103 protein-coding genes and 1 rRNA gene (1 of these 104 running past the window's edge) are annotated in these 115,343 nt (G+C 74.6%); 75 read left to right on the top strand and 29 right to left on the bottom strand.

The annotated features are described in order from the left end of the window. Both ABD990_RS07120 and ABD990_RS07115 read right to left on the bottom strand, forming a co-directional pair. A protein-coding gene (locus tag ABD990_RS07120) for a DUF58 domain-containing protein (RefSeq protein WP_345379204.1) crosses the window boundary here: on the bottom strand, positions 1–639 show its 5' portion. 615 nt of this gene lie to the left of the window's left edge; only the first 639 of its 1,254 coding nucleotides appear in the window; the start codon lies at positions 637–639; the stop codon falls past the left edge of the window. After that, on the bottom strand, positions 636–1,616 hold the full coding sequence (locus ABD990_RS07115; RefSeq protein ID WP_345379538.1) for an AAA family ATPase: 981 nt from the start codon (positions 1,614–1,616) through the stop codon (positions 636–638). Before ABD990_RS07115 ends, ABD990_RS07120 begins: the two co-directional genes overlap by 4 nt. A gap of 475 nt (positions 1,617–2,091) precedes the next feature. Between ABD990_RS07115 and mraZ the strand changes: the two genes are divergently transcribed. The 21 genes from mraZ (at position 2,092) to ABD990_RS07010 (ending at position 29,731) form a co-directional block, all read left to right on the top strand. After that, positions 2,092–2,523 (top strand): division/cell wall cluster transcriptional repressor MraZ, encoded by a 432-nt coding sequence (gene mraZ / locus ABD990_RS07110; RefSeq protein WP_345379203.1) that lies wholly within the window; start codon positions 2,092–2,094, stop codon positions 2,521–2,523. A 316-nt stretch (positions 2,524–2,839) separates the two neighbouring features. Continuing rightward, entirely contained in the window at positions 2,840–3,817 is a 978-nt protein-coding gene (rsmH, locus tag ABD990_RS07105; RefSeq protein ID WP_345379201.1) for a 16S rRNA (cytosine(1402)-N(4))-methyltransferase RsmH, read from the top strand. A gap of 37 nt (positions 3,818–3,854) precedes the next feature. Continuing rightward, positions 3,855–4,799, top strand: a complete 945-nt coding sequence (gene ftsL / locus ABD990_RS07100) for a cell division protein FtsL (protein ID WP_345379199.1) — start codon at positions 3,855–3,857, stop codon at positions 4,797–4,799. Next, positions 4,799–6,649 carry a peptidoglycan D,D-transpeptidase FtsI family protein gene (locus tag ABD990_RS07095; RefSeq protein WP_345379198.1) on the top strand — a complete coding sequence of 617 codons (1,851 nt, stop codon included), beginning with the start codon at positions 4,799–4,801 and terminating at the stop codon, positions 6,647–6,649. Before ftsL ends, ABD990_RS07095 begins: the two co-directional genes overlap by 1 nt. Positions 6,650–6,977: 328 nt before the next feature. Then, positions 6,978–8,498, top strand: coding sequence for a UDP-N-acetylmuramoyl-L-alanyl-D-glutamate--2,6-diaminopimelate ligase (locus tag ABD990_RS07090; protein ID WP_425569550.1), 1,521 nt, complete (start codon positions 6,978–6,980; stop codon positions 8,496–8,498). A gap of 22 nt (positions 8,499–8,520) precedes the next feature. Beyond that, positions 8,521–9,945 (top strand): UDP-N-acetylmuramoyl-tripeptide--D-alanyl-D-alanine ligase, encoded by a 1,425-nt coding sequence (locus ABD990_RS07085; protein WP_345379197.1) that lies wholly within the window; start codon positions 8,521–8,523, stop codon positions 9,943–9,945. Further along, positions 9,942–11,012: a phospho-N-acetylmuramoyl-pentapeptide-transferase gene (mraY, locus tag ABD990_RS07080; RefSeq protein ID WP_345379195.1), complete on the top strand. Its 1,071-nt coding sequence runs from the start codon at positions 9,942–9,944 to the stop codon at positions 11,010–11,012. The genes ABD990_RS07085 and mraY overlap by 4 nt, the downstream gene beginning before the upstream one ends. Positions 11,013–11,014: 2 nt before the next feature. Then, positions 11,015–12,448 (top strand): UDP-N-acetylmuramoyl-L-alanine--D-glutamate ligase, encoded by a 1,434-nt coding sequence (murD, locus tag ABD990_RS07075; RefSeq protein WP_345379194.1) that lies wholly within the window; start codon positions 11,015–11,017, stop codon positions 12,446–12,448. Then, the gene (ftsW, locus tag ABD990_RS07070; protein WP_345379192.1) at positions 12,445–13,785 is read left to right on the top strand and encodes a putative lipid II flippase FtsW; all 1,341 of its coding nucleotides are present in this window, start codon (positions 12,445–12,447) and stop codon (positions 13,783–13,785) included. The genes murD and ftsW overlap by 4 nt, the downstream gene beginning before the upstream one ends. A gap of 68 nt (positions 13,786–13,853) precedes the next feature. Continuing rightward, complete coding sequence (murG, locus tag ABD990_RS07065; RefSeq protein WP_345379191.1) at positions 13,854–14,963, top strand: undecaprenyldiphospho-muramoylpentapeptide beta-N-acetylglucosaminyltransferase; 1,110 nt, start codon at positions 13,854–13,856, stop codon at positions 14,961–14,963. Next, a complete protein-coding gene (gene murC / locus ABD990_RS07060; protein ID WP_345379189.1) occupies positions 14,960–16,363 on the top strand; it encodes a UDP-N-acetylmuramate--L-alanine ligase in 1,404 nt (467 codons plus the stop codon). Before murG ends, murC begins: the two co-directional genes overlap by 4 nt. After that, positions 16,360–17,304, top strand: coding sequence for a cell division protein FtsQ/DivIB (locus ABD990_RS07055; RefSeq protein ID WP_345379187.1), 945 nt, complete (start codon positions 16,360–16,362; stop codon positions 17,302–17,304). The genes murC and ABD990_RS07055 overlap by 4 nt, the downstream gene beginning before the upstream one ends. A 245-nt stretch (positions 17,305–17,549) precedes the next feature. Continuing rightward, a complete protein-coding gene (gene ftsZ, locus ABD990_RS07050; protein WP_345379186.1) occupies positions 17,550–18,968 on the top strand; it encodes a cell division protein FtsZ in 1,419 nt (472 codons plus the stop codon). A 919-nt stretch (positions 18,969–19,887) separates the two neighbouring features. Further along, positions 19,888–20,622 carry a peptidoglycan editing factor PgeF gene (gene pgeF, locus ABD990_RS07045; protein WP_345379185.1) on the top strand — a complete coding sequence of 245 codons (735 nt, stop codon included), beginning with the start codon at positions 19,888–19,890 and terminating at the stop codon, positions 20,620–20,622. Between the two features lie 467 nt (positions 20,623–21,089). Next, entirely contained in the window at positions 21,090–21,833 is a 744-nt protein-coding gene (locus ABD990_RS07040; RefSeq protein WP_345379184.1) for a YggS family pyridoxal phosphate-dependent enzyme, read from the top strand. A gap of 56 nt (positions 21,834–21,889) precedes the next feature. After that, positions 21,890–22,639 carry a cell division protein SepF gene (locus ABD990_RS07035; RefSeq protein ID WP_345379182.1) on the top strand — a complete coding sequence of 250 codons (750 nt, stop codon included), beginning with the start codon at positions 21,890–21,892 and terminating at the stop codon, positions 22,637–22,639. Positions 22,640–22,642: 3 nt separating this feature from the next. After that, complete coding sequence (locus tag ABD990_RS07030) at positions 22,643–22,936, top strand: YggT family protein (RefSeq protein ID WP_345379181.1); 294 nt, start codon at positions 22,643–22,645, stop codon at positions 22,934–22,936. A gap of 53 nt (positions 22,937–22,989) precedes the next feature. Further along, on the top strand, positions 22,990–23,859 hold the full coding sequence (wag31, locus tag ABD990_RS07025; protein WP_345379180.1) for a DivIVA-like cell division protein Wag31: 870 nt from the start codon (positions 22,990–22,992) through the stop codon (positions 23,857–23,859). Between the two features lie 79 nt (positions 23,860–23,938). Then, positions 23,939–25,384: a hypothetical protein gene (locus tag ABD990_RS07020; protein WP_345379179.1), complete on the top strand. Its 1,446-nt coding sequence runs from the start codon at positions 23,939–23,941 to the stop codon at positions 25,382–25,384. A gap of 321 nt (positions 25,385–25,705) precedes the next feature. Further along, positions 25,706–28,858: an isoleucine--tRNA ligase gene (ileS, locus tag ABD990_RS07015; RefSeq protein ID WP_345379178.1), complete on the top strand. Its 3,153-nt coding sequence runs from the start codon at positions 25,706–25,708 to the stop codon at positions 28,856–28,858. A 114-nt stretch (positions 28,859–28,972) separates the two neighbouring features. Next, entirely contained in the window at positions 28,973–29,731 is a 759-nt protein-coding gene (locus tag ABD990_RS07010) for a class I SAM-dependent methyltransferase (protein WP_345379177.1), read from the top strand. On the opposite strand, the gene ABD990_RS07005 is transcribed toward ABD990_RS07010, so the two are convergent. Continuing rightward, positions 29,732–30,457: a CPBP family intramembrane glutamic endopeptidase gene (locus ABD990_RS07005; RefSeq protein ID WP_345379176.1), complete on the bottom strand. Its 726-nt coding sequence runs from the start codon at positions 30,455–30,457 to the stop codon at positions 29,732–29,734. A gap of 148 nt (positions 30,458–30,605) precedes the next feature. Between ABD990_RS07005 and ABD990_RS07000 the strand changes: the two genes are divergently transcribed. From ABD990_RS07000 to dnaE, 8 genes are all read left to right on the top strand, one after another. After that, a complete protein-coding gene (locus ABD990_RS07000) occupies positions 30,606–32,111 on the top strand; it encodes a potassium/proton antiporter (protein ID WP_345379175.1) in 1,506 nt (501 codons plus the stop codon). Positions 32,112–32,119: 8 nt separating this feature from the next. Beyond that, complete coding sequence (gene lspA, locus ABD990_RS06995; RefSeq protein WP_345379174.1) at positions 32,120–32,686, top strand: signal peptidase II; 567 nt, start codon at positions 32,120–32,122, stop codon at positions 32,684–32,686. 37 nt (positions 32,687–32,723) lie between these two features. Then, positions 32,724–33,608: an RluA family pseudouridine synthase gene (locus tag ABD990_RS06990; protein WP_345379535.1), complete on the top strand. Its 885-nt coding sequence runs from the start codon at positions 32,724–32,726 to the stop codon at positions 33,606–33,608. After that, the gene (locus tag ABD990_RS06985; protein ID WP_345379173.1) at positions 33,601–34,374 is read left to right on the top strand and encodes a hypothetical protein; all 774 of its coding nucleotides are present in this window, start codon (positions 33,601–33,603) and stop codon (positions 34,372–34,374) included. Before ABD990_RS06990 ends, ABD990_RS06985 begins: the two co-directional genes overlap by 8 nt. A 1,662-nt stretch (positions 34,375–36,036) precedes the next feature. Beyond that, complete coding sequence (locus tag ABD990_RS06980) at positions 36,037–36,852, top strand: DUF998 domain-containing protein (protein WP_345379172.1); 816 nt, start codon at positions 36,037–36,039, stop codon at positions 36,850–36,852. After that, positions 36,849–37,721, top strand: coding sequence for a hypothetical protein (locus tag ABD990_RS06975; protein ID WP_345379170.1), 873 nt, complete (start codon positions 36,849–36,851; stop codon positions 37,719–37,721). The genes ABD990_RS06980 and ABD990_RS06975 overlap by 4 nt, the downstream gene beginning before the upstream one ends. Next, entirely contained in the window at positions 37,718–38,869 is a 1,152-nt protein-coding gene (locus ABD990_RS06970) for a glycosyltransferase (protein ID WP_345379168.1), read from the top strand. Before ABD990_RS06975 ends, ABD990_RS06970 begins: the two co-directional genes overlap by 4 nt. 351 nt (positions 38,870–39,220) lie before the next feature. Then, positions 39,221–42,751, top strand: a complete 3,531-nt coding sequence (gene dnaE / locus ABD990_RS06965; protein WP_345379167.1) for a DNA polymerase III subunit alpha — start codon at positions 39,221–39,223, stop codon at positions 42,749–42,751. 108 nt (positions 42,752–42,859) lie between these two features. Here the strand turns inward: dnaE and ABD990_RS06960 are convergent, their stop codons facing one another. After that, a complete protein-coding gene (locus tag ABD990_RS06960; protein ID WP_345379166.1) occupies positions 42,860–43,759 on the bottom strand; it encodes a PaaX family transcriptional regulator in 900 nt (299 codons plus the stop codon). A 68-nt stretch (positions 43,760–43,827) separates the two neighbouring features. Here ABD990_RS06960 and ABD990_RS06955 point away from each other — a divergent pair, with 68 nt between their 5' ends. From ABD990_RS06955 to bsaP, 7 genes are all read left to right on the top strand, one after another. After that, positions 43,828–45,132: an adenosylmethionine--8-amino-7-oxononanoate transaminase gene (locus ABD990_RS06955; protein WP_345379165.1), complete on the top strand. Its 1,305-nt coding sequence runs from the start codon at positions 43,828–43,830 to the stop codon at positions 45,130–45,132. A 342-nt stretch (positions 45,133–45,474) separates the two neighbouring features. Then, positions 45,475–47,733 carry a SulP family inorganic anion transporter gene (locus ABD990_RS06950; protein WP_345379163.1) on the top strand — a complete coding sequence of 753 codons (2,259 nt, stop codon included), beginning with the start codon at positions 45,475–45,477 and terminating at the stop codon, positions 47,731–47,733. Between the two features lie 37 nt (positions 47,734–47,770). Beyond that, complete coding sequence (trxA, locus tag ABD990_RS06945) at positions 47,771–48,160, top strand: thioredoxin (protein ID WP_345379162.1); 390 nt, start codon at positions 47,771–47,773, stop codon at positions 48,158–48,160. Positions 48,161–48,216: 56 nt separating this feature from the next. After that, positions 48,217–49,425 (top strand): 8-amino-7-oxononanoate synthase, encoded by a 1,209-nt coding sequence (locus ABD990_RS06940; protein ID WP_345379161.1) that lies wholly within the window; start codon positions 48,217–48,219, stop codon positions 49,423–49,425. Next, positions 49,422–50,120 carry a dethiobiotin synthase gene (bioD, locus tag ABD990_RS06935; RefSeq protein ID WP_345379160.1) on the top strand — a complete coding sequence of 233 codons (699 nt, stop codon included), beginning with the start codon at positions 49,422–49,424 and terminating at the stop codon, positions 50,118–50,120. Before ABD990_RS06940 ends, bioD begins: the two co-directional genes overlap by 4 nt. Further along, complete coding sequence (gene bioB / locus ABD990_RS06930; RefSeq protein ID WP_345379158.1) at positions 50,117–51,124, top strand: biotin synthase BioB; 1,008 nt, start codon at positions 50,117–50,119, stop codon at positions 51,122–51,124. Before bioD ends, bioB begins: the two co-directional genes overlap by 4 nt. Next, on the top strand, positions 51,121–51,324 hold the full coding sequence (gene bsaP, locus ABD990_RS06925; RefSeq protein ID WP_345379156.1) for a biotin synthase auxiliary protein BsaP: 204 nt from the start codon (positions 51,121–51,123) through the stop codon (positions 51,322–51,324). The genes bioB and bsaP overlap by 4 nt, the downstream gene beginning before the upstream one ends. Before the next feature lie 83 nt (positions 51,325–51,407). Here the strand turns inward: bsaP and ABD990_RS06920 are convergent, their stop codons facing one another. Together ABD990_RS06920 and ABD990_RS06915 are read right to left on the bottom strand one after the other, a co-directional pair. After that, positions 51,408–52,331: an RNA polymerase subunit sigma-70 gene (locus ABD990_RS06920; protein ID WP_345379154.1), complete on the bottom strand. Its 924-nt coding sequence runs from the start codon at positions 52,329–52,331 to the stop codon at positions 51,408–51,410. Next, complete coding sequence (locus ABD990_RS06915) at positions 52,331–52,750, bottom strand: VOC family protein (protein WP_345379153.1); 420 nt, start codon at positions 52,748–52,750, stop codon at positions 52,331–52,333. Before ABD990_RS06915 ends, ABD990_RS06920 begins: the two co-directional genes overlap by 1 nt. Positions 52,751–52,889: 139 nt before the next feature. On the opposite strand from ABD990_RS06915, the gene ABD990_RS06910 reads away from it, so the two are divergent. After that, complete coding sequence (locus tag ABD990_RS06910) at positions 52,890–53,387, top strand: type II toxin-antitoxin system PemK/MazF family toxin (RefSeq protein ID WP_345379151.1); 498 nt, start codon at positions 52,890–52,892, stop codon at positions 53,385–53,387. Between the two features lie 16 nt (positions 53,388–53,403). Here the strand turns inward: ABD990_RS06910 and ABD990_RS06905 are convergent, their stop codons facing one another. Together ABD990_RS06905 and ABD990_RS06900 are read right to left on the bottom strand one after the other, a co-directional pair. Further along, positions 53,404–54,084, bottom strand: a complete 681-nt coding sequence (locus ABD990_RS06905) for an LON peptidase substrate-binding domain-containing protein (protein WP_345379150.1) — start codon at positions 54,082–54,084, stop codon at positions 53,404–53,406. Positions 54,085–54,088: 4 nt separating this feature from the next. After that, positions 54,089–54,808 carry an NUDIX hydrolase gene (locus ABD990_RS06900; RefSeq protein ID WP_345379148.1) on the bottom strand — a complete coding sequence of 240 codons (720 nt, stop codon included), beginning with the start codon at positions 54,806–54,808 and terminating at the stop codon, positions 54,089–54,091. Positions 54,809–54,980: 172 nt separating this feature from the next. Here ABD990_RS06900 and nadA point away from each other — a divergent pair, with 172 nt between their 5' ends. The 4 genes from nadA to ABD990_RS06880 are packed head-to-tail and all read left to right on the top strand — an operon-like array spanning position 54,981 to position 59,659. Further along, positions 54,981–55,982: a quinolinate synthase NadA gene (gene nadA / locus ABD990_RS06895; RefSeq protein WP_345379147.1), complete on the top strand. Its 1,002-nt coding sequence runs from the start codon at positions 54,981–54,983 to the stop codon at positions 55,980–55,982. Next, the gene (locus tag ABD990_RS06890) at positions 55,979–57,559 is read left to right on the top strand and encodes an L-aspartate oxidase (protein WP_345379146.1); all 1,581 of its coding nucleotides are present in this window, start codon (positions 55,979–55,981) and stop codon (positions 57,557–57,559) included. Before nadA ends, ABD990_RS06890 begins: the two co-directional genes overlap by 4 nt. Next, entirely contained in the window at positions 57,556–58,446 is an 891-nt protein-coding gene (nadC, locus tag ABD990_RS06885; RefSeq protein ID WP_345379144.1) for a carboxylating nicotinate-nucleotide diphosphorylase, read from the top strand. The genes ABD990_RS06890 and nadC overlap by 4 nt, the downstream gene beginning before the upstream one ends. Before the next feature lie 52 nt (positions 58,447–58,498). Beyond that, positions 58,499–59,659: a glycosyltransferase gene (locus ABD990_RS06880; protein ID WP_345379143.1), complete on the top strand. Its 1,161-nt coding sequence runs from the start codon at positions 58,499–58,501 to the stop codon at positions 59,657–59,659. Here ABD990_RS06880 and ABD990_RS06875 read toward each other — a convergent pair. Continuing rightward, positions 59,656–60,069: a hypothetical protein gene (locus ABD990_RS06875; protein ID WP_345379142.1), complete on the bottom strand. Its 414-nt coding sequence runs from the start codon at positions 60,067–60,069 to the stop codon at positions 59,656–59,658. The genes ABD990_RS06880 and ABD990_RS06875 overlap by 4 nt on opposite strands. An 80-nt stretch (positions 60,070–60,149) precedes the next feature. Then, complete coding sequence (locus tag ABD990_RS06870) at positions 60,150–61,313, bottom strand: winged helix DNA-binding domain-containing protein (RefSeq protein ID WP_345379141.1); 1,164 nt, start codon at positions 61,311–61,313, stop codon at positions 60,150–60,152. A gap of 88 nt (positions 61,314–61,401) precedes the next feature. Between ABD990_RS06870 and hisD the strand changes: the two genes are divergently transcribed. The 9 genes from hisD (at position 61,402) to hisI (ending at position 68,494) form a co-directional block, all read left to right on the top strand. Then, complete coding sequence (gene hisD, locus ABD990_RS06865; protein ID WP_345379139.1) at positions 61,402–62,733, top strand: histidinol dehydrogenase; 1,332 nt, start codon at positions 61,402–61,404, stop codon at positions 62,731–62,733. Then, positions 62,730–63,842 carry a histidinol-phosphate transaminase gene (locus ABD990_RS06860; protein WP_345379138.1) on the top strand — a complete coding sequence of 371 codons (1,113 nt, stop codon included), beginning with the start codon at positions 62,730–62,732 and terminating at the stop codon, positions 63,840–63,842. Before hisD ends, ABD990_RS06860 begins: the two co-directional genes overlap by 4 nt. Then, a complete protein-coding gene (gene hisB / locus ABD990_RS06855) occupies positions 63,839–64,438 on the top strand; it encodes an imidazoleglycerol-phosphate dehydratase HisB (RefSeq protein WP_345379137.1) in 600 nt (199 codons plus the stop codon). Before ABD990_RS06860 ends, hisB begins: the two co-directional genes overlap by 4 nt. Positions 64,439–64,471: 33 nt before the next feature. Then, complete coding sequence (locus tag ABD990_RS06850) at positions 64,472–65,365, top strand: LysR family transcriptional regulator (protein WP_345379136.1); 894 nt, start codon at positions 64,472–64,474, stop codon at positions 65,363–65,365. Between the two features lie 154 nt (positions 65,366–65,519). Beyond that, complete coding sequence (hisH, locus tag ABD990_RS06845; RefSeq protein WP_345379134.1) at positions 65,520–66,155, top strand: imidazole glycerol phosphate synthase subunit HisH; 636 nt, start codon at positions 65,520–65,522, stop codon at positions 66,153–66,155. A 188-nt stretch (positions 66,156–66,343) separates the two neighbouring features. Continuing rightward, positions 66,344–66,514, top strand: a complete 171-nt coding sequence (locus ABD990_RS06840; RefSeq protein WP_345379132.1) for a hypothetical protein — start codon at positions 66,344–66,346, stop codon at positions 66,512–66,514. Between the two features lie 116 nt (positions 66,515–66,630). Then, positions 66,631–67,356 carry a bifunctional 1-(5-phosphoribosyl)-5-((5-phosphoribosylamino)methylideneamino)imidazole-4-carboxamide isomerase/phosphoribosylanthranilate isomerase PriA gene (priA, locus tag ABD990_RS06835; RefSeq protein WP_345379131.1) on the top strand — a complete coding sequence of 242 codons (726 nt, stop codon included), beginning with the start codon at positions 66,631–66,633 and terminating at the stop codon, positions 67,354–67,356. After that, the gene (gene hisF, locus ABD990_RS06830; protein ID WP_345379129.1) at positions 67,356–68,126 is read left to right on the top strand and encodes an imidazole glycerol phosphate synthase subunit HisF; all 771 of its coding nucleotides are present in this window, start codon (positions 67,356–67,358) and stop codon (positions 68,124–68,126) included. The genes priA and hisF overlap by 1 nt, the downstream gene beginning before the upstream one ends. Continuing rightward, the gene (gene hisI, locus ABD990_RS06825; protein WP_345379127.1) at positions 68,123–68,494 is read left to right on the top strand and encodes a phosphoribosyl-AMP cyclohydrolase; all 372 of its coding nucleotides are present in this window, start codon (positions 68,123–68,125) and stop codon (positions 68,492–68,494) included. Before hisF ends, hisI begins: the two co-directional genes overlap by 4 nt. A 246-nt stretch (positions 68,495–68,740) precedes the next feature. On the opposite strand, the gene ABD990_RS06820 is transcribed toward hisI, so the two are convergent. Further along, positions 68,741–69,634, bottom strand: a complete 894-nt coding sequence (locus ABD990_RS06820) for an oxygenase MpaB family protein (RefSeq protein ID WP_345379125.1) — start codon at positions 69,632–69,634, stop codon at positions 68,741–68,743. A 307-nt stretch (positions 69,635–69,941) separates the two neighbouring features. On the opposite strand from ABD990_RS06820, the gene ABD990_RS06815 reads away from it, so the two are divergent. Beyond that, positions 69,942–70,589, top strand: coding sequence for a response regulator transcription factor (locus ABD990_RS06815; protein ID WP_345379124.1), 648 nt, complete (start codon positions 69,942–69,944; stop codon positions 70,587–70,589). Here ABD990_RS06815 and ABD990_RS06810 read toward each other — a convergent pair. Then, positions 70,550–71,194: a TetR/AcrR family transcriptional regulator gene (locus tag ABD990_RS06810; protein ID WP_345379123.1), complete on the bottom strand. Its 645-nt coding sequence runs from the start codon at positions 71,192–71,194 to the stop codon at positions 70,550–70,552. The genes ABD990_RS06815 and ABD990_RS06810 overlap by 40 nt on opposite strands. A 45-nt stretch (positions 71,195–71,239) precedes the next feature. Here ABD990_RS06810 and ABD990_RS06805 point away from each other — a divergent pair, with 45 nt between their 5' ends. The 7 genes from ABD990_RS06805 (at position 71,240) to ABD990_RS06775 (ending at position 78,456) form a co-directional block, all read left to right on the top strand. Then, positions 71,240–72,826 (top strand): anthranilate synthase component I, encoded by a 1,587-nt coding sequence (locus tag ABD990_RS06805; RefSeq protein ID WP_345379122.1) that lies wholly within the window; start codon positions 71,240–71,242, stop codon positions 72,824–72,826. Beyond that, entirely contained in the window at positions 72,819–73,505 is a 687-nt protein-coding gene (locus ABD990_RS06800) for a Trp biosynthesis-associated membrane protein (protein ID WP_345379121.1), read from the top strand. The genes ABD990_RS06805 and ABD990_RS06800 overlap by 8 nt, the downstream gene beginning before the upstream one ends. 67 nt (positions 73,506–73,572) lie before the next feature. Next, positions 73,573–74,400: an indole-3-glycerol phosphate synthase TrpC gene (gene trpC / locus ABD990_RS06795; RefSeq protein WP_345379120.1), complete on the top strand. Its 828-nt coding sequence runs from the start codon at positions 73,573–73,575 to the stop codon at positions 74,398–74,400. Positions 74,401–74,450: 50 nt separating this feature from the next. Then, positions 74,451–75,767, top strand: a complete 1,317-nt coding sequence (trpB, locus tag ABD990_RS06790) for a tryptophan synthase subunit beta (RefSeq protein WP_345379534.1) — start codon at positions 74,451–74,453, stop codon at positions 75,765–75,767. Beyond that, complete coding sequence (gene trpA, locus ABD990_RS06785; protein WP_345379119.1) at positions 75,764–76,570, top strand: tryptophan synthase subunit alpha; 807 nt, start codon at positions 75,764–75,766, stop codon at positions 76,568–76,570. Before trpB ends, trpA begins: the two co-directional genes overlap by 4 nt. Before the next feature lie 225 nt (positions 76,571–76,795). After that, positions 76,796–77,809 (top strand): prolipoprotein diacylglyceryl transferase, encoded by a 1,014-nt coding sequence (lgt, locus tag ABD990_RS06780; RefSeq protein ID WP_345379117.1) that lies wholly within the window; start codon positions 76,796–76,798, stop codon positions 77,807–77,809. Further along, positions 77,806–78,456 carry a DUF2461 domain-containing protein gene (locus ABD990_RS06775; RefSeq protein WP_345379116.1) on the top strand — a complete coding sequence of 217 codons (651 nt, stop codon included), beginning with the start codon at positions 77,806–77,808 and terminating at the stop codon, positions 78,454–78,456. Before lgt ends, ABD990_RS06775 begins: the two co-directional genes overlap by 4 nt. A gap of 40 nt (positions 78,457–78,496) precedes the next feature. Here ABD990_RS06775 and ABD990_RS06770 read toward each other — a convergent pair whose 3' ends face one another. After that, complete coding sequence (locus tag ABD990_RS06770; protein WP_345379115.1) at positions 78,497–78,829, bottom strand: VanZ family protein; 333 nt, start codon at positions 78,827–78,829, stop codon at positions 78,497–78,499. Between the two features lie 53 nt (positions 78,830–78,882). Between ABD990_RS06770 and pyk the strand changes: the two genes are divergently transcribed. Both pyk and ABD990_RS06760 read left to right on the top strand, forming a co-directional pair. Further along, the gene (gene pyk / locus ABD990_RS06765; RefSeq protein WP_345379114.1) at positions 78,883–80,304 is read left to right on the top strand and encodes a pyruvate kinase; all 1,422 of its coding nucleotides are present in this window, start codon (positions 78,883–78,885) and stop codon (positions 80,302–80,304) included. A gap of 22 nt (positions 80,305–80,326) precedes the next feature. Further along, positions 80,327–81,232, top strand: a complete 906-nt coding sequence (locus ABD990_RS06760) for an acyl-CoA thioesterase (RefSeq protein WP_345379112.1) — start codon at positions 80,327–80,329, stop codon at positions 81,230–81,232. A gap of 114 nt (positions 81,233–81,346) precedes the next feature. Here the strand turns inward: ABD990_RS06760 and ABD990_RS06755 are convergent, their stop codons facing one another. After that, positions 81,347–82,549 (bottom strand): MarP family serine protease, encoded by a 1,203-nt coding sequence (locus tag ABD990_RS06755; RefSeq protein ID WP_345379111.1) that lies wholly within the window; start codon positions 82,547–82,549, stop codon positions 81,347–81,349. A 149-nt stretch (positions 82,550–82,698) separates the two neighbouring features. On the opposite strand from ABD990_RS06755, the gene ABD990_RS06750 reads away from it, so the two are divergent. Both ABD990_RS06750 and ABD990_RS06745 read left to right on the top strand, forming a co-directional pair. Then, complete coding sequence (locus ABD990_RS06750; RefSeq protein WP_345379109.1) at positions 82,699–84,018, top strand: O-acetylhomoserine aminocarboxypropyltransferase/cysteine synthase family protein; 1,320 nt, start codon at positions 82,699–82,701, stop codon at positions 84,016–84,018. Between the two features lies 1 nt (position 84,019). After that, the gene (locus ABD990_RS06745; RefSeq protein ID WP_345379108.1) at positions 84,020–84,508 is read left to right on the top strand and encodes a CoA-binding protein; all 489 of its coding nucleotides are present in this window, start codon (positions 84,020–84,022) and stop codon (positions 84,506–84,508) included. Positions 84,509–84,514: 6 nt separating this feature from the next. Here the strand turns inward: ABD990_RS06745 and ABD990_RS06740 are convergent, their stop codons facing one another. Next, positions 84,515–84,829: a hypothetical protein gene (locus ABD990_RS06740; RefSeq protein ID WP_345379107.1), complete on the bottom strand. Its 315-nt coding sequence runs from the start codon at positions 84,827–84,829 to the stop codon at positions 84,515–84,517. A gap of 9 nt (positions 84,830–84,838) precedes the next feature. Beyond that, positions 84,839–85,984 (bottom strand): DUF418 domain-containing protein, encoded by a 1,146-nt coding sequence (locus ABD990_RS06735; RefSeq protein ID WP_345379105.1) that lies wholly within the window; start codon positions 85,982–85,984, stop codon positions 84,839–84,841. A gap of 137 nt (positions 85,985–86,121) precedes the next feature. On the opposite strand from ABD990_RS06735, the gene ABD990_RS06730 reads away from it, so the two are divergent. Continuing rightward, the gene (locus ABD990_RS06730; protein ID WP_345379104.1) at positions 86,122–87,105 is read left to right on the top strand and encodes a malate dehydrogenase; all 984 of its coding nucleotides are present in this window, start codon (positions 86,122–86,124) and stop codon (positions 87,103–87,105) included. Positions 87,106–87,349: 244 nt separating this feature from the next. Here ABD990_RS06730 and treZ read toward each other — a convergent pair whose 3' ends face one another. The 5 genes from treZ to ABD990_RS06705 form a co-directional block, all read right to left on the bottom strand. After that, positions 87,350–89,092 carry a malto-oligosyltrehalose trehalohydrolase gene (treZ, locus tag ABD990_RS06725; protein WP_345379102.1) on the bottom strand — a complete coding sequence of 581 codons (1,743 nt, stop codon included), beginning with the start codon at positions 89,090–89,092 and terminating at the stop codon, positions 87,350–87,352. A gap of 362 nt (positions 89,093–89,454) precedes the next feature. Next, entirely contained in the window at positions 89,455–89,922 is a 468-nt protein-coding gene (locus ABD990_RS06720; protein ID WP_345379101.1) for a MarR family winged helix-turn-helix transcriptional regulator, read from the bottom strand. Positions 89,923–90,114: 192 nt separating this feature from the next. Beyond that, on the bottom strand, positions 90,115–92,469 hold the full coding sequence (gene treY / locus ABD990_RS06715) for a malto-oligosyltrehalose synthase (RefSeq protein WP_345379100.1): 2,355 nt from the start codon (positions 92,467–92,469) through the stop codon (positions 90,115–90,117). A 10-nt stretch (positions 92,470–92,479) separates the two neighbouring features. After that, positions 92,480–94,630 carry a glycogen debranching protein GlgX gene (gene glgX / locus ABD990_RS06710; protein ID WP_345379098.1) on the bottom strand — a complete coding sequence of 717 codons (2,151 nt, stop codon included), beginning with the start codon at positions 94,628–94,630 and terminating at the stop codon, positions 92,480–92,482. A gap of 79 nt (positions 94,631–94,709) precedes the next feature. Beyond that, entirely contained in the window at positions 94,710–95,177 is a 468-nt protein-coding gene (locus ABD990_RS06705) for a PPOX class F420-dependent oxidoreductase (protein ID WP_345379097.1), read from the bottom strand. A 72-nt stretch (positions 95,178–95,249) separates the two neighbouring features. Between ABD990_RS06705 and ABD990_RS06700 the strand changes: the two genes are divergently transcribed. The 5 genes from ABD990_RS06700 (at position 95,250) to ABD990_RS06680 (ending at position 100,182) form a co-directional block, all read left to right on the top strand. After that, positions 95,250–95,687, top strand: a complete 438-nt coding sequence (locus tag ABD990_RS06700) for an HIT family protein (RefSeq protein ID WP_345379095.1) — start codon at positions 95,250–95,252, stop codon at positions 95,685–95,687. Between the two features lie 3 nt (positions 95,688–95,690). Then, the gene (locus ABD990_RS06695) at positions 95,691–96,311 is read left to right on the top strand and encodes a histidine phosphatase family protein (protein ID WP_345379094.1); all 621 of its coding nucleotides are present in this window, start codon (positions 95,691–95,693) and stop codon (positions 96,309–96,311) included. A 70-nt stretch (positions 96,312–96,381) separates the two neighbouring features. Next, positions 96,382–98,358 carry a 1-deoxy-D-xylulose-5-phosphate synthase gene (gene dxs, locus ABD990_RS06690; protein WP_345379533.1) on the top strand — a complete coding sequence of 659 codons (1,977 nt, stop codon included), beginning with the start codon at positions 96,382–96,384 and terminating at the stop codon, positions 98,356–98,358. Further along, complete coding sequence (locus ABD990_RS06685) at positions 98,358–99,023, top strand: response regulator transcription factor (protein WP_345379092.1); 666 nt, start codon at positions 98,358–98,360, stop codon at positions 99,021–99,023. The genes dxs and ABD990_RS06685 overlap by 1 nt, the downstream gene beginning before the upstream one ends. A 22-nt stretch (positions 99,024–99,045) precedes the next feature. Further along, positions 99,046–100,182 (top strand): sensor histidine kinase, encoded by a 1,137-nt coding sequence (locus tag ABD990_RS06680; protein ID WP_345379090.1) that lies wholly within the window; start codon positions 99,046–99,048, stop codon positions 100,180–100,182. A gap of 16 nt (positions 100,183–100,198) precedes the next feature. On the opposite strand, the gene ABD990_RS06675 is transcribed toward ABD990_RS06680, so the two are convergent. After that, entirely contained in the window at positions 100,199–101,179 is a 981-nt protein-coding gene (locus ABD990_RS06675) for a glycosyltransferase family 2 protein (RefSeq protein ID WP_345379089.1), read from the bottom strand. A 157-nt stretch (positions 101,180–101,336) separates the two neighbouring features. Between ABD990_RS06675 and ABD990_RS06670 the strand changes: the two genes are divergently transcribed. Continuing rightward, positions 101,337–102,227: an ATP-grasp fold amidoligase family protein gene (locus ABD990_RS06670; RefSeq protein ID WP_345379088.1), complete on the top strand. Its 891-nt coding sequence runs from the start codon at positions 101,337–101,339 to the stop codon at positions 102,225–102,227. A gap of 7 nt (positions 102,228–102,234) precedes the next feature. Here ABD990_RS06670 and ABD990_RS06665 read toward each other — a convergent pair whose 3' ends face one another. Further along, the gene (locus ABD990_RS06665) at positions 102,235–103,593 is read right to left on the bottom strand and encodes a lipopolysaccharide biosynthesis protein (protein ID WP_345379086.1); all 1,359 of its coding nucleotides are present in this window, start codon (positions 103,591–103,593) and stop codon (positions 102,235–102,237) included. Continuing rightward, positions 103,590–104,963, bottom strand: a complete 1,374-nt coding sequence (locus ABD990_RS06660) for a UDP-glucose dehydrogenase family protein (RefSeq protein ID WP_345379084.1) — start codon at positions 104,961–104,963, stop codon at positions 103,590–103,592. Before ABD990_RS06660 ends, ABD990_RS06665 begins: the two co-directional genes overlap by 4 nt. Positions 104,964–105,205: 242 nt before the next feature. On the opposite strand from ABD990_RS06660, the gene ABD990_RS06655 reads away from it, so the two are divergent. Beyond that, positions 105,206–106,441 carry an FAD-dependent monooxygenase gene (locus ABD990_RS06655; RefSeq protein WP_345379082.1) on the top strand — a complete coding sequence of 412 codons (1,236 nt, stop codon included), beginning with the start codon at positions 105,206–105,208 and terminating at the stop codon, positions 106,439–106,441. Here the strand turns inward: ABD990_RS06655 and ABD990_RS06650 are convergent. The 3 genes from ABD990_RS06650 to ABD990_RS06640 form a co-directional block, all read right to left on the bottom strand. Next, positions 106,438–107,691, bottom strand: a complete 1,254-nt coding sequence (locus ABD990_RS06650; RefSeq protein ID WP_425569493.1) for an HRDC domain-containing protein — start codon at positions 107,689–107,691, stop codon at positions 106,438–106,440. The two genes, ABD990_RS06655 and ABD990_RS06650, sit on opposite strands and share 4 nt — an antisense overlap. 91 nt (positions 107,692–107,782) lie before the next feature. After that, on the bottom strand, positions 107,783–108,436 hold the full coding sequence (locus ABD990_RS06645; protein ID WP_156067259.1) for a response regulator: 654 nt from the start codon (positions 108,434–108,436) through the stop codon (positions 107,783–107,785). A 306-nt stretch (positions 108,437–108,742) separates the two neighbouring features. Continuing rightward, positions 108,743–109,336: a DUF3000 domain-containing protein gene (locus ABD990_RS06640; protein ID WP_345379080.1), complete on the bottom strand. Its 594-nt coding sequence runs from the start codon at positions 109,334–109,336 to the stop codon at positions 108,743–108,745. 105 nt (positions 109,337–109,441) lie between these two features. On the opposite strand from ABD990_RS06640, the gene hemE reads away from it, so the two are divergent. From hemE to hemQ, 3 genes are read left to right on the top strand one after another with little or no spacing between them, the layout of a single operon-like run. Next, positions 109,442–110,494, top strand: coding sequence for a uroporphyrinogen decarboxylase (gene hemE / locus ABD990_RS06635; RefSeq protein WP_345379079.1), 1,053 nt, complete (start codon positions 109,442–109,444; stop codon positions 110,492–110,494). Then, positions 110,494–111,975 carry a protoporphyrinogen oxidase gene (gene hemG / locus ABD990_RS06630; RefSeq protein ID WP_345379077.1) on the top strand — a complete coding sequence of 494 codons (1,482 nt, stop codon included), beginning with the start codon at positions 110,494–110,496 and terminating at the stop codon, positions 111,973–111,975. The genes hemE and hemG overlap by 1 nt, the downstream gene beginning before the upstream one ends. Continuing rightward, positions 111,948–112,643, top strand: a complete 696-nt coding sequence (hemQ, locus tag ABD990_RS06625) for a hydrogen peroxide-dependent heme synthase (protein WP_345379076.1) — start codon at positions 111,948–111,950, stop codon at positions 112,641–112,643. Before hemG ends, hemQ begins: the two co-directional genes overlap by 28 nt. A gap of 65 nt (positions 112,644–112,708) precedes the next feature. Here the strand turns inward: hemQ and msrB are convergent, their stop codons facing one another. Together msrB and ABD990_RS06615 are read right to left on the bottom strand one after the other, a co-directional pair. Beyond that, positions 112,709–113,170 (bottom strand): peptide-methionine (R)-S-oxide reductase MsrB, encoded by a 462-nt coding sequence (gene msrB, locus ABD990_RS06620; RefSeq protein WP_345379074.1) that lies wholly within the window; start codon positions 113,168–113,170, stop codon positions 112,709–112,711. Between the two features lie 72 nt (positions 113,171–113,242). Beyond that, positions 113,243–113,551, bottom strand: a complete 309-nt coding sequence (locus tag ABD990_RS06615) for a hypothetical protein (protein ID WP_345379073.1) — start codon at positions 113,549–113,551, stop codon at positions 113,243–113,245. Between the two features lie 148 nt (positions 113,552–113,699). Between ABD990_RS06615 and ligD the strand changes: the two genes are divergently transcribed. After that, positions 113,700–114,725: a non-homologous end-joining DNA ligase gene (gene ligD, locus ABD990_RS06610; protein WP_345379071.1), complete on the top strand. Its 1,026-nt coding sequence runs from the start codon at positions 113,700–113,702 to the stop codon at positions 114,723–114,725. A 502-nt stretch (positions 114,726–115,227) separates the two neighbouring features. Next, positions 115,228–115,343: ribosomal RNA gene (locus ABD990_RS06605) — 16S ribosomal RNA — on the top strand; the annotation flags it as partial.

Raw genomic sequence — 115,343 nt, 5'->3', positions numbered from 1 at the left:
GTAGGTCCGGACCATGACGTCCGGGCTGCCCTGGCCCTGCTGAGCCGCGGCCCCGGGGAGCCCCTCGCCGCTGCCCAGCGCGCGCGGCGCCCCGTGCAGCTCGACAACCCGCGGCACGATCAGCAGCCGGTCCGGCCCGAGCATCTCGCGGGTGAACTCGGCCAGCCCGAGCGCGCCGACGGCCCGGGCGGTCAGCGGGCCGACCCGGTGCGCGCCGCGGAGCGCGGGCCGCAGGGGATAGGTGACGCGCGCGCCGCGGCCGCCGATGCGGTGCACGGTGAACCGCGGGGGCGTGGACGGCACCGGGCCGGCGGCGTCGGGCACGGTGTCGGCGAGGCGGAGGGCGCCGAGCACCGGCCCGCCCCGCAGGTCCAGGGCGACCTCGACGGGGGCGCCGACGGCGGTGCGCCCGGGCAGCAGCGTGCGGGCGGCCCGCACGGAGCGGCGGGTGCGCACGGCGAGCAGCAGCGAGACCAGCGGCAGCAGACACACGACCAGTCCGATCCGCAACAGGTCGCGCTCGTCGAGGACCACGGCGCACGCCGCGGTCGCGACGCCACCGGCCAGGAGGCTGCGCCCCCGGACCGTGAGCCCGAAGGTGCGGGCCGCCGAGCGACCCACGGACCGGCGCGGGCTCACGCCCGGGCGGGTGCCCGCACCGGGATGCGCGACAGCAACCCGCGGACGACGTCGGCGGCGGTGACCCGCGACGCGCCGGCCTCGGGGGCGACGGTCAGCCGGTGGGCGAGGACGGGGACGGCGACGGCCTGCACGTCGTCCGGCACGACGTAGCCGCGGCCGGCGAGCGCGGCCTGGGCCCGTGCCGCCCGCACCAGGTGCAGGGTGGCGCGGGGGGAGGCGCCGAGCCGCAGCTCCGGCTGCCGCCGGGTCGCGCCGACGAGGTCGACGCAGTACTGCCGCACCTCGGCGCCGACCCGGACCCGGCGCACGGCCTCGATCACCGAGCGGACGGTGCGGGCGTCGGCCACGGGACGGAGGGTGTCCAGCGGGTCCGCGCCGGCGTGCTCGTCGATCATCGCGAGCTCCGCGGCGGGATCGGGGTAGCCGACGCTGATCCGCGCGGTGAAGCGGTCCCGCTGTGCCTCGGGCAGCGGGTAGGTCCCGTCCATCTCCACCGGGTTCTGCGTGGCGACGACCAGGAAGGGGCTGGCCAGCCCGTAGGTGCCGCCGTCGACGGTCACCTGGTGCTCGGCCATGCACTCCAGCAGCGCCGACTGGGTCTTCGGCGAGGCGCGGTTGATCTCGTCCGCGATCACGACGTTGGCGAACACCGGCCCGGGCCGGAACTCGAACTCGCCGGTCTGCCGGTTGTAGACGGACATGCCGGTGATGTCGCCGGGCAGCAGGTCGGGGGTGAACTGCACCCGGCTGACCGAGCAGTCCAGCGAGCGCGCCAGCGCCTTCGCCAGCGACGTCTTGCCGACGCCCGGCACGTCCTCGACCAGCAGGTGGCCCTCGGCGAGGAGGGTGACCAGCGCGAGCCGCACGACCTCCGGCTTGCCCACGATGATGCGCTGCACGTTCTGCGCGATGCGCCCGGTGAGGTCGGCGACGGCTCCCAGCGGCGGGGGCTCGGGGGTACCCTCGCCGGTCACCGGCGGGCCCGGACGGCTGCTGGTGGTCAACCCTGCTCCTGTTCGTGGGCGTCCGCGGACGGGTCGGACACGGGGAACTGCGGAAAACTCTGGCCCCCAGTCTGTCAAACGGGTGCGAGGCACGTCCCCCGGACGTGTCACGGCCACCCCCGCCGGGGCGTCCGTCCGGGGCCCCCACCCGACGCCCCACCGCCCCCCACGGCGGGCCCCCACCGTCCCCCACGCCCCGCCCCACGACTCCCCACGGTGCGAGCGTCGACCTCCTGACCTGCGGTTTCTCTGTAGAGGTGCTGGTGGGGCGGGGGCCCCCGCGGCACCTTCCGGGCGATCTCCCCCACCGCGCCCCACGTCATCCGACCTGCTGAAACACCGAACGGAGGCCCCGTCAGGGGTCTGTTCGAGTTGACGGTGGGGGGAAGTGGGGTAATGTGGCGGCCGTTGGAGCGAGACGGGGCTCCGAGAAGAGGTGGGGCGGGTGTTCCTCGGCACCTACACCCCTCGGTTGGACGACAAGGGGCGGCTGACGCTGCCGGCGAAGTTCCGGGACGAACTGCGGGGCGGGTGCATGGTCACGAAAGGGCAGGACCACTGCCTCTACGTGTTCACCCGCGAGGCCTTCACGGAGATGGCCACCAAGGTCGCCTCGGCGCCGCTGACCAGCGAGTCGGCCCGGGCCTTCCAGCGGAGTCTCTTCTCGGGCACCGACGAGCAGAACCCCGACGGCCAGGGCCGGATCGCGATCGCCCCGGAGCTGCGCCGGTACGCGGGACTGACCAAGGAGTGCGTGGTGATCGGCGCGTTCACGCGCGTCGAGATCTGGGACGCGCAGTCCTGGCAGGAGTACCAGGAGCGGCACGAGGAGGACTACGCCAAGGCGCAGGAGGAGGTTCTGCCCGGACTGATCTGAGCCCGCTTCCCGGGCGCGGAGGGGTCCACTTCTCTCGACACGCGACACACCGTCGCCGTCCCGACCCGGACGCCGTGAAGGGCCTTCCCGGTCCGACGGCCCTGGCGCACCTTCCCCGGTGCCAGGTCCGTCGGGGCGGGGCGGCCGCACGGCGTCCAGGTGGGGACGGCGGGGACACAGCGGTACCACACCCGCCAGGCTGGGGAGCTGGAGCGGGCGGCAGCGGCTCGGGACGCCGGCGGGTCCCGGGCCGCTGTGCATGCAGGGCGGTCACGTGTGCGGGCGCGGGGCCGGGGGCGCGGCGGGAGGTGACCAGGTGTCCACCACGGAGGACGACCGGGGCCCGCACTCCCACGTGCCGGTCATGCTGCCGCGTGTCCTCGAGTTGTTCGAGCCCGCCCTGCGGGACCGGCCGGCGGTGCTGGTCGACGCCACCCTGGGCCTCGGCGGCCATTCGGCGGCGTTGCTGGCGGCGCACCCGCGGCTGACCCTGGTCGGCCTCGACCGGGACCCGCAGGCGCTCGAGCTGGCCGGGCGGCGGCTCACCGCCCATGCCGGCCGGACGCACCTGGTGCACGCCGTGTACGACCGGATCGCCGACGTGCTCGCGGAGCTGGGGCTTCCGCGCGTCGACGGCGTCCTGTTCGACCTCGGGGTGTCCTCGCTGCAGCTCGACGCCGCCGAGCGCGGCTTCTCCTACGCCCGCGACGCCGACCTCGACATGCGGATGGACCCCACCACGGGGCCCACCGCGGCCGAGGTGCTCAACACCTATCCGGTGCCCGAACTGACCCGGATCCTGCGGGAGTACGGGGAGGAACGGTTCGCCGGGCGCATCGCCTCCGCCGTGGCGCGGCGCCGGGAGCAGGCACCGTTCACCCGCAGCGCGGAGCTGGTGGAGCTGCTCTACGCCGCGGTGCCGGCCGCGTCCCGGCGGACCGGGGGGCATCCGGCCAAGCGGACCTTCCAGGCGTTGCGGATCGAGGTCAACCGCGAGCTCGAGGCCCTGCGGACGGCGCTGCCGGCCGCGCTCGACTCGCTGGCGGTGGGCGGGCGGATCGTCGTGCTCGCCTACCACTCGCTAGAGGACCGGATGGTCAAGCGGGAGTTCACCGCCCGCGTGACCTCCCGGACCCCGGTGGACCTGCCGGTCGAGCTGCCGGGCCACGGCCCGGAGCTGCGGCTGCTGACCCGTGGGGCCGAGGTCGCACGGGACGACGAGATCGAAGAGAACCCGCGCGCCGCCTCGGTGCGGTGCCGGGCCGCCGAACGCATCCGGGAGGTCGCAGCATGATCCGCAGCAACTCGGAGGGCGTCACCGGGGGTGCGGCGTGAGCGCCCCGGTCGCCGACCGGACCCGCACCCGTCGGCCCTCGGTGTCGGTGAGCTGGCACGGGGCCGCGTCGACCACCGAGGCGCCCGCGCGCCGCATCCCCGCCCAGCGCGGGAGCGTCACCGTCCCCGCGCAGCGCCGCGGCTCCGGGGCGGCGAAGGCCGCCTACGCCCGCCGCGACCAGCGGACCCGGCGGCTGGCCGGCGCGCCCCGGCGCGCCGGGCAGAAGGGCACCACCGGCGGTCGCGCCCAGTTCGTGCTGCTGATCATGGCGCTGCTGGCGACCGGGCTGGTGCTCACCCTGTGGCTGTCGACGGCCGCCGCGGCGGACTCGTACACCCTGCAGGACGCGCGCACGGCGGCCCGGAACCTCACCGAGCGGAGCGAGCGGCTGCACCGCGAGGTGGCGGCCATGGAGTCGGCGCCCGCGCTGGCGCAGCGGGCCGCCGAGCTGGGCATGGTCCCGGTGCAGGACCCGGCCCGGCTGGTCGTCGCGCCGGACGGCGCGGTCACCGTCGTCGGCGAGCCCTCCGCGGCCACTCGGCCGGCGGCGCCCGTGCCCGCGGCCCCGGCGAACCCGGCTCCGGCGCCGGTCCAGCCGCCGGCGGAGTCGCAGCCCGGCGCGGACGCCCGTGCCCGGCAGGACGGGCAGACCGCGCCGGACGCGCAGGCGTCGGGTGACCGGGCCGACCAGGGTGCGCAGGCCGACCAGGGTGCGCAGGCCGACCAGGGTGCGCAGGCCGACCAGGGTGCGCAGGCCGACCAGGGTGCGCAGGCCGACCAGGGTGCGCAGGCCGACCAGGGTGCGCAGGCGGCCGCCGCGAACCCGAACGCCGAGGCCGCCACCCAGCAGCAGGAGCAGGCGCCCCATGACCGGGCGTCGCGGGAGCAGGACCAGCAGGCCGCGCAGTCCCCGGCCCCGTCCGGCGGCGGCGCGGGCTGATGGCGATCGCGCCCCCGCGCGCCCGCCCCGGCTCCCGCCCGCGGTCGGGTCCGCGGCGCCCGCCCGGGCCGCCGCGCCGCCCCGCCTCGCGCGTCGGACAGGCGGACCGGCGCTTCCGGATCGGCCGCCTCGTGCTCGTCGTGCTGCTGGTGGTGTCGGCGGTGCAGCTGCTGCTGATCCAGACCGTGCGCGCCGGCGACCTCACGGCGAGCGCGGAGAAGCAGCGCACCACCAAGATCACCATCGCGGCGGAGCGCGGCGCCATCCTCGACCGCAACGGCACCCGGCTGGCCTTCTCGACCGAGTCGCGCGCGCTCGTCACGAACCCGCGGCTGATCAGCTCGGTGAAGAAGGAGCAGGCCGGCGCGTACAAGACCGAGATGGCGCAGGCCGTCGCCCAGGCCACGGGCGGCGACGCCAACGCCATCCAGGAGCAGCTGAACTCCGATCGCGGCTACGTCGTGCTCACCACCAGCGCGGACCCGGACGTGGCGCGCGCCCTCGAGGAGCGCTTCCCGGAGATCGCCGAGGAGAAGCGCGAGTCGCGGCAGTACCCGTCGGGCACGCTGGCCGCCAACATCATCGGGGCCGCGACCTGGAGCGCGGACAACCAGAAGCTGGTCGGCCGGGTCGGTCTGGAGAGCTCCGACGACGACGTGCTCGCCGGTACGGACGGCTTCGAGGTCGTCGACACCGCGGAGGGCAGCGACACCGTCATCCCGGGCAGCACCCGCGCCCAGCAGCCGGCGGTCCCGGGCTCGGACGTCGAGCTGACGATCGACTCGGACCTGCAGTACGTGGTGCAGCAGAAGCTGCAGGACTACGTGGCGAGGACCGGGGCGAAGGGCGGCTCGGCCGTCGTCCTCGACTCGGCGACCGGCCAGGTGCGGGCGATGGCCAACGGCACGACGTTCGACCCGCGCCAGCTCGTCACCGCGGACCCGGCCACGCTCGGCAACGCGGCGGTCTCCAGCCCGTTCGAGCCGGGGTCGGTCAACAAGATCGTCACCATGGCCGGGGCGCTGGAGTACGGCCTGGCCAAGCCGGACGACGTGCTCGACGTGCCGGGCAGCATCAAGGTCGCGGACCGCACGGTGCACGACGCCTGGGACCACGGCCTGGACCATTACACGCTGACCGGCGTGCTGGCGAAGTCCTCCAACGTCGGCACGATCATGACGGCGGAGAAGCTCGGCCCGGACCGGTTCTCGGACATGCTGGCGCGCTTCGGGATCGGCCAGCGCACCGGCGTCGGGCTGCCCGGCGAGAGCCCGGGCTCGGTGCCGGCACGGTCGGCGTGGTCCGGCTCGACCTTCGGCAACCTGCCGATCGGCCAGGGCCTGTCGATGACCGTGCTGCAGATGGCCGGGATGTACCAGGCCGTGGCCAACGACGGGGTGCGGATCCCGCCGCGGATCGTCGGCGCCACCGTCGCGCCGGACGGCACGCGGACCGAGACCCCGCAGCCGGAGGGCGTCCGGGTGGTGTCGCCGGAGACGGCGGCGCAGCTGCGGACGATGCTCACCGCCGTCACGCAGAAGGCGCCGGGCGGCAACCAGGGCACCGGCTACGCCGCGCAGGTGCCCGGCTACCAGGTCGCGGGCAAGACGGGCACCGCGCAGCAGGTCGACCCGAACTGCGGCTGCTACGCGTCCTCGACCTACTGGATCACCTTCGCCGGCATGATGCCGGCGCAGGACCCGCGGTTCGTGGTGGCGATCATGCTCGACGCGCCGAAGGGCGGCACCTCCGCGGCTCCGCTGTTCCACGACATCGCCTCCTACCTGGGGCAGAAGGAGAACATCCCGGTCGGCGAGCCGGCCCCGGTGCAGACCCTGGTGGTGCCCTGACGCCGCCCTGATCCGCCGCCGACCGACCGGCCCCCGGACGTCCGACCGGGGGCCGCTCCGGCGTGCCCGCAGCCGGTCCGGGGACCCGTGACGGGCGGGTGGTGCGGCGGGAGCGGGCCGGGACGACCTCGGTAGCCTCCCCGACGTGTCGCCCGCCAGCTCCGCCCCCACGGACCGCCCGACGGCCGCGCGCGTGACGGCCGGGCAGCCCGCTCCGGGCCTCCCCCCGCGCCCCGTGCGGGTCGTGCCCGTCGACCTCGCCCGCCTCGCCGCACTGACCGGTGCCGAGCCGTACCCGGGCGCGGAGGCGGAGCGTGCGGAGCCGACCATGGGTGCGGAGGCGGAGCGTGCGGAGCCGACCACGGGGCCGACCACGGGTGCGGAGGGGCCCGCGGTCGCCGTGACCGGGGTGACCCACCGCAACGCCGACGTCCGCCCCGGCGACCTCTTCGCTGCGCTGCCGGGCGCCCGCGCGCACGGTGCCGACTTCGCCGGTGCGGCGCTCGCCGCCGGCGCGGCCGCCGTCCTCACCGACCCGGCCGGCCTGACCCGCCCGGAGCTGCGCGCGGCCGTCGAGCAGGGGGCCGTGCGGGCGCTGCTGCACCCGCACCCGCGCACGATCCTCGGGGCGGTGTCCGCGGCCGTCTACGGCGACCCGACCGCCGGTCTCACGGTGCTGGGCGTGACCGGGACCAGCGGCAAGACGACGGTGGCCCATCTCCTCGAGACCGGTCTGCGGGCCGGCGGCCGCGCCACCGGGCTGCTCGGCACGGTCGGGACCCGGATCGGCACGGAGTCCCTGCCGAGCGCCTTCACCACCCCCGAGGCACCGGACCTGCAGGCGCTGTTCGCGGTGATGCGCGAGCGCGGCGTGACGGACGTGGCGATGGAGGTCTCCAGCCACGCGCTCGCGCTGGGCCGCGTGGCCGGCACCCGGTTCGCCGTCGGCGCCTTCACCAACCTCTCCCAGGACCACCTGGACTTCCACCACGACATGGAGGAGTACTTCGCCGCCAAGGCGCGCCTGTTCGTCGACGACGAGCTGCGCGCGGCGAAGGGCGTCGTGTGCGTCGACGACGAGTGGGGCCGCCGGCTGGCCGGGATGGCCCCCGACGCCGTCACGGTGGCCACGGTGCCGTCTCCCGCCCACCCGACGGCCGACTGGACCGCGCGGGACGTGGTGACCGATCCGGACGGCGCCCAGCAGGCCGTCGTCGTGGCGCCGGACGGGCGGGAGATCCCGCTGCGGCTGCAGCTGCCCGGTGCCTTCAACATCGCGAACGCCGTGCTGGCCCTGGCCGTGCTCGACCTCGCCGGGGTGCCCGCCGCCGTCGCCGCGCCGCGGTTCGCCGAGCTGGCCGTGCCCGGGCGGATGCAGCGGGTCGAGGCGGGCCAGGAGTTCCTCGCGGTCGTCGACTACGCGCACAAGCCCGCCGCCGTCGCCGCGCTGCTCGACGCGCTGCGCGCCCAGCAGCCCGGCGGACGGATCGTGACGGTGCTCGGCTGCGGCGGCGACCGCGACACCGGCAAGCGCCCGCTGATGGGCGCGGCCGCGGCGGCCCGGTCGGACGTGCTGATCGTCACGGACGACAACCCCCGCACCGAGGACCCGGCGGAGATCCGGGCCGCCATGCGCGCAGGTGCCGAGGCCGAACCCGCGCGCGGCGACATCCTGGAGATCGGCGACCGGCGGGCCGCGATCGCGGCCGCCGTCGAGGTGGCGAAACCCGGCGACGTGGTGGTCGTTGCGGGTAAGGGACACGAGACCGGCCAGGAGGTCCACGGGATCAAGCACCCGTTCGACGACGTGGACGAGCTCGCCGCGGCGATCCGCGCCGCCGGGCGATGATCCGGGGATCGAGGAAGGCACGATGATCGAGATGCGGCTGGCCGAGGTCGCCGCCGTGACCGGGGGCAGGCTGCACCGGGCGACGGGCGACGAGCCCGTCACCGGGGTGGAGTTCGACTCCCGGAAGGTCGGGCCGGGCGGGCTGTTCCTCGCCCTGCCCGGGGAGCGCGCCGACGGGCACGACTTCGCGGCCGCGGCGGTGGCGGCCGGAGCGTCGGCGGTGCTCGCGGGGCGCGAGGTCGACGCCCCGGCGGTGATCGCGCCGCCGGCGGAGGACTCCTTCGCCGGCACGGACCTCGGCGACGCGGACCCGGACGGCTCCGGCGCGGCCGTGCTGACCGCGCTGGGCAAGCTGGCCCGGCACTCGGTCACGCACCTGCCGGAGCTGCAGGTCGTCGGCGTGACCGGGAGCTCGGGCAAGACCTCGACGAAGGACCTGATCGCCGCCGTGCTGCGGCCGCTGGGCGAGACCGTCGCCCCGCCGGGGTCGTTCAACAACGAGCTGGGCCACCCGTGGACCGCGCTGCGCGCCGGCGCCGGCACCCGCCACCTCGTGCTGGAGCTCTCGGCCCGCGGGCCGGGCCACATCGCGCGGCTGTGCCGGGTCGCGCCGCCGCGGATCGGCGCGGTGCTCAACGTCGGCAGCGCGCACGTCGGCGAGTTCGGCTCGCCGGAGGCGATCGCGCAGGCCAAGGGCGAGCTGGTCGAGGCCCTGCCGGCGGCGGCCGAGGGCGGGGTCGCCGTGCTGAACCTCGACGACCCGCGGGTCGCCGCGATGGCCTCCCGGACCGCCGCCCGCGTCGTCGGGTACGGCACGGGCGGGGCGGTGCACGCCGCGGACGTCCGGCTCGAGGCCGGGCGCGCCGCCTTCCGGCTGGTCACCCCGGCCGGGGAGGCGCCGGTGGCGCTGAAGCTGGTCGGCGAGCACCACGTCGGCAACGCCCTCGCCGCGGCCGCGGTCGCGCTGGAGCTCGGGGGCACGCCGGAGGGGATCGCCGAGGCGCTCTCGGGCGCCGGTGCGGCCTCCCGCTGGCGGATGGAGGTGACCGACCGGGCCGACGGGGTCACCGTCGTCAACGACGCCTACAACGCCAATCCCGAGTCGATGACCGCCGCGCTGCGGGCCCTCACCGCGATCGGCGGCGGCACGCGGCGCACCTGGGCGGTGCTGGGCCCGATGGCCGAGCTCGGCGACACCGCGCCGGCCGCGCACGCGCAGGTCGCGGACGTGGTCCGGGAGCTGGGGGTGGACCGGTTCGTGGCCGTGGGCACGGACCTCTACGGGACCGACCGGACCACCGAACGGGTCGCCGACCGGGAGGCGGCCGCCGCGCTGCTGGCCGAGGAGGTCCGCGCCGGCGACGTCGTCCTCGTCAAGGCCTCGCGCTCGGCTGGCCTGGACCGGCTCGCCGCGGCGCTGCTCGAACAGGAGCTGATCCGACAGTGAGGGGCGTCTTCGTCGCGGCCGGGGTCGCGCTGGCCCTGTCCATCCTGCTCACCCCCTACCTGATCCGGTTCTTCGCGCGGCAGGGCTTCGGCCAGGAGATCCGCGCGGACGGCCCGAAGAGCCACCAGACCAAGCGCGGCACGCCCACCATGGGCGGCGTCGCGATCCTGCTCGCCATCTGGGCGGGCTACCTGGTCGCGCACCTGCTCACCGGCGAGCCGATGACGGCCTCGGCGCTGCTGGTCCTGTTCCTCACCACGGCGCTGGGCGTGGTCGGGTTCGTCGACGACTTCCTCAAGCTGCGCCGGCGCCGGAACCTGGGCCTGAACAAGACGTCGAAGATCGTCGGCCAGGTGCTCACCGCCACGATCTTCAGCATCCTGGCGCTGCGGTTCGCCAACCCCCGGAACCTCACCCCGGCCTCGGAGTACCTGTCCTTCGTGCGGGACATCGCGGTGCTCGGGTTCGGCGTCGTCGGGTTCGTGATCCTGTGCAACCTGATCGTCGCCGCGTGGTCCAACGCCGTGAACCTCACGGACGGGCTCGACGGCCTGGCCGCCGGCACCGCTGCCATGGTGCTGGCGACCTACACGATCATCGGGTTCTGGCAGTTCCGGAACAGCTGCTCGGTGACCGCGGCCGCGGGCTGCTACGAGGTGCGGGACCCGCTCGACGTCGCGATCGTGGCCGCGGCCGCGATGGGCGGCTGCATCGGCTTCCTGTGGTGGAACGCCGCCCCGGCCCGCATCTTCATGGGCGACACGGGGTCGCTGGCCCTCGGCGGCCTGCTCGCCGGGCTGTCCATGGTCACCAAGACCGAGCTGCTGCTCGTGGTCATGGGCGGGGTGTTCGTGGTCGAGGCGCTGTCGGTCTCGCTGCAGATCATCGTCTTCCGCACGACCCGGCGGCGGCTGTTCCGGATGGCGCCCTTCCACCACCACTTCGAGCTGGCCGGGTGGGCGGAGACCACGGTGATCATCCGGTTCTGGCTGCTCGCGGCGATCTGCGCGGCACTGGGGCTGGGGATCTTCTACTCCGAGTGGCTCTCCGCCTCGTCGGGGCTGTAGCGATGTCGAGCCTGTTCGTCGGTCGCACGGTGCTCGTCGCGGGCGCCGGGATCTCCGGGCTCGCGGCGGCCGAGGCGCTCGTCGCGGCCGGCGCCCGGACGCTGGTGTCCGACGACCGGGCCGCCGCGCTGGAGGACCTGCCGGCCGGCGCCGAGGCCGTCACCGGGCTCCCGGACGGGGTCGAGCTGGTCGTCACCGGGCCCGGCCGGCGGCCCGACCATCCGCTCGTCGCCGAGGCGGCGGCGCGCGGCGTCGAGGTCGTCGGAGAGCCGGAGCTGGCCTGGCGCCTCGGGCAGGAGCGCGCGGTCCCGCCGGTGTGGCTGGTGGTCACGGGCACCAACGGCAAGACCACCTGCACCGGCATGCTCGCCGCGATCCTGCGCGCGGCCGGGCTCGACGCCGTGGCCTGCGGCAACATCGGCTACCCGGTGGTCAGCGCGGTCGCGGCCGGGCACGAGGTGCTGGCCGTCGAGCTGTCCAGCTTCCAGCTGCACTGGTCGCCCTCGGTCGTCGCGGCGGCCGGGGTGGTGCTCAACGTCGCCGAGGACCACCTGGACTGGCACGGCGGCCTCGACGCGTACGCCGCCGCCAAGGCCCGCGCGCTCACCGGGCCCGTCGCCGTCGCCGGGCTCGACGACGCGATCGCCGCCCGCCTGCTCCGCGAGTCCCCGGCCCCGACGAAGGTCGGCGTGACCCTCGCCGAACCCGGACCGGGCGAGCTCGGGATCGTGGGGGAGCAGCTCGTCGACCGCGCCTTCGGCGACGGGGTCGTCCTCGCCGGCGTCGCGGACGTCACCCCCGGCGGGCCGCCCGGCCTCACGGACGCCCTTGCCGCCGCCGCGCTGGCCCGCGCCCACGGCGTGGGGCCGGAGGCCGTGCGGGAGGGGCTGGCGGGGTTCCGGCCGGGCCCGCACCGCTCCGCGCACGTCGGGACCGTGGCCGGCGTCCGGTACGTCGACGACTCCAAGGCCACCAACCCGCACGCCGCCGACGCCGCCCTCGCCGCCCAGCCGTCGGGGAGGATCGTCTGGGTCCTGGGTGGGCTGCTCAAGGGCGCCCACGTCGACGAGCTGGTGGCGCGGCACGCCGGCCGGCTGGCCGGGGCCGTGGTGATCGGCACCGACCGGGCGGAGATCGCCGACGCACTCGCGCGACACGCGCCCGAGGTCCCCGCCGTCGAGGTGACGGAGGGCGACGATGAGGTCATGTCCTCCGCCGTCCGCCGTGCCGCCACCCTCGCGCGACCCGGGGACGTCGTCCTCCTCGCACCCGCGGGGGCCTCGATGGACCAGTTCCGGGACTACGCCGAGCGCGGCGAGGCGTTCGCCGCCGCCGTGGCGGCCCTGCAGGAGGCCGGGTCACGGGACGCCGGATCAGCGGTCGGCGGGCCGGGAGGGCCGGGAGGGCCGGGAGGGCCGGGAGGGCCGGGGGCATGAGCGCGCCGACCCGGAGCCCGCGCGGGTCGCGCGGGTCGAAGGGCCCGAACCGCACGGACTCCCTCGCCCCGGCCCGCGCCGCCGTCGGCCGCGGCGCCAAGGCCCTGCAGACCTGGCTGCGCCGCCCGCTCACCTCGCTGCACCTGATCCTCGGGGTCTTCGGACTCCTGACGATCTTCGGCCTGGTGATGGTGCTGTCCGCGTCGTCGGTCGAGTCGTACTCCGCGGACGGCTCCTCGTACTCGGTGTTCGTGCGGCAGCTCGCGTTCTGCGCGGCCGGCCTGGTGCTGTTCTACGTGGGGCTGCGGATCCCGCCGAAGCGGATGCGCGCGCTCGCGCCCTGGATGCTGATCCTCGGCGTGGTGCTGCTGGTCGCCGTGCTGATCCCGGGCGTCGGCGTGGTGCGCAACGGCTCCCGCGCCTGGTTCGCGATCGGGTCCTTCTCCCTGCAGCCGTCCGAGGGCGTCAAGGTCGCGCTCACGCTGTGGGGCGCGCACGTGCTCGTCGCCCGGCGCAACGTGATGCACCGGTGGAAGCACGCGCTCAACCCGCTGGTCCCGGTCACGCTGCTGCTGCTCACCCTGCTCGTCCTCGAGCCGGACCTGGGCATGACGATCTCGCTCGGCATCGTGATGGTCGCGCTGCTCTGGTTCGGCGGGGCGCCGATGAAGCTGATCGCCGCGATCACCGCGGGCGGGCTCGCGGGCGCGATCATCCTCGGCCTCACCGCGGGCTACCGGGTCAGCCGGATCACCGCCTTCCTCTCGTCGGACACGACGGACCCGCTCGGCCCCGCCTACCAGGCCACGCAGGCCCTGTACTCGCTGGCCGACGGCGGGCTGTTCGGCGTGGGGCTCGGCCAGGGCCGCGCGAAGTGGGACTACCTGCCCAACGCGCACAACGACTTCATCTTCGCGATCATCGGCGAGGAGCTGGGCCTGGTCGGGGCGTTCGCCGTCCTCGCACTGTTCGCCACGCTCGCCTACACCGGCCTGCGCATCGCGAAGCGCAGCACCGACCCGTGGCTGCGGCTGGTGACGGCCGCGTCGACGAGCTGGCTCGTGGTGCAGGCCGCGATCAACATCGGCTACGTCGTCGGCCTGCTGCCGGTCACCGGGCTCCAGCTGCCGCTCATCTCCTCCGGCGGCACCTCCCTCGTCGTGACCATGTTCGTGTTCGGCATGCTGACGAACGCGGCCCGGCACGAGCCCGAGGCCGTGGCGGCGCTGCGGTCGGACGGCCAGGGCCGGATCGCCTCGTTCCTGCGGCTCCCGCTGCCGGAGCCCTACCGGGCCCCCGCCCCGCGCCCGCCGGCCCAGCGGTCGGTGCGCCGTTGAGCGGGGCGTGCGGTGCGACCGTCGACCCCGACCACCCCTGACGACAGCTGATCCCACGAGCGGAGACGATGAGCGAGTACGGCACCCAGTTCCTGCCGCGGACGGGCCCGGGCCCGTCGGTGGTGGTCGCCGGCGGCGGCACCGCCGGCCACATCGAGCCGGCGCTCGCCCTCGCCGACGCGGTCAAGCGGCTGCGGCCCGACGCGACGGTCACGGCCCTGGGCACGGAGAAGGGCCTCGACACCCGGCTGATCCCGGCCCGCGGCTACCCCCTCGAGCTGATCCCGCCGGTGCCGTTGCCGCGCAGGCCGACCACGGACCTGCTCCGGCTGCCGGGCAAGGTGCGGGGCGCCGTGGCCCGGGTGCGGGAGGTGCTGACCAAGGTCGAGGCGGACGTCGTCGTGGGCTTCGGCGGGTTCGTCGCCCTGCCCGCCTACCTCGGGGCCCGCGGCCGGGTGCCGATCGTGGTGCACGAGGCCAACGCCCGGGCCGGCCTGGCCAACAAGGTGGGCGCACGGTTCGCCGCGGCCGTCGTCGCCGCGGTGCCCGGCAGCGGGCTGCCGGACGCGCAGGTGCTGGGCATCCCGCTGCGGCACGCCGTCACCACGCTGGACCGGGCGGGGCTGCGCCCCGAGGCCCGCCGCCGGTTCGGGCTGCCCCCGACGGGCCCCGTGCTGCTGGTCTTCGGCGGCTCCCAGGGCGCGCGGACGCTGAACAGCGCGGTGGCGCAGGCCCTGCCGGGGCTGCTGCACGAGGGCATCGGCGTGCTGCACGCCCACGGCCCGACCGGGCAGGCCGCCCCGCCGCAGCCCGGGTACGTCCCGCTGCCCTACATCGACGACATGCACCTCGCCTACGCCGCCGCGGACGCGGTGCTCTGCCGGGCCGGCGCGATGACGGTCGCCGAGGTCTCCGCCGTCGGGCTGCCCGCGGTGTACGTGCCGCTGCCGCACGGCAACGGCGAGCAGGCGCTCAACGCCGAGCCGGTGGTGAGGGCCGGGGGCGGGGTGCTCGTCCCCGATGCCGAGCTGACCGGCGACCGCGTGCTCGCGGAGCTGGTCCCGTGGTTCCGCGAGCGGAACCGGCTCGCCGTGATGGGCGCCGCGGCCCGCGCTTCGGGCCACGCCGACGCCGACGAGCGGCTGGCCCAGGTCGTGTTCGGGGTGCTGGGCCGGTGAGCGTCCCGATTCTCGGTCCCCACGTGCACCTGATCGGCATCGGCGGGGCGGGCATGAGCGGGATCGCCCGGATCCTGCTGGCCCGCGGCGTCGCCGTCTCGGGGTCCGACGCCAAGGACTCGCGCACCGTCCTCGCCCTGCGGGCGCTGGGGGCGAAGATCGCCGTGGGGCACGCGGCGGCGAACCTGGACCAGCTCGACGCGCCGCCCACGGTCGTCGTCTCGACCGCGATCCGCGAGTCGAACCCGGAGCTGGCGGCGGCCCGCGAGCGCGGCCTCACCGTGGTGCACCGGGCGCAGGCGCTCGCCGCGCTGACCCAGGGCTACCGGGTCGCCGCCGTCGCGGGCACGCACGGCAAGACGTCCACGTCGTCGATGCTCACCGTGGCGCTCCAGCACTGCGGGGCGGACCCGTCGTTCGCCATCGGCGGGGACCTCACCGTCACCGGCGCCGGGGCGCACCACGGCGGCGGCGACGTCTTCGTGGTCGAGGCGGACGAGTCCGACGGGTCGTTCACCGCGTACGCGCCGCACGTCGCCGTCGTCACCAACGTCGAGCCGGACCACCTGGACCACCACGGCGACGAGGCCGCCTACCGGGCCGTCTTCGAGGAGTTCCTCGGCCGGCTCGCGCCCGGCGGCACGCTCGTGACCTGCGCCGACGACGAGGGCGCCGAGCGGCTGGCGGCCCGTGCGGAGTCCCGCGGGGTGCCGGTCCTCCGTTACGGGCGCACCGCCGCGGGCCCGGAGGACGCGCTCCTGCTCGACTTCCGGCCCGAGGGCGCCGGCTCCCGCGTGCGGGTTCGGCACCGCGGTGTCGAGCGGGAGCTGCGGCTGGCCGTCCCCGGCGAGCACATGGCCCTCAACGCGCTCGGCGCGCTGCTGGCCGGGGTCGCGCTGGGCGCGCCGGTGGAGGGGCTGGTCGAGGGGCTCGCGGTGTTCGACGGCGTGCGGCGCCGGTTCGAGTACAAGGGCCGGGCGGCCGGGGTCGCCGTCTACGACGACTACGCCCACCACCCCACCGAGGTCGCCGCCACGCTGCGCGCGGCCCGCGAGGTGCAGCAGGGCCGGGTGATCGTGGCGTTCCAGCCGCATCTCTACTCCCGCACGCGGACCTTCGCCGAGGACTTCGGACGCGCCCTCGCGCTGGCGGACGAGGTCGTCGTGCTGGACGTCTACGGTGCCCGCGAGGACCCGGAGCCCGGCGTGAGCGGTGCGCTGGTCGCCGACGCCGTGCCGCTGCCGGCCGGGCACGTGCACTTCGTCCCGGCCTGGGGGGACGTGCCGGGTGTGCTCGCCGGGCTGGCCCGCCCCGGCGACCTGGTCCTCACGATGGGGGCCGGGGACGTCACCGTCCTGGGCCCGGAGATCCTCCTCGAGCTGGACCGGGCCGCGCCGTGACCCGGCCCTCCACCCGGCGCGGGCGCCGGTCGCAGACGGCCTCGACGAGGCGGTCCGGCGACGGCGCCCCCGAGCGGCTGCCGGCCCGTCCGGCCGCCGCCGAGCGAGCCCGCCGCATCCGCGAGGAGCGGGCGGCGCAGCGCGGGCGGCTGCTGCCGCAGCAGCGCCGGGTGGAGGAGAAGCGGGCCCGGAAGGCGGCGCGCAAGGCCGACCGGAAGGCCGGTCGCGCGGCGAAGCAGCCGGTCGCGCGGCGGTTCAAGGTCCGCCGGCGCGTGGCGCTGACCGTGCTCGTGCTGGTCCTGCTCGGTGCGCTGGGCGCGGGCTCCTGGCTGCTGCTCGCCCGCTCCGGCCTCGCCGAGGTGGAGACCGTCGAGGTGACGGGCACGCTGACCGTCTCCCGGGACGCGGTGCTCGGTGCCGCGGCGGTCGATCCCGGCGTCCCGCTCCTCGAGGTCGACACGAAGGCCGTCGCCCGCCGCGTCGCCGAGCTGCCCGGGGTGGGGTCGGTGCAGGTGAGCCGGGGCTGGCCGCACACGGTGGAGATCGCCGTCGTCGAGCGGACGGCGGTGGCGCTGGCGCGGACCCCGCAGGGCGTCACGCTCGTCGACGCCACCGGCGTCGCCTACCAGAAGGCGCCGGAGGTGCCCCCGGCCCTGCCGATGCTCGGCTTCGGCGCCGTGGGCCCGGACGACCCGTCGACGAGGGCGGCACTCGCCGTCCTCGAGGCCCTGCCGCCGGACCTTCGCGGGCAGGTCACCACGATCGACGTCGACAACGCCGCCACCGAGCCCACCGTGCGGCTCGGGCTGGGGGAGCGGCAGGTGCTGTTCGGCTCCACCGAGCGCGCGGACCGCAAGATCGCCGTGCTGGTCCCGCTGCTGACCCAGGAGGGCTCGGTCTACGACGTCTCGAGCCCGGAGCTCCCGACCGTCACCCGCTGACCCGCTCTTCCCTGAGACGTGCACTGCTCCGTCCGGAGCAGCGCGTCGCTGTCCGTCAGGCCGGGTGGACCGTGGGTCACGAGGAGGTCGCTGCTGCGCGGCTCCACACCATCGAGGTGTTGCCGACGCGCGGCGCGCCTGCTGGACCGTGCCCCCTCCTCGGACCTAGCGTTCGACGGCGAACGGCCCGGACAGACCTGCTGGACGGAGCTGACCCGGACCCGAGCGACCGAGAGGTGCCGCGCATGACGCCCCCGCACAACTACCTGGCCGTGATCAAGGTGGTCGGTATCGGTGGCGGCGGCGTGAACGCCGTCAACCGCATGATCGAGGTCGGCCTGAAGGGCGTCGAGTTCATCGCGGTGAACACCGACGCGCAGGCCCTGCTCATGTCCGACGCGGACGTGAAGCTCGACATCGGGCGCGAGCTGACCCGCGGCCTCGGCGCGGGCGCCAACCCCGAGGTGGGCCGCAAGGCCGCCGAGGACCACCGCGAGGAGATCGAGGAGGTCCTCAAGGGGGCCGACATGGTCTTCGTGACCGCCGGCGAGGGCGGCGGGACGGGCACCGGCGGCGCGCCGGTCGTCGCGTCGATCGCCCGCAAGCTCGGCGCGCTCACGATCGGCGTGGTCACCCGCCCCTTCACCTTCGAGGGCCGCCGTCGGGCGGGCCAGGCGGAGGACGGCATCACGCAGCTGCGCAACGAGTGCGACACCCTGATCGTGATCCCGAACGACCGGCTGCTGCAGCTCGGCGACGTCGGCGTCTCCCTGATGGACGCCTTCCGCTCCGCCGACGAGGTGCTGCTCTCCGGTGTCCAGGGCATCACCAACCTGATCACCACCCCCGGCCTGATCAACCTGGACTTCGCCGACGTCAAGTCGGTCATGTCCGGCGCCGGGTCCGCCCTGATGGGGATAGGGTCCGCGCGCGGCGAGGGGAGGGCGGTGCAGGCCGCCGGCAAGGCCATCAACTCGCCACTGCTCGAGGCCTCGATGGACGGCGCGCAGGGCGTGCTGCTGTCCATCGCCGGTGGCTCGGACCTCGGGCTGTTCGAGATCAACGAGGCCGCGTCCCTGGTGCAGGAGGCCGCGCACCCCGAGGCCAACATCATCTTCGGCACGGTGATCGACGACTCGCTCGGCGACGAGGTCCGCATCACCGTGATAGCGGCCGGGTTCGAGGGCGGCACGCCCACGCACAAGAAGCTGGAGCCCTCGGCCTTCCGCTCCGCCGACCCCACCCCCGCACCGGCGGCCGCCCCGCCCGCGCCGCCGGCCCCGCCGGTGCCGCCGGCGCCGGGCCCGGGCGCCGGGCACGCGGGACACGGCGGGCACACGGGGCACACAGGGCACACGGGGCACACGGGGCACTCCGCGACGGCCTTCGGCGCGGGGGCGAACCAGAACGGCACGCTGCCGCCCGTGGCGCCGTACTCGCCGCCGGCGCCCCGCCAGCCCGAGACCCGACAGAACCCGGCCATGACCGAGCTGGGCGGGCCGGTGGGGGAGCCGGGTGGCGCGCCCACCGCGTCGTCGCACGGGGAGCAGCCGGCGTCCGCGCCGAGCGCCCCCTCCCCGACGCCGACCTCCTCCTCGGCGGGCGAGCCCCGGGCGCGGGAGATCGACGACGACGTCGACGTCCCGCCCTTCATGCGCCGCTGACCCTCACGCTCGTCGCCGGTCTCGCGGCCGGGAGCCGGTCGCGGGACGGGCCGCGAGTCGGTCGGGGGACCTGTGCAGGGCGATCATGCTCACGGCGTGCCCTCCTCTGCCTCGTCCTCGGGCGTGGGCTGGCGTCGGGTCCCGGTCCCGGCGCGGTGGCGCTCCGACCTGCGCCGCCACACCCGCTCGCGCCCCCGCACATCCGCCGTGGCGCGGCCGCACATCCGGGAGGTCGCCGACACACCTGGTCGACGAGGTGTGCGGTGCCTCGCCGGGTGTGCGGCCGGCGTGGGCAAGCGTCACCGCGGGCGAGACGCCCGGAGCAGCGGCCAGCACACCCCCTCGTGCCCGGGCACATCAGCCGTGGCGCGGCCGCACACCCGGGAGGTCGCCGGCACACCCGGTCGACGAGGTGTGCAGTGCCTCGCCGGGTGTGCGGCCGCAGTGGGGGAGCGTGACCGCGGCAGGCGCCGCGCGGACGCGGCGGCTATCGACATCGCGGCGGCTATCGGCATCGCGGCACACCCGTCCGGGTCGCTCACACCCTGTCGACGGGGTCTGCCGCGCGCCTGGCGGGTGTGGGAGGCAGTCCGGGCGGTTGTGCGGCGCCCCTCCGGATGTGTTGCCACTCGACAGCGCACCTCTGCCGGTCCGGTCGGTTCCGCTCGCCAACGCACCTCCGCCGCTCCAGCAGCCCCGCCAGCGCTGCTCCGCCAGCGCGGCCTCGTCAGCGCGGCCTCGTCAGCGCGGCCCCGCCAGCGCAGCTCCGCCTACGACCCTGACCGCGGTGCCCTAGTGCGGGCGGCTCCGCCCAGCCCCCGACAGACGACGTCGTACTGCGGCACAACAGCCCATGTGCGTGTGCGGCCGCGGGACGCGGTGTGCGAGGGCCGGCGGCGGCCGTGGATAGGGTCGGGGCGTGAGTGAGACGGCGCAGCGCGCGCGGGTCCGCAGGGTCGTGACCACGAGGGCCGGGGGACGGTCCGCGGCTCCCTTCGACAGCTTCAACCTGTCCCGCTCGGTGGGCGACGACCCCGGCGCCGTCGACGCCAACCGCTACCGCCTCACCCGCGAGCTCGGCCTGCGCGGCACCGTGTTCCTGAACCAGGTGCACGGCACCCGGGTCGTGACGATCACCGAGCCGCCGCGGCGCAGCGCTCCGGACGTGCCGGAGACCGACGCCGCAGTCACCGCCGTCCCCGGGATCGGGCTCGCGGTGCTGGCGGCCGACTGCACGCCCGTGCTGCTGTCGGACCCGAAGGCCGGCGTCGTCGGCGCCGCCCACGCCGGACGGGTGGGCGCGGCCGCGGGCGTGGTGCCGGCGACCGTGGCGGCCATGCAGGAGCTGGGCGCGGCGGTCGAGGACATCGAGGTGCTGCTCGGCCCCGCGGTCTGCGGGCTCTGCTACGAGGTGCCCGCCGAGATGCGCGCGGAGGTCGAGGCCGCCCTGCCCGGCAGCGCCGCGACGACCCGCCGTGGATCGCCGTCCGTGGACGTCCGGGCCGGGCTCTACCGCCAGCTCACGGACCTCGGCGTGACCAAGATCGGGGTGGACCCGCGCTGCACCCTCGAGGACCCGGCCCTGTTCAGCCACCGTCGCGACCAGCGCACCGGGCGGCTCGCCGGGGTGATCTGGCTCGACGACCGCGCCTGACCCGGCGCACCGCGGCCCGACCCCGCCGCCCTGCGCCACCGACCGACCCGCCGTCCTGGGCCATCGCCCGATCCCGCGGCCTTGCGCCCTCGCCGCTCCCGCGGCCCTGCGAGACCCGCCGATCCCGCGCCCTGCACGACCGCCCGATGCGACCGCCCGCCCCGCGGTCCTGCGTCACTGCCCGATCCGGCGGCGCTGCGCCACTGCCCGATCCGGCGGCGCTGCGCCACTGCCCGATCCGGCGGCGCTGCGCCACTGCCCGATCCGGCGGCGCTGCGTCACTGCCTGATCCGGCGGCGCTGCGCCACCGTCCGACCCCGCGTCCCACCTCCCACCCGACCCGCCTCGCCGACCGGCGCCTCCGACCCGCCCGAGGACGTCCGGGGGACATCACGGTTCCGTGACGTCCGCGACACCACCCCTTCGGCTCGCGGGCGGGGGCTGTGACGTTCCGTAGGGTTCGCCGGGTGACCCAGGAGGCCTCCCCGGACCGGCGCGCCGAGCTCGAGCGCCGCCTCGCCGAGGTGCGGGCACGGATCGCCAAGGCCTGTGCGGCGGCCGGACGCGACCCGGACGAGGTGGAGCTGCTCGCCGTCACCAAGACCATCCCGGCGGCGGACGTCGCGGCCCTGGTCGACCTCGGCCTCGTCGCGTTCGGCGAGAACCGGGCGCAGGAGGCGGCGGCGAAGGTCGGGGAGCTGCGGGCACTGCGGCCCGACGCGCCGGTGCGGTGGCACTTCGTCGGCGGGCTGCAGCGGAACAAGGCCAGGCTGGTGGTCCCGTGGGTGACACGGGTGGAGAGCGTCGACTCGCCCCGGCTGGCCGCCGCACTGGACAGGGCGGTGCTCCGCGCGCTCGACGAGGGGACGCGGACGGAGCCGCTGCCCGTGCTCGTTCAGTACAGTGTGGACGGTGACCCGGACCGCGGCGGGGTGCCGGACGAGGGTCTGCTCGCCCTCGCCGACCAGGTCGCAGGAGCTCCCGGGCTCGTCCTCGAAGGACTGATGAGCGTCGCCCCGCTGGGTGCGGACGTCGAGGAGTCGTTTGCCGCGATCGAGGCGGCGGGTAGGCGGGTGCGGTCCTCGCACCCCGGGGCGACCGTGCTGTCGGCCGGGATGAGCGGGGACCTTGAGGTGGCGATCCGTCACGGATCGACGGTCGCGCGTGTCGGAACGGCCCTTGTGGGGGACCGGACGTTAACCTCCCCGTGACTGCCCGGTCCGCGGGGGCGGACCGGCATCGGGGGCGTCGAGGATTGGGAGCACTGATGAGTGCGATGTACCGGCTCAAGGCCTACTTCGGCATGGTGCCCGCCGAGGAGATGGACTACGCCGACGAACCCGACGCCTTCGCCGATCCCCGCCGCGCGTCCCGCGCCGCCCGGGCCGACCGCTGGTCGGATCCGGACGACCGCTTCGACGACGCGCCGGGCGCCCGCGACGACTACCCCGAGTACGAGTCGGCCCGCGACGAGCGCCCCCTGGACGACTGGAACCGCCGGTCGGCGCGCGAGGGCGTCCGCCCGGCGCGTGTGACCCGCGAGCCCGTGCGCACCACTGCTGGTCTGGGTGGGGGAACGGGGGGCGGCCTGACGGCGGCGTCGCCCGCGACCCGCGGCGCCCTCGCCGTGGACCGCGAGGAGCCGGCCCTGCGCTCCGCCCCCGAGCCGCCCGCGCCGGTCACGACGCCCGCCGCGCCCTCGTCGGTGCCCGAGCAGCGGGACCGCGGCGCGGCCGCCCTGGCGCGCATCACGACCCTGCAGCCCAGCAGCTTCACCGAGGCCCGCACGATCGGCGAGCGGTACCGCGACGGCGTCCCGGTGATCATCAACCTGACCGACCTCGACGAGGCCGCCGCGCGCCGCCTGGTGGACTTCGCCGCAGGTCTGGCGTTCGCGCTGCGCGGCTCGATCGACAAGGTGACCAGCCGCGTGTTCCTCCTGACGCCGGCCGACGTCGAGGTCTCGGCCGACGACGCGCGCAGGCTCGCAGAGCGGGGCCTCTTCCGACAGGATTAGGGCGTGCCGATCGCCGTCCAGTTCGTGATCTACTACATCCTGTTCTTCTTCTGGCTCCTGCTCGTCGCGCGGATCGTGGTCGAGCTCGTGCACTCGTTCGCGCGCGAGTGGGTGCCGGCCGGGCGCCCGGCCGCGGCCCTGGAGATGGTGTTCAGCGTCACCGACCCGCCCGTGAAGTTGTTGCGGAGAGTGATCCCCGTCGTCCGGATCGGGGGCGTCGGACTGGACCTCTCGATTATGGTTCTGCTGCTGGTGGTGTTCATACTGATGAGCATTGCCAGACCGGCGGTGGCGTGAGCCCCAGTCACCCGCCAGCCGGTTTGCCGCCGAGGACTGCATGAGGTGATCCGATGCCGCTGACGCCCGCCGACGTTCACAACGTCGCGTTCAGCAAGCCCCCGATCGGTAAGCGGGGGTACAACGAGGACGAGGTCGACGCGTTCCTCGATCTGGTCGAGGCCGAGTTGGCCCGGCTGATCGAGGAGAACGAGGACCTGCGCGAGCAGGTCTCCCAGCTCGAGCAGCGGCTCGGCAACGCCGAGGCCGACCTGGAGGAGGCGCGGTCGCGCCCGCAGGGTGTGATGGGCGCCCAGGCCGGGCCGCCGCCCACCCAGCAGATCCGGCCCGTCGAGCCCCCGCAGCCGCCGCGCCCGGTCGAGCCGCAGCGCGGCATGGGCCCGATGGGCGACGGCGACGGTGCCGGCGGGGACCACCACGTCCAGGCCGCCAAGGTCCTGGGCCTGGCCCAGGAGATGGCCGACCGGCTGACCGCCGAGGCCAAGAACGAGGCCGACGCGATGCTGTCGGACGCCCGCGCCAAGTCGGAGCAGCTGCTCAGCGAGGCCCGGACCAAGTCCGACGGCCTGGTGAACGACGCGCGCGCCCGCGCCGAGACGATGCTCAACGACGCGCGGACCCGCGCCGAGACCCTCGAGCGGCAGTCGCGCGACAAGGCGTCGTCGCTGGTGAGCGAGGCCGAGCGCAAGCAGACCGAGATCATCGGCACCATCACGCGGGACAAGAGCGTGCTGGAGAAGAAGATCGACGAGCTGCGCACCTTCGAACGCGAGTACCGCACCCGGCTCAAGACCTACCTGGAGTCGCAGCTGCGCGACCTGGAGGGCCGGGGCTCGGCCGCGCCGTCGGACGCCGCCCGGTCGAACGCCAACGGCGGGTACGCCGCCACCGGCTACGGCCAGCGCGCGGACGCCGGAAGCTGACGGCCCGGACCGTCGTCCGACCGACTGGCGGGCGGCAGTGCGGCTCTCGTGCCGCCGCCCGCCGTACACGGGGTGAACAGTGCTGCTGCTGGTTCTCGTACTGGTCCTGATCGCCTTCGGCCTGCTGGTCGTGGCGCTGCTCTCGGGCAGCGTCCTGTGGGCGTGGATCTCCGTGGCCGTCTCCGTGGCGGCCGCGGTGGCCCTGCTGGTCGACTGGCTGCAGCGCCGCTCGGCCGTGAAGGCGGGCGCGGAGTCGCAGCAGGCGGCCGGCGGGGCCACACCGGTGCCGCAGGGCGGCCCTCAGCCGCTCCGGCGTGACATCGACCCGGTCACCGAGGTGATCCCGGTGGTCGGGCAGGGCGCGCCCGGGCGGGCGACCCCGCCGCAGGCCGGGGTGGAGCGTGGACAGTCCTCGTCGGACTCCGGCGCGGCTGCCGGGGTCGCGTCCGGGGCGGACACGGAGGCCACCTCCGTGATGCCTCGCCTGGGACCGTCCGGCTCAGGCGAGCGACCGTCCGGCGCTGTGTACGACCCCACCCGGTCGAGCGAATCTTCGTCACACAGCGTGATCGGCGACGAGGGCCGTTCCGGCCCCACGGGGCGTCACGACGAGCCGTCGGGCGAGGGCGGGTCCGCGCTTGGTGGCGCGGCGGCCGTCGCGGGCGTCGCCGGCGCGGTGCACGGCACGCGCGGGAGCGAGGAGCCGGCGGCCCCCGAGGCCGCGGCGCAGGAGTCCGCCTCGACGGGCACCCGCGGCGAGTCCGCGGAGGCGCGGTCGGCGGAGCCCGACGAGTCCGCCTCTCGCCTCTCCTATGTGTCTCCGGCATCCCCGACATCCCCGGACCCGTCGGAGGCCACCGAGCAGGCATCGGAACCCGGTCGGGCGGGCGGCACGGCGGCAGCCGGCCCGGCCGCTGGTTCCGGTGCCGTGTCCGGCGGCGCCGTCCCGGGTGCCGCCGGCACCGAGGGCGGCGCGGCGGACGAGTCCGAGGACGCGGGCCCGGCGAGCACGGTTGGTGCGGGTGCCGGCACGCCCGAGGGCGCGGCCGGCACGCCCGGCTCCCGCGCGGCGACCGCCTCGGAGGACATCGACGGCCCCACGGTGGCCACTCCGGCGCACACCGGGTCCGCCGGGGCGCGGGCCGCGGACCGCGACCAGCCGGGCGGCCAGGCGCCCGAGGGACAGGACCAGCCCCAGGGGCAGCAGGACCAGCAGGCCGCGGCCGCGCAGCAGCCGGCCGGTGGTCCGCCGCCGCTGGGGTCGATGCCGCCTCCCGGCCCGCACGGCGAGCCGCCGGAGGAGCCCCGGGACGCGACCGTCGCGGCGCTGGTCGCCGGGCTCGAGGACGAGGTCGTCGTGGTCGACGAGCAGCCGCGCTACCACCTGGCGGGCTGCCGGTCGCTGCCCGGCCGCCCGGTGATCCCGCTGCCGGCCAAGGAGGCCGTGGAGCTGGGCTTCACCCCGTGCGGCTGGTGCACCCCGGACCGCACGATGGCGAGTCGGCACCAGGCCGCGGCCCGCTGACCCTCCCGACCTGCACGGACGGCGCTTCCGCACCCGTCCGCCGGGCGCGGGTGCCGTCCGTGCGCGACCTCCGGGAATAAGCGCTCGCGGCCCCGCGCTACCCTGGTCGCACAGGCACCGATCCGGCCATCACCGGGGAGCCTCCGGAAGAAACCGCCGCTGCACGCCGCCCGGGCAGCGCCGGGAGTAGAACCGGACGGGTTCGGCCCGTCACAGCCGTCGAACGAGCGGTCCCGCGCGAGCGGGGCAAGCGGGGTGGTACCGCGGCGTCAGTCGTCCCCGTGCAGACAGCCGGACACTGCACGAGGAGCACCGACCGCCATGAGCGAGAGCTACCCCCCGGTCCCCGCGCATCCCGCCTTCCCGCAGCTGGAGCGCGAGGTCCTCAAGTACTGGGAGGCGGACGACACGTTCGCCGCCTCCGTCGAGGCCCGCCCGGCCGGCGAGAACGGCAGCAACGAGTTCGTCTTCTACGACGGCCCGCCCTTCGCCAATGGCCTGCCGCACTACGGCCACCTGCTCACCGGGTACGTGAAGGACGTCGTGCCGCGGTACCAGACGATGCGCGGCAAGCACGTGGAGCGCCGGTTCGGCTGGGACACCCACGGCCTGCCCGCCGAGGTCGAGGCGGAGCGCCAGCTCGGGATCACGCACAAGTCCGAGATCGAGAGCATGGGCATCGCGGAGTTCAACGACGCGTGCCGCACCTCCGTGCTGCGCTACACCGGCGAGTGGCGCGACTACGTGACCCGCCAGGCCCGCTGGGTCGACTTCGACAACGACTACAAGACGCTCGACCTGGACTACATGGAGAGCGTCATGTGGGCCTTCAAGACCTTGTGGGACAAGGGCTTGATCTATTCCGGGTTCCGCGTGCTCTGGTACTGCTGGCGCTGCGAGACGCCGCTGTCGGCCTCCGAGACGAAGATGGACGACGTCTACCGGGACCGGCAGGACCCGGCCGTGACCGTCGGGCTGCGCCTGGTCAGCGAGGATCCGGAGCTGAACGACGCCCTGGCCCTGGTCTGGACGACGACGCCGTGGACGCTACCGTCGAACCTCGCCGTGGCGGTGAACCCCGAGGTCGAGTACTCGTTGCTGCGCGCCGGCGACGAGAAGTACGTGCTCGCCACCGCCCGGGTCGCCGCCTACGCCCGTGAGCTTGGCGAGGAGCCCGAGGTCCTGCGCACCTTCACCGGCCGCGAGCTGCTCGGCCTGGGCTACACCCCGCCGTTCGACTTCTTCGTCGGCCGGGAGAACGCGCACCGGGTGCTGGAGGCGGACTACGTCACCACCGAGGACGGCACCGGGCTCGTGCACATCGCGCCCGCCTTCGGTGAGGAGGACAAGGCGGTCACCGACGCGGCCGGCATCGAGGCCGTCGTGCCCGTGGACTCGCGCGGCGAGTTCACCGTCGAGGTCCCGCCGTACACCGGCCAGCAGGTGTTCGACGCCAACCCGAACATCATCCGGGACCTCAAGGCCGGCACCGCACCGTACGTGAAGGGTGTCCTGCTGCGGCACGAGACCTACGACCACCCGTACCCGCACTGCTGGCGTTGCGGCAACGCGCTGATCCAGCGCGCGGTCGACTCGTGGTTCGTGCAGGTCACGGCGTTCCGGGACCGGATGGTCGAGCTCAACAAGCAGATCACCTGGGTGCCGGGGAACGTCCGGGACGGCCAGTTCGGGAAGTGGCTCGAGGGCGCCCGTGACTGGGGCATCTCCCGCAACCGGTTCTGGGGCAGCCCGATCCCGGTCTGGCAGTCCGACGACCCGCGCTACCCGCGCACGGACGTCTACGGCTCCCTCGACGAGCTGGAGCGGGACTTCGGGGTGCGCCCGCAGAACCTGCACCGGCCCTACATCGACGAGCTGACGCGCCCGAACCCGGACGACCCGACGGGGAGGTCGACCATGCGTCGGGTGCCGGAGGTGCTCGACTGCTGGTTCGAGTCCGGCTCGATGCCGTTCGCGCAGGTGCACTACCCGTTCGCGAACGCGGACTGGTTCGAGCACCACTACCCGGGCGACTTCATCGTCGAGTACAACGGCCAGACCCGCGGCTGGTTCTACACGCTGCACGTGCTGGCCACGGCGCTGTTCGACCGGCCGGCGTTCGCCAGCTGCGTGGCGCACGGGATCGTGCTGGGCGACGACGGCGCGAAGATGTCCAAGTCGCTGCGCAACTACCCGGACGTCAACGAGGTCTTCGACCGCGACGGGTCGGACGCCATGCGGTGGTTCCTCATGGCGAGCCCGATCCTGCGCGGCGGCAACCTGGTCGTCACCGAGCAGGGCATCCGCGAGGGCGTCCGGCAGGCGATCCTGCCGCTGTGGAACACCTGGTACTTCCTGTCGCTGTACGCCGGGGCGGCCGGGGTGACCGGGCGGACGCGCACGGACTCGTCGCACGTGCTGGACCGGTACGTGCTGGCCAAGACCGCGGCGCTGGTCGACGGCGTCACCGCGGCGATGGACGTGTACGACATCGCCGGGGCGTGCGAGCAGATCCGCGACCACGCCGAGGTGCTCACGAACTGGTACGTCCGGCGCTCCCGGGACCGGTTCTGGGCGGGCGACCGGGACGCGATCGACACCCTGCACACCGTGCTCGAGGTGACCGCCCGCGTCGCTGCGCCGCTGCTGCCGCTGACCATGGAGCAGCTGTGGCAGGGGCTCACCGGCGGCCGGTCGGTGCACCTCACGGACTGGCCGGCCACCGGCGCGCTGCCGCACGACGACGCCCTGGTCGCGGCGATGGACCGGGTCCGCCAGGTGGCCTCGGCGGGCCTCTCCCTGCGCAAGGCCCGCAAGCTCCGGGTCCGGCTGCCGCTGGCCACGCTCACCGTGGCCGCCGAGGACGCGGAGACCCTCGCGCCGTTCGCCGACATCCTGCGGGACGAGGTCAACGTCAAGGAGGTCGTGCTGACCACGGACGTCGCGACCTACGGCCGGTTCGAGCTGACGGTCAACGCCCGCGCCTGCGGGCCCCGGCTGGGTGGCGACACCCAGAAGGTGATCAAGGCGGTCAAGGCGGGGGACTGGACGTCGAACGCCTCCGGCACGGTCACGGCCGGCGGCATCGAGCTGCTGGAGGGCGAGTTCTCGGAGCGGCTGCAGGCCGCCGACCCGGCCTCGACCAGCGCGCTCCCGGGCAACTCCGGGCTCGTCGTGCTGGACACCGAGGTCACGCCGGAGCTGGCGGCCGAGGGCACGGCCCGGGACGTCGTGCGCGTGGTCCAGCAGGCCCGCCGCGACGCCGGGCTCGAGGTCTCGGACCGGATCGCCCTGACCCTGGACGCCCCGGACACGGTCCTCGACGCCGTGCGGACCCACGAGGCCTTCGTGGCCGGCGAGGTCCTGGCGACCTCGGTGGAGTACGCGCCCGTGGCCGACCCGACCGGCACCGGCGGCGTCTCCGACCCGCAGGGGAAGAACGCCGAGGTGACGGTCACCGTCGCCAAGCAGTGAACGAACGGCACTCTCGCTCAGATCTAGTGAGCGAGAGTGCCGTTCGCTCAGACCTGGTGAGCGAGAGTGCCGTTCGCCCATCGGGCGGTCGGAGCCGGGCTAGGGTGATCCGCCGTGGGGAGTGCTGCCGAGCGGTGGGCGGAGCTGCAGTCCGGGCGGGGCGTCCCGCCCGGGATCCTGGCGCAGGCCCCGGTCAGCCCCTGGGGGCACGACCCGCAGGACTTCACCGCGCCCACCGTCCCCGCGGACACCCCGTCCCGGGCGGCCGGGCTGGCCCTGCTCGGCCCCGCCGGCACGGTGCTCGACGTCGGGTGCGGCGGGGGCGACGCGGCGTTCGCGCTGGTCGGGCCGCTGACCCACGCCACCGGGGTGGACGGCCAGCAGGACATGCTCGACCTCTTCGAGAGGGGCGCCGACGTCCGCGGGGTGCCCGCCCGGACCGTCCTGGGCCGCTGGCCGGACGTCGCGACGGAGGCCGGAACCGCGGACGTCGTGGTGTCGCACCACGTGCTGCACAACGTCGTCGACCTGCCGCCCTTCGTCGCCGCGTTGACCGCGGCGGCCGGGCGCGGCGTCGTCGTCGAAATACTGGCCGAGCACCCGATGGCCTGGCTCGACCCGCTCTGGGTGCGCTTCCACGACCTCCACCGGCCGGAGCCCGCGACCGTCGACGACGCCGTCGCCGTGCTGCGGGAGCAGGGCGTCGAGCCCGAGGTCACCCGGTGGGACCGGGAGCGGCGGGCACCGCACTCCCCGGCCTGGGTCACCCGACGGCTGTGCCTGCCGCCCGAGCGCGAGCCCGAGGTCGCCGCGGCCCTCGAGGAGATCCCGCCGCGGCCGCGCAGCGCGGCCACGCTCGTCTGGCGCCCCTGATCAGGAGACCACGACCCAGGCGACCACCACGCCCAGCGAGTTCGTCGCCAGGTGCGCCAGCATCGGGGTGACCAGGTGCCCGCCCCAGCGGCGCAGCGCGCACAGCAGGATCCCCGCCCCGAAGGTCGCGACGACCGCGAATGCCGCCCGCCCGGCGTCGCCCCAGCCGCCGAGGGTCGCCCCGACCGCGGCGTTCGCGCTGTCCAGGCCCAAGGACGGCAGGATGTGCCACAACCCGAACAGGGCGGACGCGACCGACGTCCGCCGCCACCATCCGCCGCCGACCAGCCCGGGGAGCACGCCGCGGAAGGCGATCTCCTCGAACAGGACGGTGCCGAGCGGGATGCGGACCAGCGCCGCGTAGAGCAGCACGCCGACACCGCCCGCGGCACGGCTGTCCTGGAACGCGGTCCGGGTCGCGGGCAGCGCGACCCCCACGAGGTAGACCACGGCGACGAGCGCCACGACGATCCCGCCGACGACGAGCCCCCGGCCGAGGCCGCGCCGGCCGAGCCCCAGGTCCGCCCGTCCCAACCCGCAGGCCCGGGCCAGGACCAGCAGGAGCACGGTCGCCACGACCTTCCCCGGCACCGCCCACGCCGGCCACACGAGGCCGGCCAGCACGTTCGTCGCGACGAGCAGCGCGACCGCCGTGGCCAGGCCCCCGGACCGGGGGAGGACCCGCCGCGGACGGGAGGGCGTGATCGTCCGGGCGGGCGACGGCATGGCGACCATCCTGCGGCAGGACCCGACGCGCCGCACCGTTCCGTCCGCCGGCCGCGTCGGGCGTCGGGGGACACGCCGTGCGCGCACCCGCGTGCCGACGGGTGACCTGCGCCGATAGGGTGATCCGCGCACGAGCCGGGGGTGGGCGATGAGTCTGGAGGTCCTGCTCGGCGTCGTCGCCGCCGTCCTGCTGATCGGTGTGCTCGCGGTGCGGGTGTCCGTCCGGCTCGGCCTGCCCTCGCTGCTGCTCTACCTGGGCATCGGGATCCTGCTCGGCGAGGCCGTCCTCGGCGTCCAGTTCTCCAACGCCGCGCTCACCGAGAACCTCGGCATCGCCGCGCTGGTGCTCATCCTGGTCGAGGGCGGTCTGACCACCCGCTGGCAGGCGGTGCGGCCGTCGTTGGGGATCGGCATCGGGCTCTCGACGATCGCCGTCGTCGTCAGCATCGCCGTCGCCGGGACGGCGCTCCACTACCTGCTCGGGCTGGACTGGCGGGTGGCCTTCCTCTGGGGTGCGGTCCTCTCCTCGACGGACGCGGCCGCGGTGTTCAGCGTGCTGCGCGGGGTGGGGGTGTCCCCGCGGCTCGCCGGTGCCCTGGAGCTCGAGTCCGGCATGAACGACGCCCCGGTCGTCCTCGCCGTCCTCCTCCTCGCCTCGGACGACCCGCTGACCTGGCTGACCCCGCTGCTCGTCGTGTACGAGCTGATCGCGGGCGGGCTGATCGGGTTCGCCCTCGGCTTCGCCGGCGGCTGGGCGCTGCGCCGCGCCGCGCTGCCGGCGACCGGCCTCTACCCGCTCGCCGCGCTGGCCGTGTGCGTGCTCGCCTTCGCGTGCGGACAGCTGGCGCACGCCTCCGGTCTGCTCGCCACCTACGTCTGCGCGCTCGTGCTGGGCAACTCGCGGCTGCCGCACCGCGGGGGCGTGCTCTCCTTCGCCGAGGGCACCGGCTGGCTCGCGCAGATCGGACTGTTCGTGCTGCTCGGGCTGTACGTGAGCCCCGCCCGGTTGACCGACGCCGTGGTCCCCGCACTGATCGCCGCCGGCGTCCTGCTGGTGCTCGCCCGGCCGGTGTCGGTGGTCGCGGCCGCGCTGCCCTTCAAGGTGCCGTGGCGGGAGCAGGCGTTCCTGTCCTGGTCGGGGCTGCGCGGGGCGGTGCCCATCGTGCTCGCGCTGATCGCCCTGGTGGAGGGGGCGCCGGGTGCGGCCAACCTGGTCGACGTCGTGTTCGTGCTCGTCGTGATCCTCACCCTGCTACAGGGAACGACCCTGCCGTGGGTCGCCCGGCTGCTGGGGGTCGCGCGCTCCGTCGAGCCGAAGGACGTCCAGGTCGACGCCGCCCCGCTCGACGAACTGCACGCCGACCTGCTGCAGGTCCGGATCCCCGCCGGCTCGAGGCTGCGCGGGGTCTACATCCGGGAGTTGCGGCTGCCCGTCGGCGCCATGGTCAGCCTGGTCGTGCGCGGTGACGAGGCCTTCACCCCGAGCGGGCAGACCCGGCTGCGCGAGCACGACCAGCTCCTCGTGGTGGCCACCGCCGAGGTCCGCCAGCGCACCGAGGAGCGGCTGCGTGACGTCGACCGGGGCGGCGCGCTGGTGCGCTGGCGGGACACCGATCCCGGCCCCCGTCCGGACGGGCCCGGAAAGCCCGCATAATCGAGGGTGTGACCGACGAGCCCGCCGAGCGCACCGACACCGCACCCCTCCCGCCACGCCGGGTCTGGGTGCTCGCGCTCGTGGCGCCCGTCGTCCTGCTGCTGGACATCCTGACCAAGGTCCTCGCCGTCGCCACGCTGGAGGACGGGCCGCCGGTGCGGCTGCTCGGTGGGCTGGTCAACCTGGTCCTGGTGCGCAACCCGGGCGCCGCCTTCTCCATGGCGACCGGCTACACGTGGGTGCTGTCGATCATCGCGCTCGGCGTGGTCGTGGTGATCATCCGGATCTCCCGGAAGCTACGGTCGGTGGGCTGGGCGATCGCGCTCGGGCTCGTGCTCGGCGGAGCGCTGGGCAACCTGGTCGACCGGATCTTCCGTGCGCCGGGGCCGCTGCAGGGCCACGTCGTCGACATCATCTCGGTGGTCCGGACGGACGGTTCGTTCTTCCCGGTCTTCAACCTCGCCGACTCGAGCATCGTCTGCGGCGGGATCCTGCTGGTCCTGCTCGCGCTCACGGGGCGCGAGCTCGACGGGACCCGGGCCGGCGTGACGGAGCGGGAGCCGGCCGGTGAGTGACGTCCGCCAGCTCCCCGTTCCGGACGGTCTCGACGGCATGCGGGTCGACGCCGGCCTGTCCCGGCTGCTCGGCCTGTCCCGGACCGTCGTCGCCACCCTCGCCGAGGACGGCATGATCGCGCTCGACGGCCGCGCCGCCGGCAAGTCGGACCGGCTCACCGCGGGCAGCTGGCTCGAGGTCGAGCTGCCCGCACCCGACGCACCCGCGGTCATCGCCGCACCGCCGGAGCTGGTGGGCGGCATGACGGTGCTGTACGAGGACGAGGACGTCGTCGTCGTCGACAAGCCGGTGGGGGTCGCCGCGCACCCCAGCCCGGGCTGGACCGGGCCCACGGTCGTCGGCGGGCTGGCCGCGCTCGGCGTGCGGGTGTCGACCTCGGGCGCCGCGGAGCGGCAGGGCGTGGTGCACCGGCTGGACGTCGGGACCACCGGCGTGATGGTCGTCGCCAAGTCAGAGTACGCCTACTCGGTGCTGAAGCGGGCGTTCAAGGAACGCACGGTCGACAAGCGCTACCACGCGGTCGTGCAGGGGCACCCCGACCCGACCAGCGGCACGATCGACGCGCCGATCGACCGGCACCCCAAGCACGACTACAAGTTCGCCGTGGTGGCGGAGGGCAAGCCGAGCGTCACGCACTACGACACCGTCGAGGCCTTCCGGGCCGCCTCGCTGCTCGACGTGCACCTCGAGACCGGGCGCACCCACCAGATCCGGGTGCACTTCTCCGCGCTGCGGCACCCGTGCGTCGGCGACCTGACCTACGGCGCCGACCCCACCCTCGCCAAGCGCCTGGGGCTGCAGCGGCAGTGGCTGCACGCCCGCTCGCTGGGCTTCGAGCACCCCGCCGACGGGCGGTGGGTCGAGTTCGTCAGCGAGTACCCGCCGGACCTCGCCCGGGCGCTCGAGCGGCTGCGTGACTGAGCACCACGAGCCCGACGGACCCGACCCCGCCGACACCTCCGGCTCCGCCGGCTCGGCCGAATCCTCGGGCGACGAGGGGGGCCTGCTCACCCGCCGCGGTCGGCGCTGGCTGATCGTGGTGTGCGTGCTCGCCGTGCTGGCGGCGGTGGGGTACGCGACGGCCCAGTCGCGGTCGCTCTCGGCCGGGCGCGGGCCGGCGGTCGCGCAGGGCCAGGTGCGGCTCGGGCCGGACCCCGGCGAGGCCGTGTCGGACTACCTCGCCCGGCTGCCCGCGACCCTGCCCGCCCCGGGGGAGCGCGCGCTGGCGCTGGTGCAGCTCGAGCAGGAGGTCACCACCGCGGCCGCCGCGGGGCTGACCGGGTCGGCGCCGGTCGCCGAGGTCGTCTTCCGGATGCCGCTCCCGCGGGTCCAGACCGCCCTGCGCTTCGAGACCCTCCCCGCCGGCGCACCGGTCGCCGCGGCCCTCGACACCGCCCGCCAACGCGCCGGCTACGCCGCGACCGCCGACGCCTCCCGGCTCACCGGCCGTCCCGCCGCGGTCGCGACGGCGGAGGCGGCGGCCTACGCCGGCCCCTGCGCGTGCGTGGTGGCGCTGGTGATGGAGGCGGACCGCGCCGGGCTGGACGCGCTTGCCGGGGCTCCGGGGGTGCGGGCGGTCGAGGCGGCGCCGGCCGGGGTCACCGCCCCCGAGCTCGCCCTCTCCCCGCTGCTGCCCGACCAGACCACCGCCGCCGACCCCCTCCCCGACGACGGCCCCGTCCCCTGATCCCGCCCGCCCGAGGAAGGTCCACAGGTCGGCCGAGCTCGTGCCGGCGCCCGGGAAGCGCCCCCTAGCCCAGCCCGCTGCTCCGCCCAGGGGAGGCGGGGCCGGCACACCCGCCCGGCGCGACACCCCCACACCGGCTCGAGCTCTGGCTCCGACACACCCGCGCCGGCTCGGGCTCCGGCCCCGCCATGTTCGCGCCGGCTCGAGATCTGGCCCCCGCCACACCCGCGCCGACCCGAGCTCTGACCCCGCCGCACCCGCGCCGGCTCGAGCCCCGCCTCGCACATCCGTTCCTGCCTCGGCACACCCGCTCCTGCTCGAGCCCCGGCCCCACGCCCGCGCCGGCTCGAGCTCCGGCTCCGACACCCGCGCCGACCCGAGTTCTGACCCCGCCGCACCCGCGCCGGCTCGAGCTCCGACCCCGCCACACCCGCGCCGGCTCGAGCCCCGCCTCGCACATCCGTTCCTGCCTCGGCACACCCGCTCCTGACGCATGCCACATCCGGAAGGTAGGCCGCACACCCGGTCGACCAGGTGTGTCGCACTCCCCGGGGTGTGCCGGCGCGGGCGTGGGTGTCCTCGGTGACCCGCTCGTGTCGCTCGGCGCGCTGTGCGGACGCTGTCAGAAGCAGCAGCGGGCCCGGCCGACGGCCGCCTGCCACACCCACGGCGGCCTGGATGCGGCCGCCGCTCCGTGCGGCTCGCGTCGGCGTGCGCCGGTCGGCGATCTCTGCTTCCCGTTCCGGTACACCCGTTGCTGCCTCGCGGCACACCCGGTTGATCGGCGGCACAGCGTCCGCGACCTGTGCCGCGCACCTCGAGATGCCGCGCTCCTCGGCATCGGTCCTGGTCGGCGCCGGTGGATGCGACGGGACGCGTCCTCCTGCCCTGCGGAGGCGGAACCGCGTCGGACGGCCCGGTTGACGTCCTCTCACACCCGGACGAGCGCGGTACAGGTCGTCGACGAGGTGTGGCAGCGACGTCGCGGGTGTGAGGGGCCGCCATAGAGGATGTGCGACCGGGGGCCAGGCAATGTGCAGGTGCCCAGGTGCGCAGGGCAGGCTCCGCCGACGTGCCCGACGCCCGGCGACGACCGTTCGCACAGGAACGGCGCCTCGCGCAGGAACAGCGCCTCGTGCAGGGTGCCGGTGCTCCTGTGCGGAGCCCGAGCCGTGTCGCGATCACCCGAGCGGCATCGGCGGCTGCGTGGTGGGGTGGGCGACCCCGGGAAAGGTCGGGGTGACCCCCGGGTCGGCTCGGTGGATCACCGGATTCCGGCGGGACGCCCGCGCTGCGAGCGTTGATCACGTGAACCAGCGGGGGAGCGAGGCGGGTGTGGCGGCGGTGGTCGCGCCTGCCATGGTGATCGCATCGGCCGCGTGTGCGGCGGACGCAGCGGCACGGGGAACGACCGGCCCGCCGCCCGCAGCACCGGCCGCAGCACCGGCCGCAGCACCGGCCGCAGCGCCGGCCGCAGCGCCGCCCGCGACTCCCTCACCGCCCGCGACTCCCTCACCGCCCGCGACTCCATCGCCGGCCGCGGCGCCGTCACCGCCACTGACTCCCTCACCGCCCTCGACTCCCTCACCGCCCGCGCCTCCACCGCCGGGTCCACGGGGGACCGGATCGGGACGGCGCGCCCTCACCCTTCCCGCCGCGCTGGTGGCGGCGGGGGTGGCGATCGCGGCCTGGGCGGTGGTGGTGCTGCACGTGGCGGGCGCCCTGCACACCCCGGCGGTGGACCCGCTGGTGCACACCGTCAGCGACTACGTCCTGCTGCCCGGCGGGCACCTCGTGCTCGCCATCGCCGCGGTCGCGCTGGCCCTCGGCGGCGCGGTGCTGGCCGGCGCGGCGGCCCGGGCCGGAGGCTCGCGCACTGCCGTCGCCCTCCTCGCGAGCTGGTCGGCGGCGATGGTCGTGGCCGGCATCGTGCCGACGAACGTGCCCGGCACACCGCCCGACCTCGCCGCGGCCGTGCACCGCTATGCGGGGGCGTGGATCTTCGCGGTCCTGCCGCTCGCTGTCCTGCTCCTGGCCCGCGGGCCCGCGATCCGGGCCGCCGGCCGTCGCCGGGTCGTCGGGCTCGCCCTGCTCACCGCGACGCTCTCGGCAGCGTTCCTGCTCGCCCATCTGCCGATCGTCGTCGCGGGTTCATCCGCATTTCCCCTGCTGGGTGGGGTGGAGCGGGTTCTGTACGGGGCGGTGACCGCGCTGCTGACCACGACCGCCCTCGCCCTCCGACCGTCGACGCCCCCGACGCCCCCGACGCCGACGCCCCCGCCGCCGACGACCCCGCTGCCGTCGGTCCCAGTGCCGATGAACCCAGCACCGATGACCCCGGCGCCGGCCCCAGCGCCGACGACCCCGCCGCCGACGACCCCGCCGCCGACGAGCCCGGCGCCGACGACCCCGCCGCAGGCGAGCGCCGCCGGCCTCTCCCCGATCACCACCCCGGCCACCCCGAGGACCACCCCGTGACCGCGCTCGCGCTCCTGCTCGCCGTGGCGGGCGCGGCCTGCTTCGCCTGCGCCGCCGTGCTCCAGCACGGAGCGATCGCGCCGCGCAGCAAGGTCGACCTCCGCGAACTCCTCGCCCACCCCCGCTGGCTCGCCGGCGCCGGGCTGGCCGCCGGGGGTGCCGGCCTGCACGCGCTCGCGCTGGTCCTGGCACCGGTGAGCGTCGTGCAGCCGGTCGGGGTCCTCGCCGTCCCGCTCGCGGTCGCGCTCGGCCTTCGGGGGAGCCGGCTACCGAAGCGGGTCGTCGGCGGCGTGGCCCTCTGCGTGGCCGGCGTCGCGCTCGTCGTCCGGACGGCGGCCGCCGCCACCCCGGACGCTCCCGCCGATCTCGGTCGGTTCCTCCTGGTCTCCGGGACCGCCGCCGCGACCGTCGGACTCGCCCTCGCCGTCCTCGCGGCCCGGACGAACGGCCGGATCCGGTGCGTCGCGTTCGCCGCAGGGGGCGCCGTCGCGTTCGGCCTGGTCTCCGCGCTGCTGCGGGCGGTCTCCGTGCAGTTCGCGACCGCGGACCCGGCGACCCTGCTCGGCGCGGCCGCCGCCCTGGCCGTCGCGCTGGCCGCCGGCGGCTGGCTCGTCCAGCAGGGCTTCGCCGCCGGCCCGCCCGCGGTCGTGGTGGCCACGCTGACCGTCGTCGACCCGTTCGTGGCCACCGGGCTCGGCGCCGGCCTGCTCGGCGAGGCCGGCGGGCTCGGCCCCGCCGGCATGGCCTTCCTGCTGGGCGCCGGCGCCGTCGCGACGGCCGGGGTCGCCCTGCTCGCCCGGCACCACCCCGAGGCCGCCCCCCGCCCCACCCCGACAGAGCGACGAACTCCGAAAGAGGTACCGACGTGAGAATCCTGCTCGGCGCGGACACCTTCGCGCCCGACGTCAACGGCGCGGCCCGGTTCGCCGAACGCCTGGCCACCGGCCTGGCCGGCCGCGGCCACGACGTCCACGTGGCCGCACCCTCGCCGGAGGGCCCGCCCAGGGTGCACCGGTTCGGCGCGGTGACCGTGCACCGGGTGCGCTCGCGCCGCTACCCGCTGCACGAGAACTTCCGCGTGTGCCTGCCGTGGGAGGCCGGCCCCGCGGCGGCGGCCGTGCTCGAGGTGGTGGACCCGGACGTCGTGCACGTGCAGGCGCATTTCTCGGTCGGGCGCGGGCTGGCGGCGGCCGCGTCCGCGACCGGGCGCCCGCTCGTCGCGACCAACCACTTCATGCCCGAGAACCTGTTCGCCCACGCCCGGGTGCCCGGGGTCCTGCACCGGGCCGCGGCGCGGCTGGCGTGGCACGACGTCCGGCGGGTGTACGGCCGCGCCGCCGCCCGCACCGCGCCCACACCCCGCGCCGTCGAGCTGCTGACGGCCAGGACCGGCCTGGCGGCGACGGCGATCTCCTGCGGGGTGGACGTGGCCCGGTACGCGGGCGGGCGGGAGGACCCGACCCCCACGATCCTGTTCGTCGGCCGGCTGGACCAGGAGAAGCGCGTCGACGAGCTGCTCCGAGCCACCGCCCGGCTGGCCGCCCCCGTGCGGCTGGAGATCGTCGGCGACGGCTCCGAGCGTGCCGCCTGGCAGCGGCTGGCGGGGGAGCTGGGGCTCGGCGACCGGGTGGTGTTCCACGGGTTCGTCGACGAGGAGACCCTGCTCGCGGCGTACCGGCGGTGCGCGGTCTTCTGCATGCCCGGCGTCGCCGAGCTGCAGAGCCTCGTCACGCTGGAGGCCATGGCGGCGGGCAAGCCGGTGGTCGCCGCCGACGCGATGGCGCTGCCGCACCTGGTCCGGCCCGGCCGGACCGGGTGGCTCTTCCCGCCCGGCGACGTCGACGTCCTGACCTCGGTCCTGGCCGCGCTGCTGCGCGACCCGGCGGCCCGCCGGCGGATGGGCGCGGCCGCCCGCGAGCTGGTGGCCGGGCACGCCCTCGACGCCACTCTCGACGCCTTCGAGGAGGTCTACGGCCGGGTCGCCGCGCGGCCCGCCGCACCGGCCCTCGCGGCCTGATCCGGGACCGCGACACGCCCGGGGGTGGCGACGCGCCGGGACCTCGACACGCCTCGGCGCGGTGAGCTGCGGGTTCGCGGCGGGCCCGGCCGCGGTCACGGAACTGTCGGTGGCCGGGGCTAGTCTGGCCGCACCCCCGGACCCGGGGGACCCGACACCCGCCGGCCGACCGGCCACCGTCCGGTCGCCGGCCGTGCACCCGGACGCCGCACCCCGAAGGCGGCCGGGAGGGCGCCCGTCGGGGCCCTGCGGGCCCGCCGCACGACCCGCGCGCGAGCGCGTGAAGGGAGTCTCGACGCCCCATGGCCCCGGCGAGCGGGAACAGCAGAGTGGATCAGTGCGGAGTCGCTCATGACTGACTCCTTCGTCCACCTCCACACGCACACCGAGTTCTCCATGCTCGACGGTGCGGCCCGGCTCGACGACCTGTTCGCCGAAGCCGCGCGGATGGAGATGCCCGCGCTGGCGATGACCGACCACGGGAACGTCTACGGGGCCTACGAGTTCTGGAAGAAGGCCAACGCGGCCGGGGTCAAGCCGATCATCGGCATGGAGGGTTACCTCTCCCCGGGCTCGCGGCACGAACGCAAGCGCGCCACCCTCGGCGGCCAGACGGTCAGCGACGACAACCCGGGTGAGATGTACACCCACATGACGCTGCTGGCCGAGAACACGGAGGGGATGCACAACCTCTTCCGGCTCTCCAGCCTGGCCAGCCTCGAGGGCTACTACTACAAGCCCCGCATGGACCGGGAGCTGCTGGAGACCTACGGCAAGGGGATCATCGCCACCACCGGCTGCCCGTCCGGCGAGGTCGCGCGCCTGCTGCAGCAGGACCGCTTCGACGACGCGTGCCAGGCCGCGAGCGACTACCGGGACATCTTCGGCAGGGAGAACTTCTTCTGCGAGCTGATGGACCACGGGATCGAGATCGAGAAGCGGGTCCAGGAGGACCTCTTCGCGCTGAAGAAGCGCCTCGACCTGCCCGGCCTGGCCACGAACGACCTGCACTACACCTACCCGGACGACACCAAGCCGCACGAGGTGCTGCTCTGCGTGCAGACCGGGAAGACGCTCGCGGACCCGAACCGCTTCAAGTTCGACGCGCAGGACTTCTACCTCAAGTCGCCCGCCGAGATGCGCGCGATGTGGGACCCGATCCACCCCGAGGCCTGCGACAACACGCTCGCGATCGCCGAGCGGGTGAACGTGAGCTTCGGGCACCAGGACCTCATGCCGCGCGCGCCCGTCCCTGAAGGGGAGACGGAGGAGTCCTGGCTGATCAAGGAGGTCGAGCGGGGGCTGCACAAGCGCTTCCCGAACGGCGTCACCGAGCAGTACCGCCGCCAGGCCGAGTACGAGCTCGGCGTGATCATCCAGATGGGCTTCCCCGGCTACTTCCTGGTCACCGCGGACCTCATCCAGTACGCGAAGTCCGTCGGCATCCGGTGCGGCCCCGGGCGTGGCTCCGCGGCGGGCTCGCTGATCGCGTACGCGCTCGAGATCACGGACCTCGACCCGATCCGGCACAAGCTGATCTTCGAGCGCTTCCTCAACCCCGAGCGCATCTCCATGCCGGACATCGACATGGACTTCGACGAGCGCCGGCGCGGCGAGATGATCCGCTACACCACGGAGAAGTACGGCGAGGACCGGATCGCCCAGATCATCACGTACTCCACGATCAAGGCGAAGGCCGCGATCAAGGACTCCGCGCGCGTGCTGTTCGGCCAGCCCGGCTACTCCGTGGCGGACCGGATCTCGAAGGCCATGCCGCCCGCCGTCATGGGCAAGGACATCCCGCTGTCCGGGATCTTCGACCCGGGTCACAAGCGGTACGCCGAGGCCACCGAGGTCCGCGCGCTCTACGAGGCGGACGCGCAGGTCCGCGAGATCATCGACACCGCGCGGGGCCTCGAGGGCCTGAAGCGGCAGTGGGGCGTGCACGCCGCGGGCGTGATCATGTCCAGCAAGCCGCTGATCGACGTCATCCCGATCCAGCGCCGCGAGGCGGACGGGGCGATCATCACGCAGTTCGACATGGGCGTCTGCGAGACGCTCGGGCTGCTGAAGATGGACTTCCTCGGCCTGCGCAACCTCACGATCATCGACGACGCGCTGGAGAACATCGAGCTCAACGGCAAGCCGAAGCTCGAGATCGAGTCCGTCGAGCTGGACGACCCGAAGACCTACGACCTGCTCGCCCGGGGCGACACGCTCGGCGTGTTCCAGCTGGACGGCGGCCCGATGCGGGACCTGCTGCGCCGGATGGCGCCCACGGAGTTCGACGACATCTCCGCCGTCGGCGCGCTCTACCGCCCCGGTCCGATGGGCGCGAACGCGCACAACGACTACGCCGACCGCAAGAACGGCCGGCAAGAGGTCAAGCCCATCCACCCGGAGCTGGCCGAACCGCTCAAGGACATCCTCGGCGAGACGTACGGCCTGATCGTCTACCAGGAACAGGTCATGGCGATCGCACAGAAGCTGGCGGGCTACTCGCTCGGCAAGGCGGACCTGCTCCGCCGGGCGATGGGCAAGAAGAAGAAGGAGATCCTGGACAAGGAGTACGCCGGCTTCGCCCAGGGGATGAAGGACCACGGCTACTCCGAGGACGCGGTCAAGACCCTCTGGGACATCCTGCTGCCCTTCTCCGACTACGCCTTCAACCGCGCGCACTCCGCGGCGTACGGCGTGGTCTCCTACTGGACGGCCTACCTCAAGGCGAACTACCCGGCCGAGTACATGGCCGCGGTGCTCACCTCCGTCCGGGACGACAAGGACAAGGCCGCGGTCTACCTGGCCGAGTGCCGCCGGATGGGGATCAAGGTCCTCCCGCCGGACGTCAACGAGTCGGTCCGCAACTTCGCCCCGGTCGGGGACGACATCCGCTTCGGCCTCGGCGCGATCCGCAACGTCGGCTACAACGTGGTCGACGCGATCGTCGCGGCGCGCAAGGAGAAGGGCGGCTTCACCGACTTCTCGGACTTCCTGCGCAAGGTCGACGCCGTGGTCTGCAACAAGAAGGTCATCGAGTCGCTGATCAAGGCGGGCGCGTTCGACTCGCTGGGCCACTCGCGCAAGGGCCTGCTGCTCGTCCACGCGGACGCGATCGACGCGATCATGAGCAGCAAGAAGGCCGCCTCGATGGGCCAGTTCGACCTGTTCGGCTCGCTCGACGGCAGCGGCGGTGAGGACTCGGACATCGGCGGGATCTTCGACGTCAAGGTGCCCGAGGAGGAGTGGGACACCAAGCACAAGCTCGCCGTCGAGCGGGAGATGCTGGGCCTCTACGTCTCCGGGCACCCGCTCGACGGCGTCGAGCAGGCGCTCTCGGCCAAGGCGGACACCCCGATCCAGTCGATCCTCGAGGGCACGGTCGGCGAGGGCGCGCAGGTCACCGTCGGCGGCATCCTCACCAACGTCAACCGCCGGGTGAACAAGAACGGCGAGCCCTGGGCATCCGCGCAGATCGAGGACCTCGCCGGTGGCATCGAGGTGCTGTTCTTCCCGCGGGCCTACCAGGTGGTGGGCGTCGACGTGGCGGAGGACGCGATCGTCCTGGTCAAGGCCCGGGTCAACAAGCGGGACGACCGGGTCTCGCTGATCGCCAACGACCTCGCCGTGCCGGAGCTGCAGGCCGCCGGCGAGGCAGGGCTCCCGATCAAGGTCAGCCTGCGCACCGAGCTGTGCACCCCCGAGCGGGTCGCGCAGCTCAAGGAGGTGCTCACCCACCACCCGGGCACCTCCGAGGTGCACCTGGCCCTGGTCTACGGGAGCAAGATCACCCACTGGAAGCTCGCGGACAACCTCAAGGTCACCAACACCCCCGCGCTGATGGGCGACCTGAAGGCCCTGCTGGGCCCCGGCTGCCTCGGCTGACCCGACCCCCGGCCCGGCCCCCAGGTCGGTTCCTGACCCACTCCTGACCAGCACGAACGGCGCTCTCGCTCACTAGGTATGAGCGAGAGCGCCGTTCGTTCAACGGGATCAGGCGGCCCGGCTCACCAGGGAGCGCCAGTGCGCCTGGGCGGGGCGCTGCCAGCGCCGGTGCAGGGTGTCGAAGAGCGCGGCGGCGCGGGTACCCGCCCACTCCGCGGGCAGCAGCTCCGCGGGGAGCTTCGGGTCGAGGAAGGGGAAGCGTCGCCACGCGTGCACGAGCAGCACCTGGTGGGTGAGCACGTCGGCCGACCCGGCGGGCGTGGCGCCACCGAACTCGGCCAGGAAGTCCTCGTACTCCCGCTCGACGGCGGCGAGGTCCCAGGCCTGCGCCACCACGTCGGCCTGCTCGCCGATGCGGCCGAACGGGCCGACGAAGGAACTGGTCACCGCCTCGAGGCCGAGGTCGGCGACGACGTCCGCCACCTCCGCCTCCTTGCCGGGGTCGGGGGAGACCCAGACACCGGGGGCGGGGGAGCCGAGGCCCGCCCACGCCAGTCGGGTGCGCAGCCGGTGGCGCAGCTGACGCCGGGACTCGGGGACGCTGACGAGCAGGACGAGCCAGCGCCCGTCCCAGGCGGGGGCGGGGTTGCCGAAGGAGTAGATGCGCTCGGCACCGGCCGAGAGCAGGTCCCGGCCGGCGTCCGTGAGCGTCCAGCGCACCCGGCGCCCGGCCCGGTCGGAGCTGACCAGGCCCTCCGCCGCGGTGCGGGCCAGCGCCTGCCGGGCGGACTTGCTCTCCACGCCGAGCCCGCCGAGGACGTCGATCAGGACCTGGGTCCACACCGGCTCGTCCCGCGGCAGCACGAACTCGCCGAGCAGGGTCAGCAGCAGGGAGCGCGCGCTGGTCTGACCGAGGCCGCGGCGTCGGGACAGCACCGGATGGGGGCCCTCGAGATCCCCGGCGTCGGCGCCCCCCGGACCGACGTCCGTGCCGGCTTCGGCGGACATGGTCGCGTCAGGATAGTGCCCCGCCTCGGGCGCGCCGTGTACGCCGGGCCACACCGTAGGGTCCCGGCGTGACCGCCGCCGCTCGCCGTCCCGCCGCCGTGCCCGATCCGACCGCCGACCTGGTCGCCGCCGATCGCGCGCACGTCTGGCACCCGTACGCCCCGATGCCGGCGGCCGTGGACCCGGTGCCGATCGTCGGCGCGCAGGGGGTGCGGCTCACCACGGCCGACGGCCGGGAGCTGGTCGACGGCATGTCCTCCTGGTGGGCGGCGATCCACGGCTACCGCCACCCGGTCCTCGACGCGGCGGTCACCGACCAGCTGGGCCGGATGAGCCACGTCATGTTCGGCGGGCTCACCCACGGCCCCGCCGTGGACCTGGCCCGGCTGCTGGTCGCCATCACCCCGGAGCCGCTGCAGCACGTCTTCCTGGCCGACTCGGGCTCGGTCTCCGTCGAGGTCGCGATCAAGATGGCGCTGCAGTACCAGCGCTCGCGCGGGCGTCCGGGCAAGCACCGCCTGATGACCTGGCGCGGCGGCTACCACGGCGACACCTTCGGCGCGATGAGCGTCTGCGACCCCGACGGCGGGATGCACGGCCTGTGGCGGGACGTGCTGCCGCAGCAGGTGTTCGTCGGTGCCCCGCCGCGGGAGTTCTCCCACGACTACGTGGCCGAGCTGGCCGAGGCGATCGAGAGGCACGCCGACGAGCTCGCGGCCGTGATCGTGGAGCCGGTCGTGCAGGGCGCGGGGGGCATGCGCTTTCACGATCCGCGCTACCTGCACGTGCTCCGGGAGCTCTGCCTCACCCACGACGTGCTGCTGGTGTTCGACGAGATCGCCACCGGCTTCGGGCGCACCGGCGAGCTGTTCGCCGCCGACCACGCAGGGATCTCGCCCGACGTGATGTGCGTGGGCAAGGCACTGACCGGCGGCTACGTGACCATGGCCGCGGCACTGTGCAGCAGCGAGGTGGCCCGCGGCATCACCGACGGCGAGGCCGGCGTCCTCATGCACGGGCCCACGTTCATGGGCAACCCCCTCGCCTCGGCGGTCGCGCTGGCGTCCACCCGACTGCTGCTCGACCAGGACTGGCGGGCCCGGGTCCGCCGCATCGAGGAGGCGCTGACCACCGGGCTCGCCCCGCTGCGTCGGGCACCGGGGGTCACGGACGTGCGGGTGCTCGGGGCGATCGGGGTCGTCCAGCTGGACCACGCGGTCGACATGGCCGCCGCGACGGCCGCGGCACTCGACGCCGGGGTCTGGCTGCGGCCCTTCCGGGACCTCGTCTACACGATGCCGCCCTTCGTCTGCGACGACGCCGACCTCGCGCGGCTCGCGGCGGGAGTCGCAGCCGTCGCGGAGGCGGCGTAACGCGCGGTTAACCCGAAGATCATCCGATCGGGTCGGTTGTGGCGCCGACCACCATGATCCACACGATCGGGCCAGGGATTCGCGCGAGGGGCGGGTGGGGCACACCGCGCAGCGGCGCGAGATCACCCGGAAGAACGGTCCGGCGGTGATCGCCGTGCCGTCCGTCACCGCCCGGTGTGCACACGGGGTGATCGATTCAGTGAAATCGGACGTTCGGGCACGGACCGCCGGGAACCGGACGGCCTCCTCGTCCGATGTGATCAGTGGGCAGACCGCCGCACGGCCGCACAGCCGCACTCGTGCGCCCCCAGCCAGACCGACCCCTGACCGGAGGACCCCGACGTGCCGGACCACCCCTCGAGCGTCGCCCAGGCCGGGCGCGCTCCCGACCGCTCCCCGGACGCACCCGCCCCCCGCCCCGGTTCCCGCACGCTGCGCGCCGATCTCGGCGCCTCGCTCGTGGTGTTCCTGGTGGCCGTCCCGCTCTCCCTGGGCATCGCGCTCGCCTCGGGCGCGCCGATCATGGCCGGCCTCATCGCCGCCGTGGTCGGCGGCGTCGTCGCGGGCCTGCTCGGCGGCTCCCCGCTGCAGGTCAGCGGGCCCGCCGCCGGCCTGACCGTGATCGTCGCCGGGCTCGTCGACCAGTTCGGCTGGCAGGTCACCACGCTGATCACCGTCGGCGCCGGCCTGCTGCAGCTCGTCTTCGGGCTCTCCCGGCTCGCCCGGTTCACCCAGGCCATCCCGCCCGCCGTCGTCCACGGCATGCTCGCGGGCATCGGCGTGACCATTGCGCTGGCGCAGCTGCACGTCGTGCTCGGCGGCGCCGCGCAGACCGGCGCGCTGGACAACCTCCGCGAGTTCCCGGCACAGCTGGCGAACCTGCACGGCGGCGCGGTGGTCGTCGGGCTCACCGCGATCGCGGTCATGGTCGTGTGGCCGCGCCTCCCCGGTCCGCAGAAGGCGGTGCCCGGCGCGCTCGTCGCGGTCGGTGCGGCCACCGCGCTGAGCGTCGCGCTGTCCGACGTCCCGCGCGTCGACCTGCCGGGCAACCTCCTCGAGTCGATCGCCCTGCCGGTCCTGCCCGACTCCGGCCTCTGGCCCGCCGTGCTCGGCGGCATGCTGACCGTCGCGCTCGTCGCGAGCGTCGAGAGCCTGCTCTCGGCCGTGGCCGTCGACCGGATGGCGCAGGACCGCGACGGCGGCGCCCGCGCCGCCCGCACAAACGCCGACCGCGAGCTGCTGGGCCAGGGCGCCGGCAACGCCGTCTCCGGCCTGCTGGGCGGTCTCCCGATCACCGGCGTGATCGTCCGCAGCTCGGCCAACGTCCGGGCCGGGGCGCAGACCCGAGCCTCCGCCGTCCTGCACGGCGTGTGGATCGCGCTGTTCGGCGTCGTGCTGGTGTCGGTGATCGAGATGATCCCGCTGGCGGCGCTGTCCGGGCTGCTCGTGGTCGTCGGGCTGCAGTTGGTCAAGCCGGCCGACATCCGCACCGCACGGGCCCACGGCGAGCTGCTGATCTACGTCGCGACCGTGCTCGGGGTGGTGTTCCTGAACCTGCTGGAGGGCGTGGCGATCGGTCTCGTCCTCGCCGGGCTGCTGATGGTGCGCCGCGCCGCCCGGACCAGCGTGCGAGTGGAGGAGCCGACGGACGCCGCCCCGCGCCGCGTCGTCGTCGAGGGCACGTTGAGCTTCCTGTCGGTGCCGGCGTTGTCCCGGGTGCTGAACGAGGTGCCCGGCGGCGAGCCCGTGCGCGTCGACCTCGTCGTGGACTACCTCGACCACACCGCCTACGACCACCTCGAGTCCTGGACCCGGCGGCACCGCGCCACCGGCGGGTGGGTCGAGGTCAGCGAGCCCGCGGGGACCCGCACCGACCCGCAGCACGGTCGGTTCGCCACCTGGTCCCAGTGGCGGTCGGAGCACGCCGGGCACACGCAGGAGGGGCCGAGCGCGCCGATGCTGGCCGGCGTCCGGGCCTACCACCGGGAGACGGCCGAGCACGTCCGGCCGACCTTCTCCGGGCTGGCCGCCGGGCAGAGCCCGTCCGGGCTGCTGCTGGCCTGCGCCGACTCCCGGGTGCTGCCGAACATGATCACGCACAGCGGGCCCGGCGACCTGTTCACCGTGCAGAACGTCGGCAACCTCGTCTCCGGCACCGGTGCGCTGGCCGCGGTGCAGTACGCGACCTCGGTGCTGCGCGTCCCGCTCGTCGCGGTGTGCGGACACTCGGGCTGCGGCGCAATGCAGGGCCTGCTCGACGGCGTCCCCACCGACATGCCGGACGGCGCGCTGGGGGACTGGCTGCGCACCGGCCGGCCGAGCCTGGACGCGTGGCGGGCGGGGCACCCCGCGGGACGCGCGGGGGCCGAGGCCGGCTTCGAGCAGCGCGACTGCCTGGCGATGGTCAACGTCGCGGTGCAGCTGGACAGGCTGCGCGAGCTCGGCGTCGACGCCGAGCTGATGGGCCTGTTCTTCGACATCCGCACCGCCGACGTCCTGGTCTACGACGCCGACGCCCGCGCCTTCCGCCCGCACGACACGGTCGGGTCGCCCGTCGGATCGCGGCCCGGACCGGGACTGCCGGCCGCCCTCCGCGGGTAGCCGGAACATCTGCGATGCCGAGGAGGTTGAGGGACACATGGCGACGGTGGAACTGACGACCGACAACTTCAACGAGGTCGTGGCGGGTGACGGCACCGTGCTCGTCGACTTCTGGGCGTCCTGGTGCGGCCCCTGCCGGCAGTTCGCGCCGGTGTTCGACGAGGCGTCGGAGAAGCACCCCGACATCACGTTCGGCAAGGTCGACACCGAGGCCCAGACCCAGCTGGCGCAGGCCTTCGGCATCTCGTCCATCCCGACGCTGATGGCGGTGCGGGACGGCGTGGTGCTCTACGCGCAGCCCGGCGCCCTGCCGGCGTCGGCGCTGGAGGAGCTGATCGGCAAGGTCCAGGAGGTCGACATGGACCAGGTGAAGGCCGAGGTCGCCCGCCAGCAGCAGGAGCAGGAGGGCCAGGCGGGAGCCCGGTAGCGGGGTCCGTCACACCCTCGCCGGTCGGGGCCGGGGCGCCACCTAGGGTCTCCCGGGTGGCGCACCCCCTCGACTGGCTGCAGAGCGACGCCGAGCGCCGCAGGTCGGAAGGCCTGCGGCGCTCGCTGCGTCCGCGGGCCCCGCACGCGGACGCGATCGACCTGGCGGGCAACGACTACCTCGGCCTCTCCCGGGACGAGCGGGTGGTCGACGGGGCCGTCGAGGCCCTGCGCACGTGGGGCGCGGGTTCGACCGGGTCCCGGCTGGTGACCGGTTCGACCACGCTGCACGCCACCCTCGAGGAGCAGCTCGCCGCCTTCTGCGGCGCCGAGGCCGCGCTGGTGTTCTCCTCCGGCTACACGGCCAACCTCGGCGTCGTCACCGCACTGTCCGGGCGCGGCGCGCTCGTGGTGTCCGACGCGCGCAGCCACGCCTCCCTGGTCGACGCCTGCCGGCTCTCCCGCGCCCGCGTGGTCGTCACCCCGCGGGCGGACGTGGCCGCGGTCGACGCGGCGCTCGCCGCCCGCACCGAGGAGCGGGCCCTGGTCGTGACCGACGGGGTCGACAGCATCGACGGCGGGATCGCGCCGCTGCGGGAGCTGCACGCGGTGTGCCGGGCGCGCGGCGCGGTGGTCGTGGTCGACGAGGCGCACGCGCTGGGCGTGTGCGGGCCGGGCGGCCGCGGCGTGCTGGTGGAGGCGGGGCTCGCGGGGGCGGACGACGTCGTGTCCACCGTGACCCTGTCCAAGTCGTTGGGCGGGCAGGGCGGCGCCGTGCTGGGCCCGCGGGCCGTGATCGAGCACCTGGTCGACACCGCGCGGACCTTCATCTTCGACACCGGTCTCGCGCCCGCGTCAGTCGGCGGTGCGCTCGCGGCCCTGCGGGTACTGCGCGAGGAGCCGGACCGGCCCGCCGCGGTGCTGCGGGTGGCCGACGAGCTGGCGGAGATGTCCCGGGCCGCGCTCACGTCGTCGCAGGTCGGACGGGGTCGTGAGGGCGAAGTGCCGTTGGCGGGGCAGTTGCCGCTCACGGGGTCCGCGGTGGTGCCGGTGGTGCTCGGGTCGCCGGTGGTGGCGTTCGACGCAGCCGCGCGGTGCCTCGAACGCGGGGTCCGGGTGGGGTGCTTCCGGCCGCCGTCCGTGCCGGACGGGACGAGCCGGCTGCGGCTCACCGCCCGCGCCGACCTGACGACGACCGAGCTGGACCGGGTGCGCACGGTCCTCCACGAGGTGCTCGACGACGTGCTCGCGGAGGTCCCCGCATGAGCCGGGTCCTCGTGGTGAGCGGCACCGGGACGGACGTGGGCAAGACCGTGGTCACGGCCGCGGTCGCCGCGCTGGCGAGCGCGGCGGGGGAGCGCGTGGCGGTGCTCAAGCCTGCCCAGACCGGGGTGGCGCCGGGGGAGCCCGGCGACCTGGCCGCCGTCGCCGCGCTGGTGCCCGGCGTGACCACGGCCGAGCTCGGCCGGTATCCCGATCCGCTCGCGCCGGAGACCGCCGCCCGCCGCGCCGGCCTGCCGCCCGTCACACCCGAGGCGGCCGTCGACGCGGCCCGCGACCTCTCCGTCGACCACGACCTGGTGCTGGTCGAGGGCGCGGGCGGCCTCCTCGTGCGGTTCACCCCGGACGGGACCCTCGCCGACGTCGCCGCGAAGCTCGGCGCCCCCGTGGTCGTCGTCGCCGCGGCCGGGCTCGGGACGCTGAACCACACCGCCCTGACCACCGAGGCCCTGGCGCGCCGCGGGCTCGCGTGCGCCGGCGTCGTCGTCGGGGCGTGGCCGGCGGAGCCGGACCTGGCGGCGTGGTGCAACCTCGCCGACCTGCCCGCGGTCACCGGCGTGCCGCTGCTCGGGGCGCTGCCGGAGCGGAGCGGCACCCTCCCACCGGTGGAATTCGCCCGGGTCGCGCGTCACACCCTGGCCCCCGCGCTCGGTGGTGTTTGGCATAGTTCGCGCCCGTGACCACAGCGACGTCGGTGATCCTCGCCCGTGCCCGTGAGCAGGTTCTCGGGCGGGGGGAGGGGCTGTCGGAGGAGCAGGTCCTGGAGGTCCTGCGGCTCCCGGACGACGAGCTCGACGCGCTGCTGGCGCTGGCCCACGAGGTGCGGATGCGCTGGTGCGGGCCGGAGGTCGAGGTCGAGGGGATCATCTCGCTGAGGACCGGCGGGTGCCCCGAGGACTGCCACTTCAGCTCCCAGTCGGGGCTGTTCGAGTCGCCGGTGCGCTCGGCGTGGCTGGACGTGCCGATGCTGGTCGAGGCGGCCAAGCAGACGGCCAAGACCGGCGCGACCGAGTTCTGCATCGTCGCGGCGGTGCGCGGCCCGGACGCGCGGCTGATGGCGCAGGTCTCCGCGGGTGTGGCGGCGATCAAGGACGCGGTCGACATCAACGTGGCGTGCTCGCTGGGGATGCTCACCCCGGAGCAGGTCACGGCGCTGGCCGGAATGGGCGTGCACCGCTACAACCACAACCTGGAGACCGCGCGCTCGCACTTCCCGAACGTGGTCACCACGCACACGTGGGAGGAGCGCCGGGAGACCCTGCGGCTGGTGCGCGAGGCCGGCATGGAGGTCTGCTGCGGCGGCATCGTCGGGATGGGCGAGACGCTCGAGCAGCGCGCGGAGTTCGCCGCGCAGCTCGCGTCGCTGACCCCGGACGAGGTGCCGCTGAACTTCCTCAACCCGCGGCCGGGCACGCCGTTCGGGGACCTGGAGCCGATGTCCGGGCCCGACGCGCTGCGCACGGTGGCCGCCTTCCGGCTGGCGCTGCCGCGCACGGTGCTGCGGTTCGCGGGCGGCCGGGAGCTGACCCTCGGCGACCTCGGGGCGCGGCAGGGCCTGCTCGGCGGGATCAACGCCGTGATCGTCGGCAACTACCTGACGACGCTCGGGCGGCCGGCCGAGGCGGACATCGACCTGCTCGGCGAGCTGGAGATGCCGATCAAGGCCCTCAACGAGACCCTGTGAGCGCGGCCGAGACCGCGCCGCAGCGGTTCTGCGACCGCTGCGGCGCGCCCGCGGGCGAGGGTGACCACGCCCGCTGCGCCCGTGAGCGCGCGCTGGAGCCGCCCCGGTTCTGCCCCGACTGCGCCCGGCGGATGGTGGTCCAGGTCGATCCCTTCGGCTGGACCGCCCGCTGCTCCCGCCACGGCGAACGCATCGCCTGAACAGCGCCTGAGCCCCTCCCAGACGATGAGCGAACGGCGCTCCCGCTCACATCTAGTGAGCGAGAGCGCCGTTCGTGCAGGGGTCACAGGTGGTCGGGCAGGTTCAGGGCCGGGAACCAGGAGTAGCCGAAGGTCGTGATCTCGGCGATCCGGTCGCCCTCCACCCGCAGGACGTCGAGCTTGAACGGGCGGAACACCGTGTCCCCGGGGCGGCGCAGGTAGCTCGCCGCGGCCGGCATGAGGTTCACCCCGGTCGGCAGCAGTCGCCAGTCGCCCTCGCGGTCCGGGCCGAACGCCCGCTCCAGCAGCGTCGCCAGCTGCGCGTGCCCCTCGAAGCAGAAGGGCGCGGGCGGCATGGTCACCCGGATGTCCTCGGCCGCGGCGGCGAGCGCGGCCGCCGCGTCGTGCCGCTCGTGGGCGTCGACGAACCGCGCGAGCAGTTCCTTCTCCGCCGGGCTCGGCTCGTGCACGACCCAGTCGTCGCGGTGCGACGGGAGGTGGGCGCGCAGCGTCTCCCGGGCCCGCTGCAGCGCGCTGTTCGCCGCGGCCACGCTGGTCCCGATCATCTCCGCGGCCTCCTTGGCGGGCAGCCCCAGCACCTCGCGGGCCAGCAGCGCGGCCCGCTGCCGGGGCGGCAGGACCTGCAGGGCCACGAGGAACGCGAGCTCGATCGTCTCCCGCGCGACGACGAGCGCGTCCGGCTCGTCATCGGGGTCGGCGGGCTCGAGCAGGGCGTCCGGGTAGGGCGTCAACCACGAGACCTCGGTCGCCGACGCCGGGCGGCGGCCCCGGGCGCGGGCGGCGTCGAGGCAGACGGTGGTCGCGATCCGGTACAGCCAGGCCCGCAGGTGGGTGCCGTCGAAGCCCGCCCGCCCGCGCCAGGCCCGCAGGTAGGTCTCCTGGACGGCGTCCTCGGCGTCGGCGACCGACGCGAGCATGCGGTAGCAGTGCACGTGCAGCTCGCGTCGGTGCCGGGCGAAGCCCGCCTCCAGGTCGGTGCCCCCCATCAGCGCTTCGGCGTCCGGACCTCCTGGAGGGCCCAGGAGTTGCCGTCCGGGTCGGAGAAGTACACGAAGGTGCCGTAGTCCTCGTGCTGCGGGTGCACCCCGGGGGTCTGCGCGCCGTCGACGAAGTGCTGCGGCCCGCTGTTCTCGATCCCGGCCGCCTCCAGCTCCGCGTGCGCCTTCTCGATGTCGGTGACCACGAGGTGGCAGCCGTGCAGCGAGCCCGGCGCGGCCCCGCCGCCCAGCCCGGTGCCGAAGACGATCGAGCAGGCGGACCCGGGCGGGGTGACCTGCACGGCCCGGAAGTGCTCGTTCGGGTGGAAGTCGGAGTCGACGGTGAAGCCGAGCCTGCCGGCGTAGAACGCGTACGCCCGCTCCACGTCCGAGACGGGGACGATGACGACCTCGAGCCTGCAGTCCATGGTGGTTCCTCCTGTGCCGTGATCCCCGGGCCGGTGTCCCGGGGGCGATCCTCTGCGACGGTGACGTCAGTGGAACGGCCGCCGCCCCGGTTTCTCATCGGTGCACCGATGAGATCGCGGCGATGGGATGCTGTCGACCATGGACTGGGGGAACCTGCTCAAGCAGGCCGTGGACGTCGGGATGAAGCTGCTCGCCGAGGCGGACGACCGCCCGGCGCGGCCGGCGCCCGCGGGCCACGGCGGCGTCCGGAGCGCACCGACGGCGGACCGGGCCCGGCGGATCGTCTACGCCCCGGAGCTCGACGGCGCCGCGGACCCGGGCGAGATCGTGTGGACCTGGGTGCCGTTCGAGGAGGACGCGAGCCAGGGCAAGGACCGGCCGCTGCTCGTCGTCGGGCGGCAGGGCGGAGAGCTGCTCGGGCTCATGCTGTCCAGCCGGCACAGGCGCGAGGGCGACCCGGACTGGGTGGCGATCGGGTCCGGCGGCTGGGACCGCGAGGGCCGCGAGTCCTTCATCCGGCTCGACCGGGTGCTGGAGGTCGGCGAGCACGACATCCGGCGGGAGGGCGCGGTGCTCGACCCGGCGCGCTTCGACCGGGTGGCCGACGAGCTGCGGGGCCGCTTCGGCTGGCAGTGACCGGCCGTGGTCAGGATCAGTTGGGGCCGAAGGGCTCCGCATAGGTGCTCATCGGCGTGGGCACCGCGCGGAGGCGCTCCAGCAGCCCACGCTCGCGGGCGATGAGCAGCCGCACCATCCGCAGCCGCTCGACCGGGCAGGTCTGCTCCAGCAGCGCCTGCCGGTCCTCGAGCGGCAGCAGGCAGTCCGCGGCCAGCACGTGCGCGAGCTCGGCCGGCCCGACCTCGTGGGCGGGCTCGGACCAGTCGTCGTTCTTCCAGGCGGTGGCGCAGTAGGCGCGGTGCGCGGCCCGGGCGGCACCGGCGAGCATCCGGGTCAGGTCGTCCGACTCGGAGGCCTGCTTGTCGTCAGGGACGAACTCCACCGACCCGCAGAGGTAGGGTTTGGCCCGGCTGTCGAGCTCCAGCAGCCGGAACCGCCGCGCACCCGAGGTCACGACGTCGTAGCGACCGTCCGGGAGCCGCCGGACGTCGAGCAGGCGGGCGGTACAGCCGATCGTGTGCAGCGCGTCGAGGCCCTGGACGTCCGGGTCGTGCCCCTCCCGCACCGCGACGACGCCGAACTCCTTGTCCGGCACCGCGCCCGTCACGAGGTCGACGGTGAGCTGGCGGTAGCGCGGCTCGAAGATGTGCAGCGGCAGCGACGCCCCGGGCATCAGCACGGTGCCCAGGGGGAAGAGGGGGATCGTCGCGACCACGTGGTCACGGTACGGGCCGCACCGCCACGTCGCCCGCCGAATCGCGGCTGCCCGGTGGGCGGAGCACGGCCGAGGCGTCCGTGACGCGCAGGGCCCGCTCGGTGAACCGGAACACCGCGGCCGGGCGCCCGCCGGCCGGGCCGGGCGGCGCGGTCTCGCCGGTGGCCGCCAGCACGTGCCGCCGGGTCAGCACCCGCTGGAGGTTCGTCGCCGACACCGGGTGGCCGAGCGCGGCGACGTACAGCTCGCGCAGCGCGGAGATCGTGAACTCCCGGGGCGCGAGCGCGAAGCCGAGGTTGGTGTAGGAGAGCTTGGCGCGCAGGCGGTCCCGCGCGTCGTGGACGATCTCGGCGTGGTCGAAGGCCGTGGGCGGCAGGTCGGCCACCGGGAACCAGGCGGTGTCCGCCGGGACCGCCGGGTCGACGTCGGAGGGCACGAGCCCGAGGAACGCCGTGGCGACGAGCCGGATGCCGGGCACCCGCCCGGGCGCGCTGAACACGCCGAGCTGCTCGACGTGGGTGACCTCCCGCACGTCGACCTTCTCCGCGAGCTGGCGCCGCACCGACTCCTCGACGTCCTCGGTGTCGCCGAGCACCCCGCCCGGCAGCGCCCAGCGCCCGCTATCGGGCTCCTTGCCGCGCTGCCAGAGCAGCACCTGGAGGGCGTCCTCACGGACCTGCAGCACGGCCGCGAGCACCTCGTGGCCCGTGGAACGGGCGGGCATGCGCCGATCGTAGGACCCCGCGCCGGAGATCCGGGCGAACCGTCCGTTCCGGGACGCACGGGTTACGGACAGGTGAGTTCCGGGTCACGCGGACGGTGTCCCCGGGGCGGAGGCGATGCTACGATCGCCCTGTTTTCGACCAACAGGCGAAAACGTCGGAGGAGGACGAGCGATGACCGTGACGGCTGACGTGCAGGCGGGGACCGACGTCCCGTACCCCGGCTGGGCCGACGAGGTGCGCGAGCTGGCGCAGCGGCGCAACGCGGTGCTGCTGGCGCACAACTACCAGCTGCCGGCGATCCAGGACGTGGCCGACCACGTCGGCGACTCCCTGGCGCTCTCCCGGATCGCCGCCGAGGTCGACGCCGGGACGATCGTGTTCTGCGGCGTGCACTTCATGGCGGAGACCGCGAAGATCCTCTCGCCGGACAAGACCGTGCTGATCCCGGACGCGCGGGCCGGCTGCTCGCTCGCCGACTCGATCACCGTGGACGAGCTGCGCGCCTGGAAGGCCGAGCACCCCGGCGCCGTCGTGGTCAGCTACGTCAACACCACCGCCGCGGTGAAGGCGGAGACCGACATCTGCTGCACCTCGTCGAACGCGGTCGAGGTCGTCGCGTCCATCGCCGAGGACCGCGAGGTGCTGTTCCTGCCCGACCAGTTCCTCGGCGCGCACGTCCGGCGCACCCTGAACCGGGCGAACATGCACGTCTGGGCGGGGGAGTGCCACGTCCACGCCGGCATCAACGGCGCCGAGCTGACGGCGCAGGCCGAGGCGCACCCCGACGCCGAGCTCTTCGTGCACCCGGAGTGCGGCTGCGCCACCTCGGCGCTCTACCTTGCCGGGTCGGGCACGGTGCCCGCGGACCGGGTCAAGATCCTCTCGACCGGCGGGATGGTCGACGCGGCCCGCGCGTCGCACGCGAAGTCGGTGCTCGTGGCGACCGAGGTCGGCATGCTCCACCAGCTCCGCCGGGCCGCGCCGGAGATCGACTTCCGCGCGGTGAACGAGCGCGCGAGCTGCACCTACATGAAGATGATCACCCCGATGGCCCTGCTGCGCAGCGTCCGCGAGGGGACGGACGAGGTGCACGTCGACCCCGACCTCGCCGCCCGCGGGCGCGCCGCCGTCGAGCGGATGATCGCCGTCGGCCGGCCCGGCGGTGGCGAGTGACGGGCTGGGAGGCCGGGGCCGACCTGGTCGTCGTCGGCAGCGGGGTGGCGGGGCTGACCGCCGCGCTCGACGCCGCCGCGGCCGGGCTGCGCGTGGTCGTGGTGACCAAGGACGCGACCGATGCCGGCAGCACCCGCTGGGCGCAGGGCGGCGTCGCCGTCGTGCTCGGCGACGTGCCGGGCGACACGGTCGAGGCGCACGCGGCGGACACGCTCGCCGCGGGCGGCGGCCTGAACGACGCCGACGCCGTCGCCGCGATCGTCGCGGACGGGCCGGGGGCGGTCCGGCGGCTCCGCGAGCGCGGCGCGACGTTCGACGCGCGCGGCCCGCGGCTCGACCGGACCCGCGAGGGCGGGCACTCCGCCTTCCGCGTGGTGCACGCGGGCGGCGACGCCACCGGCGCGGAGATCGAGCGCGCCCTCGTCGAGGCCGCCCGGTCGCTCACGATCCTCACCGGGCACGTCGCCGTCGACGCGCTGAAGGACCCCTCCGGCCGGGTGGCCGGGCTCGCCGTGCTCGACGACGCCGGCCGCCCGGGTGTGCTGCGCGCCCCGGCCGTGCTCCTGGCCACCGGCGGCTACGGGCAGCTCTACGCCAGCACCACCAACCCCGGCACCGCGACCGGCGACGGCGTGGCGCTGGCCCTGCGGGCCGGGGCCGCGGCCGCCGACCTGGAGTTCGTGCAGTTCCACCCGACCGTGCTCTACACCGGGCCCGCGGTCGGCCGCCGTCCCCTGGTCACCGAGGCGGTCCGCGGCGAGGGCGCGGTCCTCCGCGACCGGGCCGGCACCCGGTTCATGGTCGGCCGGCACCCGCTCGCCGACCTCGCCCCGCGGGACGTCGTGGCCGCCGCGATCACCCGGCGGATGGCCGAGACCGGGGCGGACTGCATGTACCTCGACGCCACGGAGCTGGAGGGTTTCGCCGGCCGCTTCCCCACGGTGTACGCGTCGTGCCGCGAGGCCGGGATCGACCCGACCCGTGAGCCGATCCCGGTCACCCCGGCCGCGCACTACGTGTGCGGCGGCGTGGTCGCGGACATCGACGGCCGCACCGCGGTCCCGGGCCTGTACGCCGCCGGCGAGGTGGCCCGCACCGGCCTGCACGGGGCCAACCGGCTGGCGTCGAACTCCCTGCTCGAGGGGCTCGTCGTCGGCGAGCGTGCCGTCCGGGCGGTCAGGGAGGACCTGGCGCACCCGCGGACCGCGTCCTCCGAGCTCGTCGCGCCGGCGCCCGCCGTGGGCGTCGCCGACCGGGGCGTCGTGCAGCGGGCGATGAGCGCCTACGCCGCGATCGGGCGGGACGCGACCGGCCTGGCCACCGCGTCGGACGTCGTCGAGCAGGCGACCCTGCTGGCCACCCCCCTCGACCGCAGGGGCGTGGAGGACGCGGCGCTGACCCTGCTCGCGCAGGCCGTGCTCGCGGCCGCCGGCACCCGCCGGGAGAGCCGCGGCTGCCACGTCCGTACCGACTTCCCCGACCGCGACGACCGCTGGCAGAAGGAGTCCCTGCTCGTGACCCTCGACGACGCCGGCCGCCCGGTCGTCGGCACGGACGCCCTGGCGGGTGCGGCATGAGCACCGTGGGCACGGGGGTCGCCGCGGGCGTCGGCGGCGCCACCGAGATCGGCGTGCCCGACCCCGAGGACCTGGCCCGGGTCGTGCGGACCGCGCTCGACGAGGACCTGCGCTACGGGCCCGACGCCACGACGGCCGCGACCGTCCCGGCCGACGCCGTCGCGGTCGGGTCGTTCACGCCGCGCACGGCGGGGGTGCTGTCCGGCGTCCCGGTCGCGAAGGCCGTGCTGGACCTGGTCGTGCCGGAGTGGGAGCTGCTCGCCGAGCTGCCCGACGGGTCCCGGCTGACGCCGGGCGAGCCCGCCCTCGTCGTCCGGGCGCCGGTCCGGGCGCTGCTGACCGCCGAGCGCACCGCCCTCAACCTGCTCTGCCACCTGTCCGGGGTGGCGACGGCGACGGCGCAGTGGGTCGACGCCGTCGCGGGCACCCGGGCGCGGATCCGGGACACCCGCAAGACGCTGCCGGGCCTGCGGCTGCTGGAGAAGTACGCCGTGCGCTGCGGCGGCGGGGTCAACCACCGGCTCGGCCTCGGCGACGCGGTCCTGATCAAGGACAACCACGTCGCCGCGGCCGGCTCGGTGTCCGCGGCGCTGCGGGCCGCGCGCGAGCGGGCGCCGGAGCTGCCCTGCGAGGTCGAGGTGGACTCGCTCGCGCAGCTCGACGAGGTGCTGGAGCTGGGCGCGGAACTGGTGCTGCTGGACAACTTCACGCCCGAGCAGACCGCCGAGGCCGTGCGCCGTCGCGGTTCCCGCCCCACCCTGCTCGAGTCCAGCGGCGGGCTGGTCCTCGCGAACGCCCGGGAGTACGCCGAGACCGGGGTCGACTTCATCTCGGTCGGCGCCCTGACCCACTCGGTGACCGCGCTGGATCTCGGGCTCGACCTGTAGGCCCGTATCGCGCGGCGGCCCGGCACGCTCCTCCCGTACGGAGGTGGTCGCCGTGCGGATCCTCGTCGCCTCGTGGCCGGGCTTCGGCCACCTGCTGCCGATGGTGCCCCTGATCCGGGCCGCGCAGCGCGCCGGGGCGGAGGTCGTGGTGTCGACGGGTGCCGATCTCGCGCCGACGGCCGCGCGGCTCGGCGTCCGCGTGCACCGCTCGGGGGCCACGCTGGCCGAGTCGTTCGCGCGGCTCGACGGGGTGACGTTCGGCGAGCTGGCCCCGGACGAGCGGCCCCTCGTCGCTGCGCGGCACTTCTTCGGCGCGGGCGCGGTCGACCGTGCCCGGGACGTCGCGGTTCTGTTGGAGGGGTGGCGGCCCGACCTGGTCGTGCACGACACGCTGGAGCTGGGGTCGGCGGTCGCCGCGGTGGCGCACGGCGTCCCGCACGTCACCCACGGGTACGGGCCGACGGTGCCCGACAGCGGGCGCTTCGGCCAGGTGATCGGGGAGACGATCGGCGCGGCGGGGCTGCCCGACCCGATCGCCGCCGTCTTCGCCGCGCCGTACCTCGACCCCTGCCCGCCGGGCCTGCGCGGACCGGAACCGAACCCGTGGACCGACCTGCGACCGGTACGGCCCAGCCCCGGCGAGTCCGGGGACGCCGACCCGGATCTCGACGCCGCGCTCGCCGCCCTGCCCCACGAGGACACCGTCTACGTGACGCTCGGGACCGTCACCAACCGGGCACCGGACGTGTTCCGCGCGGTGCTGGAGGGGTGCCGGCGGCGGGCGGTCAACGTCGTCCTGACGACCGGGCCGGACGTCGACCCCGCCGATCTCGGGCCGCAGCCGCCCGGGGTCCTCGCCGCGCGCTACCTGCCGCAGGCCCTCGTCCTGCCGCGGTGCCGGGCGGTGGTGTCGCACGCCGGCGCCGGGACCATGATCGGCGCGGTGTGCCACGGCCTGCCGCAGCTGTGCCTGCCCCAGGGGACCGACCAGCCGTCGAACACCGCGGCCCTGCTGCCGACCGGCGCCGGCCTGGCCCTGGAGCCCGGGGAGGTCACCGCCGACGCGGTGGCCGCGGCGCTGGGACGCCTGCTCGGCGAGCCCTCCTTCCGGCGTGCCGCGGAGCGGCTCGCGGCCGAGGTCGCCGCCATGCCCGTCGCGGACGAGGTCCTCGCCGCGGTGGTGCAGGAGGTCGCCGGCGCGGTGGCCCCCTAGTAGGGGGCCAGCTCGAGGACCGGCCGGCCGGACCCGGCGGCGTCCCGGGCGAAGGCGGCGAGGTCGGAGAGGATCTCGCCGAGCGCCTCGGGCTCGTCGTGCGCGATGGCCTCCGACCACGCGGCCATCACCGGTGGCGCGGTGCGCGGGGTCATCTCGGCGAGGGCGGCCAACGCGGCCTCGGGCACCCGGGTCACGACCATGCCCGCGTCGACCTCGACGGCCAGCAGGCCGGCCGGGCTGCGCGGGTCGGCGGGCTCCGCGTCGGTCAGGGCGGCGTAGAGCGCGGCCAGTTCGGTGCGGCGCAGCGGGACCGACAGGTGCGGCCAGTCGTCGAAGGAGTGCTCGCCGGACGCCACGGAGGCCACCGCGTCGGCCTCCTCCTCGCCCGCCAGGAACCAGTCGCACACCTCGCGGAATCTAGTGCGGTGCCCGCGGGCCTCCGGCCGGGCCCTCGTGGACCACGGATCGTCCCGTCGGCGGCCCCTAGCTAACCCAGCAGTTCGGCCGTCACGGGGGCCGGGAAGCGGACGGTGAACCGGACCTCGCCGAGCAGGGCCTCCAGGGCGTGCGCGGCGGCGTCGACCTGCTCGCGGGCCTCGGCCCCGACGTCCGTGAGCAGCGTCAGCGCGATCGTCCCGTCCCTGCGCTGCACCCAGCCGCCCACGATCGCGCCGTCCACCCAGACCGTCGGGCCGCCGTTGCCGTTGCGGTCGAACAGCTGCGGGACGAGCGCCGGGTCCAGGTAGTGGTCGCGCTGCTTCCAGCCCATGGTGGTGGGGTCGAGGCCGGGGAGGAGGGCGACGGACGGCGCCGGGTCGATGTCGGTGTCGTCGGGAAGGTCGTCGGGCAGCACGTACCCGGCGTCGGTCTCGACCGCGCCGACGTCCGCGAGCGCGGCCTTCGTGGTCGCGACCGTCCACCCCGCCCACCACTTGAGGTCGTCCCGCGTCGCCGGACCGAAGGCGTGCAGGTAGGCGCGGGCGAGCCCGGCCGCGGCCGCGCGCTTCGGCAGCGGCTCGCCGAGCCCGCCGGGCACCCAGGCGTCGGCCGCGGCCCAGCGGTACTGGCCGTTGATCCAGGTGCCGGTGGGGCGGGCGCGCAGCACCTCGCCGTCGAACCCCATGACCAGCAGGACCCGGGAGTGCAACGACTGGCTGGTCGCCTCGATCGGCACCGCGGTGGTCAGCTCCGGCAGCCGCAGGCCGATCTCGCGGGCGGGCAGCGGGCCCTCGGCCAGCAGGAGCTCCCGGATCCGGGCCCGGGCGTCGGCCACGGTGGCGTCCGGGTCGGCGTAGCCCCCCGCCGTCAGCTGCTTGTGCAGGTTGCGGCGCTGCACCGCGGCGACGTCGACGGTGGCGGCATGGTGTGCCAGCCGGGCGTGCTCGGGCCCGAAGACCCACAGCGTGCGGCGCATCGCGTGGTGCCGGAGCAGGGTGCGGTCCTCGTAGAGCGCGCGTTCCACGGCGGCGAGGTCGGGGTCGGCCATCCGCACGGCGGCCGAGAGGTAGACGGTCACGGGGTCGCTGGAGTGCAGCCCGACCAGGTCGTCGACGATGCGCGGGACGTCGTCCGTGCGGGTCGCGGGGGTCAGCCGGTGCCTGGCGACGAGCCGCGCCCGCCGCTGGGCCACGGAGATCGAGGGGAGCGCCACGAGGCAAGTCTGCTCGTGCGCGGTCGCCGGTGCCGCAGCACCAGTCACCGCGCACGGACGGCGCAGCCGCACGACGTACCCTGGACGCATGGTCCGCCCACTCCTGCGCCGCCTCGACCTGCGCTCCGACCCGCTGCCGCGACCCGCCGTGCTGCGGGGGATGCTGCCGCGCGCGGAGATCGACGTCGACGCCGCCCTCGAGGCGGTCCGGCCGATCGTCGAGTCGGTGCGGGAGCGGGGCGTCGAGGCCGTGCTGGAGGTCACCGAGCGGTTCGACAAGGTCCGTCCGGCGTCCGTCCGCGTCCCGGTCGCCGAGCTGGAGAAGGCCCTCGCCGAGCTCGACCCCGCCGTGCGCGAGGCCCTCGAGACCTCGATCGCGCGCGCCCGGACGGTGCACGAGGAGCAGCGCCGGCCGGACGTCGTCACGCGGGTCGTGGCGGGCGGCACGGTGACCGAGCGGTTCGTCCCGGTCCGCCGGGTCGGGCTGTACGCGCCGGGCGGGCTGGCGGTCTACCCGTCGTCGGTGATCATGAACGTGGTCCCCGCGCAGGCCGCGGGCGTGGAGTCGCTGGTGGTGGCCTCGCCCCCGCAGGCGGAGCACGGTGGCCTCCCGCATCCCACGATCCTGGCCGCGGCCGCACTGCTCGGCGTCGACGAGGTGTGGGCCGTCGGCGGTGCGCAGTGCGTCGCGCTGCTGGCCTACGGCGGCACCGACACGGACGGCGCGGACCTCGAACCGGTCGACATGGTCACCGGCCCGGGCAACGTCTACCTGACCGCGGCGAAGCGGATGCTCCGCGGCCTGGTCGGGATCGACGCCGAGGCCGGCACCACCGAGATCGCCGTCCTGGCCGACGGCGGGGCCGACCCCGTGCACGTCGCCGCGGACCTGATCTCGCAGGCCGAGCACGATCCGAACGCCGCGTCCGTGCTGGTCACCGACTCGGACTCGCTCGCCGACGCGGTGGACGCCGAGCTGGAGAAGCAGGTCGCCGCCACCAAGCACACCGAGCGCATCCGCACCGCGCTGTCCGGCCCGCAGTCCGGCACGATCCTGGTGCGGGACGTCGCGGACGGCGTCGCGGTCGTCGACGCCTACGCCGCCGAGCACCTCGAGATCCAGACCGCCGACGCCCGCGCCGTGGGCGCACGGGTGCGCAACGCGGGCGCGATCTTCATCGGTCCGTACGCGCCGGTCTCGCTCGGCGACTACTGCGCCGGCTCCAACCACGTGCTGCCCACCGGTGGCTGCGCGCGGCACTCCGGCGGGCTCTCCACCAGCACGTTCCTGCGCGGCGTGCACGTGGTCGAGTACACCGAGGAGGCGCTGCGCGAGGTGGCGGACCGGGTGGTCACCCTGGCCGCCGCCGAGGACCTGCCCGCGCACGGCCAGGCCGTCACCGCGAGGTTCAGCCGGTGACCGCCCCCGGGTCGGAGGTCCGGCTGGAGGACCTGCCGCTGCGGGAGTCGTTGCGCGGCAAGTCGCCCTACGGCGCCCCGCAGCTCGACGTGCCGGTGCGGCTCAACACGAACGAGAACCCGTACCCGCCGCCACCCGAGCTGGTCGCGGACGTCACGGCCGCCTGCGAGGAGGCGGCGCGGAACCTGCACCGCTACCCGGACCGGGACGCGGTCGCGCTGCGCGAGGACCTCGCGGCGTACCTGACCCTGCAGACGGGCGTGCGGCTCGCCGTCCCGGACGTCTGGGCGGCCAACGGCTCCAACGAGATCCTCCAGCAGGTGCTGCAGGCCTTCGGCGGGCCCGGCCGGACCGCGCTCGGCTTCGTGCCGAGCTACTCGATGCACCCGATCATCAGCTCGGGCACCCAGACCGAGTGGGTCGAGATCCCGCGGACCGCGGACTTCTCGGTCGACGTCGACGCCGCCCAGCTCCTGCTCAAGGAGAAGGCCCCGGACGTCACGTTCCTGACCAGCCCCAACAACCCCACCGGACAGTCGCTCGACCCCGAGGACCTGGCGCTGCTCATCGACGCCGCGCCGGGGATCGTCGTGGTCGACGAGGCCTACGCGGAGTTCTCGTCCCACCCGAGCGCGACCACGCTGCTGGCCACGCACGGGCACAAGCTGATCGTGTCGCGGACGATGAGCAAGGCGTTCGCGTTCGCCGGCGGGCGGCTGGGCTACCTCGCCGCCGCGCCGGCCGTCGTCGACGCGCTGCAGCTCGTCCGGCTGCCGTACCACCTGTCGGTGCTCACCCAGGCCGCCGCGCGGGCCGCGCTGCGGCACGCCGACGCCACCCTGGGCTCGGTCGCGCTGCTGGCCGCGGAGCGGGACCGGGTCGTGCCGGAGCTGCAGGCCCTGGGCTACCACTGCGTCCCGAGCGACGCCAACTTCGTGCTGTTCGGCCGGTTCGCCGACGCGCCGCGGGCGTGGCGGGCGTTCCTCGACCGCGGCGTGCTGATCCGGGACGTCGGGATCCCGGAGCGGCTGCGGGTCACGATCGGCACCCCCGAGGAGAACGACGCGTTCCTGGCCGCGGCCGCGGACGTGGTGGAGGAGATCGCATGAGCCGGATCGGCCGCGTCGAGCGGGTCACCAAGGAGTCGAAGGTCCTCGTCGAGATCGACCTCGACGGCACCGGACGGACGAATGTCTCCACCGGCGTCCCGTTCTTCGACCACATGCTGGACGCGCTGGGCAAGCACGGGGCGTTCGACCTCACCGTGCAGGCGGAGGGCGACGTCCACCTGGACGCGCACCACACCGTCGAGGACACCGCGATCGTGCTCGGCCAGGCGCTGCGGCAGGCGCTGGGGGACAAGAAGGGCATCCGCCGCTTCGGCGACGCCTGGATCCCGATGGACGAGGCGCTCGCGCACGCCGTCGTCGACGTCTCGGGGCGGCCGTACACGGTGCACTCCGGCGAGCCCGAGGTCATGCAGGGCTTCGTGGTCGGCGGGCACTACCCGACGGTGCTCAACCGGCACGTGTTCGAGTCGCTGGCCTTCCACGGCCACCTCGCCCTGCACGTCCGGGTGCTCGACGGCCGGGACCCGCACCACATCACCGAGGCCGAGTTCAAGGCGATCGCCCGCGCCCTGCGCGCCGCCACGGAGCCGGACGAGCGGATCACCGGGATCGCCTCGACCAAGGGCACGCTCTAGGAACCTGCGGCCGGAACGGCCAGGATGGGGGAAATGGACGCCCGACACCTCCGCTACTTCCTGGCCGTGGTCGACCACGGTGGGTTCCACCGGGCGGCCGAGGCCCTCTCGGTGGGGCAGCCCACGCTGACCCAGGCCGTCGCGGCGCTCGAGCGGGAGCTGCACACCACGCTGTTCCACCACGTCGGGGCGGACGTCGTGCTCACCGAGGCCGGCCGCGCGCTCGTCGGACCCGCTCGCGAGGTCGGGCACGGGCTGGAGCTGTGCCGGGCGTCGGTCGAGGCCGTCGAGGGGTTGCGGGCCGGTCGGGTCGAGATCGTCGCGACGCCGTCGCAGGCGGTGTCGCCGCTGGCGGGCACGATCGCCCGGTTCTGCGCCGCGCATCCGGAGGTGCGGGTGGTGGTGCGGGCGGCGTTCACCGCGGACGAGGTCGTCGCGGCCGTGTGCTCCGGCGCCACCGAGCTCGGTCTGCTGGCCAGTGCACGCCCGGTCCACGCCACCGGGCTCGACCTGCACCCCGTCGCACGGCAGCGGCTCGTGCTCCTGACGCCCCCGGAGTCCACGCTCGAGGGGCCGGTGCGGGCCGCGCAGCTCGCGGGGCACCGGCTGATCGCCGGACCGCCCGGCACCGCGATGCGGACGGTCGTCGACGGCCTCGCGCGCGAGGGCGCCGCGGTCGCGGCCGAGTGCGAGCACCGGGAGGCGATCCTGCCGCTGGTACTGGGCGGGGTCGGGCTGGCGGTGCTGCCCGACTCGTGGCGGGAGCTGGCCGAGCGGGCCGGCGCCCGCGTCGTCGAGCTGGAACCGCCCGCGCACCTGGACATCGCCTACGTCAGCCGCACCGGCGCCGTCACCGCGGCCGCCCGCGCGTTCCTCGACCAGGCGACCCTGGGGACGCGCCGGGTCGCCCCCGTCGACGCCTGCTGAGCCGCCTGCTCAGCCCCCTGCCCGAACCGCCCGCCCGAACCGCCCGCCCGAACCCGCCTGCCCGAACCGCCTGCTGACCGGCCTGCTGACCGGCCTGCTGACCGGCCTGCTGACCCGGCCGGGGTCCGGGGCGGCGGTCCGTACACTGGACGGCGTGTCGCGGATCGTCGTGCTGGACTACGGATCGGGGAACCTGCGGTCGGCCGAGCGCGCGCTGCGGCGGGTGGGGGCGGACGTCACCGTCACCTCCGACTTCGACGCGGCCTGCGAGGCCGACGGGCTGGTCGTCCCCGGCGTCGGTGCCTTCGCGCACTGCATGGAGGGGCTCCACGCGGTGCGGGGCCCGCAGATCATCGGCCGCCGGCTGGCCGGCGGGCGCCCGGTGCTCGGCATCTGCGTGGGCATGCAGGTGATGTTCGACCGCGGCGTGGAGTTCGGCGTGGAGGCGGACGGCTGCGGGCAGTGGCCGGGCACGGTCGAGCGGCTCAAGGCGGACGTCCTGCCGCACATGGGCTGGAACACCGTGCGCGCGCCCGCCGGGTCGACGCTGTTCAACGGCCTCGACGCGGACACCCGCTTCTACTTCGTGCACTCCTTCGCCGCCCGCCGCTGGGAGCTGGAGGAGTCGCACGCGATCCGGCCGCCGCTGGTGACCTGGGCGCACCACGGCGAGGACTTCGTCGCCGCCGTCGAGAACGGGCCGCTGGCCGCCACCCAGTTCCACCCGGAGAAGTCCGGCGACGCCGGCGCCCAGGTGCTCGCGAACTGGCTGCGCGACGTGGTCGGCTGAGCACGGCCACCCCGCGCCGGCGGACGGCGGGCCGCACGAGCCCGCCCGCCGCGCGCACCCGCCGCACCACGACCGGTCGGAGCACGACCCGCCGCACGACGACCCGCCGCACGACCCGCCGGACCACCCGGCGCCGCACCTCGACCGCGAGCTCGCTGGGCACGGTCGCCGGCGCGGCGCTGGCCGGCGTGATCGCCACCGCGCTCGGCGGGCTGCCCTGGTGGGGCTGGGTGCTGCTCGTCGGCGTCGGGCTGGTGGTGGGGCTGGGGTACGCCGCCGTCCGCGGCCGCCGGTCCCTCGCCTCCGAGCCGGCCGCCGACCCGCAGCCGGACACCCCGGACGGCGCCGACCCCGCATGATCACCGGGCCTGGACCGGGAAGGTCGTCCTTCGACTCCCGGCGTCCCCGATCGGCGATCATGGGCGGTGCACGGCGCGGCGCCGGGTGCGCGGAGCTCGGTAGGTAGGCTCGACGGGTGCGTTTCACCCTTCTTCCCGCTGTGGACGTCGCCGACGGGCAGGCCGTGCGCCTGGTCCAGGGCGAGGCCGGCACCGAGACCTCCTACGGCGCCCCGCGCGAGGCCGCGCTGAAGTGGCAGGAGGACGGCGCCGAGTGGATCCATCTCGTCGACCTCGACGCCGCGTTCGGCAAGGGCTCCAACGCCGAGCTGCTCGCCGCCGTCGTCGGGGAGCTGGACGTCAAGGTGGAGCTGTCCGGCGGGATCCGGGACGACGAGTCGCTGGCCCGCGCCCTGTCCACCGGCTGCGCCCGGGTCAATCTGGGCACCGCCGCGCTGGAGAACCCCGAGTGGTGCGCCAAGGTCTGTGCCGAGCACGGCGAGAAGATCGCCGTCGGGCTGGACGTGAAGATCAAGGACGGGCAGCACCGGCTCGCCGCCCGCGGCTGGACCCAGGACGGCGGCGACCTGTGGGAGACCCTGGCGCGCATGGACCGCGACGGGGTGTCGCGGTACATCGTCACGGACGTCTCGAAGGACGGGACGCTGCAGGGGCCGAACGTCGAGCTGCTCAAGCAGGTCGCCGCGAAGACCCCGGCGCCGGTGATCGCCTCCGGCGGCATCTCCGAGATCAAGGACCTGGTGGCGCTGGCGGAGACCGGTGTGATCGAGGGCTCGATCGTCGGCAAGGCCCTGTACGCCGGGCGGTTCACGCTGCCCGAGGCGCTCGCGGCGGTCCGCTAGTGGGCGTCGCGGTCCGCGTCATCCCCTGCCTGGACGTCGACGCCGGGCGGGTGGTCAAGGGCGTCAACTTCAAGGAGCTGCGGGACGCCGGCGACCCGGTCGAGATGGCCGCGGTCTACGACGCCGAGGGCGCGGACGAGCTCACCTTCCTGGACGTCACGGCGTCGTCGGCGGAGCGCGCGACGATGGTCGACGTCGTCCGCCGCACCGCCGAGCAGGTCTTCATCCCGCTGACCGTCGGCGGCGGCATCCGCACCCCGGACGACGTCGACCGCATGCTGCGGGCGGGCGCGGACAAGGTGAGCGTCAACACCGCGGCGATCGCGCGGCCCGAGCTGCTGGGCGAGATGGCGCGGCGCTTCGGCTCGCAGTGCATCGTGCTGTCCGTCGACGCGCGCCGGGTCGTCGACGGCCCGCCCACGCCGTCGACCTTCGAGGTCACCACGCACGGCGGCCGCACGGGCACCGGGATCGACGCCGTCGAGTGGGCCGCCCGCGGCCAGGAGCTCGGCGTCGGGGAGATCCTGCTCAACTCGATGGACGCCGACGGCACGCGCGCGGGCTTCGACCTCGAGCTGATCGAGAAGGTGCGCCGCGTGGTCGACGTGCCGGTGATCGCCTCGGGCGGCGCGGGCGCGCTGGAGCACTTCCCGCCGGCGATCCGCGCGGGCGCCGACGCGGTGCTCGCCGCCAGCGTCTTCCACTTCGGGCAGCTGCGGATCGGCGAGGTCAAGGACGTGCTGCGCGCCGAGCACGTGGAGATCCGGTGAGCGGGCCGTCCGCGGGGACCCGGGTCCTCGAGTCGGGGCTCGACCCGGCGATCGCGAAGCGGCTCAAGCGCGACGCCGACGGGCTGGTGTGCGCGGTCGTGCAGCAGCGGGGCACCCACGAGGTGCTCATGGTCGCGTGGATGGACGACGAGGCGCTGCACCGCACCCTCACCACCCGTCGGGGCACGTACTGGTCGCGCTCGCGCCAGGACTACTGGGTGAAGGGCGAGACATCCGGGCACGTCCAGCACGTGCACGAGGTCCGGCTGGACTGCGACGGCGACACCCTGCTCGTCGTCGTCGACCAGGAGGGCGCGGCCTGCCACACCGGCGACCACACCTGCTTCGACTCCGACCGCCTGCTCTGACACCTGCCGCACGAGCAACGGCACTCTCGCTCACACCTACTGAGCGAACGGCGCTCTCGCTCACTCCTACTGAGCGAACGGCGCTCTCGCTCACACCCACTGAACGAACGGCGCTCTCGCTCACACCGCCGGGCGGGAGTGCCACTCGTGCACCCGGGGCGCGAGTGCTGCTCGTGCACCCGGAGCGCGAGATGAGCGAACGGCGCTCTCGTTCACTAGGTGTGAGCGACAGTGCCGTTCGTGCCGTCAGCCGGACATCACCCAGCGGATGCCCCGGGTGACGCCCTCCCCGGCGAGCCGGACCACGGTGGCCTCCGCGACGGGCAGGTAGGGCAGGCGCAGCGGACCGCGCGCCCAGCGGGGCAGCAGCCCGATGGCCGCGGCCGCCAGCAGCGCGTACGGCGCCCGGGCAGGCAGCGCGAGCGGCGGGCTGAGCAGCAGGAACCGCGCCGTCGACCGGGCCTCCGGGGTGCCGCGCAACTCGGGGCGGAAGGCCCGGATCCGCGCGGCCAGCTCCGCCTCGGTCTCCGGCGGGTCGACGACGCCGAGCTCGCGCGCCACCCGGGCGGTGTCGGCGACGTAGCCGTCCCGGCCCTCCTGGTCCAGCGGCTGCGACCCGTACCGCTGGTGCGCGCGCAGGAAGCTGTCGATCTCGGCGATGTGCACCCACTCCAGCAGGTGCGGGTCGCGGGCGGAGTAGGGCCGGCCGTCCGGGGCCACCCCGCGCACCCGGGAGTGCACGGCCTTGATCCGCTCGATCGTGGCGCGGGCCTCGGCGTCCGGACCGAAGGTCGTCGCCGCGAGGAAGTAGCTGGTCCGGGCCAGGCGCCCCCACGGGTCGCCGCGGTAGCCCGAGTGCCCCGCGACGCCGGCCATCGCCAAGGGGTGCAACGACTGCAGCAGCAGGGCGCGCAGGCCGCCGACGAACATCGACGCGTCGCCGTGCACACGGCGGATCGGGCGGTCCTCGGCGAACCAGCGGGGGCCGGGGGTGGCGTGGATGCGCTCGCGCCGGTCCGGTCCCTCGTCGCCCGCGACCTTCTGGAAGACGTCCGCGCCGAGCCGCGCCCGCAGGCCCGCGACCCGCTCCGCGAGGGCGCCGGACACGTCCCTCAGCCCCGGAACCTGCAGATCCACCACGAGATCCATGATGCGGCCCCGCCGCGGAGCCGGCCACCCGATCTCCGCCGCCCGATTCCTGCCACCCGATCTCCGCCGCCCCCTGTCACGACCTGCGTCACGCACCGCCACCGCGACCATCACGCCGGCGGCCAGGACGAACCCGGGCGGGCAGGCCCCGCCGCGGACCAGCGCGACGCCCCGGCCGCGCCGGCTCCCTCGCGTCGGGGAGGCCCTGCGCGGCGCCGCTCTGCGACGATCGGGGCGTGACCGTGTCCCGGCTGCTCGTCGCTCCGCTGCGGGCCGGCACGGCGTACGCGGGGACGACGTGATCGGCGTCCTGCTCGTCGACGACGAGGAGCTGGTCCGCACCGGCCTGCGGGCGGTCCTCGACGCGCAGCCGGACATCACCGTCCTCGCCGAGGCCGGGGACGGGGCCGACGTGCCGCGCCTGGTCGCGCGGCATCGGCCGGACGTCGTGCTGATGGACGTCCGGATGCCCGCCGTGGACGGGATCACCGCCGCGCGCGCGTTGCTGCGCCGACCCGATCCGCCCCGCGTGCTGGTCCTGACCACCTTCGGCAACGACGGGTACGTCTACGACGCCCTGCGCGCCGGGGCCACCGGCTTCGTGCTCAAACGCGCCCGCCCGGCCGAGATCGTGCAGGCGGTGCGGACGGTCGCCGAAGGTGAGTCGCTGCTGTTCCCGGCGGCGGTGCGGGAGCTCGTCGCGACCGTCGGGGAGCGGGGCGACGGGCTGCGGTCGGCCGGGCTCACCGAGCGCGAGGGCGAGGTGCTGCGGCTGATGGCCCGCGGGCTGTCCAACACCGAGATCGCCGCCGAGCTCGTCCTCGGGGTCGAGACGGTGAAGACCCACGTGCGCAGCGTGCTCGCCAAGACCGGCACGCGCGACCGCACCCAGGCGGTGGTGGCGGCCTACGAGTCGGGCTTCGTGGACCCGTCCCGGCCCGGCTGACCGACGGACGGCAGCGGCCCGGTGAGGTAGCGCTGCACCGTCGGTCCGATCGTCGCGACGACCGCGGCGTGGTCGGCCGAGGCCAGCGGCTCGAGCTGCACGACGTAACGGATCATGCCCAGCCCGATGACCTGCGAGGCGACCAGCGCCGCCCGCTCCTCGACCCGGTCCGGCGCCACCCGCCCGACGACCGGGCCGATGACGACCCGCACGATGAACTCGCGCATCATCCGCGCCGCCGCCGGGTGCCCGGCGACGCTGCGGACCAGCGTCACCAGCGTGCCGCCCGCCGCCGTGTCCCACACCTGCAGGAACGTCCCGACGATCCGTTCGCCGACCCGTCCGGGGTCCCCGGGCACCACCGTCTCGACGAGCACGGCCGGGTCGACCGGCACGTCGAGCGAGGCCGTGAACAGCTGCGCCTTGCCCCCGAACCAGTGGTTCACCATCGCCGCGTCGACACCGGCCCGCTCGGCGATCCGCCGGACGGTCGCGCCGTCGTAGCCGCGCTCCGCGAACTCCACCCGCGCGGCCGTGAGCAGGGCGGCGCGGGTGTCCTCGCCCGAGGTGCGGCGGCCGCGACGGCGCGGTTCACGGGTGGTCACGGGCCCATCTTCACCCGCTTCCGGCCGCACGGGAGAATGAGCCCCGTGACGGCAGCCACCACGACTCCCACCGCACCTCCCGCCGCGCTGGGAGCGGTCAGCCCGACGCGCGAGGAGTTCCGCGCGCTGGCCGAGAACCACCGGGTGATCCCCGTGACCCGCCGGCTGCTGGCGGACGACGAGACGCCGGTCGGGGTGTACCGCAAGCTCGCCGCCCCGGACGGCCGGACCCGCCCCGGCACCTTCCTGTTCGAGTCCGCGGAGAACGGGCGGTCCTGGTCCCGCTGGTCCTTCGTCGGCGCGCGCTCCGCGGCCTCGCTGACCACCGTCGACGGCCGGATCCGCTGGACCGGCGAGGTCCCCGAGCACCTGCCGACGGACGGTGACGTGCTGGAGGCGGTCCGCGGCGTGGTCGAGGAGCTGCACAGCGAGCCGCTGCCCGGCATGCCCCCGTTGACCGGCGGGCTCGTCGGGTACATGGGGTACGACATCGTGCGCCGCATCGAGCGGATCGGCAGCGAGGAGAACCCCCCGGTCGACGACCTGCGGCTGCCCGAGCTGGTCCTGCTCCTGGCCACCGACATCGCCGCCGTCGACCACCACGAGGGCACGATCACGCTGATCGCCAACGCGATTAACTGGGACGACTCGGACGAGCGGGTCGACGAGGCCTACGACGACGCGGTGGCCCGGCTCGACCGGATGACCGCCGAGCTCGCCGCGCCCGCGCCGTCGACCGTGGCGGTGTTCGCTCCCACGACGCCGGAGTTCGAGCGCAGGCGCACCCAGGCCGAGCACTTCGCCGCCGTCGAGGTCGCGAAGGAGCAGATCCGGGCGGGGGAGTGCTTCCAGATCGTGGTCTCGCAGCGGTTCGAGATGGACTGCGCGGCCGACCCGCTGGACGTCTACCGGGTGCTGCGCACCACCAACCCCAGCCCGTACATGTACCTGCTCAACCTCGAGGACGTGTCCGGCGGCAGCCCGTTCACGATCGTCGGGTCCAGCCCGGAGGCGCTGGTCACGGTGGCGGACGGGCAGGCCACCACGCACCCGATCGCCGGGACCCGCTGGCGCGGCGCCACGGACGAGGAGGACGAGCTGCTGGAGAAGGACCTCCGGCACGACGAGAAGGAGCGCTCCGAGCACGTCATGCTCGTCGACCTGGGGCGCAACGACCTGGGCCGGGTCTGCGAACCGGGCACGGTGAAGGTGCGCAACTTCTTCTCCGTCGAGCGCTACAGCCACGTCATGCACCTGGTCTCGACGGTCACCGGCACCCTGCGCGGGGACCGGAACGCGGTCGACGCCGTGCTGTCCTGCTTCCCGGCCGGCACCCTGTCCGGCGCGCCGAAGGTCCGGGCCATGCAGGTGATCGACGAGCTGGAGCCCACCCGCCGCGGCCTCTACGGCGGGATCGTCGGCTACCTCGACTTCGCCGGCAACGCGGACACCGCGATCGCCATCCGGACCGCGCTGATCCGGGACGGGCGGGCGTACGTGCAGGCCGGCGGCGGGATCGTCGCCGACTCCGACCCGCAGGCCGAGGACACCGAGTGCCTGAACAAGGCCCGGGCGGTGCTGTCCGCGGTCGCGACCGCGGCCACCCTGGGCCGCTTCGGCGGGCATGCCTGACACCGCCGCACCCGCCCGCGGGGCGCGGAGCGGCCGGCTGTTCCTCCTGACGGCCGTGCTGCTGCTGCTCGGTGCGCTCGGCCTGTGGGGGACGACCCGGCTCGACTGGGCGTCCACCCAGGTCGAGGTGGCCGGGCACGGCGAGACCGGGGCGGTGCCGATCGCGGCGACCGGCGCGCAGATCGCCCCCGCGCTGATCGGGCTGGCGGCGCTGGCGGTCGCGGCCGTGGCCGCGGCGATCGCCGTGTCGGGCGTCGTCCGGCGGATCCTGGGCGTGATCGTGGCGCTGGCCGGGGCGTACGGCGCCTACGCGGCGCTCGCGGGGTGGTTGCGCCCGCCGACCGCCACGGAGCTGCCCTCGTTGGTGGGCAGCGCCGCGGCCGGGGCCACCACGGCGCCCGGTGCCACGGTGGCCACCACGGCCGCCCCGCTGCTCGGCGTCCTCGGCGGGCTGCTCGTGGTCGCCGGGGGTGTGGTGCTGCTGGTCGGCGACCGGCGGCTGCCCCGCATGGGCGCGCGGTACGACGCCCCCGGCGCCCCGCGCCGGCCGGCGGACCCCGAACGGGCGGCGTGGGACGAGCTCGACTCCGGTGTCGACCCGACCACGGAGGGTGCGTTCGCGCGGGAGCCTGGGCCGGACGGCGGCCCCCGGCCCGGCCGCCCGGACGGCACGGAATAGCATGCAGATGACGCCTGGTAGGCCCGAACCCGGAAGGGGAGTGCGCCCCGTGGGCGAGCACGGTGACGTGAGTGCGCGAGTCCGGCCCAGCGTCCTGGACTCCATCGTGGAGGGTGTCCGGGAGGACCTCGCGGCCCGGGAGGCCGCGGTGGACTTCGCGGAGATCAAACGGCGGGCCGCGGCGGCGGCGCCGCCGAGGGATGTCATGGCCGCGTTGAACGAGCCCGGCGTCGGGGTCATCGCGGAGGTCAAGCGCCGCAGCCCGTCCAAGGGCGCGCTGGCCACGATCCCGGACCCGGCGGTCCTGGCGAAGTCCTACGCCGAGAACGGCGCACGGGTGATCAGCGTGCTCACCGAGCAGCGCCGCTTCGGCGGCAGCCTGGACGACCTGGCCGCTGTGCGCGCCGCGGTGGACGTCTGCGTGCTGCGCAAGGACTTCGTCGTCACGCCCTACCAGGTGCACGAGGCGCGGGCCTACGGTGCCGACCTGGTGCTGCTGATCGTCGCGGCGCTGGAGCAGCCGGTCCTGGAGTCGCTGCTGGACCGGGTGGAGTCCCTCGGGATGACCGCGCTGGTCGAGGTGCACACCGAGGAGGAGGCGGACCGCGCCCTCGAGGCCGGGGCGAAGGTCATCGGCGTCAACGCGCGGGACCTCAAGACCCTCGAGGTCGATCTCGGCGTGTTCGGGCGGCTGGCTCCCGGCCTGCCCAACGACGTGCTGCGGGTGGCCGAGTCCGGCGTACGCGGGCCGGGCGACCTGCTCACCTACGCGGGCTGGGGCGCCGACGCGGTGCTCGTCGGCGAGGGCCTGGTGACCAGCGGGGATCCGGGCGCGGCGGTGCGGGCCCTGGTGGCTGCGGGCTTCCACCCGTCGTGCAGCAGAATGGTGCGGTGAGTTCCTCCACCAGCGTCCGGGCGAGCAGCCAGGTCACGGCCAGTCAGGGCATCGAGACGCCGTCGGGCCACGAGCCCGACGAGCGCGGCCACTTCGGCCGCTACGGCGGCCGGTGGGTGCCGGAGGCGCTGGTCGCGGCGCTCGACGAGCTGGAGACGGCCTACGAGAAGGCGCGGCACGACCCGGAGTTCCTCGGCGAGCTGGACCGGCTGCACCGTGACTACACCGGGCGGCCGTCCCCGCTCACGGACGTGCCGAAGCTGTCGCAGCACGCGGGTGGCGCGCGGATCCTGCTCAAGCGCGAGGACCTGAACCACACCGGGTCCCACAAGATCAACAACGTGCTGGGCCAGGCGCTGCTCACCAAGCGGATGGGCAAGTCGCGGGTGATCGCCGAGACCGGGGCGGGCCAGCACGGCGTCGCCACGGCCACCGCGTGCGCGCTGCTGGACCTCGAGTGCGTGGTCTACATGGGCGAGGTCGACACCCGCCGGCAGGCGCTCAACGTCGCGCGGATGCGGCTGCTCGGCGCCACCGTGATCCCGGTGAAGACCGGTTCGCGCACCCTCAAGGACGCGATCAACGAGGCGCTGCGGGACTGGGTCACGAACGTCGACAGCACGCACTACCTGCTCGGCACGGTCGCCGGCCCGCACCCGTTCCCCCAGATGGTGCGGGACTTCCACCGGGTCATCGGGCTCGAGGCGCGCGAGCAGGTGCGCGAGCGCACCGGCCGGCTGCCCACCGCCGTCGCCGCGTGCGTGGGCGGCGGGTCGAACGCGATCGGCATCTTCCACGCCTTCATCGACGACCCGGGCGTCCGGCTCGTCGGCTTTGAGCCCGGCGGGGACGGCGTCGAGACCGGCCGGCACGGCGCCACCCTGTCCGAGGGCTCGCCGGGCGCGCTCCACGGCGCCTTCTCCTACCTGCTGCAGGACGAGGACGGGCAGACCGCGGAGTCGTACTCGATCTCCGCGGGCCTGGACTACCCGGGCGTCGGGCCGGAGCACGCGCTGCTCAAGGACCTCGGCCGCGCCGAGTACCAGCCGGTCACGGACGCGGAGGCGATGGAGGCGTTCGCGCTGCTCTGCCGCACCGAGGGCATCATCCCGGCCATCGAGTCCGCACACGCCGTCGCCGGTGCGCTGCGGCTGGGCAAGGAGCTCGGGCCGGACGCGGTCATCCTGGTCAACCTGTCCGGCCGCGGCGACAAGGACGTCGACACCGCCGCGAAGTGGTTCGGGATGATCGGGCAGGACGAGTCCGCGGAGGCCGCGGACGGCACGGCCATCGCCGAGGGCCGCACCGAGCAGCCGACCGGCTCCTTCGCGGACGCCGGCAGCGAGACCGAGGGGATCCAGGCGTGAGCGGACGATCTGTCGCCGACGTGTTCGCGAGGTGCCGCGCCGAGGGCCGCGGCGCCCTGGTCGGCTACCTGCCGGCCGGCTACCCGACGGTCGCCGGCGCCGTCGAGCTGCTCACCGCCATGACCGAGGGCGGCTGCGACCTGCTCGAGGTCGGCGTGCCGTACTCGGACCCGGTGATGGACGGGCCCACCATCCAGGCCGCCGCGGACACCGCGCTGCGCAACGGGTTCCGCCTGCGGGACGTGTTCAGCACGGTCGAGCGGGTCACCGCCGCCGGCGGCAACTGCGTGGTGATGACCTACTTCAACCCGGTGCTGCGCTACGGCGTCGACCGCTTCGCCGCGGACCTCGCCGCCGCGGGCGGGCTCGGCGTGATCACCCCGGACCTGATCCCGGACGAGGCCGACGAGTGGTTCGCCGCCTCGGACAAGTACGGGCTGTCGCGGATCTTCCTGGTGTCGCCGTCGTCGACGGACGAGCGGATCGCCTCGACCACCGCCGCGTCCAGCGGCTTCGTCTACGCGACCTCGGTCATGGGTGTGACGGGCGCGCGGGACTCGGTGAACTCGGCCGCGGGCGAGATCGTGGCGCGGACCCGTCCGCACACCTCGCTGCCGATCGGCGTCGGGCTCGGGGTGCGCAACGGCGACCAGGCCGCCGAGATCGCGGGCTTCGCCGACGGCGTCATCGTCGGCTCGGCCTTCGTCGACGCCGCCGAGAAGGGCGGCCCGGCCGGGGTCCGGGATCTCGCCCGGGAGCTCGCCGCCGGGGTCGCGCGGGCGGGCCTGCCCCAGCCGGCCTGAACCTGGTCCGCGCGCCCGCCAGCCCCCGAGCCCCCACCCGAGCCGAGCCATCCGCCGTGATCGCCGAGTGGGACCGTGCGCGGCCACCTGCGGCCGTGAACGGTCCCGACCGGTGATCACGGATCGGTCGCGAGCCGGTAGCAGGGCGCCGGACGGCGCGCGGCCACGGTGCGAACGGGGAAGTCGGGGGCCCGGTGCTCCGCCCGCCCGCGCTACGGTGGCGGCGTGAGCGCCCTCGCGAGCAGCACCGTGCTGGCCTACCTCCCCAGCCCGGACCGCGGAGTCTGGCATCTCGGGCCGATCCCGATCCGCGCGTACGCGCTCTGCATCATCGCCGGCATCGTCGTCGCGATCTGGTGGGGCGAGAAGCGGTTCGTGGCCCGCGGCGGCCCGGCCGGCACGGTCGTCGACGTCGCCGTGTGGGCGGTGCCCTTCGGCCTGGTCGGTGGGCGGCTCTACCACGTCGCGACCGACTGGCGGACCTACTTCGGCCCGGGCGGCGACCCGGTCGACGCGCTCAAGATCTGGGAGGGCGGTCTCGGGATCTGGGGCGCGATCGCGCTCGGCGCGGTGGGGGCCTGGATCGCGTGCCGTCGGCGTGGGATCCCGCTGCCCTTCTTCGCCGACGCCGTGGCGCCCGGCATCGTCGTCGCGCAGGCGATCGGCCGGCTGGGCAACTACTTCAACCAGGAGCTCTACGGCGCCCCGACGACGCTGCCGTGGGGCCTGGAGATCTACGAGCGGGTCGACCCGGTCACCGGCGCGTCGGACCCGCTGGGCGGTGTGGCCGTCGACACCGCGAACCCGATCGCGATCGTGCAGCCCACGTTCCTCTACGAGCTGGTCTGGAACCTGGCCGTCGCCGCCGTGATCGTGTGGGCGGACCGGCGCTTCCGGCTCGGCCACGGCCGCGTCTTCGCGCTCTACGTGGCCGGGTACACGCTCGGCCGGTTCTTCATCGAGCTCATGCGCACCGACCCGGCGACCCGGGTGTTCGGCGACATCCGGATCAACGTCGTGGTCTCGGCCCTCGTCTTCCTGCTGGCGGTGCTGTACGTCGCGCTGGTCCGCGGCCCGCGGGAGGTGCTGCCGCCCGAGGTGGCGCACCCGGACGGCGTGCCCGCGGAGGACCGCGCCGACGACGCCGCCGGTCCGGACGCCGACGCCGGCGGTGCTGCCGACGCCGCCGATCCCGAGGTCCGGGAGGGGGCCCGGCAGGCGGGCGACCGCACACCGTGACCACGCTGACGACGCGCTTCGAGGGCTTCGGCGACGGCGCCGTCGAGTTCTACGACGGCCTGCTGGCGGACAACAGCAAGGCGTACTGGACCGACCAGCGCGAGGTCTACGAGGCGCACGTCCGTGCGCCGATGGCCGCGCTGCTCGCCGAGCTGGAGGAGGAGTTCGGGCCGGGGAAGATCTTCCGCCCGTACCGCGACGTGCGGTTCGCCAAGGACAAGTCGCCGTACAAGACGCACTGCGGCGGCTTCGCCCCGCCCTTCTACGTCCAGGTCGGGTCCGACGGCCTGCTCGCCGCGGCCGGGTACTACGGCATGGCCCCGGACCAGGTCGCGCGCTACCGCACCGCGGTCGACGACGAGCGCCGCGGCGAGGCGTTGCGCCGCGTCCTCGAGGCGGCGGAGAAGGCCGGGCTGACGGTCGGCGGGGAGCAGCTGCGCACCCGGCCGAAGGGCACCGACCCGGACCATCCGCGGCTCGACCTGCTGCGGCACAAGGGGATCATGGTGTCGCGCCGCTGGGCACCGGACGACGCACTGCACGAGCGGACCTGCCTGGACCGCGTCCGCCGCACCTGGCGGGCCGCGAAGCCGCTGGCGGAGTGGCTGGCCGACCACGTGGGCCCCAGCGAACAATCCCGCCGCTGAGCACCATCGCTCCCTGACGCGCTCGACGGCGTCACGCGTCTCAAGAGCGCCGGGCCCGCCGCAGCAGGACCTCGTGCAGGGCGACGCCCAGCGACACGCCCACGCAGTCGACGACGGCGTCGAGCACGTCCCCGCTGCGCCCGATCGGCAGGAGACCCTGCAGGACCTCGGACAGCCCGGCGTACCCGGCGAGCGCGAGGACCAGTGGGAGCGCCGGGACGCCCGCCCACCGACCGGTGGCGCCCAGCAGGGCGAACACACCCAGATGGACGAGTTTGTCGACGCCGGGCGGGGCGCTCGGTACGCCGGAGGCCGGCAGGAACAGCACCACCAGGCTGACCAGCACCGCAAGGCCGAAACTCAGCCGTCCCACTGTTCGACTTCCTCCAACCTGATCGTTACAGAGAGCGCGCTAGGCTGAACACCGTGACCCGTCGCACCAAGATCGTCTGCACCATCGGTCCGGCCACCGCCACGCCCGACCGTATCCGCGAGCTGGTCGCGGCCGGCATGGACGTCGCGCGGCTCAACTTCAGCCACGGCACGCGCGAGGACCACAAGCGCGTGTACCAGATGGTGCGCGAGGCGGCCGACGCCGAGGGCCGTGCCGTGGGCATCCTGGCGGACCTGCAGGGGCCGAAGATCCGGCTCGGCACGTTCGCGGACGGGCCCACCGAGTGGCGGACCGGCGAGGAGGTCCGGATCACGGTCGAGGACTGCGCCGGCAGCCACGACCGGGTCTCGACCACCTACAAGGGCCTCGCGCGGGACGCGCGCGCGGGGGACCGCCTGCTGGTCGACGACGGCAAGGTCGGCCTGCGCGTGGTCGAGGTCGAGGGCGACGACGTGGTCTGCCGGGTCACCGAGGGCGGCCCGGTCAGCAACAACAAGGGCATCTCGCTGCCCGGCATGAACGTCTCGGTGCCGGCGCTGAGCGAGAAGGACCTCGCGGACCTGGAGTTCGCGCTGGGCCTGTCGGTGGACGTGGTGGCGCTGTCCTTCGTGCGCAGCCCGGCCGACATCGACGGCGTGCACCGGGTCATGGAGAAGGTCGGGGTGAAGCTCCCGGTCGTCGCCAAGCTGGAGAAGCCGGAGGCCGTCGACAACCTCGAGGCGATCGTGCTGGCGTTCGACGGCGTGATGGTCGCCCGCGGCGACCTCGGCGTGGAGCTGCCGCTGGAGAACGTGCCGCTGGTGCAGAAGCGCGCGATCCAGATCGCCCGCGAGAACGCCAAGCCGGTCATCGTGGCCACCCAGATGCTGGACTCGATGATCACCAACTCGCGCCCGACCCGCGCCGAGGCCTCGGACGTGGCCAACGCGGTGCTCGACGGCGCCGACGCGCTGATGCTCTCGGGCGAGACCGGCGTGGGCCGGTACCCGATCAAGACGGTCCGCACGATGAGCACGATCATCGAGGCCGTCGAGGCGGGCCCGGCCAACGTGCCGCCGCTCAACCACGTGCCGCGGACCAAGCGGGGCGTGCTCTCCTACGCCGCGCGGGACATCGGCGAGCGGCTCTCCGCCCGCGCGCTGGTCGCCTTCTCGCAGTCCGGCGACACCGTGCGCCGGCTGGCCCGGCTGCACACCCGGCTCCCGCTGCTGGCCTTCACCCCGGCCCCCGAGGTGCGCAGCCAGCTCGCGATGACGTGGGGCGTCGAGACGTTCCTCGTCGAGGCCGTCGACTCCACGGACGCGATGGTCCGCCAGGTCGACCACGCCATGCTCTCGATCGGCCGGTTCCAGCCGGGCGACCTCGTGGTGATCGTCGCGGGCTCGCCGCCCTCGACCGTCGGCTCCACCAACCTCATCCGGGTGCACCGCCTGGGCGAGGAGGACCACGCCTGACGGGCCCTGGGAGGATCGGTCCGTGACCGAACCTCCCGAACCGGGCGTCGTGCTGGACGTCGACGGGGTGCCGCGCGGCCAGGCCGTGCTCGACGAGCTCATGCGGCTGCTCGAGCTGGAGCGGCTCGAGGTGGACCTGTTCCGCGGGGTCAGCCCCGCCACCTCGCCGGTGCGGGTGTTCGGCGGGCAGGTGGCGGCGCAGGCGCTGGTCGCGGCGGGCCGCACGGTCGAGCCGGAGCGGCAGGTGCACTCGTTGCACGCCTACTTCATCCGCCCCGGCGACCCGAGCCGGCCGATCGTGTTCCGCACCGAACGGATCCGGGACGGCCGCTCGTTCAGCACCCGCCGGGTGCTGGCGATCCAGGGCGGCGAGGCGATCTTCGCGCTGTCCGCCTCGTTCCAGCTCGTGCAGGAGGGGCTGGAGCACTCGGTGCCGGTGAGCGCGGCGGTGCCGCCTCCGGAGGAGCTGCCGAGCATCGGCGACCGCGTGGTGTCCGGGGCGGGCGCCGCGTGGATCGAGCGGGTGCCCCGCTCGCTGGACATCCGGTTCGTCGAGGAGCCGGTGTGGACCGAGGACCGGGTCGCGACGGACGACCCGCTGCGCGCCTGGATCAAGGGCGACGGACGGCTGCCGGACGACCCGCTGCGGCACGTCTGCCTGCTCACCTACATCTCCGACCTCACCCTGCTCGGCTCGGTGGTGGGCCGGCACGACCTGAGCAGCACGTCCGTGCAGATGGCGAGCCTCGACCACGCCATGTGGTTCCACCAGGCCTTCCGCGCCGACGAGTGGCTGCTCTACGAGTGCTGGAGCCCCGCGGCCTCGGGCGGGCGCGGGCTGGCCCAGGGCCGGTTCTTCACCCGCGAGGGCACGCTGGTCGCCAGCATCATGCAGGAGGGCCTGGTCCGGCTGCCGCGCCGCGGCTGAGGAACGGGTTCGGATCCCGGCGGAGCGGACCGCCGACGAGGGGGACGAGCGTGCGCCGACGCCCGACCAGCCCCCGTCGACGATCCGATGCGCTCGCCGCCCGTGCCGCTCGGATCAGAAGCGGCAGCCGCCCACGGCGACCGGCTGGTTCGCGGTGATGGCGCGCTCGACGCCGGGGCGGACGTGTTCGGCGGTGAGCGCGTACCCGGTCGCGGGGTCGCCGGGGTCACCGGCGAAGACGACGCCGGCCACCAGGCCCTCCGCGGTGACGAACGGTCCGCCCGAGTCGCCGCGCTGTACCCCGGCGGCGACGGTGAGGATCTCGCGTCGGCTGGTGGACCCCCCGTAGATGTCGCGGCCGATCGCGTCCAGCCGGGCCAGCACGGTCGCGGGCAGTACCACCATCTCCGACTGCCCACCGGGGAATCCCAGGGTCGCGCCCTGGGTGCCCCGTCGGGCCGGGATGCCGGTCCAGCCGATCGGCGGGGCCGCCACCTCGGGGGCGGCGAGGACGGCGATGTCGAGGGCCGGGTCGAAGTGGATCGCGACGGCTGTGCGCTCGCCCGCGGCGTCGCCCACCCGCAGCTGGTCGAACCCGGCGACGACGTGGGCGTTGGTGACCACGAAGCCGGGCCGGGTGACGAACCCCGACCCGAAGCCGATCGTGGCGCCGCAGCCGAACGCCCGGATCTGCACCGTGCTGGGCTGCCCGGCGACGGCGGCCGCCCGCACCGCCTCGTCCGCCGTCGCGGGCAGCGGCGGCGCGGTGATCCCGCGGCCCGGTCCCGCGAACACCTGCGGGAAACCCTGCTGGTCGAGCAGCCCGGCGATGCGGCCGACGACGTCGGGAGGAGGCGGCAGAGCGCTCTCCAGCGCCCGGACGGTCACGGAGCTGCGGACCTGCTGCGCGAGGGCGGGGACGGGCCCCTGCGCCAGCACGTTCGCCAGCAGCCAGACGACGAGCAGGAACCCGATCGCGGCGGCGCCGATCCCTGCCGCCCGGTCCACCGTGCCCACACCGGCGCGGTGCACGGCGCCGTGCACCCGCCGGCCGAGCCCGACGGCGAGGGTCTCTGCGACCAGCACCGCGACCACCAGCACCCCGATGGTCAGGAGGGCGGCACCGGGTCCCGGCTCCGCGACGAGCAGCCCGGCGATCCACGGAGCCGCCCACACACCGGCGAAGAGCCCCACCACGAGGCCGGCGAACGCGGCGACCTGCAGCACCGCTCCCCGCCGCCAGCCGCGGACCAGCGCGAAGGCGAACAACAGGGCCAGCACCGCGTCGAGCACCGTGGGCGTGCCGATCGCTCCCACGCGGGCACCTCCTCGGGCCGGTGACCCCCGGCCCGCGGTCGACGCGACTGCGCCTCTCACCAGGCTCGCGTTCCGCGGGAGCCGCGGTCACCGCGGGCGCAGTGTCCCACCTCCTGCGGCGGCGCGGGCCGGCGAGGCAGGATGGGCCCATGAGCGAGGACAGCGGCGAGGGCAGGGAGCGCAGGGACCGCGCCTGGGGTTTCCGCACCCGTGCCGTGCACGCGGGCGCGGTGCCGGACGCGGCGGTGGGCGCCCGGGCGGTCCCGATCTACCAGTCGACGAGCTTCGTCTTCGAGGACACCCAGGACGCGGCCAGCCTGTTCGCGCTGCAGAAGTACGGCCTGATCTACAGCCGGATCGGCAACCCGACGGTCGCGGTGCTGGAGGAGCGGCTCGCCAGCCTCGACGGCGGCATCGGCGCCGTGGCCACGGCGAGCGGGCAGGCCGCCGAGTTCCTCACCTTCGCCTGCCTAGCCGGGGCGGGGGACCACGGCGTCGCCGCGTCCGGGCTGTACGGCGGCACGATCACCCAGCTCGACGTCACCCTGCGCCGGTTCGGCGTCGACACCACCTTCGTGGCCGGGGGAGACCCGGCGGACTACGCCGCGGCGTTCACGGAGCAGACGAAGTTCCTGTTCACCGAGGTCGTCTCCAACCCCGGCGGCGAGGTGGCGGACCTCGCCGGGCTCGCGGACGTCGCGCACGCGGCCGGCGTCCCGCTGATCGTCGACGCCACCCTCGCCACGCCGTACCTGTGCCGGCCGATCGAGCACGGCGCGGACATCGTGATCCACTCCGCGACCAAGTTCCTCGGCGGGCACGGCACCACGCTCGGCGGCGTCGTCGTCGAGTCCGGCCGGTTCGACTGGGGCAACGGCAGGTTCCCGTCGATGACCGAGCCCGTGCCGAGCTACGGCGGGCTGACCTGGTGGGGCAACTTCCAGGAGCTCGGCTTCCTGACCAAGCTGCGCGCCGAGCAGCTGCGGGACGTCGGCCCCACGCTGGCCCCGCACTCGGCGTTCCTGCTGCTCCAGGGGGTGGAGACGCTGCCCTTCCGGATGCAGGCGCACGTCGCCAACGCCCAGCGGGTGGCGGAGTGGCTGCACGCGGACCCGCGCGTGCAGTACGTGCGGTACGCCGGGCTGCCCGACCACCCGCACCACGACCGGGCGCGCCGGTACCTGCCCGAGGGGCCGGGCGCGGTGTTCAGCTTCGGGGTGAAGGGCGGCCGGGCGGCCGGCGCGCGGTTCATCGAGTCCGTGCGGCTGTGCAGCCACCTGGCCAACGTCGGCGACGCCCGCACGCTCGTCCTGCACCCGGGCTCCACCACGCACCAGCAGCTCACCGCCGCGCAGCTCGAGGCGGCCGGGGTGCCCGAGGACCTGATCCGGATCAGCGTGGGCCTCGAGGACACCGACGACATCCTCTGGGACCTCGACCAGGCGCTGGCCGCCGCGGCGAAGGAGTGACATGAGCTGGCAGAACCCGTCGGCGCTGGAACGGCAGCGGATCCTGCGGGAGACGCGCACGGTCGCGATGGTGGGCGCCTCGCCCAACGCCGCGCGGGCGTCGAACTTCGTGGCGACCTACCTGCTCTCGAGCACGGACTACGAGGTCTGGTTCGTGAACCCCAACGCGACCGAGATCCTCGGCCGGCCGGTCTACCCGTCGCTGGCGGACTGCCCGGGCGTGCCCGACCTCGTCGACACCTTCCGCCGCTCCGAGGACCTGCCGGGGGTCCTGGACGAGGTGCTGGCCCTCGGGTCCGGCGGCGACGGCGTGCGGACCTGGTGGCTGCAGTTCGGCCTGTGGGACGAGGACCTGGCCGCGAAGGCCGAGACGGCCGGCCTGACCGTCGTGATGGACCGGTGCCTGAAGGTCGAGCACGCCCGGTTCGCCGGCGGCCTGCACCTCGCCGGCTTCGACACCGGGGTGATCAGCTCGCGGCGCCGGGACTAGCCGGAGCTAGTGGAACAGCAGCCGGTCGAGGATGAGGGTGACGATCCGCAGCACCCAGAAGGCGGGTGCGGCCAGGAGGAAGAGTCTCCACAGCTCGGGCCAGCGGCGCCGGCGGGCGGCGTACCAGGTCGGCCAGGCGGCGAGGACGACGGCGATGAGGATCCAGCCGGTCTGGATCAGCAGGCCCGCGGTCCCGCCGCCCCCGCCGAACACGACCTGCAGGGCGAAGGCGACCACGCCCCAGCCGAGCGCGCCGAACAGCGCGCGGACGTAGGGGATGTCCGTCGCGGGTGCGGGCCTGCCGCTCTCCTGCTGCGCCACGTCCGGACCCTATCCGGCCTGTTCAGCGCGGGGATCCGCAGGTCGGGCGCCGTAGGTGAGCCGGCGCAGGAGCACCTCGGCGGGCCCGCGCCGGCCCGTCCGCTCCAGCGCGGCCGCGGCGAGCACGGACACCAGCCAGGTCGCGAGCGCGAGCAGCGCCGCGCCGGGTACGCCGATCCGTGCGCCCAGGCCGAGCGTCCAGGCCGGCAACAGGGCACAGAACACCACCGACTGGGCGAGGTAGAAGGTCAGGGACCGGCGCCCCGTCGCCACCAGGGCACGCGGGACGGGGCCGGCGCTACGCGTGGCGAGCAGGCCGAACAGGGCGGCGTAGCCGACGCCGCCGGCGAGCCCGCCCACCGCGTGCAGCAGGCCGAGCAGGGCCGACACCGCGACGGAGGGCCGCCACCAGCCCGCCGCGGCCATCGCGAGCGGGAGCCCCGCGAGGACCGCGACGACCAGCCCACCCACGGCGGCCCGGACGAGGAGCCGGCGGTGCCGTTCCGGCTCGTCGAGCAGCCGGCGCCGGGCGGCCAGGGCACCGACGGCCAGCATCCCGGCCGTGAGCAGGGCCGACGAGACCGTGCCGGCGAGCCACTCGCCGACGTGCAGCCGTACCGCCGCGCCGAAGTCCGGCGCGGCCACGGAGGGCAGGACGAGCGCGCCGGTCCGCAGCCCGGTGCCGGTGCCGATCAGGACGGTGAGGGCCACGCCGACGGCCGCGACGGTGCGCAGCGTGACCTCGGTGCCGCGGACCAGGAACCCGGCCAGCAGGACCAGGAGCAGCCCGTAGGCGCCCAGGATGTCGCCGGGGAACAGCAGGATCCCGTGCACCGCCCCGATGGCGACCATCCACGCACCCCGTCGCCGGAGCAGGCGGACCGCGGCGTCCGGGTCGTCGCGCCGGCGGGCGAGCTGCACCGCGCCGTAGCCCACGAGCAGCGCGAACAGCGGGTAGGCGCGGCCGTCGACCAGCAGCATCTGCAGGAAGGCCACGACGCCGCCCGCCGGACCGGGCCGGTCCGGGTAGCCACGCACCCCGGGGGCGGCCAGCAGGAACAGGTGCACGTTGGCCAGGGCGATCAGCAGCAGCATCGCGCCCCGGGCGAGGTCGGGGGCGACCGCCCGGGCGGACAGCGGCAGCGGAGCGGTCACGCCCGGATCATCCCGCGCCGTCCGGTCCCCGGGCCAGCGGTCCGTCCGGTGCGGCCGTCCGAACGGTGCGCGAGACACCCGCCACCAGGGTGATCCCCGTCGCGGCGCACCCGCGGGCGGAGGGCTAGCCTCACGGCGTGTCCACTCCTGTCACCGTCACTGTCACCGGAGCCGCTGGCCAGATCGGTTACGCGCTGCTCTTCCGGATCGCCTCCGGGCAGCTCCTGGGGTCCGACACCCCGGTGAAGCTGAACCTGCTGGAGATCCCGCAGGCCGTCAAGGCCGCCGAGGGCACCGCCATGGAGCTGAGCGACGGCGCCTTCCCGCTGCTGGCCGGCGTCGACATCTACGACGACGCCACCAAGGCCTTCGACGGGACGAACGTCGCCCTGCTCGTCGGCGCCCGCCCCCGTACGAAGGGCATGGAGCGCGGCGACCTGCTCGAGGCCAACGGCGGGATCTTCGCCCCGCAGGGCAGGGCCATCAACGCGGGCGCCGCGGACGACATCAAGGTCCTGGTCGTCGGCAACCCGGCGAACACCAACGCCCTCATCGCGCAGAGCGCCGCGCCGGACGTCCCGGCCGAGCGGTTCACCGCGATGACCCGCCTCGACCACAACCGCGCGCTCGCGCAGCTGTCGGGCAAGCTGGGCGTGCCGGTCTCCGAGATCAAGAAGATGACGATCTGGGGCAACCACTCCGCCACCCAGTACCCGGACCTCTACCACGCCGAGGTCGGCGGCAAGATCGCCGCCGAGCAGGTCGAGGAGTCCTGGCTGCGGGACGAGTTCATCCCGACCGTCGCCAAGCGCGGTGCGGCGATCATCGAGGCCCGCGGCGCGTCGTCCGCGGCGTCGGCGGCCTCGGCGGCGATCGACCACGTGTACACCTGGGTCCACGGCACCGCCGAGGGCGACTGGACCTCGATGGCCGTCCCGTCCGACGGGTCCTACGGCGTGGCCGAGGGCATCATCTCGTCCTTCCCGGTCACCACGAAGAACGGCAGGTACGAGATCGTCCAGGGCCTGGAGATCAACGACTTCTCCCGCGAGAAGATCGACGCCTCGGTCGCCGAGCTGGTCGAGGAGCGCGAGGCGGTCAAGGGCCTCGGCCTGATCTGACCGGCCTGATCTGACCGGCCTGATCTGACCGGCCTGATCTGACCGGCCTGATCTGACCGGCCTGATCTGACCGGCCTGATCTGACCGGCCTGATCTGACCGCCTCATCTGCTGAACGAACGGCACTTCCGCTCACATCTAGTGAGCGGAAGTGCCGTTCGTGCATCCAGGGATCGGAGTGAGCGAGCGGTACTCTCGCTCACATCTAGTGAGCCGAAGTGCCGTTCGTGCTTCTCCCGGGCAGGCTACTCGGCGAGGACGGCGATCGCGAAGGACTCGCCCGGCAACGTGATGTCGGACTGCTCGCTGGCCGTCGGCTCGCTGGCCAGCAGGATCCGGGTGATGGTGGCGCCGAGGTCGAGCGCGACCTCCTCCGTGCCGAGGTTCACCAGCACCCGCAGCCGGCCGCGGTGGATGACGAGCGTGCGGGCCTCGGGGTGGACGTCGACCGCCACCTCGTCGAGCCACGGGTCGGAGAGCTCCGGCCACGCCTTGCGGATGGCGATGAGCTCCTTGTGCATCGCGAGCAGCGTCGCGTGGGGCTCCTGCTCGTGCTCGGTCCAGTCCAGCTTGGAGTCGAGGAAGGTGCTCTCGGCGTTCGGGTCGGGAACCTCGACGTCCCCCCAGCCGTGCTCGGCGAACTCCGCGGTGCGGCCCGTGCGGACGGCCTCGCGCAACCCCTCGTCGGGGAAGTAGGAGAAGAACTGCCAGGGCGTGCGGGCGCCCCACTCCTCGCCCATGAACAGCATCGGGGTGAACGGCGAGGTGAACAGGATCGCCGCGCCGCAGGCCAGGATGCCGGGGGAGAGCAGCTGGGTGAGCCGGTCGCCGGTGGCCCGGTTGCCGATCTGGTCGTGGTTCTGCAGGTAGGTCACGAACCGGTGGCCCGGGATCCGCGCGGTGTCGACGGGCGCGCCGTGCGTGCGCTTGCGGAAGCTCGACCAGGTGCCCTCGTGCAGGAACCCGCGGGTCAGGACGTGCGCCAGGCCCGCGAGGTCGGCCTCGGCGAAGTCCGAGTAGTAGCCCTGGCCCTCGCCGGTCAGCACGCTGTGCAGGCTGTGGTGGATGTCGTCCGTCCACTGGGCGGTCATGCCGAGCCCGCCGCCCTCGCGCGCCGTGATCATCCGCGGGTCGTTGAGGTCCGACTCGGCGATGAGCGACAGCGGCCGCCCGACGTGCGCCTCGAGGGCAGCGACCTCCACGGCCAGCTGCTCGAGGACGTGCTGGGCGCGCGTGTCCCGCAGCGCGTGCACGGCGTCGATCCGCAGCCCGTCGATGTGGAAGTCGCGCAGCCACATCAGCGCGTTGTCGATGGCGAACCGGCGCACCTCGTCCGACCACGTGCCGTCGAGGTTCAGCGACGGGCCCCAGATGTTGCTGCCCGCGAAGTACGGCCCGAACCTGTCCAGGTAGGCACCCGACGGACCGAGGTGGTTGTAGACGACGTCGAGGATCACGCCCAGACCGCGCGCGTGCGCGGCGTCGACGAACCGCTTGAAGCCGTCCGGGCCGCCGTAGTTCTCCGTGACGGCGTACCAGCCGACGCCGTCGTATCCCCAGTTCCGAGGCCCGTCGACGGCGTTGACGGGCAGCACCTCGACCATGTCGACCCCCAGCGAGACCAGGTGGTCGAGCTTCCCGATCGCGGAGTCGAAGGTGCCCTCGTCGGTGAACGTGCCGATGTGGCACTCGTAGAGCACGCTGCCGGCCAGGGTGCGCCCGGTCCACTGCTGGTCGGTCCACCAGAAGGAGTTCTGGTCGTAGCGGCGCGACGCCGAGTGGACGCCGTTGGGCTGCCAGAGCGAGCGGGGATCGGGCAGCGGGGTGGAGTCGTCGTCGAGCAGGAACGCGTACGCGGACCCCGGGCCGTTGTCCTCGACGTCGGCCCGCCACCAGCCGTCCGGTTCCCGCCGCATCGCGTACGTCTCGCCGTCCACCAGGACCCGCACCCTGTCCTTCTCGGGCGCCCACACCGCGTACTCAGCCACGGGGGAATCCTGTCGGATCGGCGACCGATGCGCCTGCGCGGGCCGCGTGACACGCGGCGCAGCACCCTCTGCGGCGGGCACGCGCCGGACGGGGGCGAGCCCTTGCCGGTTCCCGCCGCCACCGCGCGGCGGGACCCGGGTCGGGATCGCCGGCCGGTCGGGGGGCACGGAGTCGGCCGGCGATCCCGGCAACGAGGGTTCCGGTGGGATGGGGGGATCGGACCCGGACCTTGTGCGTTGCCGTGTCGAGGGTAGGAACGGCACGGTGTGCCGGAATCGGCCGTTCAGCCGCACTTTCACGCTGATAATTCTCAGGCGGAGAAGTACGGTTGCCGAACATTTCCGAACGATCCGGTCCCGGCTCAGCGCAGGCCGGATTCCTCCAGGTCGGCGGCGATGCCCTGGGTGTCGCGGGCCCGCTCGTCGAGCCGCCGGGACAGGTGTTCGAGAATGCGGCCCAGCTCCGCGGTGGTGGCCGGATCGGCCTCGCCGATCCCGATGGCCACGTCGCGGTCGAAAAGGGCGAACAATCGCGCGGCCAGGTCGTGGCCGCGGTCGGTCAGGTCCACGAGCACGCTGCGCCGGTCGCGCGGATTGGAGCGGCGGACGACGTATCCGGCCAGTTCGAGGCGGTCCAGCTGGGCGGTCACGCTCGCGGGGGTGACGCCCACGCGGCGCGCCAGGAACGACGGCGTGCGCGGGCTCTCGTGCAGCAGGTGCACCAGGATGGTGGTCTCCGGGACGCCCAGGCCCACGAGCCGCGCCATGGTCTGGCGGTAGGCGTCCGAGGCCGCCAGGACGTCCTTCAGTCGTACTGCGATCTCACTCACCGAACTCCTTGTTCCGGTCTCCCGCTCGAGTCGATCATTCTTCGATCGTCGAGATATCAGGTGGACAACGTAAGGCGGGTGTGAGGAGGTTCCGGAACGTGAGCTGCGTCATGCGCAACCTGGTGCGGAACGCGGGACGAGCAGTGCGACCGGTCCCGGCCGGCCCCGGGCGCGGGCCGGCCGGGACCGCCGTCAGGCCGGGCGGACGAGCAGCGCGACGGGGTAGCGGGCGAGCAGGGTCGCGAGCCGCGGCGCGCTCCCGTCGACCGGGGTGTCCGTGATCATGTCGTGCCAGTCCGCGGCGCCGTCGGGCAGCGGGAGCACGGTGTCCCCCCAGCCGCCCTTCGCCTCGAGCCCGACCGGCAGCCGGGTCGCGACGGCGACGAGCTTGGGGCTGCGCGTGAACGCCACCGCGTGCTCGGCCGCGTGCCCCTGGGCCGGCACCGCCCGGTAGCCCCGGAACAGCTCGGGGCGGTACCGGCGCAGCCGCGCCGCCGTCGCCGTGACCAGCAGTTTCGCGGCACCCTCGGTGGTCGAGTCGTCCACCTCCGGGAGCCAGCCCTCGTCGAGCCGGGCCAGCAGCCGCTGCCGGGCCGCGAAGTCCACCGGGCGCCGGTTGTCCGGGTCGACCAGGGAGTACTCGAACAGCTCGGTGCCCTGGTAGACGTCCGGCACGCCGGGACCGGCCAGCTGGAGGACCTTCTGCCCCAGCGAGTTCGACCAGCCGGGCGCGGAGATCCGCTCGACGAAGGCGGTGATCTCGGCGACCAGCTCGCCGTCGCCCAGGACCTGCGCGGGCCAGGCGGCGATGGCCGCGTCGACCTCGGGGACGGCCTCGACGTGGCTGGTGGCGAGCTTGGCCTCCTTGGAGGCCTTGCCCAGGTACCCGGCCAGCCGCTCGGCCGAGATGGGCCACGCGCCGACCACGCTCTGCCAGGCCAGCAGCTCCAGCGACCGCTCGGGCAGCGGGTGCCGCGCCGCCCAGCGACGCATCGTGTCCACCCACTCGCCCGGGATCTCGGCGAGCACGGCCAGCCGCGCCCGGACGTCCTCGGAGCGCTTGGTGTCGTGCGTGGACAGCGTGGTCATGGTGCGCGGCCACCCGGCCTCGCGGACGGAGAGCGCCGCGTGGAAGGCCGCGGGGGAGAGGCCGAACCGGCCCGGGTCGCCGCCGACCTCGTTGAGCGCGACGAGCCGGTTGTACCGGTAGAAGGCCGTGTCCTCGACGCCCTTCGCCATGACCATGCCGGAGGTCTGCTGCACGCGGGTGGCGAGCAGGCCCTCGGGGTCCGCGAGCATCGCCGCGTGGATCGCCTCGAGCACGTCGGCCAGGTCCGGCCGGTGGGCCCGGGCCACCGCCACCGCGGTGTCGAGTGCCTCCCGGCCCTCGGGCAGGTAGCTGCGGTAGACCGGGAAGCCGCAGAGGAACTCGGCGACCGCGTCCCGCACCCGGTTCGCCGCCTCGCCCGGCTCCTCCTCGGTCGACGGCGCGGCCTCGGGCACGGGCACGAGCGCCGCGATCCGGCGCACCTCGGCGGCCAGGATCGTGTCGGCGACCTCCCGGCGGCCCTGGTGCTCGACGGCGTGCGACGACGTCCTCGCGCCGGTGTGCTCGGCCGCGAACTGGGTGAGCAGCCCGGCGCCCGACGGGTCGACGAACACGCCCTGGACGTCCGCGAGCGCCTCGTACCCGGAGGTCCCGTCCACCGGCCAGGAGACCGGCAGCTCCTCGCCGACGTGCAGGATCTTCTCCACCAGCAGCCAGCGGTCCGGGCCGATGGCCTCGCGCAGCCGCCGCACGTACCCGCCCGGGTCGGACAGCCCGTCCGGGTGGTCGACGCGCAGCCCGATGATCGTGGGACCCTCGTCCAGCCAGCGCAGGATCTCGCGGTGCGTGTCGGCGAAGACCTCGGGCAGCTCGACGCGCACCGCGGCGAGCGTGGACACGTCGAAGAACCGCCGGTAGGTCAGCTCGGCGGCGCCGCGCTTCCAGGACACGAGCCGGTAGTGCTGCCGTTCGTGGATCTCGGCGACGGACCCGTGCTCGGTGCCGGGCGCGAGCGGGAACGCGTGCTCGTAGTAGCGCAGCTCGCCGTCCTCGACCGACAGCTCGGACAGCGCCTTCGGCTCGTCGGCGTCGAGGATCGGCAGCAGCAGCGGGCCGGCGGACCAGTCGATGTCGAAGTGCCCCGCCCAGCGCGAGCCCTGGCCGTGCTCGAGCACGTCCCACCACCAGGGGTTGGCCTTGGCCACCTCGACGCCGACGTGGTTGGGCACCACGTCGAGCAGCATCGTCAGGTTCGCCTCGCGCAGCCGGGCGAGCAGGGCGGCCAGCCCCTCCGGCCCGCCGCGCTCGGCGGAGATGCGGGTCGGGTCGACGACGTCGTAGCCGTGGTTGGAGCCGGCGCCGGACTCGAGCAGCGGCGACGCGTAGAGCGCCCCGACGCCGAGCCGGTCCAGGTACTCGACGAGGCCCTGCGCGTCGGCGAAGGTCTGGTCCTTCGAGAACTGCAGGCGGTAGGTGGAGGAGGGGATCGGGCGCGTCATCACACTGCTCTCACACTGTCCGCTGGAAGACGAGGAGGGACCGGGCGGGCACGACGTGCGTGGCGCCGGCCCGGGTCATCGGGGGTTCGGCCGCGACGACGCCGGGGGCGGTGGACAGGCTGACCACCTCGCCCGCCGCGGTGTCGACGACGATCGCCCACTCCCGGCCGTACTCGGCGCTGGGCAGGGTGACCTCGATGTCCTCCCAGTGCGCGTTGAACGCCACGAGGAACGAGTCGTCCGTGACCCGCTCGCCGCGCTGGTCGAGGTCGGCGATGCCCTCGCCGTTGAGGAAGGCGATCACGCACTTGCCGAAGCCGGAGTCCCAGTCGCCCTCGGTCATCTCGGTGCCGTCCGGGGTGAACCAGGCGATGTCGGCCAGCGAGTCCCGCCGGCGCGGCGCGATCGGCCTGCCCTGGAAGAACCGCCGGCGCCGGAACACCGGGTGCGCGTGGCGCAGGGCCGCGACCCCGGCGGTGAACCCGACCAGGCCCGCGTTCTTGCCGGCCAGCGACCAGTCCACCCAGGCGATGTCGTTGTCCTGGCAGTAGACGTTGTTGTTGCCGCCCTGGGTGCGGCCGAGCTCGTCGCCGTGCAGCAGCATCGGCACGCCCTGGCTCAGCATCAGGGTGGTGAGGAAGTTGCGCTGCTGGCGGGCGCGCAGCTCCAGCACGGCGGCGTCGTCCGTGGGGCCCTCGACGCCGCAGTTCCAGGAGCGGTTGTGGCTCTCGCCGTCGTTGCCGCCCTCGCCGTTGGCGTCGTTGTGCTTGTCGTTGTACGAGACGAGGTCGGCCAGCGTGAACCCGTCGTGGGCGGTGACGAAGTTGATCGACGCGTAGGGCCGGCGGCCGTCCTCCTGGTAGAGGTCCGAGCTGCCGGTGAGCCGGGAGGCGAACTCGCCGAGGGTGCCCGGCTCGCCGCGCCAGAAGTCCCGCACGGTGTCGCGGTACTTCCCGTTCCACTCGCTCCACAGCGGCGGGAAGTTGCCGACCTGGTAGCCGCCGGGCCCGACGTCCCACGGCTCGGCGATCAGCTTGACCTGCGAGATCACCGGGTCCTGCTGGACGAGGTCGAAGAACACCGACAGCCGGTCGACGTCGTAGAACTCGCGGGCGAGGGTGGAGGCGAGGTCGAAGCGGAAGCCGTCGACGTGCATCTCGGTGACCCAGTACCGCAGCGAGTCCATGATCAGCTGCAGGGTGTGCGGGTTGCGGACGTTCAGCGAGTTGCCGGTGCCCGTGTAGTCCATGTAGTAGCGCGGGTCGTCCTCGACCAGCCGGTAGTAGGCGTGGTTGTCGATGCCGCGCATGGACAGCGTGGGGCCCATGTCCGAGCCCTCGGCGGTGTGGTTGTAGACGACGTCGAGGATGACCTCGATGCCCGCCTCGTGCAGGTCCCGGACCATCGCCTTGAACTCGTGCACCTGGGAGCCGGGGCGGCTGCCGCGCATCGTGTACCCGTGGTGCGGGGCGAGGAAGGCCAGGGTGTTGTAGCCCCAGTAGTTGGAGAGGCCCTTCTCCTGCAGGTGGTGGTCGTTGAGGAACTCGTGCACCGGCATGAGCTCCACGGCCGTGATCCCGAGCCGCTGCAGGTGCTCGATCATCGCCGGGTGCGCCAGGCCGGCGTAGGTGCCGCGCAGCTCCTCCGGGATGTCCGGGTGCGCGATGGTGAGCCCGCGGACGTGCGCCTCGTAGATGACGGTCTCGTGGTACGGGATCTTCGGCGGGCGGTCCGAGCCCCAGTCGAAGTACGGGTTGACCACGACGGACTTGGGCACGAAGGGCGCCGAGTCCCGGTCGTTGCGCGAGAGCGGGTCGCCGAAGTTGTAGCCGAAGACGGCCTCGTCCCACTTCACCGGCCCGTCGAGCGCCTTGGCGTACGGGTCGATGAGCAGCTTGTTCGGGTTGCACCGCAGGCCCTGCGCGGGGTCGTAGACCCCGTGCACCCGGTAGCCGTACCGCTGGCCCGGCTCGACCGTCGGCAGGTAGGCGTGCCACACGAAGCCGTCGACCTCGGTGAGCGGGACCCTGGTCTCCTTGCCGCGCGCGCTGAACAGGCACAGCTCGACCTTCTCGGCGGCCTCGGAGAACACGGCGAAGTTCGTCCCGGCCCCGTCGTAGCTCGCACCCAGGGGGTACGGGTTGCCCGGCCACGGACGCATGCGATCCCTACTTCCCGGCGGCTGACCGCCGACCGTCTCGGTTACAGGAGGAACCCGGCAACGCTACCGGGGTGCCGGCTCAGGAGTCGGCGAGCCGCGCGGGGAACCCGCCCGTCGCCACCGGGCTCCACCGGGTGGGTGTGACGCGGATCAACGCCTTGCCCTGGTCCCGCATCGCCCGCCGGTACTCGTCCCAGTCCGGGTGCTCCCCGGAGACGGCGCGGAAGTAGTCCACGAGCGGCTCGACGGCCTCCGGCAGGGTGATCAGCTCGGCGTCCCCCTCGACCTGCACCCAGGGCCCGTTCCACTCGTCCGACAGCACGACCACGGAGGCGGTGCCGGTGCGGGCGACGTTGCGCGCCTTGGCGCGCTCGGGGTACGTCGAGACCACGACCCGGCCCTCGGCGTCCACCCCCGCGGTGACCGGGGAGCCCTGGACCCCGCCGTCCGACCGGGTGGTGAGCAGGACGACCTTGTGGCGCGGACGGAGGAACTCCAACAGCTCCTCGCGCCCGACGGATGTGTTCGTGGCGATCGTGCGGGGCATGGCGGGAACTCTAGGAGAGCGCACCGACGACCGCCCCCTGCAGCGGTGCCGGGGCCGCTAGAGTCCGCCGTGATGAGCACCGTGTTCACGAAGATCATCGACGGCGAGCTGCCCGGCCGGTTCGTCTGGTCGGACGAGCGCTGCGCCGGGTTCCTGTCGATCAACCCGCTCGGCCCGGGACACACCCTGGTCGTGCCGCGCGAGGAGGTCGACCACTGGGTCGACGCCGACCCGGACCTGGTCGCGCACCTCACCGGCGTCTCGCACACGATCGCGAAGGCGGTCGAGGCGATCTGGCAGCCGCCGCGCGTCGGGTTCCTGGTGGCCGGGTTCGAGGTCCCGCACCTGCACCTGCACGTGTTCCCGGCCTGGGACATGCGGGCGTTCGACTTCGCCAACGCCGCGAGGTCCGTCGACGACGCCGAGCAGGACGGGATCGCCGAGCGGCTGCGGACCACCCTGCGCGAGGCCGGCCACGGCGACCACGTGGCCACCAGCGGGAAGCTCTAGGCGATGCGGCTGGTCCTGGTCCGGCACGGACTGCCGGACCGGGTCGACGGGGCACCCGAGGCCGCGGTCCGGGCCGATCCGGCCCTGACCGAGCTGGGCAGGCGGCAGGCCGAGCGGGTGGTCGACGCCCTGGCCGGCGAGCCGGTCGACGCGGTCTACGCGAGCACCATGACCCGCGCGCGGCAGACCGCGGAACCGCTCGCCCGGGCCCGCGGCCTGGCCGTGCGGACCGTGCACGACCTGCGCGAGTACGACGCCGACGAGCAGCGGTACCTCCCCGTGCACGAGCTCGCCCGGGAGAACCCGGAGGAGTGGCGACGCATGGTCGAGGGGCATCTGCCCGAGCACGTCGACGTTCCGGCCTTCCGCGCGCGGGTCGTCGCGGCGCTGGAGGAGATCGTCGAGGCGCACCCGGGCCGGGGCACCGCGGTCGTGTTCGCGCACGCCGGCGTGATCAACGTCTACCTCGGGCACCTGCTGGGGATCGAGCGGGCGCTGCCCTTCCCCCTCGACTACACGGGCCTGACCAGGGTCGTCGCCCGCCGCGACGGGGTCCGCAAGCCGCGCACGGTCAACGAGCTCGCGCACGTCGCCGACCTGCTGGAGCCCGCCGGCCGCAGGTGACCGCCGCGTCACGGTCCGGTGTCCGCCGGGCCCGGCACTGGCCACCGCTCGTAGAGTGGCGGACGTGAGCGTGCAGCCAACCTCCGTTCTGTCGTCGATCCGGGGCCCGGCCGACCTCAAGCGGCTCGGCCCCGACGCGCTGGCCGGGCTGGCGTCGGAGATCAGGGACTTCCTGGTCAGCGCGGTGTCCCGGACCGGCGGGCATCTCGGGCCCAACCTCGGCGTGATCGAGCTGACGATCGCGGTGCACCGGGTGTTCGACTCCCCGCGGGACACGCTGCTCTGGGACACCGGGCACCAGGCGTACGTCCACAAGCTGCTCACCGGCCGCCAGGACGGCTGGGACCGGCTGAAGAAGACGGGCGGGCTGTCCGGCTACCCGAGCCGGACCGAGAGCGTGCACGACCACGTGGAGTCCAGCCACGCGTCGTCGTCGCTGTCCTGGGCCGACGGGCTCGCCCGCGCCTACTCGCTCACCGGCCAGCAGCGGCACGTCGTCGCCGTGATCGGCGACGGCGCGCTGACCGGCGGCATGGCCTGGGAGGCGCTGAACAACATCGCCGCGGCCAAGGACCGCAACGTCGTGGTCGTGGTCAACGACAACGGCCGGTCCTACGCGCCGACCATCGGCGGCCTGGCCGACCGGCTCGCCACGCTCCGGCTGCAGCCGGGCTACGAGAAGCTGCTCGAGGCGGGCAAGCACACGCTGCGCGGCACGCCGGTCGTCGGCCCCGCCGTCTACGCCGGGCTGCACGCGCTCAAGGCCGGCCTGAAGGACGCGATCAGCCCGCAGGAGCTCTTCGCCGACCTCGGCCTGAAGTACTTCGGCCCGGTGGACGGGCACGACGTGGCGGCCATGGAGTCCGCGCTGCGCCGCGCCCGGCACTTCGGCGGCCCGGTCGTGGTGCACGCCGTGACCCGCAAGGGCAACGGCTACGCCCCGGCCGAGAACGACGAGGCCGAGCAGATGCACAGCCCGTCGGCCTTCGACCCGCGGACGGGCCTGCCGACCGGCCCCAAGACCACCGGCTGGACCAGCGTGTTCGCCGAGGAGCTGGTCCGCCTCGGCGGCGAGCGCCCCGATCTCGTCGCGATCACCGCGGCGATGCTGGGCCCGACCGGGCTGGCGCGGTTCCAGAAGGAGTTCCCGGAGCGCTGCGTCGACGTCGGGATCGCCGAGCAGCACGCGCTCACCTCCGCGGCCGGGCTCGCCCGCGGCGGGATGCACCCGGTCGTCGCGGTCTACTCGACCTTCCTCAACCGGGCCTTCGACCAGCTGCTGATGGACGTGGCGCTGCACCGCGAGGCCGTCACGCTGGTGCTGGACCGGGCCGGCGTGACCGGCAACGACGGGCCCTCGCACAACGGGATGTGGGACCTGTCGATCCTCGGCGTGGTGCCGGGCATCCGGGTCGCCGCCCCGCGGGACGCGGACACCCTGCGCGAGGAGCTCGGCGAGGCCGTCGCGGTCTCCGACGGGCCGACCGCGCTGCGGTTCCCGAAGGGCCCGGTCATCGAGTCCGTCCCGGCCGTGCGCCGCGCCGGCACCGTCGACGTGCTGCGCGAGGACCGGCTCAACGGGTCCGACCCGTCCGTGCTCATGGTGTGCGTGGGCGCGTTCGGCGAGCTGGGCGTGGAGGCCGCCGAGCGGCTGGCCCGGCAGGGCGTGTCGGTCACCGTCGTCGACCCGCGCTGGGTGCTGCCGGTGCCGCCGGAGCTGGTCGAGATGGCGCGGGCGCACCAGCTCGTCGTCACGGTGGCCGACGCCGGGCGGCACGGCGGGTTCGGGTCGGCCCTCGCCGATGCGTTGCGCGCCGCCGAGGTCGACGTGCCCCAGCGGGACGTGGCCCTGCCGCAGGAGTTCCTCGAGCACGGCGCCCGCTCGGACGTGCTGGCCGCCGTGGGGCTCACCGCGCAGGACGTCGCCCGCCGGGTGACCGAGTGGGCGGTGAAGGTCCCGGGCTGCCTGCCCGCCGGGCCCGTCGTGGGTCCGGTCGACGCCGCCGCGGTCGAGTCCGCCGACCGGTCGGGCGAGCAGGCGGGCTGATGCGCGTCCTGGTCGTCGAGGACGAGGCCCCGCTGGCCGAGGCCGTCGCGCGCGGCCTGCGCCGGGAGGGCATGGCGGTCGATGTCGCGCTCGACGGCGACACCGGCCACGAGAAGTCCTCGATCACCCGCTACGACGTCGTCGTGCTGGACCGGGACCTGCCCGGCATGTCCGGCGACGAGCTGTGCGCGGCCCTCGTCGGCGGCGGCGCCACCACCCGCGTCCTCATGCTCACCGCCAGCGGCACGCTGGAGGACAAGGTCGACGGGCTGTCCCGCGGAGCGGACGACTACCTCGCCAAGCCCTTCGACTTCCCCGAGCTCGTCGCGCGGGTGCGCGCTCTGGGCCGGCGGTCCGCCCCCGCGGTGCCGCCCGTGCTCGTGGCCGGGGACGTGGCGCTGGACCCCGCGCGCCGCACGGTGACCCGGGCGGCGTCGCCGGTCGAGCTGACCCGCAAGGAGTTCGGGGTCCTCGAGGTGCTGATGGGAGCCGGTGGCGCGGTCGTGTCCAGCGAGGAGCTGCTCGAGCGGGTGTGGGACGAGAACGCCGACCCGTTCACCACCACGGTCCGGGTCACCGTGATGACGCTGCGCAAGAAGCTCGGTGAGCCCGGCGTGATCGAGACCGTGGTCGGCGCCGGGTACCGGGTGCCCTCCGCCGGCTGACGGGCGGCCGGGAGGAGGTCGGGTGCGCACGCGGCTCACGCTGCGGTGGCAGCTGACCCTGCTGGGCACCGCGCTGGTCGCGCTGGTCAGCGCCCTGCTGCTGTGGCTGGGCTGGTTGCTGGTGGGCGGGGTCGCCGCCTCGGTGCCCTCGCTGCCGCCCGGCACCCCGGTCCGCGTCGGCTCGCTCGAGGTCCCGGCCGAACAGGTCACCGCCGCGGTCCGGGACGCGGCGCGGGCCCAGGTGCTGCACGCCGGACTGATCGCCTTCCCGCTGGTCGTGCTCGCCGCCGGGCTGACCTCCTGGGTGCTGGTCGGGCGGGTGCTGGCGCCGCTGCACGAGGTCACCGCCACCGCCCGGCGGCTGTCGGCGGAGAACCTCGACGCCCGGCTGGACCTGCGCGAGGCCCGCGGCGAGCTGGCCGAGCTCGCCACCACCTTCGACGCGATGCTGGAGCGGCTGCAGGGCGCCTTCGAGGTGCAGCGCCGCTTCGTCGCCAACGCCAGCCACGAGCTGCGCACCCCGCTCTCCGTGCTGCGCACCGAGGTCGACGTGACCCTGGCCGACCCGGCGGCCGACGTCGCCGAGCTGCGGCGGATGGGCGAGGTCGTCCGGGACGCCACCCGCCGGGCGGACGACCTCGTGTCCGGGTTGCTGCTGCTCGCCCGGACCGAGGCGCTGGGGCAGATCGCCGAGCCCGCGCGGCGCCCGGTGGACCTGCGGGACGCCGGGGCGCACGCCGTCCGGGTCACCGCGACCGAGGCGGCCCGCCGTGGCCTGCGGGTGACGACGACGGGCGGGCCGGCGCCGGTGTCCGGCGATCCCGCGCTGCTGGAGCGCGTGGCCGGCAACCTTGTGGAGAACGCCGTGCGGCACAACGTCGACGGCGGGTGGGTGGAGGTGTGCACCGCGCCGCTCGAGGGCGGGGCGGAGCTGCGGGTCTCCTCCAGCGGCCCGGAGATCGACCCGGCGCGGGTGGGGGAGCTGTTCGAGCCCTTCCGGCGTGGCCCGGTGCCGCGCACCGGCGGGACCGCCGGGTCGGGCCTGGGACTGTCCATCGTGCGGGCCGTGGTGGCGGCGCACGGCGGCGCGGTGCGGGCCGAACCGGTGCCGGGTGGCGGCCTGACCGTGGTGGTCCGGCTACCGGCCCGGCCCCTCTGAGCGTCGGCCGCGGGCGTCAGCCCACGGACTGCACGACCTTGGAGATCCCGCCGTAGATGCCTGCGCGCGCCCCGTCCCGGGCCGCACGCATCTTGACCCGCCCCGCGGGGCCGGCGCCGTGCCAGCCGAGCAGCGACTGGCCCCACCGGCTGCGGGCGAGCCGGGTGGGACCGGCGGCGAGTGCCTGCTTGGCCCACCGCTCGGCGATCTCGTCGTGCCCGTCCCGGTAGGCGAACACGGCGGGCTGCACGTAGGCCAGCCCGGGGTGCAGCCGGGTCATCATCGGCGCGTACTCGGTGAGCATCTTGTCCAGCGCCTCGTAGCGGGCGGTGCGGTTGGAGCTGATGCTGCCGGTGCGCATGAGCCGCATGTCGACCAGGTAGCGGCGGATGCCGTAGAAGAGCGGGGTCGACGACCAGGCGCCGATCCGCAGCCACATCTCCAGGTCCACCGCGCTGGAGATGCCGGTGTCGAACACGCCGACCTCGTCGAAGCAGCTGCGGCGCACCAGCAGGGAGCTGCCGTTGTGCGTCGGGTTGTTCTCCGCGAGGAAGCGGTCCATGTCGCAGGGCCCGGCGGGCTGCCAGCGCGGGCCGACGACCCGGCCGCTCTCCAGCATCACGCGGGTGTGGCAGAAGGTCGCCCCGATCGGGCCGGGCGCGGTGTGCATGACGTGCAGCTGGCGGCGGAGGAACTCGGGGTGCCAGCGGTCGTCGCCGTCGAGGAAGGCCACGAACGGCGCCGTGGTCTCGGCGATGCCGAGGTTGCGGGCCGCGCCGGAGCCCGCGTTGGGGGTCGAGACGAGCCGGATCCGGGCGTCGAGGGCCGCCCTGCCACGCACGACCTCCGCCGTGTCGTCCGTGGAGCCGTCGTCGACGACGACGTATTCGAAGCGGGCCTCGCTCTGCCGCCTCACCGAGTCGATGGCCTCCCCGATCCACCGCCCGACGTTGTACGCCGGCGTGATCACCGAGACCACCGCTGCATTCTTCGGCACGAATCGGACCCTATCAATGGCTCGCGAGTACCGCTCCCGCGCCCCCATTCACTCTTTCGGTTCGTGTGCGGACGAGTGATTACGGGTACTCCGTCACGCTTTGTGTTTCCCGGACGTGACGACGGGGTCGCCGGGGCGCTCCGCTATCGTCTCGCAGATGACGTTCGATGCGCGGGTTCTCCTCGCCCGCCGGCTGCGTTTCCTCCCGGACCGGCCCTTCGCCATCGCCAAGCACGCCCTCTTCCAGGGCGAACTCACCACGCTGCGCAACCCCGTGACCTGGTCGCAGCTCCTCGCCGCGAAGAATCTGCGGACGCAGGACCCGGTCGTCCACCAGACGTCGGACAAATACGCGGTGCGGGAGTACGTCGCCGAGAAGGTAGGCGAGGATTACCTCATTCCGCTCTACCAGGTCGTCGACAACGCCGCCGACCTCGACTTCGATGCGATCCCGGGTCCGTGCGTGATCAAGGGGACGCACGGCTGCGACATGACCGTGCTGGTCCCGGACCTGGCCGCGGTCGACCGCGCCGCCGTCCGCGAGACCGTCCGCCGCTGGCTCGGCACGGACTTCTACAAGGCGGGCTGGCGCGAGACGCCGTACCGCGGCCTGAAGCCGCGCGCGGTCGTCGAGCAGTTCATCGGCACGCCGAACGGGGACGCGCCGACGGACTACAAGTTCTTCATGTTCCACGGCGTCCCCGGGATGGTCGTGGTCGACCAGGACCGGTTCACCGGGCACACCTCGACCATGCTCACGCCGGAGTGGCAGCAATACGACATCAGCGGGCGGTTCGCATTCGCCGAGAAGCTTCCCGAGCAGCCGGCGAACTACGCGGAGATGCTCGAGGTCGCGAAGGCACTCGGTGCCGAATTCGCTTTCGCCCGCATCGACCTGTACAACGTCGACGGCAAGATCTATTTCGGCGAGATCACCCACAACCCGGGTGGCGGGCTGGTCCGCCTGCAGCCGCGGGAATTCGACCGGGCACTCGGGGACATGTGGCGCCACGGCACCCCGGTCCCCGAGCGCTTCGTCAAGGCCTGATCCCGGATCAGGCCCTCGCCGGGAGGCTGCGCGGGGTGCGCTGCCCGCGCAGCCACCGGACCACCACCGGACCGACGGCGAGGGCGAGCGCGATCTCGATCACGAGCGTCGCCCAGCCCACGGAGTCCAGCCCGAGCGGACCGTGCAGCACCGCGACGGCCGCGATGAGCAGAGCCGACTGCACGAGCTGGATCCACGCGAGCGGGGCGGTCCGGTTCTCCAGGCGCGTCATGGTCATGTACAGCGACACGACCACGCGCGGGAACACCGAGATCATCAGCAGCTGGAGCAGGAAGGTGGCGTTCGCCCGGTACTGCGTGCCGTAGAGCTGCAGCAGCCAGGGCGCCACCAGCGCGACGACCACGGAGGCCGGCAGCACGGTGAGCGCGATCCGGCGCAGCACCGCACGGGCGTAGCGGTGGGCGTGCGCCGGGTCCCGGGCGGCCTCCGCGACCAACGACGACGTGATGCCCATCGTCAGCAGGTTCATCGCGGTGAACACCGTCTGCGCAGGCAGGAAGTACGCGCCCTCCTCCGGCCCCATCAGCCCCACGATGAGCACCGGCAGGAAGGTCGACGACATCTGGTTGAAGACCTGGCCGGCGTAGTCACCCGCCATGTACCGGGCGAGCGTGCGCCGACTCACCGGCTCCTGGTCGGCCCGGGTGGCGGCGACGTGCCGGGGCAGGAGCCGCCGGAAGAGCAGCAGCGTGACCGGGACGATCAACGCGACCACCGGCAGCGTCCACGAGGTGAACACGCCGTCGCTCACCGCCGTCTGCGCGACGATCACGAGCAGGATCAGCTTGACGATCCCGTAGACCCCGTTCTCCAGCGGGATCCACATCGACTCGCGGAGCCCGGTCAGCGCCGCGTCCTGCAGGTTGAACAACGACCAGGTGACGACCGACGCCACGAACCACAGCCCGAAGGGCCAGGACATGTGCAGCGGGTCGCCCTCCGGGCGGAACAGGTGGCAGTAGACCGCCACCCCGCCCGCGCCGAGGATCCCGAGCCCGGACGACACGCCGTAGGACAGCAGGATCAGTCGCGTCGACGACGTCCCGGCCCTGGGCAGGAAGCGGATCAGCGCCTGGCTGAAGTTCAGCTGGGTCAGCACCGACACCAGCAGCATCAGCGAGGTCAGCGCGTTGCCGCGGCCGACCTCGGAATCCGGGAAGGTGCGCGCCGCGACGACCCAGTAGAGCAACCCGAAGGCGGAGTTCACCGCCGTGTTGAGCATCAGGGCGTAGGTGTTGCGGTACAGCGGGACGGCGAGCTCGCGGCGGATCCCCAGGACCCGGCCGCGGAGCCCAGTCGGGGTCCGGGCCGTGGCCGTGGCCGAGTCGGTGTCCGGGTGGGTCACCGGCTGCCCACGCGGGCCTGCGGGCTCTCCCGCGCCTGCCGGCCGATGCCCGACCAGGCGAAGCCCGCCCGGCGCACCACGGCCGGGTCGAGCAGGTTCCGGGTGTCGACGACCGTCCGGGAGGCCACGGTCTCGGCCAGCCGCGTCCAGTCCAGCGACCGGAACTCGGGCCACTCGGTGAGCACGACGATCGCCTCGGCGCCCGCGGCGGCCTCGTACGGGTCGTCGACGAGGGTGAGCATGCGGGGGTCGAGCGTGGCGGCCGCGGCCGAGCCCACCGGCACCCCCGGGTCGTACCCGACGAGCTCGGCGCCGGCCTGGCGGAGCAACGCCGCCACCCCGAGGGCGGGGGAGTCCCGCAGGTCGTCCGTGCCCGCCTTGAAGGTCAACCCGAACAGCGCGAGCCGGGTCTTGGTGAGCGGTCCGCCGCGACGGCCGGTGACCGCGACCCGGACCTTGTCGACCATGCGCTGGAACTGGCGGGTGTTGGTGTCGATGCTCGCCCGCAGCAGCCGGAACTCGAAGTCGGCCGAGTCGGCGACCTGGAGCAGGGCGTGGGTGTCCTTGGGGAGGCAGGAGCCGCCCCAGCCCGGACCGGGGGAGAGGAAGGCCTGACCGATCCGGCGGTCGTAGCCCATCCCCTCGGTCACGTCCGCGACGTCCGCGTCGACCCGCTCGCACAGCTCCGCCAGCGCGTTGACGTAGGAGAGCTTCATGGCGAGGAAGCAGTTGGCCGCGTACTTGATCATCTCGGCGCTGGCCGCGTCCGTCAGCACGGTCGGCGCGCCGAGGCGGGCGTAGAGGGCGGCGACGCGCTCGGCGGCGTCCTGCGAGGAGTTCGAGCCGACGACGATCCGGTCCGGGTGCAGGAAGTCGTGCACCGCGGAGCCCTCGCGAAGGAACTCGGGGTTGCTGGCGACCTCGACGTCCTCCCGGCCGAGCAGCTCGGCGGTCCGGTCCGCGGTGCCCACCGGCACGGTCGACTTGTTGACGACCACGCAGCCCGGCGGCATGGCCTCGCGGACCTCCTCGACGACGGCCTCGACCGCGGCCAGGTCCGCGACCCCGCCGACGCCCATCGGCGTGGGGACGCACAGGAACATGACCTCGACCGGGCGGCCCTCGGACTCGAGCTCCTTGAGCGCCTCGCCCGCGCCGACGACGAACGAGAGCCGGCCGGCGGCCAGGCCCTCGGCCACGAGCTCCGCCAGCCCGGGCTCGCGGATCGCGATCTCGCCGCGGGACAGCGCCGCGACCTTCGTCTCGTCGATGTCGGCGCACACCACCCGGTGGCCGAGCGAGGCGAGGCAGGCTCCGGTGGTCAGACCGACGTAACCGGTGCCGACCACGGCGACCGTTCGTGCGAACAAGCTGGCTCCCCCTGAGGTGTGTCCGACGGCGACACTGCGTCCAACGACCGAGAGGCCGCATGCGACACGATCGACCGTAGACCAGCCTCCTCGTCGCGGAACGCACAGGTCCGGCCCGCTCACGAGGGTCGGAACGGTCCCGCGCAATCGTCCGAACGAGTGCCTTGCTACGTTCGCGCCCCGGACGCCCGGCGTTAACCCGCCACGTGTTGGACTCCGGTGGACGAGGGGGAGGGCACGAGATGAAGGTGCTGTGCGTCGGCGGCGGTCCCGCCGGCCTGTACTCGGCGATCCTGGCCAAGCTGGCCGATCCGTCGGCCGAGGTCGAGGTGCTGGAGCGCAACGCGCCCGGCGCCACCCACGGCTGGGGCATCACGTTCGGCGAGGACCTCCTCGACGACCTCTACCGGCACGACGCCGAGAGCGGCCGGGCCATCCGGGACGCCGCGATCCTCTGGGGCGACCAGGTCGTCCGGATCGGTGGCCGGCCGCCCGTGCACATCGGCGGCAAGTACGGCTTCTCGATGGGCCGCGCGGCCCTGCTGGAGATCCTCGCCGCGCGGGCCTCGCAGCTTGGCGTCACGATCCGCTGGGAGAGCGAGCTGCCCGAGGACCGGGTGGCCGACCTCGGCTCCGAGGCGAACCTCGTGATCGCCGCCGACGGGGCGGGCAGCCGGGTGCGCACGGCGCACGACTTCGGCACCTCGGTGACCACCGGCCGCAACCGCTACATCTGGCTCGGCACCTCGCGCTACCTCGAGCGGTTCACCTTCGCCTTCGAGCGCACGGACGCGGGGTGGCTGTGGTTCTACGCCTACCCGTCGACCGGCGGCACCAGCACCTGCATCGTCGAGTGCAGCCCCGAGACCTGGTCGGGGCTCGGCCTGGACACCGCCGAGGTCGACGAGGGCGTCGCGCGCGTCGCGGACATCTTCGCCGAGCCGCTCGGCGGCGAGCCGCTGATGCGCCCGCCCGGCCGGGTCGGGAGCTCCGGCACCGCCGCGCCCTGGCTGACCTTCCGGCACCTGCGCAACGCCACCTGGCGCCGGGACAACGTGGTGCTCATGGGCGACGCCGCGCACACCACGCACTTCGGCATCGGCTCGGGCACCGTGCTGGCCGTCCAGGACGCCGTCCGGCTCGCCGAGTCCCTGAAGCTCTTCGCCGACGACCTGCCGGGCGCGATCGCGGCCTACGACGCGCTGCGCCGCGCCGAGGTCGGGCGGGTGCAGGAGCAGGCGCTGCGGAACATGCACTGGTTCGAGGAGGTCGACCGGTACCTGGACACCCAGGACCCCGTCCGGTTCGCCTACACGCTGCTCGACCGCCGCGGCGACCACCCCGAGGCCTGGCGCTACCAGCTGCACAAGGCGACCCAGGTCGAGGGCCTGCGCAAGGTGCGCAAGGGCGTCACGACGGTCCGCCGCACGGTCCGCGCGGTCAAGCGCGGCGAGCGGGTGGGGCCTGTAGGGCCCTAGGGCTCCTGGCGGGGCGAGAGCGCCTTCTCGAGCACCGGGGCGGTCAGCGCGATCTGCCAGTTCCGCGCACCGCCCCGCTCGAGGAAGCCGGGGACGTCGCCGTCGTCCGGCGGGGACCAGCACAGCCGGCGCAGCAGGTCCGGCTGGAGCAGGTTCTCCACCGGCACCGACCAGCGCTCGGACAGCTCGGCGAGGCCGGCGCGGGCGGCCGAGAGCCGGGCCGCGGCGGCCGGGTCGCGGTCGGCCCAGCGGGAGACCGGGGGCGGACCGTCGGTGGCCGCGGCGGGCCGGGGCAGCTCGGCGTCCGGCAGCGTCTGCGCGGACCGCAGGGCGCCGAACCAGTACGACTCGAGCCGTCGCTGCGCACGCCCGCGGAAGACCGGCAGCTGGGAGAGCGCCTTCGGGCTGGCGGGGGAGGCGACGGCGGCCTCGACGATCGCCGAGTCCGGCAGCACCCGCCCGGGCGCGACGTCCCGCTCGGCGGCCAGCCGGTCCCGGGCCTCCCACAGCGCCCGGACCGCGGCGAGCGCGCGCGGCTTGCGGACCTTGTGGATCCCGGAGGTCCGCCGCCACGGATCGGCGCGCGGGAGCGGCGGCCCGGCCGTGCGGACCGCCTCGAACTCCTCGAGCGCCCACTCGAGCTTGCCCTGCTCCTCCAGCAGGGCCGCGAGGGCGTCCCGGAGCTCGACGAGCACCTCGACGTCGAGCGCGGCGTAGACCAGCCAGTCCTCGGGCAGCGGCCGGCGGGACCAGTCCGCGGCCCCGTGGCCCTTCTCGAGGGTCAGGCCGAGCATCCGCTCGGTGAGCGGGCCCAGCCCGACGCGGGGGAGCCCCGCCAGCCGGCCGGCCAGCTCGGTGTCGAACAGCCGCGCCGGGCGCAGGCCCGCCTCGGCGAGGCACGGCAGGTCCTGCGAGGCGGCGTGGAGGACCCACTCGGGGCCGTCGAGGGCCGGCGCGAGGCCGGTCAGGTCACCGCCGAGCGGGATAGGGTCGACGAGGGCGGTGCCGGAGCCCGCACGGCGCAGCTGCACCAGGTAGGCGCGCTGCGAGTACCGGAAACCGGACGCCCGCTCGGCGTCGACGGCGACCGGCCCGCTGCCGGCCGCGAGGGCCGCCGCCGTGGCGGCGAGCCCGTCCGCGTCCCGCACGACCTCGGGCAGCCCGTCGGCCGGGTGCAGCAGCGGGGTGGAGGTGTTCCCCTCGGCGTCACCGTCCGCGGCGGATCCCGAGGCGGTAGCGCCCCCGGGCACGGCGGAGGGGCCGGCCGCCGCGTCCCGCGGCGCCGACCCGCCCCCCGAGCCGTGCGGAGTCAATGGTCGACTCCGCGAGCTTCGTCTCCGATCAGCGGATGACCCCGGCCCTCATCGCCAGCGCGACCATCTGAGCACGGTCTCCGGTGCCGAGCTTGCGCCCGATCCGGGAGAGGTGGCTCTTCACGGTCAGCGCCGACAGGCTCAGCGCCTCGCCGATCTCCTTGTTCGACTGCCCGTCCGCCACCAGCTGGAGCACCTCCACCTCGCGGGCCGACAGCTCCCGCGGGGTGTTGTCGGTACCCGGCACGCGGGTGCCGGTCGCCAGCAGCGGCGCGACGGTCGGGTCGGCGTAGACCCCGCCGTCGAGCACCCGCTTGACACCGTCCGTGACGACGGCGGGCGAGGCGGACTTGAGCAGGTACGCCTGCGCGCCGGCCTGGAAGGCCGAGCGGACGGCGTACGGGTCGTCCGAGGAGGCCAGCACGACCAGTCGGTTCCACCCGAGCTGGCGCAGCTCGGTGACGAGGTCGAGGCCGCTGCCGTCCGGCAGACCGAGGTCGAGGATCGCGAGGTCGCACGGCCCGTTGGCCTGCGCCCGCGCACGCGCCTCGGCGACCGAGGCCGCCTCGTGCACCGTGCCGGCGCCCATGGACCGCAGGCGGGCCGCGATGGCCTCCCGCAGCAGCGGGTGGTCGTCGACCACCAGCACGGTGAACTGCTCTTCCCGCGGATGGGGAACCATCGCGGGCTGGAGCACGGCACCCGGGGTGCCGCGCAAGGGTGTGCCCTGGCCTACTACGGCCACGTCACTACCTCCCTGGAGTCGGTCGTTGCCCCCCGACCAACACCGGGACCCCGGTGGGACGGAGAGTTGCGCCCGACCGCCCGAGGAGGTGTCGTGGAGGAACTGTAGCCCCCCAAGCGGTCTAACGTCGTGTATCCGATCGAACTTCTCCGGGTGAAAGTTACAGCCTTGTCGGCGGTGATGCGCCCAGTCGGGTGATCAACGCTCCGTACCCGGGCCGTGACCAGCACCTTCGCTCCCGACTCAGACACTTCGCCGCGCAAGCGTCCGCACTCCCACCGGCGGAAGTCCCGCAGCGGTGGCCACCAGTGTGCAGAACGCCTCCCCGTGTGCCGCAAGGTCCCCATCGGGTTCCAGTGGCGTCCACGAGGCCCGCAGCTCCACGTCGTCGTCCCGCTCGGGGCCCGCGATGTCCCCGAACCGGACCGAGGAGGTCTGCGTCACCGTGCCGCCGAGCGCGGTGTGCCGGCCGCCGACGTCCGCGAGCGCCTCGGTGAGCCAGGACCACGCGACCACGGGGAGCATCTCGTCGCCGAGCTGCTCCCGCTCGAGCCGCGCCTGGACGAAGCAGACGAGCCGGAACTCGCCCTCCCAGGCCTCCTGCCCGGCGGGGTCGTGCAGCAGGATCAGCCGTCCGGACGTGTCGGGTTCGTCCAGGTCGTCCGTCCCGTCCCCGCGGTGCACGATGTCGGCCTCGACGCTCGTCGCCCAGCTGTACGGGGCCAGCCGCGGCGGTGCCTCGAGCGGCCGGACGACCAGCTCCGGCCGGGGCCGGACGGCCGCGAGGGAGTCGACCGCGCGGCGGAACAGCGGTGGTGGGGCGGCGGGATCGGGCACGGGGCGGGACTGTAGGTCGGCGGTGCGACCGGCGGAAACAGGCGCGCCGCTCTCCGATCGGGTCGATCTGCGTCGCGTCCGGCGGACGTGGGACGATGAGGCGTGATGAACCCGCTCACCACCGTGCCCACCCGGCGGTCGCTGCCCGGTTCCGCGTTCCTCGCCGCGGCGCGCGGCGAGCGCCCGGAGCGGCTGCCGGCGTGGTTCATGCGCCAGGCCGGGCGCTCGCTGCCGGAGTACCGGGCGCTGCGGGCGGACACCGGGATGCTGCGGGCCTGCCTGACCCCGGACCTCACGTGCGAGATCACGATGCAGCCGGTCCGCCGGCACGGGGTCGACGCCGCGATCCTGTTCTCCGACATCGTCGTCCCGCTCCACGCGGCCGGGATCGCGGTCGACATCGTGCCCGGCACCGGGCCCGTCGTCGCCTCGCCGGTGCGCACCGGGGACGACGTGGCCGGGCTGCCCACCCTGCACCCCGGCCAGGTCGAGCCGGTCACGGACGCGGTGGCGCTGCTCCTGCGCGAGCTGGGGGAGACGCCGCTGATCGGGTTCGCCGGCGCCCCGTTCACCCTGGCCTCCTACCTCGTGGAGGGCGGTCCGAGCCGCAACCACGAGCGCACCAAGGCACTGATGCACGGCGCCCCGGACGTGTGGCACGCGCTCATGGCGCACCTCGCCGAGATCACGGCCACCTTCCTCGAGGCGCAGATCGCCGCGGGCGTCGACGCGGTGCAGCTGTTCGACTCCTGGGCCGGCGCGCTGTCCGAGCGGGACTATCGGCGGTACGTGCTGCCGCACTCGGCGGCCGTCCTGTCCCGGGTCGCGGGGGCCGGCGTCCCGCGCTTCCACTTCGGCGTCGGCACCGCCGAGCTGCTGGGCGCGATGACCGAGGCGGGGGCGGACGTGATCGGCGTCGACTGGCGCACCCCGCTGGACGTCGCCGCCCGCCGCGCGGGGGGCCGGGTGCCGGTGCAGGGCAACCTCGACCCCGCGGTGCTCTTCGCGGACGTCGCCTCCGTCGAGGAGGAGGTCCGGCGGATCGCCGCCGAGGGCGCCCGCGCCCCGGGGCACGTGTTCAACCTCGGTCACGGGGTGCTCCCCGGCACCGACCCGGACATGATCACGCGCACCGTCGAGCTGGTGCACTCGCTCTAGTGGCTCCGTCCGTCGCCGTCCTCGGGGCCGGGATCTCCGGACTCGCCGCGGCCCACCGGCTGCGCGCGCTGCTCGGCCCGGCGGCCCGGATCGTCGTGGTCGAGCGGTCGGACCGGATCGGCGGTGTGCTGCGGACGGTCGACCTGGCGGGCCGGCCGTTCGACGTCGGCGCCGAGGCCTTCCTCGCCCGCCGCCCCGAGGTCCCGGCGCTGCTCGCCGAGCTCGGCCTCGCGGACGAGGTCGTGCACCCCACCGGGGCGCGGCCCACCATCCGCGCGGGCGGCCGCACCGTGGGTATGCCGGGCGGCACGCTGATGGGCGTCCCCACCGCTGCGGCGCAGCTGGCGGGCGTGCTCTCCCCGGACGGCCTCGCGGCCGCGGCCGCCGAGCCGGACCGGCCGCTGGAGTGGGAGCCGGGCCAGGACGCCGCCCTCGGCGTCCTGCTCCGCGAGCGGTTCGGCCCCGAGGTTCCCGCCCGGCTCACCGACCCGCTGCTCGGCGGCGTCTACGCCGGCCGCGTCGACGCGCTCGGCCTGCGGGCCACCGTGCCCGCCCTCGCCGCGGCGCTCGACGCCGGCGCCCCGTCGCTCACCGAGGCCGCGACCCGTGCCGCCCCGCCCGTCCCCGCCGCGAACGGGGAGTCCGGCGGGCCGCGGGTGTCCGGGCAGGCGGCCGGGCCGGTGTTCGGCGCCGTCCGCGGGGGCTACGACGTGTTGCTCGACGCGCTGCGGGCCGCCTCGGGTGCCGAGCTGCGCCTGGGTACCACCGTGCGGGAGCTGGAGCGCCGGGAGCGCGGCTGGCGGCTCGTGCTGGGCCCCACCACGGTGCCCGAGGCGCTCGACGTGGACGCGGTGGTCCTCGCCGTGCCGGCCCCGGCCGTGCGGAGGCTCCTCGCGGGGCCCGTGCCCGCCGCGGCGGCCGTGGCCGGGGGGATCGAGCTCGCGTCGTCCGTCGTCGTCGCCTTCGCCTTCCGCGGGATCACCGGACCGGAGACGTCCGGCGTGCTGGTCGCGGCCGACGAGCCGCTCGCGATCAAGGCCGCGACCCACTCGTCGGCCAAGTGGGCGCACGTCTCGCCCGACGGTCTCGTCCGGCTCCGGGTGTCGCTGGGCCGCTTCGGCGAGGCCGCCACCCTGCAGGTCGACGACGCCGAGCTCGTCGCCCGCGCCCGCGCCGACCTCGCCACGCTGCACGGGATCACCGCCGACCCGGTCGCGGTGCACGTCCAGCGTTGGGGCGGGGGGCTGCCGCAGTACGCGCCCGGGCACCTGGACCGGGTGGCCGCGCTCGAGGCCGCCGTCGGGGAGGTCCCGGGGCTGGAGGTCGTCGGCGCCGCGCTGCACGGCGTGGGTGTGCCGGCGTGTGTCGGGACCGCCCGCGCCGCGGCGGAACGCCTGGCGGCAGTGGTGGGGACCGCAGCGGCCGGCGGGGACCCGCGTGGCAGCATGGACGCATGGCCCGCCTCGACTACGCCGAGCTGAACGCGACGATCCGCTACACCATGTGGTCGGTCTTCCGGGTGGAACCCGGGAAGCTGGGCGAGGAGCGCTCCGGCGCGGCCACCCAGGCCGCCGAGTTCCTGGAGGCCCTCGAGGGCAAGGGCGTCGTCGTGCGCGGGGTCTACGACCTGGCGGGCCTGCGGGCCGACGCCGACTACATGATCTGGTGGCACGCGGAGAACGTCGAGGCGCTGCAGGCCGCCTACGCCGACCTCCGTCGCGAGACCGCCCTCGGGCGCGCCTCGGTCCCGGTGTGGAGCCAGACCGCGCTGCACCGCCCGGCCGAGTTCAACAAGAGCCACATCCCGGCCTTCCTCGCGGGCGAGGACCCGAAGAAGTACGTCTGCGTGTACCCCTTCGTCCGCAGCTACGAGTGGTACCTCCTGCCGGACGACGAGCGCCGGAAGATGCTCGCCGACCACGGCAAGGAGGCCCGGGACTACCCGGACGTGCGCGCCAACACGGTGCCGGCCTTCGCCCTCGGCGACTACGAGTGGATCCTCGCGTTCGAGGCCGACGAGCTGTACCGGATCGTCGACCTCATGCGGCACCTGCGCGGCACCGAGGCGCGCCGGCACGTCCGCGAGGAGATCCCCTTCTACACCGGCCCGCGGGTGCAGATCGGCGACCTCGTCGCGACCCTGCCCTGACCGAGGGAAAGGCCCCGCACCGTCGTCGCGGTGCGGGGCCTTCTCGCGTGGTCGCGTCGGTCCCGCTACTCGGCGGGCTCCAGCGTCATCGAGATCGAGTTGATGCAGTAGCGCAGGTCCGTGGGCGTGGGGTAGCCCTCGCCCTCGAACACATGGCCCAGGTGGCTGTGGCACGCCGCGCACAGCACCTCGACCCGCCGCATGCCGAGCGAGGTGTCCGCCCGCTCGATCACGGCCGCGTCCTCCGGCGCGTAGAAGGACGGCCACCCGCAGTGCGACTCGAACTTCGTCTCGCTGCGGAAGAGCTCGGCGCCGCAGGCGCGGCACTTGTAGACACCCACGGTCTTCGTGTCGGTGTACTCGCCCACGAACGGCCGCTCGGTGCCCGCCTGCCGCAGCACCTGGTACTCGGCGGGGCTGAGCTGGGCCCGCCACTCCTCGTCGGTCTTCACGACGGTCGGGGCCGGCTCCTGCGCCGTGCCCTGCGCCGTCTCGGGCGACCCGGACTCCCTGCTGAACAGACCCATGTCGTCACGCTAACCCTTCCCGGCACGGGGTGCCGTCCCCTTCAACGCGCGGGACGGCCGGGATGTTTCGCGCTACAACCAGGTGCCGAGCACGAAGACGAGCGCGTTGCCGACCACCCACACCACGCCCACGAGCAGCAGCACCACGACGAGGACCGCCGCCCAGTACCGACCGCCCTGCGCCCGGTTCGCGGACTCGGCGAAGTCCTTCACCCCGTCCAGGTAGCCCTCGACGGTGAACGACGGCCGGTCGCGCTGCATGCGGTCGAGGTGCTGGGCGAAGGCGCGCGCCTCCGGGTCCTCCGGGTCGAGCCCGACCAGCTCGTCGTCGAAGCGCCGGGCCCAGGCGGGCTCCCGGTGGCGCGGCTCCGGAGGGGTCATGGTCCGAGCGTAGCGCCGGCGTCCCCACCACCGGCCTCTCGAGCCGCGCGTCGGGCAGGGTCGTCGCAGGTCGCGGCATCCACGGCTGCGTCCCCGGGCGCCGTCGTGAACCGCGATTTCGTCGGCCGGCACCGGTAGGTTGCGCGGCATGGCGTCGAAGGCGGTCGAGCTGATCACGGTCCCCGGTCCCGAGGGCTCCCGCGAGGTGCGCCTGACCAGCCCGGACAAGGTGATCTTCCCGGCCCTCGGGATCACCAAGCGCGAGGTGATGGAGTACTACCTCGCCGTCTCCGAGCCGATGATCGCGGTCCTCGAGGACCGGCCGACGAACCTCAAGCGCTATCCCGACGGGGTGGAGGGCGAGCCGTTCTTCGCCAAGCGGCTGCCCAAGGGCGCGCCGCAGTGGGTGCGCACCGCCCGGGTCACCTTCCCCAGCGGGCGCACCGCGGACACCTTCGCGCCGTCGGAGCCCGCCGCGATCGCCTGGGCCGCGAACATGGGGACCCTCGACTTCCACCCCTGGCCGGTGCGGGCGCCGGACACCGACCATCCGGACGAGCTGCGCATCGACCTCGACCCGCAACCGGGCACGGGCTTCGCCGACGCGGTCGCCGTCGCCGCCGTGCTGCGGGAGGTGCTCGCCGAGGCCGGCCTCACGGGGTGGCCCAAGACCTCGGGCGGGCGGGGCATCCACGTCGCGGTGCCCATCCGTCCCGAATGGGACTTCATCCAGGTCCGCCGGGCGGTCATCTCCATCGCACGCCGGGTCGCCGACCGCATCCCGGACAAGGCGACGGTGGCGTGGTGGAAGGAGGAGCGCGGCGCGCGGGTGTTCCTCGACTTCAACCAGGCGGCGCGGGACCGGACCATCGCCTCGGCCTGGTCCGTCCGCGGTCTGCCCCGGGCGACGGTGTCGATGCCCCTCACGTGGGAGTCGCTCCCCGACGTCCGACCCGAGGATTTCACCCTGCGCACGGTGCCCGGGCTGCTCGCCGACCACGGCGATCCGCACGCCGGGATGGGGAGCGAGCGGGGCGGGTGCCAGCGCGCCCTGGAGTGGTACGAGCAGGACGGGCTGGGGGAGATGCCGTACCCGCCGGAGTACCCGAAGATGCCGGACGAGCCGATGCGGGTGCAGCCGTCGCGGGCGCGGCACCCCGCCACCGAGGCGTGAAATCGCAGGTCAACCGCCCACATCGCGGGGTCCACACCGGACGGGACGCGGTTCGCGACGAGCTGTCGCCGAAAGTGTGAGCGCCGTCATGGATCACGAAATCTGCCGTTAACCTGGGTCGTGGTGGGGGCTGCAGGCGCGTGACCTGCGCATTCAGGCCGATTTCGGGGCGGGGGCCCCGGTTTTGCACCCGCCGTCCGAGGCGTGTAACTTTCTCGTCGTCAGCGAGACGCCGGACAGAACGGGCCCTGGAGGTTCGGTCAACAGGCCCGCTGGCCGCCCCCCTGGGCCGGACCCCCTGGATCCTCGCGGATCCGTGTGGGTGTACGGTGGGGAAAGCCCCGGAAGTTCTCCGGCAGGTGAGCCATGGTGTGCGGGTGTCTTTTGAGAACTCAACAGTGTGTCGAGCTAGATTATCGGGACTGGTGGTTTGTGCCAGTTCATTTTTTGGGCTCATGTTCCTGACCCCGTCGGGAGTGGGCCCGCCAGTAGGAGCCAGTTTTTGTTGGAGAGTTTGATCCTGGCTCAGGACGAACGCTGGCGGCGTGCTTAACACATGCAAGTCGAGCGGTAAGGCCCTTCGGGGTACACGAGCGGCGAACGGGTGAGTAACACGTG

It is taken from the genome of Pseudonocardia yuanmonensis, assembly GCF_039542425.1.
Classification (GTDB): domain Bacteria; phylum Actinomycetota; class Actinomycetes; order Mycobacteriales; family Pseudonocardiaceae; genus Pseudonocardia; species Pseudonocardia yuanmonensis.
The sequence above is the reverse complement of the archived record's forward strand: the minus strand, read 5'-3'. Positions and strand labels throughout refer to the sequence as shown.

What these genes read in the sequence shown, in the direction of transcription:
- ABD990_RS06910 (WP_345379151.1), top strand. Translation starts at nt 52,890, where the DNA reads ATGGACTGGGGGAACCTGCTCAAGCAGGCCGTGGACGTCGGGATGAAG.
- ABD990_RS07090 (WP_425569550.1), top strand. Translation starts at nt 6,978, where the DNA reads ATGGGTGCGGAGGCGGAGCGTGCGGAGCCGACCACGGGGCCGACCACG.
- nadC (WP_345379144.1), top strand. Translation starts at nt 57,556, where the DNA reads ATGAGCACCGTGGGCACGGGGGTCGCCGCGGGCGTCGGCGGCGCCACC.
- hemE (WP_345379079.1), top strand. Translation starts at nt 109,442, where the DNA reads ATGAACCCGCTCACCACCGTGCCCACCCGGCGGTCGCTGCCCGGTTCC.
- bioD (WP_345379160.1), top strand. Translation starts at nt 49,422, where the DNA reads ATGAGCCGGGTCCTCGTGGTGAGCGGCACCGGGACGGACGTGGGCAAG.
- glgX (WP_345379098.1), bottom strand. Translation starts at nt 94,630, where the DNA reads ATGCGTCCGTGGCCGGGCAACCCGTACCCCCTGGGTGCGAGCTACGAC.
- ABD990_RS06700 (WP_345379095.1), top strand. Translation starts at nt 95,250, where the DNA reads ATGAGCACCGTGTTCACGAAGATCATCGACGGCGAGCTGCCCGGCCGG.
- dnaE (WP_345379167.1), top strand. Translation starts at nt 39,221, where the DNA reads ATGACTGACTCCTTCGTCCACCTCCACACGCACACCGAGTTCTCCATG.
- hisD (WP_345379139.1), top strand. Translation starts at nt 61,402, where the DNA reads ATGGTCCGCCCACTCCTGCGCCGCCTCGACCTGCGCTCCGACCCGCTG.
- ABD990_RS06685 (WP_345379092.1), top strand. Translation starts at nt 98,358, where the DNA reads ATGCGCGTCCTGGTCGTCGAGGACGAGGCCCCGCTGGCCGAGGCCGTC.
- ABD990_RS06920 (WP_345379154.1), bottom strand. Translation starts at nt 52,331, where the DNA reads ATGGGGGGCACCGACCTGGAGGCGGGCTTCGCCCGGCACCGACGCGAG.
- ABD990_RS06655 (WP_345379082.1), top strand. Translation starts at nt 105,206, where the DNA reads ATGAAGGTGCTGTGCGTCGGCGGCGGTCCCGCCGGCCTGTACTCGGCG.
- ABD990_RS06705 (WP_345379097.1), bottom strand. Translation starts at nt 95,177, where the DNA reads ATGCCCCGCACGATCGCCACGAACACATCCGTCGGGCGCGAGGAGCTG.
- murD (WP_345379194.1), top strand. Translation starts at nt 11,015, where the DNA reads ATGTCGAGCCTGTTCGTCGGTCGCACGGTGCTCGTCGCGGGCGCCGGG.
- trxA (WP_345379162.1), top strand. Translation starts at nt 47,771, where the DNA reads ATGGCGACGGTGGAACTGACGACCGACAACTTCAACGAGGTCGTGGCG.
- ABD990_RS07035 (WP_345379182.1), top strand. Translation starts at nt 21,890, where the DNA reads ATGAGTGCGATGTACCGGCTCAAGGCCTACTTCGGCATGGTGCCCGCC.
- ABD990_RS06850 (WP_345379136.1), top strand. Translation starts at nt 64,472, where the DNA reads ATGGACGCCCGACACCTCCGCTACTTCCTGGCCGTGGTCGACCACGGT.
- msrB (WP_345379074.1), bottom strand. Translation starts at nt 113,170, where the DNA reads ATGGGTCTGTTCAGCAGGGAGTCCGGGTCGCCCGAGACGGCGCAGGGC.
- ABD990_RS06750 (WP_345379109.1), top strand. Translation starts at nt 82,699, where the DNA reads ATGAGCGAGGACAGCGGCGAGGGCAGGGAGCGCAGGGACCGCGCCTGG.
- ABD990_RS06645 (WP_156067259.1), bottom strand. Translation starts at nt 108,436, where the DNA reads ATGGTTCCCCATCCGCGGGAAGAGCAGTTCACCGTGCTGGTGGTCGAC.
- nadA (WP_345379147.1), top strand. Translation starts at nt 54,981, where the DNA reads ATGACCGTGACGGCTGACGTGCAGGCGGGGACCGACGTCCCGTACCCC.
- ABD990_RS07095 (WP_345379198.1), top strand. Translation starts at nt 4,799, where the DNA reads ATGGCGATCGCGCCCCCGCGCGCCCGCCCCGGCTCCCGCCCGCGGTCG.
- ABD990_RS06745 (WP_345379108.1), top strand. Translation starts at nt 84,020, where the DNA reads ATGAGCTGGCAGAACCCGTCGGCGCTGGAACGGCAGCGGATCCTGCGG.
- ABD990_RS06900 (WP_345379148.1), bottom strand. Translation starts at nt 54,808, where the DNA reads ATGCCCGCCCGTTCCACGGGCCACGAGGTGCTCGCGGCCGTGCTGCAG.
- ABD990_RS07085 (WP_345379197.1), top strand. Translation starts at nt 8,521, where the DNA reads ATGATCGAGATGCGGCTGGCCGAGGTCGCCGCCGTGACCGGGGGCAGG.
- ABD990_RS07000 (WP_345379175.1), top strand. Translation starts at nt 30,606, where the DNA reads ATGAGTCTGGAGGTCCTGCTCGGCGTCGTCGCCGCCGTCCTGCTGATC.
- hisB (WP_345379137.1), top strand. Translation starts at nt 63,839, where the DNA reads ATGAGCCGGATCGGCCGCGTCGAGCGGGTCACCAAGGAGTCGAAGGTC.
- ABD990_RS06615 (WP_345379073.1), bottom strand. Translation starts at nt 113,551, where the DNA reads ATGACCCCTCCGGAGCCGCGCCACCGGGAGCCCGCCTGGGCCCGGCGC.
- ileS (WP_345379178.1), top strand. Translation starts at nt 25,706, where the DNA reads ATGAGCGAGAGCTACCCCCCGGTCCCCGCGCATCCCGCCTTCCCGCAG.
- ftsW (WP_345379192.1), top strand. Translation starts at nt 12,445, where the DNA reads ATGAGCGCGCCGACCCGGAGCCCGCGCGGGTCGCGCGGGTCGAAGGGC.
- treY (WP_345379100.1), bottom strand. Translation starts at nt 92,469, where the DNA reads ATGACGCGCCCGATCCCCTCCTCCACCTACCGCCTGCAGTTCTCGAAG.
- wag31 (WP_345379180.1), top strand. Translation starts at nt 22,990, where the DNA reads ATGCCGCTGACGCCCGCCGACGTTCACAACGTCGCGTTCAGCAAGCCC.
- ABD990_RS06915 (WP_345379153.1), bottom strand. Translation starts at nt 52,750, where the DNA reads ATGGACTGCAGGCTCGAGGTCGTCATCGTCCCCGTCTCGGACGTGGAG.
- ABD990_RS06960 (WP_345379166.1), bottom strand. Translation starts at nt 43,759, where the DNA reads ATGTCCGCCGAAGCCGGCACGGACGTCGGTCCGGGGGGCGCCGACGCC.
- ABD990_RS06990 (WP_345379535.1), top strand. Translation starts at nt 32,724, where the DNA reads ATGCGGGTCGACGCCGGCCTGTCCCGGCTGCTCGGCCTGTCCCGGACC.
- ABD990_RS07005 (WP_345379176.1), bottom strand. Translation starts at nt 30,457, where the DNA reads ATGCCGTCGCCCGCCCGGACGATCACGCCCTCCCGTCCGCGGCGGGTC.
- ligD (WP_345379071.1), top strand. Translation starts at nt 113,700, where the DNA reads ATGGCGTCGAAGGCGGTCGAGCTGATCACGGTCCCCGGTCCCGAGGGC.
- hemQ (WP_345379076.1), top strand. Translation starts at nt 111,948, where the DNA reads ATGGCCCGCCTCGACTACGCCGAGCTGAACGCGACGATCCGCTACACC.
- ABD990_RS06670 (WP_345379088.1), top strand. Translation starts at nt 101,337, where the DNA reads ATGACGTTCGATGCGCGGGTTCTCCTCGCCCGCCGGCTGCGTTTCCTC.
- ABD990_RS06800 (WP_345379121.1), top strand. Translation starts at nt 72,819, where the DNA reads ATGCCTGACACCGCCGCACCCGCCCGCGGGGCGCGGAGCGGCCGGCTG.
- ftsZ (WP_345379186.1), top strand. Translation starts at nt 17,550, where the DNA reads ATGACGCCCCCGCACAACTACCTGGCCGTGATCAAGGTGGTCGGTATC.
- murG (WP_345379191.1), top strand. Translation starts at nt 13,854, where the DNA reads ATGAGCGAGTACGGCACCCAGTTCCTGCCGCGGACGGGCCCGGGCCCG.
- ABD990_RS06695 (WP_345379094.1), top strand. Translation starts at nt 95,691, where the DNA reads ATGCGGCTGGTCCTGGTCCGGCACGGACTGCCGGACCGGGTCGACGGG.